Below are 114916 nucleotides of genomic sequence, written 5' to 3' on the forward strand. Positions count from 1 at the left end.
CTCCTGGGCCAGCACGCGCGCGATGGCGTCGGTGCCGCCGCCCGGCGCAAACGGCACGATGATCTTGATGACACGCTCGGGATAGGCGGCGAGAGCGGCGTGGCCGAGCAGAAACAGCAATAGTGCAGCGAGCGCGAACAGGAAGACGAAGCGGCATCGATCGACCGCAGTCAGTAGCATCGCACGGCTTCCCGCCGACACCCGCTCGCGCGCAAACATCCGTCGCCTCCCCTGGTTTTCTTCAGATCACTTTATTGTATCCGACAGGATCGATCCAGATCGTGACTATCGTTCCGATCGGGATAGACTTGGGCAATCGTTCAAATTGAAAGTGTCCAGAGAGGAGCACGAGCATGAAGCCCCGGATGAACTACTACCAGGCCGCGCCCGATACCATCAAAGCGCTCGTCGCGGTGGAAACCCAGATCGTCGCCTCAGGGCTCGAAAAGTCGCTGATCGAATTGGTGAAGACGCGCGCCTCGCAGATCAACGGCTGCGCCTATTGCATCAACATGCACACCCAGGATGCCCGCAAGCTCGGCGAGACCGAACAGCGGCTCTATTTGCTGAGCGCCTGGCATGAGTCGCCGCTCTATACCGACCGCGAACGCGCCGCGCTGGCGTGGACCGACGCGGTGACGCTGATCGCCGAGACACACGCCCCTGACGATCTCTACGAAGAGCTCCGCGCCCATTTCTCGGAAGCGGAGATGGTCAATCTCACCATGCTGATCGGGGCCATCAACGCCTGGAACAGGATCGCGATCTCCTTCCGCGCGGTTCACCCGGTGAAGGCGAAGGCAGCGGTGGCGTGAAACAAGGGAGAATCGCATGAAACGATCGATTTGCGGCATGGCGGCAATCGCCCTGCTCGCGCTGGTCACGGGCCCCATGCCGGCCGCGCATGCCGAGGGCGACAAGGTGACGCCCGTGCGTTCGGAAAAGCTGCCGAACGTCCCCGGCAAAAGCCTGACCACCGTATTGGTGAACTACGCGCCCGGCGGCAAGTCGGCCAGTCATCATCACGCCGGCAGCGTGATGGCCTATGTGCTGACGGGCAGCATCCGCTCGGAGAATTCGGCAACCGGACCGGCCAGGGTGTACAAGGCCGGCGAGGCCTTCTTCGAGCCTCCCGGCAGCGAGCATCTGGTGAGCGAGAATGCCAGCACGACAGAGCCGGCAAGCCTGCTCGCGATTTTCGTCGCCGATGACGGCGCGCAACTGACGACGTTCGGGAAGAAGTGAGGTCGCACGCTCCACATCCCCCGCTGTCATGCCCCGCGAATGCGGGGGCATCCAGTACGCCGCGGCCTCTCGGCTCAAGCACGCCGCCTTTGGAATACTGCGTCACCCGCCCCTGTGCGCAATTGCGCACAAGGCGGGCGACGACGTAGGCGGAGCTAAACCGCCGTCGCCTTGGCGAACTCGACATAGATCTCGCGGAGCCGATTGGTCATCGGGCCGGGCTTGCCGTCGGCGACCTTCTTGCCGTCGATCGACACCACCGCCTGCACGAACAGGCTGGCGCTGGTAATGAAAGCTTCCTTGGCGGCCAGCGCCTCCTCGACCGAAAATGCACGCTCCTCGACGCGAAGCTGGCGCTCTTCGGCAAGCGCTACCACGGCCTTGCGGGTGCAGCCGGGCAGGATTTCGCTGCCGTTCTGCCGCGTCACGATCACGTCGTCCTGCGTGAGGATGAAGCACGAGGATGAGCCGCCCTCGGTCACCTTGCCGTCCTCGATCATCCAGGCCTCGCCGGCGCCGGCCGCAGCCGCCGCCTGCTTGGCCAGCACCTGTGCCAGCAGCGCCACGCTCTTGATGTCGCGGCGGGTCCAACGCAGGTCGGGTACCGTGATCACGCTGATGCCGGTCTTGGCCGAGGGAGCGTTGACGATGTCCTTCGTTGAGGTGAACATGATCAGCGTCGGCTTGACGCCTTTGGGAAACGCAAAATCGCGCCCGGTGTCGGCGCCGCGCGTCACTTCGAGATAGACCATGCCGTTGACGAGATTGTTGCGCTTGACCAACTCCTGCTGGATCTCCTGGATGCGCGCCGTGGTCTCGGGGAGCGCCAGCTCGATCTCGCCGACCGAGCGCTCCAGCCGCGCCAGGTGCGAGGCGTTGTCGATCAGCTTGCCGTCGAGCACGGCCGCGACTTCATAAATGCCATCGGCAAACAGGAATCCGCGGTCGAGGATCGAGACCTTCGCCTCTGACAGGGGGACGAAGGAGCCGTTGACGTAAGCGATCTGTTCCAAAGTAGAGTCTCCTGGCGATAGCGATGCCGGTGACGGCATTCCTATATGCAAATTGTTGACGGCCAAGTCTTCACGCCGTCATTCCGGGGCGCCTCGAAGAGGCGAACCCGGAATCTCGAGATTCCGGGTTCGATGCTGCGCATCGCCCCGGAATGACGATTACGCCCTAATGCGACAGAATCTTCGACAAGAACTTCTGCGCACGTTCGCTGCGCGGACTGCCGAAGAAATCGGTCTTCTGCGCATCCTCGACGATCTCGCCCTTGTCCATGAAGATCACGCGATGCGCGACCTTGCTGGCAAAGCCCATTTCGTGGGTGACGACCATCATGGTCATGCCCTCATGGGCGAGATCGACCATGACGTCGAGCACTTCGCTGATCATTTCCGGATCAAGCGCCGAGGTTGGCTCGTCGAACAGCATCGCGATCGGATCCATGGCGAGTGCCCGGGCAATCGCCACGCGCTGCTGCTGGCCGCCGGACAGTTCAGCCGGATATTTGTTCGCATGCACGGTCAACCCGACGCGCTCCAGCAGCTTGTCGCCCTTGGCAACGGCCTCATCATGCGAGCGGCCCAGCACCTTTTCCTGCGCCAGGCACAGGTTTTCGATGATGCGCAGATGCGGAAACAATTCAAAGTGCTGGAACACCATGCCGACGCGGGCGCGCAGTTTCGGCAGATCGGTCTTGGGATCGTTGACCTTGATTCCGTCGAGGATGATCTGGCCTTCCTGAAACGGCTCCAGCGCGTTGACGCATTTGATCAGCGTCGACTTGCCCGAGCCCGACGGGCCGCAGACCACCACCACCTCGCCCTTGGCGACGCTGGTGGTGCAATCCTTCAGCACCTGGAAGTTCGGCCCGTACCATTTATTGACGTGGCTGATTTCGATCATGAACCTATCCTTTTGAGCATGATCTCCGGGCAAACGCTTCGCGTTTGTCCCGAGGAAAACCGGCTTCCACTTTTCCGGATCATGCTCGTCACCGAACAATAGCAATGCGTGCCTGCAGGCGCCGGACGCCCCAGGACGCGACACAGGAAATCGCGAAATAGACCGCGGCAGCAAACAGGTACATCTCGACCAGCCGGCCGTCGCGTTGCGCCACCTTGCTGGCGGCGCCGAGGAAGTCCGGGATCGACAGCACATAGACCAGCGAAGTGTCCTGGAACAGCACGATGGTCTGCGTGAGCAGCACCGGCAGCATGTTCCGGAACGCCTGCGGCAGCACGATGTAGCGCATGGACTGGCTGTAAGTGAGGCCGAGCGCGCTTGCCGCCGCCGGCTGTCCTTTGGAGATGGACTGGATGCCGGCGCGCATGATCTCGGAGAAATACGCCGCCTCGAACATGATGAAGGTGACCAGCGACGAGGTGAACGCGCCGACGCGGATCGGCCGCGACGCGCCCGTCAGCCACTGACCGATATAGGGCACCAGAAAGTAGAACCAGAAGATCACCAGCACCAGCGGCAGCGAGCGCATGAAGTCGACATAGAGCCCGGCGATACGGCCGAGCAGTCTGTAGCTGGATAGCCGCATCAGCGCGATCAGCGTGCCGAACACCAGCCCGCCCAGCGCCGACAGCCCGGTCAGCATCAGCGTAAAGCTCATGCCGTCGAGAAACAGGTAGGGCAGCGAGCGGCGGATGACGTCGAAATCGAGATTGCCGAACATCGTCATTTCCCCGTGATGTAGCCGGGGATCGCCAGGCTGCGTTCGAGGAAGCGCATACCGGTGACGACGATGATGTTGATCGCGAGATACATCACGGTCGCGGCGGTGAAGGCCTCGAATACCTGGAACGAGAATTCCTGCATCGCCCGCGCCTGGCCGGTCAGTTCGATCAGGCCGATGGTGATCGCGACCGAGGTATTCTTGATGGTGTTGAGGAATTCGGACGTGAGCGGCGGCAGGATGATGCGGAACGCGATCGGCAGGAGCACGTAGCGATAGCCTTGCCCAGTCGTCAGCCCTAGCGCCGTTGCCGCCTGCTTCTGCCCGCGCGGCAGCGAGGCGATCCCTGCGGCGAGTTGCACGGCGACGCGCGCCGACATGAACAGGCCGACCCCGATCGCTGCCGTCCAGAACGGCGCGTTGGGGAGCTGCTTCATCCACAGCCCTGCGGCGCGCGGCAGCAGTTCCGGCAGCACGAAGAACCAGAGGAACAGCTGCACCAATAGCGGCATGTTGCGGAAGAATTCGACGTAGCCAAAGCCGATCCAGGATGCCGTCTTCGACGGCAGCGAGCGCAAGATGCCGACAATCGTGCCGAAGATCAGCGCAATGACCCAGGCCAGCAGCGCCGTCTTGATGGTCAGCAGCAGTCCCGCGACCAGCATATCGAGATAGGTGCCGGCCCCGGTCGGGTTCTGCTCGAAAAAGATATGCCAGTTCCAGTTATAGTTCACGGGTCCCCACCGTCCGCCATTCGTCCCACAGGAGTACGCTCATGCAATGGCCGGGCCATTGCATGAGCGCGGGAACGTTTACTTATACGAATCCGGATCCGGCGAGTCCGACGGCTTGGCAAACTCGTTCTTCAGTTCGGAGCTGATCGGAACGTTGAGGTTCAGCCCCTTCGGCGGAATCTTCTGCGTGAACCACTTGTCGTAGATCTTCTGCGCCTCACCGCCCGTGTAGAGCGCGGCGGTCGCGGCATCGACCACCTTTTTGAAGGCCGGATCGTCCTTGCGCAGCATGATGCCGTAAGGCTCCGGCTTGGAGAACGCGTCCTTGGAGATCACGTAATCATCCGGCGCTTTCGAGCCGGCAACCAGGCTTGCCAGCAGGATGTCGTCCATCACGAAGGCCACCGCGCGGTCGGTCTCGACCATCAGGAATGCCTCGGCGTGATCCTTGGCCGGGATGATGTTGACGTTGAGGCTGCGCGCGGCGTTGGCCTCGGTGAGCTGCTTGATGTTGGTGGTGCCGGCGGTGGAAACCACCGACTTGCCCTTGAGGTCGTCGATCGAATTGATCTTGCTCGCCTTCTTGGTGACGTAGCGGCTGGCAGTCAGGAAGTGGGTGTTGGTGTAGGAAATCTGCTTCTGGCGCTCGGCATTGTTGGTGGTCGAGCCGCATTCGAGATCGATCGTGCCGTTGGCGAGCAGCGGAATGCGGGTCGACGACGTCACCGGATTGAGCTTGACCTCGAGCTTGTCGAGCTTGAGCTCCTTCTTCACGGCATCGACGATCTTGTAGCAGATGTCCATGGCGTAGCCGATCGGCTTCTGGTTGTCGTCGAGATAGGAGAACGGAATCGACGAGTCGCGGAAGCCGAGTGTGATGGCGCCGGTATCCTTGATGTTCTTCAGCGTCCCGGTGAGTTCCTGGGCCATTGCCGGGGTGGTGCACAACGCACCCGCGAGCAGACAGCCGATAATCTGACGGTGTTTCACGTAACTTCTCCCTCTAAAGGTTTCAGATGATTGCTCATCCACCCTAACTCAACTTGCCGGGCCGTTTGGCCGGCGGTCTCGAACCTGTCCTGGCAATACCGCCCCCGGCGTGCCCGGCACTATACCTGCACAATTCGGACCAAAACAGATTTAGCGGCCGCTGGCTATTCGTCCGATCGCGAAATGCGACTAAGGATAAAGGCAAGGCCCATTTGTCGCCGCCGATCGGGGTCAGCCGCTTCCGGCCCGAAGCCGCCACCGTGCCCTCCGTTAACCAAGCCACGCCTCGTCCGCTGAGCGCCATCCCGCACAGAACGTCCGACATATCGCTTTCGATGACCCGGACGCCGGTAATGGGGGCATTCTCCAGGATGAGATCGACCAGCCGGGCGAAATAGACGCCGGGCGAATACATCAGAAGCGGCACCGGATGTGACGCTCGCCCAGGCAGCGACGCGCCGCCCTTCGCCACCAGCGCTTCGCTGGCATAGGGGCGCAGGAACTCTGTGCCGAGGAGCACACGTTCGTAGCGATCCGGGTCGAGATGGATCGGCTGCTGCGCGTGATGGTAGCAGATCATCAGGTCCACATTGTCTGATACCAGCGAGGTGACGAGATCATGGATGTTGCCCACGACCACCGAACAGCTCAGCCGCCGCTCCTGTGACCAGGCCTGCCACCATTGCGGCAGCCGCGCTGTGGCCATCGCAAACGGCAGCGCGATGCGGATATGCTCGTTGCGGTGAAGCGGCTTGCCGCCAAGCTCGATACGGCTGTCGAGCATCTGTCGCAGCAACTCGCCGGCATGTTCGCGAAAGCGCTCGCCTTGCGGCGTGAGCTGCGTCGGGTAGACGCTGCGGTCGATCAGGTCGAAGCCGAGCCAGGCTTCGAGCGACTTGATGCGGCGGCTGAAGGCGGCCTGCGACGTGTTCCGCTTCTCGGCGGCGCGAGTGAAATTGCCGGTCTCGGCCACCATCAGAAAATCCTGCAGCCAGCGAAGCTCCATCACCCTCCCCGCTTTGCAGGCGATCGCCGCGCCACCGCCATGATGGCCGCCTTGGGGCAACGCATCGAAGCGGCCACCAACCGGCGCTGGTTCAGAATAGGAAATGTGATGCCCCATGCCGGCAAACGTAGCGGATCGGGATGCGGCATGACCAATGCAAGCTTTGCATCGCCCCGCCTCGCCACCGTCTCGGCGGCAATTTCCCTGATTCCTTGCCCGCTCATCTCAGCCGTTCCGCATCCGCCTCCAATGTCCTCGCCTTTTATCCTGCCACGCCACCGACAGGTTATGCAAATTTTGCATCATGCAGACTTGGCATCGATGGTGGCGTTCGGACGGCTTAAACCTGGCGGGTGACAACCCTTCGCCCGATCGGTTCTCGCGTTCTGATCGGACGATCACCTTGGATGAGACCTAGAGATGAAAATCTGTGTACTGGGCGCCGGCGTCATCGGACTGACGACCGCATGGTGCCTTGCCGAGGCCGGGCATGACGTCATCATCGTCGACCGGCATGCTTCCACCGCGAAAGATGCCAGCGCCGCCAATGGCGCCCAGCTCTCTTACGCGTTCGTGGCGCCGCTGGCGTCGCCGGCAACCCTGAAGAAGCTCCCATCGCTGCTGCTGTCGTCGGATTCGCCGATGCGCATCCGCGCCGGGCTCGATCCCGCGTTGATTTCCTGGGGCCTGCGCTTCTTGCTCGCCTGCCGGCCCGCAGCCGTGCGCGAGACCATTGCAGCGCAGCTCGCGCTCGCCGCCTTGAGCCGGAGCGAGCTGGCGCGGTTGACGCAAAGCCTGATGCTCTCGTTCGGATTGCGGACCGCCGGCAAGCTCGTCTTGTTCCGACGCCAGGGTGAATTCGAGGCAGCGCGGCGCGCGATCACCGCGAATGCCGGCGAGGATGGCCAACAGGCATTGACGCCGGCGGAATGCCTTTCGCTCGAGCCTGCGCTCAGACTTGATGCCGGCGAACTCGCGGGCGGAATCTTCACGGCCTCCGAACAGGTCGGGGATTGCGCGGCGTTTTGTGCAGGCCTCACGCTCCAACTGAAACGGCAACGCAACGTCGAATGGGTACTCGGTACGGAAGTTCGCGGGCCGGTTCGATCCTGCGGCCGGCTGGTGGCCATCGACACGAACCAGGGCCATGTGCAGGCGGATTATTTCGTTTTGTGCATGGGCGCGGCATCGGCGGCATTTGCGAAAGCGTGCGGATTCTATCTGCCGATCTATCCGCTCAAAGGCTACAGCATCACCCTTTCACCGGCGCCGGAGGCGCTTGCGCTCCGACACAGCGTCACGGATATGGAGCGCAAGCTGGTATTCGCCCCGCTCGCGCGCGATCGCCGCCCCGCCATCAGGGTTGCCGGCATCGCCGATCTTGAACGCGGCACCACGATCGATGCAGGGCGCGTCGGCGTGCTGCGCCGCGCATCCACCGAGCTGCTTGGTATCGACACGGCCGGTGACGTCGAGCCCTGGTGCGGGCTTCGTCCGATGACGCCGGACAGCCGCCCGATCATCGGCTGGTCGCCGCTCGACGGCCTCTTCATCAATTCAGGCCATGGCATGCTCGGCTGGACGCTGGCATGCGGCAGCGCGCGGCTGACAGCTGACATGATTGAGTGCAAGCGCTCGGTCACCGCGGCCGGGGCGTTCGCCCTGCGCCGCGCCGCCTGACGGACGCAGGTTGCGAACCAGCGGAACCGACCGGTCGGTCCGCGCCAGAGCTTGCCCCAACATCCCACGGTGCAGTGGCGATCTAATTCCGTAATCCGGGATGCGGCGGCAGACCATTTGTCGCATACATCATTTCCAGCCTGCTGCGGCGCGGACGGCCTCAGCCGCCGCGGTCAACAAGCTTTTCTTCCAGGGCAATTTCAGGGAAGATCGCGCCCGGGAAAGAAACAAGCGGCTCCGGTATCAAGGGAAGCCGCAGGGGAGTGTTGCATATGTTTCGATATGGCCGTCTGACGATCGCCGTTGTTGCCGTCGGCATGCTGATTTCAGCAGCCGCCGGCGCGCAGGAGTATCCCACCAAGCCGATCACCCTGATCGTCCCATGGCCGGCAGGCGGCTCGACCGACCTCTCGATGCGGGCCATCGCCGAAAGCGCTTCCAAGGTGCTCGGACAGCCGATCGCCATCGACAACAAGGCCGGCGGCAGCGGCACCGTCGGCCCCGCCACCATGGCGGCAGGCGCCAAGCCCGACGGCTACACCATCGCGCAGATTCCGATCACCGTATTCCGCCTGCCCTTGATGCAGGAAGTGTCCTGGAATCCGGACAAGGACTTCACCTATATCGTCCACCTCACCGGCTACACGTTCGGCGTCACCACCAGCGCCGAGTCGCCGTTCAAGACCTGGAAGGACGTCGTCGATTACGCCAAGCAGAATCCCGGCAAGGTGACCTATGCGACGCCGGGCGCCGGCACATCGCTGCATATCGGCATGGAGCAGATCGCGACCATGGCCGGCGTCAAGCTCACCCAGGTGCCATTCAAGGGCGGCGCGGAAACCAATGCCGCGGTGCTCGGACAGCACACCATGCTGCAGGCGGATTCGACGGGATGGCGACCGCTGGTCGACGCCGGCAAGCTGCGGCTTCTGATGGTGTGGACCTCGGCGCGCTCACCGAATTATCCCGACGTGCCGACGCTGAAGGAACTCGGCTATCCCATGGTCTATGATTCTCCGTTCGGCATCGCCGGACCGAAGGGCATGGACCCGAAGATCGTCGCCAAGCTGCACGACGCCTTCAAGAAGGCGCTGGATGATCCGGCCGTAATCGCCACGCTGGCGAAATTCGACATGGTGCCGAACTACAAGAACACCGAGGACTACAAGAAGTTCGTCGTCGAGGTTACGGAGTCAGAGCGCAAGGTGGTCGACAAGCTCGGTCTGGCTAAGAAGACGAACTGAACCGCCGTGTCCCGGGGCGCGATGCAGCGCGCAAGCGCTGCTTCGCACAGCCGGGACCCACGGCGCCCGCAAACACTACGCCTGCAAACACATTGGGCCCCGGCTCTGCAGCGCACCACCATAGCGCGTCAAGACGCGCGTAAAACGCGCTGATGGTGCTGCGCAGTGTCCGGGGGACGGCTGAGAGAAGCGCATGAGTAACGGCAACGACGTCAAATTCCGCCTCAACAATTCCGAACTGTGGGGCGGGCTGATCGGGCTTGCGCTCGGCGGCTTCGTGATCTGGTCCGGGCTGAAGCTCAAGCTCGGCACTATCAACGACCCCGGCTCCGGGTTCGTGCTGTTCTATACCGGCATCCTGATGTGCCTGTTCGCCACCTCGATCATCATCGCCGCATTGACCGAGGGTGGACCGACCTTTGGCTCGCGCTGGGTGAACACGCGCTGGACCAAGCCGCTGCTGGTGATCGTCTGCCTCATCGCTTTTTCCTTCGCCCTCAACCCGCTCGGCTTTCTTTTGACCTCCATTCCGCTGATGTTGCTGCTGTTGCGCGTGGTCGATCCGGTCCGCTGGCCGCTGGCCGTTCCAATTGCAGTGCTGGTTCCGCTCGGCATGTGGTGGATCCTCAAGCGCCTGCTCCTGATCCAACTGCCTTCGGGCATCTTCGAAATCGGCTGATCGCACCATGGACACACTCATCAATGTCGCCCATGGCTTCGGCGTCGCCCTGCAACCCGTCAACCTGATCTACTGCTTCATCGGTGTGTTCATCGGCACACTGGTCGGCGTGCTGCCCGGCATCGGCCCGATCTCGGCGATGTCGCTGCTGCTGCCGATCACGCTCTCGGGCACGCCGGAATCCGGCATCATCATGATGGCCGGCATCTACTACGGCTCGATGTATGGCGGCTCGACTACCTCGATCCTGGTCAACATTCCCGGCGAAGCCGCTTCCGTCGTCACCTGTATCGATGGCCACCAGATGGCCAAGCAGGGCCGCGCCGGGCCGGCGCTCGGCATCTCCGCATTCGGCTCGTTCGTCGCCGGCACCTTCGCGCTGATCGCGTTGATGCTGGTGGCGCCCAAGCTCGCCAGCGTCGCGATCGCTTTCGGACCGGCGGAATATTTCAGCCTGATGGTGCTCGGCCTCGTGGTTCTCACCTTCCTGACCCAGGGCTCGATGGCGAAAGCGCTACTGATGGCGTGCATCGGCGTCGTGCTTGGCGTGGTCGGGCTCGACAGCATTACCGCCCAGCCGCGTCTGACTTTCGGCCGGGTGGAACTGATCGACGGCATCGGCCTCGTTCCCGTGGTGATGGGCCTGTTCGGAATCGCGGAAGTGCTGCTCAACACCGAGCAGGTCATCAAGCGCGACATCATCAACACGAAGATCACGCACCTGCTGCCAAGCAGGGCAGACTGGAAAGCCAGTGCCGGCCCGATGTCGCGCGGAACGATCCTTGGATTTTTCCTCGGCATCCTGCCTGGCGGCGGCGCGGTGATCTCGTCGTTCGCGTCCTATGCGCTTGAGAAGCGGCTGTCCAAGACACCGGAGCGCTTCGGCAACGGCGCGATCGAGGGCGTGGCGGGACCCGAAGCAGCCAATAACGCCGCAGCCGGCGGCGCCTTCATTCCGCTGATGACATTAGGCATTCCGCCGAACGTGGTGATGGCGCTGTTGCTGGGCGCCTTCGTCGTTCATGGGCTGCAGCCCGGCCCGCTGATGATCACGCAAAACCCTGGCCTGTTCTGGGGCATTGTCGCCAGCATGTATATCGGCAACCTGATGCTGCTGGTGCTCAATCTGCCGATGATCGGCATGTGGGTGCAGCTTCTCAAGCTGCCCTACAACGTCCTGTTTCCCCTGATCATCCTGTTCACCATCATCGGCGTCTATTGCTCCAGCAACAACGTGTTCGACGTCTATGTGATGATTGCATTCGGCGTGATCGGCTATTTCATGCGCAAGCTCGGCTACGAGCCGGCGCCGTTGGTGCTGGCCTTTGTGCTGGGGCCGATGCTGGAAAACAATTTGCGCAAATCGCTGATCCTATCGCAAGGCGATCTCATGACCTTCGTGCAGCGGCCGATCTCGGCCGCCTGCCTGTTGTTCGCCTTGGTGCTGCTTATCGCGCCGCTGCTGCCCGCGCTGCGCAAGAAGCGCGAGATGGTCGCGCTGGATGAAGGGGTGTGAGCCGCAGCTAGAATGCCCGCTTCTTCTCGCCGAGATCCCAGAACAGTCCCGCCATGATGGCGAGCGCTTCCTCGGTCACCGGCAGAAGAATGTGTTCGTCCGGCGCATGTTGCGAGCAGCCGGGGTAGGAGTGCGGCACCCAGATCGTCGGCAGCCCTAGTCCCTCGGCAAACACGTCGTTGGGCAGCGAGCCGCCGAAATTCGGCAGGATCGCCGGTGCCTTGCCGGTGGTCTTGAGAATTGATTCCGCCGTCCAGTTTACCCAGGGACTGTCGACATCGGTGCGCGAGGCGGCGAAGCGCTGCGTACCGCTGACCTCCACCATCGAAAAGCCGTTGGCATGCAGATGCGTGCGCACGGCGTCGACGACCTCTTCATATCTGGTGCCGACGACGAAGCGAAGCTGCAGCACGGCATTGGCGCGCCCGGGAATGGCGTTGGCCGGCTTCTCGATACTGCCTGACGACATCGCCAGCACTTCCAGCGTATTCCAGGCGAACAGCCGCTCGGCCGGCGTTAGTCCCTCCTCGCCCCAGTCGGGCGCCAGCGCCGGCTCGTCCGCGGTCGGCTCGATCTTCACGTCCGCGAGCGCCGCGCGGACGGCGTTCGAGATCCGCGGCGGCTTCAGCGCGTCGAGCTTCATCCGTCCCTTGCCGTCGACGAGGCTTGCGATGGCGTTGCAAAGGATCGTCGCGGGATTGGCGAGCACCCCACCCCAATTGCCGGAATGGTTTCCGCCTTCGCGCAGATTGACATCAAGATGGATGCGGTTGCCGCCGCGGCAGCCTAGGAAGATGGTCGGCCGCTCCGCTGACAGGCGCGGCCCATCGGACGCCAGGAACAGATCGGCCTTCAGTTCCTCGCGATGGGCTTCGCAGACCTGCCGCAGATCGGGCGAGCCGATCTCCTCGCCGGTTTCGATGATGAATTTGGCGTTGAAGCCGAGCTTGCCGCCGCGGATCTCGCGCACGGCGCGCAAGGCCGCGAGATTGATGCTGTGTTGGCCCTTGTTGTCGGCGGTGCCGCGGCCATAGACGCGTTCGCCTTTGGTCGTGGTCTTCCAGGGATCGAGATTGTCGCGCCACTCGCCCTCCATGCCGTCGACGACATCGCCATGGCCATAGGTGAGCACGGTCGGCAAGGAGGCATCCTCGCGATAATCCGCCAGCAGATATGGTCCCCTGCCAGTCGGCGATTCGATCAGGCGGGTGGAGAAATCGAGCGCGGCAAAGGCAGGCTGAAGGTCCTCGACGAGATAGGCGCGCAACGCGTCCTCGCGGCCGGGGTTCTGGCTTTCGGTCCGATAGCCGACCCTGCGCCCGAGTTCGGCGAGAAACGCGCCGGAATGGAGATACTCGCGTGCCCGCGCAACCGCGTCGGCTCTATCAGCCATATTTTCTTCCTTTGTTCGTTGCCGTGTTGGGCCGCAACCTATCGGGATAACCCGCCCGCTGGAAGTGGTGGGGCGTGCCGAATGGGCCTTGCCAAACACAGCGGGGATGCAACAATTTCAGGCAACAGCCCGGCGATTAACCGGGCGGATGCGCGCGGGAACTCTGCGCGCTTCGAGGTTCGCGTCATGACAAAGCAAATCCGGCTCAACGCCTTCGCCATGAACTGCGTGGCGCATCAATCGCCGGGGCTCTGGACCCATCCGCGCGACCGCACCCTCGGCTACAACCGTCTGCCCTACTGGCTCGATCTGGCAAAGGTGCTGGAGCGCGGGCGGTTCGACGGGCTGTTTCTCGCCGACGTGCTCGGCGTTTACGACGTATTCGGCAATAGCCCGGACGCTGCGCTGCGCAATGCCGCGCAGACCCCGGCCAACGAACCCTTGATGCTGATCCCGGCAATGGCGGCGGTGACGCAAAATCTCGGCTTCGGGGTCACCAGCAATCTCTCCTTCGAGCCGCCCTACCCGTTCGCGCGGCGCATGTCGACGCTCGATCACCTCACCGAAGGTCGCGTCGGCTGGAACGTGGTGACCGGTTATCTCGACAGCGCCGCCCGCGGCGCAGGCAAGGACAAGCAGACCGCGCATGACGACCGCTACGAGATCGCGGATGAATATATGGAGGTGGTCTACAAGCTGTGGGAAGGAAGTTGGGAGGACGACGCCGTGCTACGCGACCGCGCGCGCGGTATCTTTGCCGATCCGTCGAAAGTGCATCGCATCCAGCATGAGGGAACGAACTACCGTCTCAACGCTATTCACCTGAGCGAGCCGTCGCCGCAGCGAACGCCGGTGCTGTATCAGGCCGGCACCTCGCCGCGCGGCCGGCAATTCGCGGCCCAGCACGCCGAATGCGTGTTCATGTCGGGACCGTCGGCCAAGATCATCGGCCCGCGGGTAGCGGCGATCCGGGCGCTCGCCAAGGAGATCGGGCGCAACCCGGCTGAAATCCTGATGTTCTCGATGATGACGATCATTCTCGGCCGCACCGAGGCCGAGGCAAAGGCGAAATACGCCGACTACCGCAAGCACATCGCTCCTGAGGGCGCGCTCGCGCTCATGTCGGGCTGGATGGGCGTCGATTTCTCGAATTACGACCTTGAGCAGCAGGTGCGCCATGTGCAGAACGATGCCGGCCGCACCGCGCTTGATAACGTAACGCGCGCCGATCCTGACAGGGTCTGGACCGTGCGCGAAGTCGTCGAGCATGTCGGCATCGGCGGTGCCGGCCCCGTCGTGGTCGGCACGCCCGAGAAGGTCGCCGACGATATCGAAGCCTGGTTCGAGCAGACCGATGTCGATGGCCTCAACGTCGCGTTCGCCACTTCACCCGGCGATTTCGAGGATATCGCCGACATGCTGGTGCCGGAGCTGACCCGGCGCGGGCGGTACAAGACGGCGTACGCGGAGGGGACGTTGCGGGAGAAGTTGTTCGGCAACGGCCGGGCGCGGCTGACGGAGCAGCACCCGGCGGCAAGGTATCGGCCGCATGGGCGGGCGAAAGCGGCTGAGTAGCGCAACACTAGTCCCGCCGTCATTGCGAGCGAAGCGAAGCAATCCATCGCGCCGCAAGAAGAGAAATGGATTGCTTCGTCGCGTTGCTCCTCGCAATGACGGGGGTAATCAATTCACCGAATTACTCACCACCACCTCGATCAGCTTCGCGCCGGGGCGGCTGAAGGCGGACGACAACACCGACTTCAACTCACCGGGATCGGTCACCTTCGTCGCTTCCAACCCCAGCGATTTCGCCACACCCGTAAAATCCACCGGTGGATCGACAAAATCCATGCCGACGTAATGATCGTCGCCATGGAAGGCGAGCAGCCGCTGCTTGATGATGCGGTAGCCGCCATTGTTGACGATCACGAACGTCAGCGGCAGCTTGTGGTTCGCCGCCGTCCACAGCGACTGGATCGAATACATCGAGCTGCCGTCGCCGGAGTAACACACGACAGGCCGCTGCGGATTGGCGAGGCTGACGCCGACGGACGCCGGCAAGCCCCAGCCGATGCCGCCGGAGGCCAGCGCGTGATAGCCATAGCGATCACGATGCGGGCGCAGCGCGATTATTTGACGCGACGATGTCAGGCCTTCATCGACAAGGATCGCGCTATCAGGCATCGCCTCGACAACCTGCAGCGCCAGCCAGTCCGGATCGATCGGCGAGGTGTTGGCATGTTTCGAGATCTGTTCGACCAGCGGCTTGCGCCGCGCCGTCCAGTTCTTTGATGCGAGCGCGTCGAGTCCTCGCTTCGCGCGCGCCTGCAGCCCGCCGCCGCCGGCGGCCTGCAGCGCCGGCACAAGCGCGCGCAGGGTTTCCTTCACATCAGCCTTCACCGCAATGTCTGCGCCGTAATTCCTGGCAAGGTCGTTGTCGACCAACCCAACCTGCACGATGGACAGCCCGTCCGGCAGCGGATCGGTCTCGCTGTAGACAGACATCCGCAGGGGATCGCCGCCGAGCGCAATGAGGAGATCGTAGGGCGCCAGCGTCTCGCGGGCGATCTTCTGGATGCGCGCGATCGCGCCCATGAAGCACGGACTTTCGGACAGGAAATGCGCGCCATAGGGCGTCGACGACTGATACGCCGGACAGCCCAGCGTTTCCGCCAGCTCGGCGGCCTCCCGCAATGCATCGCTCTTGACGATCTCGTCGCCGACGATGATCACGGGCCGCTCTGCCTTGAGAATACGCGCGGCCAGCGCCTGCAACGCCTCCTCCGACGGCTTGACACTTGTGTCGACGCGGGTTGAGCGGCCGAGCTCGATGCCGGCCTCGGAATTGAGGATGTCGCCCGGCAGCGAGATGAACACCGGTCCCGTCGGCGGCGTGGTCGCGATCTTGGCCGCGCGGCGCACGATCCTTGGCAGATCCTCCAGCCGGGTCACTTCCACCGCCCATTTCACCAGGGGCTGTGCCATCTGCACCAGCGGGCCATAGAGCACCGGCTCGGTCAGGCCGTGGCCCTGCTCCTGCTGGCCGGCGGTGAGGATCAGGGGCGTGCCGGTAAAGCTGGCGTTGTAGAGCGAGCCCATGGCGTTGCCGAGGCCGGGCGCGACATGGACGTTGCAGGCGACGAGCTTGCCCGAGGCGCGGCTGAAACCGTCGGCCATGGCGACGACCAGGCTTTCCTGCATCGCCATCACATAGGTTAGGTCGGGGTGATCCTTCAGCGCGTGCATGATCGGCAATTCGGTGGTGCCGGGATTGCCGAACAGATGCGTGACGCCTTCGTCCTTCAACAGTGCAAGGAATGCCGAACGCCCGGTGATCTTGTTCTTCATTTTTCCTCCCGCCCGCCGCTTCCTTGACGTGCGGGACGGAGGCAGATGACCAAACTTCATCGGCGCGCGCAATGGAACGAGGTTCATGGCTGCTCTGCGCGTGCACTCTCGCGTCCCGGACGCGGCGCAAATACTCTTCGGCGGTACACCGCAGGGCCCAGCCACAAAATCGCGAAAACAACCCCATGCAAAGTAGAATGGGCCCCAGGCTCGCCGCACTCAGGCCGCTTGCGTCCGAGGCAGGAGATGGTCCGTCGTCATGACCCAACCTAATCCCATCCTGCCCTAGACCATCCCCTCACGCTCCGCGCGCTTCTTCTTTTTCGAGCGCTGCCAGACGACGCCGGGATATCCCTTCAGCGGCACCAGCGGCTCGCCCGTATAGGCCCATTCCTGCAATTCTTCGATGGCGATGTGATGGAGCGGCTGGCGACCGGTGCGACCCGAGAACAGCGCGCGGGGAATGTTGACCATGTGGGGCGAGCGCGGGCGTTCATAGGCAATCGGCGTGCCGCAATTGGAGCAGAAACTGCGTACGGTCTTGGTGGCCTCGTCTTCGTAGCGCGCGAGGCTGGTCTTGCCCCTGGTGATCCGAAAACGCTTGCGCCAGCTCCCGACATAGGTCGCGTACGCCGCGCCGTGCGCGCGACGGCTCGACGGCGAATGATCGTGCCAGGCCCAGCGCGCCGGCACGTCGATCTCGAAGGCGACCTTGCCGCACAGGCATTGGCCGGCGGCCGGTTTGCCGAGTGCGACAGCCTTGGTTTTCTTTTGCTCTAATTCCTCTTCCGGAAACATGTTGTGTTGCCTCTTCCCGTCATTGCAAGGAGCGAAGCGACGAGAGGCGCCGTCATTCCGGGATGGTGCGTTAGCACCAGACCCGGAATCTCGAGATTCCGGGTTCGATGCTTTGCATCGCCCCGGAATGACAAGCTCCTACTCGTTCCGCTCGCGCGAGCGGCAGGAGCCTCACGCCTGCTCCAGCTCATCGTGCTCCGGATAGTCCGTATAACCCGCCACGTCGCCGCCGTAGAAGGTGGCGCGGTTATAAGGCGTCAGCGGGAAGCCGCGCTGCAGGCGGCGCGGCAGGTCCGGATTGGAGATGAAGATGCGGCCGAAGGCGACCGCATCGGCATGGCCATCCCTGATTGCTGCATCGGCAGTCTCGCCGGTAAAGCCGCCGGCGGTGACCAGCACGCCCTTCCAGATCGGGCGGAACAGCACCATCGCCGACGGCACGTTCTGGTGGTTGACCTCGGCGCGGCCGGCGCCGGAGGAGCGCGGCTCGATGAAATGCAGATACGCCAGCCCAAGCGGATTGAGCTGCTCGACCGCATAGGTGTAGAGCGGCATCGGGTCCGGCTCGCCGCTGCCATTGGCAACACCATAGGGCGACAGCCGCACGCCGACGCGGTCGGCGCCCCAGACCTCAACCACGGCCTGCGTCACCTCCATCAGGAAGCGCACGCGGTTCGGAATCGAACCGCCATATTGATCGGTGCGCAGGTTGGTGTGCGATTGCAGAAACTGCTCGATCAGATAGCCGTTGGCGCCATGTACCTCGACACCGTCGAAGCCGGCGGCAAGCGCGTTCTTTGCGGCCTGGCGATAGGCGTCGATCACGCCGGGAATTTCCGACGTCTCGAGCGCGCGCGGCGTCTCGTAGGGGACAGCCTTGCCATCAGCCGTGCCTGTTTTCAGGTCCGCGATCGGTACCGCCGAAGGCGCGACCGGCAGCACGCCACCAGGCTGGAACGAGGAATGCGAGACCCGCCCGACATGCCAGAGCTGCAAGAAAATTACGCCGCCCTTGGCGTGAACCGCATCGACCACCTCGCGCCAGCCGGCGATCTGAGCTTCCGTATAGATGCCGGGCACGCCGGGGCTGCCGAAGCCCGTCGCCATCACGGGCGAAGCTTCGGCGATCAGCAATCCGCCCGGCGTCGCGCGCTGCGCGTAATACTCCGCATTCAATGGCCGCGGCGCCAGCGAGGGCTTGGCTGCCCGCATCCGCGTCAACGGTGCCAGCGCGAGACGATGCTGGAGCTGATAGGGACCGACCTTGAGCGGCGAAAACAGCGATGGATACTTCATGTCTATTCCAGAACCCCCGTGTTGATACGGATATGTAACCGCTTCAGCTTGTTCGTAAAAGGCTCCGGTGGCAATCTCGCCACGCGATGCAAGAGAGCAAGTCGCCCATGCCGAAAACGAACGCCAGATCGCTGCCTTCGCTGAGCGTCCGGATCGACCTGGCTGACGAGGCACGCATCGGACCCGGCAAGATTCAGTTGTTGGAGAGCATCGCGGCCTGCGGCTCGATCTCGGCCGCTGGCCGCGCGATGGATATGTCCTACAAGCGCGCCTGGGACCTGGTCGACGAAATCAACCGGATCTGCCGGCAGGCTGCGGTCGAACGGCAAACCGGCGGCAAGAACGGAGGCGGCGCGGTACTGACGCCGTTCGGCACGTCGTTGATTGCGCGCTACCGCAAGATCGAACGCAATGCCGCCAGCGCCGCGCGCAAGGAGCTCGAGGCGCTACACAAGGAGATCGGGCGGCCGAGGAAAACCGCCAGCCGGTGAAAGAGAAATGATGGCTCGAAGCCGCCACGGACTCTCTTCACCTGTCCCGCTCGCGGGGGAGATCGGATCGCATCAAATGATGCGATCCGGGTGGGGGCTCTCTCCACATTATGGCTTGCGGAGAGAGCCCCCACCCCAGCCCTCCCCCGCAAGCGGGAGAGGGAGCGCAATCCTGACGCGGCGCTAGGCCGTCTTGATCCAGACTGCCTTGACGTTGAGATATTCCTCGACGTGCTGCTTGCCGGACTCGCGGCCATAACCGCTCATCTTGTAGCCGCCGAACGGCACTGCCGGATCCATCGCCTGATAGCAGTTGACCCAGACCGAGCCGGCGCGCAGCGCCTTCGCAACCTGGTGCGCCTTGCTGACATTGGTGGTCCAGACGCCGCTGCCCAATCCGAAGGTGGTGGCATTGGCGCGCTTGACCAGTTCGTCGGTATCCTCGAAGGAAATCGCCGAGATCACCGGACCGAAAATTTCCTCCTGCGCAATCCGCATATTGTCCTGTACATTGGCGAAGACTGTCGGCTGCACGAAATAGCCCTTCGAAAGCGGGCCTTCGGTCAACCGGCCGCCGCCGGCCACTGCCCTGGCGCCTTCCTTCTGGCCGATGTTGAGATATTCGCTGACGCGATCCATCTGCTGTTGCGAGACCAGCGGTCCGATCTGCGTGTTCGGATCGATGCCGTTGCCAACCTGCAGCTTCTTGCCGAACTCGGCGACGCGGCCGACGAACTCGTCATAAACCTTCTGTTCGACGAACAGCCGCGTGCCGGCGCTGCAGATCTGCCCTGAATTGGCGAACACCGCCATTGCCGCACCGGGCACCGCGGCGTCGAGATCGGCATCGGCGAACACGATGTCGGGCGACTTGCCGCCGAGTTCGAGCGACACGCGCTTGAGGTTGCCGGCGGAGGCGCGGATGATCGACTGTCCGGTGACGTGCGAGCCGGTGAACGCGACCTTGTCGACATCGGGATGTGACGCCAGCGTAGCGCCCGCGGTCTCGCCATAACCGGGCACAACATTGACGACGCCGGGCGGGACGCCGGCTTCCATGCAGAGTTCGGCCAGCCGCAGCGAGGTCAGCGGCGCTTCCTCGGCGGGCTTCAGCACCACCGTGCATCCGGTTGCGATCGCGGGACCGATCTTCCAGACGGTCGCGGCGAGCGGCCCGTTCCAGGGAATGATTGCGCCAACGACGCCAATCGGCTCCTTCAACGTGTAGGAGAAGATTTCGCCGGGCAGCGAGTTCTCGATGGTTTCGCCGTGCAGCGCCGTCGCCTGCCCCGCGTAATAGCGCAGCATGCCGAGCACGCGCAGCCGGTTGCCGCGGGTGCGGCTGATCGGCGCGCCCATGTCCAGCGTGTCGAGCTGCGACAACTCCTCGAAATTCTTCTCGACGAGATCGGCAAGCTTCAACAACAGGCCCTGCCGCTCATATGGCTTGACCTTGCTCCACGGCCCCTCGAAGGCGCGGCGGGCCGCCGCCACGGCGCGGTTGATGTCCTCCGCGTCGCCCTCGGCGACGGTCGCGAGCAATTCGCCGGTCGCCGGGTTGTGGGTCTCGAACCGCTTGCCGGAGGCGGCATCGACCCATTGGCCGTCGATCAACATCTTCTTGTAGGAGCCGTCCGCATAGGGATGGCGCGTGATCGGAATTGCCTGGGTGACAGCCATGTCTACACTCCCTTGAAGTCAGTCAGGATTCTTGTGGTCGCTATATCTGAATATCTATAACGGTGGCATGAAACCGTAACGCAGCCGAACGCTTGCCGAAAGCGGCCGACGCGAAGACCTCCCATGCCCTTTCGTCCATGGTAGTCTAAGGTATCCGCCGAGCGAAACCATACCTCAGATATGTCCGGAGAATGACGATGCCCCATCCAGCGATGTCGCCAAATCATGTTGCCGTGATCACCGGGGGCGCCTCCGGCATCGGGCTCGCTGCCGCGATGCGTTTCGCCGGCCTCGGCATGAGGGTGTGCATCGCCGATATCGGCGCCGAGCGCCTCGCCGAGACCGCGGCCAAACTGGCGTCTGTCGCCAAGGGCGGCGCGGCCGACATCATGACGGCATCGGTCGACGTGAGCCGCTTCGATGACGTCGCCGGGCTTGAAACCGCGGTGCAAAAGCGGTTCGGCGGTACCGACATCCTGATGAACAATGCCGGCATCGGCCCCGACAGCAACAGCTTTGGTCCGCTGGAGAACTGGCAGCGCATTCTCGCGGTAAACCTGTGGGGTGTCATTCACGGCACCCAGGCCTTCGTGCCCCACATGGTCGAACGCGGGCGCCCCGGCCTCGTCATCAATACCGGCTCCAAGCAGGGCATCACGACGCCGCCCGGCAATCCCGCCTACAACGTCTCGAAGGCCGGCGTGAAAGCGCAGACGGAGGCACTGCAGCACGAATTGCGCAACCTGCCGGGCTGCCAGATCAGCGCGCATCTGATGATCCCCGGTCACGTCTTCACTGCCCTGACCGCCCGCGGCCGCACCGAGAAGCCGCCGGGCGCCTGGACGCCGGAGCAGACCGTCGACTTCATGATTGAGCGCATCGACGCCGGCGATTTCTACATCCTGTGCCCCGACAACGATGTGCCGCGGCAGCTCGATGAACGGCGCATGCTGTGGGCCGCCGGCGACATCGTCGAAAATCGCCCCGCATTGTCGCGCTGGCATCCGGATTACGCGGAAGCGTTCGCGAAGTTTGTGAAGGGGGAATAGTTCGTAGGGTGGGCAGAGCGAAGCGTGCCCACCATCGCGAGCGCGGCATTGAGTGGTGGGCACGTCGCTACGCGCCTTTGCCCACCCTACGAACCGCGAACCTCTAAAGCGTCACCTGCTTGTCGCCGCATTGCTTGCAGGTGTATTTGACGCGGGTTTCGCCCTTTTCCGCCTGGACGCGGTTGGGCGCGCCGCATTTGCCGCAGACCGCCTCGATCCGGGTGTTACCCTGTTTGACGACGATGGCCTTCTTTGCCATCGTCTCGCGGATCAGGCGCTCGGCCTCCTCGCGCATCGCTTGCTTCGACATCGGCCTGCCCCGTCATGAACGCTACGGCCGCGGTCTTATCACAGTCTCGATGCATTTCGTAAGTCGCGCGTGAAAAATCTCGTGACGGAATACGGAATGTCACGTCGTCTCCGGCGTCAGCGCCAGCAGACGCCGCACCAGCGCCAGCGCGGTTTCGGTGGCCGGATCGGCCGAAATCACGGGAACCGCGAGCGCGATGACGTCGATCGGATCGTGCGAGAGGACGATGAGATGTGTCGCGCTGTTGGCCGCCAGCAGTGACACCACGCGCTCGACGGCAGGATCGGACGATGTCAGGCCCCACGGCGCGTCGGGACGGCGCAGCACCCGCCGGCTCGACAGGAAATCGCGCAGCAACGGCGGATCGTAAGTCAGGAGTTCGCTCTCCCGATAACGCCGGGCACTCTCGAAGATCGGATGGCGCGCGAGTTCCGCTATCAGCGCATCGCGCGTCTGGGCCGGCGAGACCGCGACGGAATTGAGAACGCCGGGCACCTGCGCTTCGAAGTGGGCGCGCAACGCGTCCACCATCAGCCCGATGGTGAGAACGCCTGCGATGGCGATGGCGCAAAATCGCATGACCTGCGCCGCATCGGCATCCGGCGCGACAAACGCCGCGGCAATCCCGAGAAGCGCCGAACTCGACAGCCGCAGGACTGTCAGCACCAGCGCCTGACGCTGCGTTTCCGCACCACGTTCCGCGATCAGGATCGCTGTCACTACGAGCAGCGCCCCCAATGCTCCAAGCCTGACCGGGATGTCCGGAAACAGCACCCTGAAATCGGTGACGATGAAGGGAATGACCAGAACGGCGCCCACGGCGAGGCGAGCGATGCTGCGATTTTCCGACGCCATCAGCGTGGTCCGGTCGCGCGTCGCCAGCAGCCAGGCGCAGATGGCGAAACCGCCAAGCTGGAACAACGCAAGCAGCATGGCGGCGGGCATTGCGAGGGTTTCCAGTCCGGCAGCGCCGGCGAGACCAAGCGCGATGCCGCCGGTCAGAATTGCGATCTTGGCCCATCGCGGGGCATGACGCCGCAAAATGCCTTCCGTGACGATCAATCCGCCGAGCGGGATCAGCGCGGCCGGAATCGCCGACAAATTATTTAGCGCCGCGCTGCCGCTCCACCACGCCGTGCCACGCACCAGGAACAGCGACGCGATAATGCCAAGCGCCATCAAAAGACGCCGCGTCAGCGGGCCCCTGGGATCGCGCCGGTGGAGCGTGACCATGGCGACGCCAAGCCCGATCGCGCCGCAGAAATTGACGATGGAATCGGCGATCATGTCTGGCGTCATCGGCCGTTCCCCAGCCATGGGCGCAGGCTGCCGAACGGACGCGTATCGTCGAACCAGTAGACCACCGGCAGTATCAGCCGCTGCAGCGCCAGCACGGCGGAGGCAGCTAACAGCGCCGGCATTGAGCCGGCCGGCACATCCTGCTGGATGTAGCGGCGCGCGCCGGCGAGATCGATGCGGCCAATCTGAAGGACGTCGTCGCCCCTTCCGTAATCGAGTTCGCGCGCGCACCAGGCGTTATATTGCTCGTCGCGATGCTTCGGCGCGACTTCGAAGGTCTTCTTCAGCGCATCCGATCCGCCGGTATAGGCATTGGTGATGACAAACCGTGCCTCGTCAAAACCGGCTTCCTCACCCACGCCGAACACGGCGCGATGACGGGACATGATGCCACGCGCCAGTTGCAGATGCGCAAAGCTCTGGCGTGCGTCCGGATGCGGCGACGGAAAGACATCGGAAAAGGTCTGGCTGACCATGCCGACCACCGACGGCACCTGCGTGACGTTCGAGATCCATTTCGGACGCAGGCCGTCACGGACAAACAGAACCAGTGCCGTCAGGCCATACAGCACCCAGGAGAGCCCCTGCCCGCGCTCATCGGGATCGACCATGACAAGGCCGAGATGCGTGACCTCCACCGGCTCGCCGTCAAGCTCGACTTCCATGACCGACAGCGCGTTGAAGGCGATCGGCCGCCCGGTCGCTTCCTCGGAGATCAGCGTAACGATGGCACGCGAAAGCCGTTCGCGCTCGCCGGAGAATATGCCGTAGGTAAGGTCCTCCTCCGGCAGCGACTTGGCGGCCACGACGCGCAGTTGCGACACCAGTTCGTCGAGTTCGGCTTTGGAGAGCGACAGGCCGGGGGCCTCGACAATACGCGTGACCAGCCCGGAATGGGTCCGCAGGGCAAGATCGATGGTAGGCTGGCGCAGCGCCTTCAGCCAGAAAGCGGCGTAACCGCGCAAGCGCCCGGCGGTGGACCCGACCTGCGCCAGACCGCGACGTATCGCCGAATTATCGCTCCAGAATGACGCCATGCGACCCGCCTGCACCGGGGCCGGACTTGTGCGCCCCGCCCGTTAAGGACCCATGATTGCGGCGAGTTGCGGCTGCAGCAAGGTAAACGATGTATTGAACGCGTCGAACGCCCCACAAGATACGCAAACGGCGGATGCGCAAACATCCGCCGCCTGCCTTCGCCAGGACCGCGCCACAGGAAACGCGGCCTGGATTTACGAAGCCTGGATTTATGACGCCTTGATCTACGAAGCCTTGGAAACTTCCATCAAGAGCCGCTCGGCCTTGGCATCCTCGATGCGGTTGACCATCCGGCTGCTCTCGTGAACGTCGCGCACTGTCTTGGTCAGGGGGACGCAGGACTGAATGAGCATCACGATGCCCATCGCGAGATAGCCCTTGATCCAGAGATCGACGGGGAGAAAGTAGACGCCGATAGCGACCAGGAAGGCTGAAGCGCCGAACGAAGCGTAGGTGAAGGTGACCCAGGCGTTGCTGTGATGCGGGGAATTCTGATTCATGGCGCCATCCTGCTGATGTTATGTGTCGATCGAAAATCGCAGACCGGTTGCGTAGGCTTCGCGCATCCAATTACGCGAGTTAACCCGTGCGACCTTCTGCGCCCGCGCCAGTTAACAAGCTATGAGCCGAGCATCTTCAGGTTGTGCGAAGGTAAACGATATCTTGAGCGGCCGCATCAAAAATGATTGATGCAGGAACGGCCGACGCCTGCCGGATCAGGCCGGTTGGCTGCGACGATTGTGCGAGAGCAAGGAGCAGGCACCAGCGGAGAGTGCCCCGATGATTACGATCGGAATCAGCGAGCACAGCGGCGGTGGCACCACCTTGTTCCCCAGTTGAACCCACAAACAGAGGCTTAGTCCGACGGCAACGGCCCCCCCCGACGATTGTGGTCAAAGGCACCCGCAAAGAAATGGGCACGATATAGGCCAGGACTCCGTCAATAGGTCCGGTAGTCGCACATATGATCAGGCTGAAGAAAAACACTATGTGAATGGGATAAATGTCGACGGGAGCTCCCCCGGCCGCGACGGCCGCCACCAGCAATGCAGCGAAGACTCCGAATACCGGACCCAGCAAAACGAACACGAGGGCTCTTCGCAGCCCACGCGAAATCGGATGCCCGCGGCTACCATCATTCTGAGCAGGATTCTCAAAAGGCATGGGCATTCCTTTGGTGGGGAACGAAAGGACGGGCCCATCCCGGACAAGCAAAACGGGGTGCTGAGATCCCCGCCGTCCGCCCTCGCTAGCCGCCTGACAGGTTACGCGGTCTGCAGCATCCCTTCTTCACGCGCTGACCGGTTCAAGGGAATGCCGGTGACGGCCACCATAGTCGTGCGACAACAACGAACATGCGCCCATGAGGACAGCGCCGCCAATGGCGAGCGTCAGCACTATTGATGGCGGCAACAAACTACTGAACAGCACTAGGGCTTCGCCCGTGGCAATCGCCGCTCCAACCATCGCGGTCAGGTACGCCCGCAAAGAGATCGGCAAAACGCTAAGATATCCATCCGCAAGGCCTGCGATTACCGACGCAGGCAAGGTGACGACGGCCAGTACCACCGCGCATAAGGTTGCGAGGTCCGCCGATTTTCCGCCAAAGATGGCGACACACGACAACAAGACCATGACGAACACCGACACCGGTGCCACCACAAGAAATACGAACGCTCTTTTCATCGAAGCGGACCTTCTAACAAAAGGTTGAGTGGCTTGATCATCGAAGCCGGCGAACAGACGGCGGATGCTGAGGCACCCGCCGCCCGCCCTCGCCAGCACCGCGTCACAGGTTACGCGGCCTTGCAAATCAGGCAGCCTTTGAAATCAAGCGGCCTTGGAGACTTCCATCAGCAACCGCTCGGCCTTGGCGTCCTCGATGCGGTTCACCAGCTTGCCGCTCTCGTGCATGTCGCGAACGGTCTTGGTCAGGGTGACGCAGGACTGCACCAGCATGACGATGCCCATCGCCAGATAGCCCTTGATCCAGAGATCGAGCGGCAGGAAGAACACGCCGATGGCGACCATGAAGGCGGAGGCAGAGAACGAGACATAGGTGAAGGTAACCCAGGCACCGCTGTGGGGTTGGACATTCTGGTTCATGATAATCTCCTGTTGATATGGGTTTTAATCGTTCGGGTTCAGTGTCAGGCAGCTTGCGTGCGTTTGGCGTTCAGCCGCGCGAGCACGTCGTCCGCGGTTGATTTGAGCCGAGGGCCAAAACCCTGTTCGGCGAGCTTTTCGGCGGTCGCCAGCGGACCGCTGGCCGCGTCGAGTTCGATCAGGGCGTCGGCGGCGGCCTGGGCCTCGATCTGCCGCTCGCGCAGGCGCTTCAGCGTGTTCTCCGCTTCCGGCAGCGTGGATTCGTAAGGACGTGCCGCTTCGATGCCGCCCCTACGAAGATTGCGAACTGCTTCGGCCGCACGGGCGATGCGACGGCCGCGCTCGAGCTCGGTGATCCGCGCCTCGGCAGTGCTGACCTGACGCTTCATTCGCGTGATTTCAGTCGCGAACAGCGTCCGCGCGGTCATCGCGGCATCGCGGTCGGCTTCGAGATTGGCGATCGCCTGCGCCGCCTCGCGGGCGAGATCTTCCCTTCCGCCATCGAGCGCAGCAGTGGCGCGAACTTCGAGGTCGGCGATCCGCGCGTTGGTGGCGTCGAGACGGCGGCCTTCCTGCTGGTCACCTGCGATCGCCAGCGCCAGCGAGCGCTTGGAACGTTCGACGGCAGCCGCGGCATCGCGCATCTGCTGATCGAGAATGAGCAGCGCCGCGCGGTCTTCCAGTTCTTCCCCCGCGACAGTCACGCTGCCCCGGAAAAGCGTCAAAACAGTTTTGAACATCGGTAGCTCCCTGTGTTATGAGCACTGCTCATGAATTAGTTGTAGCACATCGTGAGCATTGCTCAAGAATTATTTTGAGCGGCGCTCAAGACAGGTGGAAGATGTCCAAGGCATTGGAAAGACGAGCCATTCACCGAGAATCCTTGATTCTGGCGGGGGAGCGACGGATTGCCGCAGATGGATTGGCGGGTCTAAAAACCCGCGATCTGGCCCGGGACATCGGCGTCGCCAACGGCGCGGTCTACAATCTCGTCGAGGACGTCGACGAACTGATCCTGCGGGTCGGATCGCGCACGCTGGCGCGGCTCGACGCCGCGCTCACATCAGCCGAAGCCGACGGCCCCGCCTCCCCTCGCGAAACGCTGGTGCGTATCGCGGTCGCCTATTGCGATTTCGCCGCTGAAAATCTCGAACTATGGCGCGCGCTGTTCGAACACCGGATGGCGCCGGGCAAGCCGGTGCCGGAATGGGCGATCAGCGAACAGATGAATCTGTTCCGCCACATCTATCACCCGCTCGCCAAACTCTTTCCGATGCGAACGCCGGCCGAACTGGGCGTGACGGCGCGCAGCCTGTTCTCCGCGGTGCACGGCATGGTGCTGCTCGGGCTCGAACAGAAGCTGATCGCGGTGCCGGTCGAGGCGCTACGGGAAGAGATCGCAGCCATCGTGCGCGCGATGGTCGATGGGCTGACGGGGAAGTCTGATTAGACCTCGAAGATAACGTCACAGTCAGTCTCGATCGTCGCGGTCGTGCTCCTGCAGGCGTTTCCATGGATCCTCGGCTCTTGGAGGCTCGCCCGGGCCGTAATTCTCCACGATCAAATCTTCAAGCCAGACCTGGCCGTGCGGGCCGGCGACGCGCTTCGAGCGCAATGGGCTGGTCCAGTTGCACACCTCAGGTTGATAGAACACATAGCGGCTGCTCTTCGCCACGATCGCGAAGAAGAGGTAGGCGCGGGCCGGCTCGAAGTAAAATTCGCAATCCATGTCCTTGTAGACGTCCAGCAGCCTGACGCGGGCGGCCAGTTTGTCGGCCCCCTTCCAGACGCGATCGACGTCTACGGTCCAGGTGTGACCATTCACGTCCAGCACGTTGCCGATGAAGACGTACTGAGTGCGTGCAAAACCCTCGGCAGGCGAGATCGAATCGCACGTGCAGGCATGCGCGACGTCGGCCGCCGTCGCCGACAGACACAGCAAACCGACGAGCCACGCGAGAACCTTCAAGGGCGGCCGCCACAACATGCGATGAGTCATATCCATCTCCCGCTAAGGAGTTCAGTCAAGGTGCAGGCCGTTATGTCGCGCCGCGATCGACACAAGCCGTAGGGTGGGCAAAACGAAGCGTGCCCACCATTGCGAGCAGAGTGCTGGATGGTGGGCACGGCGCAAGTGCGCCTTTGCCCACCCTACGGACTACATCTCGACAATCACGTAGCTGTCCTCGACATGCACCGGAAACGTCTCGGCCACGTAAGGACCCTTCTGCAGTTCCTCGCCGCTTTCGACTGCTACCGGATACGAACGCACCTTCACCCGCTTCGGATCGAAATACGATTGCCCATTGCGCATGTCGAATTCCCAGCCGTGCCACGGGCAACGCAACAATTCGCCGACGCGCGAGCGCTGATAGACACCCGGCTCCGGCGAGGTCAGCCGCGCCACGCAGGCAGCCTTTTCCAGCGGCGCGCCCTCATGCGGGCAGCGATTGAGCAGCGCGAAGAACTCGCCATTGACGTGGAACACGACGATGTCACGGCCCTCGACGCCAAAGACCTTGTTGCCGCCGGGCGGGATGTCTGTCGTGCGGGCGACGATGTGACGGGCCATGTGATCCTGTTAGAGCTTGTAGAGCGCGCGCGCGTTGCCGTTGAAGATTTTCCGGCGCTCGTTTTCCGTCAGCGGCGTCTTGAAGGCATAGCGCGGATCGTCGAAATCCCAATGTGGATAGTCCGACGAGAACAGCAGACGATCGGCACCGACCCATTCGATCAGCGAGCGCAGATGCTTTGCCTCATCGGGCTCGTCGATCGGCTGCGTCGTGAACCAGAAATGCTCCTTCACATACTCTGAAGGCCGCCGCTTGAGATGCGGCACCTCGCTGCGGAACGCCTCGAAATGCCGGTCCATGCGCCAGGTGGCCGATGGGATCCAGCCAAAGCCGCCTTCGATGAAGACGATCTTCAGACTCGGGAACCGCTCGGGCACGCCTTCGAGCACGAGGCTGGTGAGCTGCGCCGCCATGGTGTGCGCGTTCGACTGGTGCTCCTCGACATAATAAGACGGCCAGCCGCCGCCGGTCGGCGCATGCCCGCCATAGCCGCCGACATGAATGCCGAGCGGCAAGCCCAATTCCTGCGCGCGGGCATAGATCGGCCAGTAGCGGCGGCGGCCGAGCGGCTCGTTGGCGCGCGGGCAGACATTGATCTGCACATAGCGGCCGATCCTGGCGCAGCGCTCGATCTCGGCGATCGCGAACTCTGTATCGTCCTGCCCGGCGAGGATCGAGGCTTTCAAGCGCGGATCGCGGTCGGACCAGAACGCAAGCTGCCAGTCATTGATGGCGCGCTGGACCGCGGCGCCAAATTCCAGGTTCTGCTGCGAGAAGATGAAGAGATCGAGCACCTGCAAGATGCCGTACTCGACATCGAGCGGATCGAGGTGCTGCTTGCGCATGAAATCGAGATCGGAGCCCGGCGGCCCGCCGGTCGGCGGCCAGGCGTCGCGGCGCGCGATCAGCGGCGAGGAGCGCGGATAGGGTGTGGTGCCGATATAGGGCGTGCGCAGATGGCTGCCATAGGTGCGCAAATGCTCCTGCCAGCGCCTCGGCATGAACTGCTCGATATCGGCATGCGCATGAATGCTCGGATGCACATCGCAATCGATGATGCGCAGCCGGCTCTGGGCGGCGATTTCCTCGCCGAGAATGGGGCGGTCGATGACGTCACTCATGCGATCCTCCTTGGAATTTATGGTTCACGCGGCAAGCTTCAGCCGCGGAAACGTCTCAAGCGGGTTATCGGCGCACATGCGCGAAGCAATGCTGGCTGGCAGATGCGGCGGCATCGGATCATCGCCGTCGAATTGCCAGTGCGGATAGTCCGACGCGAACAGGAACATCTTGTCGGAGCCGATCTGCTCGATGACATCGGCGACGCCAGCGGCATCCGGCGAACCATCAAACGGCTGCATGGTGACGCGGACATGGTCGCGAATGATCGCGGCCGGCTCGCGCTCGACCCAGGGCACCTCGACGCGCACGCCGCGCCAGGTCTTGTTGGCGCGCCACATGAAGGCCGGCAGCCAGCTCACGCCGGATTCCATCAGCACGACCTTGAGATCAGGGAATTTTCCGAACACACCCTCATAGATCAGGCTCAGGAGCTGGGCCTGAAACGCCTGCGCTTCGGCGAGATAATATTCGTAGCGATAGGACGGCCAGCCGATCGAGCTCGGCGCGGTGCGATAGGCGCTGCCGGCATGGATCGCGACCGGCAGCTTGTGTTTCGCTGCGGCCTGCCACACCGGCCAATAGTGCCGGCGTCCGAGCAGCGTCTCGCCCTGCGCCAGCACCAGCACGGAGACGAAGCGGTTGTCGCCGGCCCTGCGCTCGATTTCGTCCACTGCCAGATCCGGCGCCTGCAAGGGCAACACGATCGACGCGCTCAGCCGCGAATCCTTTGAAAGCCATTCGGCCGCGATCCAGTCATTGATCGCCTTGCAAAAGCCGGCCGCCATATAGGAATCGAACACCGCCTGCGCGCCATAGACGACATTGCAGATGGCGTGGCTCGCACCGAGCTGGTCGAACGCGCCGCGCTGCACCATCTTGAGCTCACTGCCCGGCTTGCCATTGGCGGGACGCCAATCGGCGCGGCCGGAGAACGGCATGTTGGGCGGATAGGAGTTGAGATCAAGGCCGTCGATAGCGCGGCTGACCACCTGCTCTTTCCAGTGGTCGTCGAGATAGGGCAGCAGCGTGGTGCGGGTGCCGCCCACCGCGGGATGGATATCGCAGTCGATCCGCGTGGCCGCCATGGAGGTTCCTCGGGATTTCGTCGTGCCAGCGATCTTGGTGTCGCGGCCGCAACTGTGACGCCGATGCGGGGACGGCGCAAGCGCATAACTGGAGGGCCGCTCTGCCTTGGATGCACGCCGCATTTCCCTTCTCCCCTTGTGGGAAAGGGAGGACCGTGGTGCGATTGACAGGCGAAGCCATCCCAATCCAGATATTCGCGCAAGGGGCGCGTCGAATTGAGGAACGAAATGCAACTGAAATTTGGCAGGCCGGCTATTCTCGCCGTCGCGCTCCTCACATGCAGCGTGTCCACCGCATCGGCCGCCTCCGCAACGGCGAGCGGACAGGCCGCACTGGCGCTCGCGGGCGTCGTGGCGCTCTATTCGCCGCTACTCACCTCGGATGAACGGGAAGCCGTCTCGGCGCTCTTCGTCGGACAGTCGGGCGTGCGCTACGCCAGGAAGATTTCGGTCACGGCGGACAAGATCGTCTGCCGCGTCAGCAATGTCGACATCACCGCGCGCACCTGCGAGCTGACATTCAAGGGCGCCAAGCAGACCATCACCGGACGGCGGGCCAGCGAAGTCTTTGCAACCGAAGCCATGGCCGGCGTTCCCCCTGACGGCACCGCCGGATCGGTGTCCGAAAGCCTCTCGAAGCTGAACTGCACGCTCGACCCCGCCGAGATCAGGAAAAAGGCCGGCGGCGGCGCCGACTGCTCGTTCGAGACGGGGAATTGAACGCTCTTTCTTCTTCCCTTCTCCCCTTGTGGGAGAAGGTGGCATAGGCAGCCTTTGGCCGCCGTCTTCTTAGAACGCCGATGCTTCGCATCGGCTACGGCGCCGGATGAGGGGTTCTCTCCGCGGAGACAGACCCCTTGTATCTGCACGGCCAAGATTTGTGCGATGGAAGCGACTTAGCGTCTTGGCCGGTGGCCACCGGCCAAGACGCGTGGCGATGTCGCCCGTTCCCCCTCCGGCTACAACCGTGGGTGAGCTTTGGGATCTTCGCCATGTCACGCACGACCGAACAGTCGCTTGAGCTCCGATCGCATGGACAAGGCAGGTTACCGTGAAGAACACAATTTGTGGAGTGGACGTTTCGAAAGCCAAGCTCGATGTTTGCATCGAGCCCGGGCATCGGCTTGCGAGCTTCAATAACGATACGGCAGGCATTGCGGAACTGGCCGCGTTCTGCCGTGAACATGCCGTCACGCTGGTGGTGATGGAGGCCAGTGGCGGGTACGAGCGACGGGCATTCGTCGAGCTGTGGGAAAAAGGCATCAGCTGCGCGCTGACCAATCCACGCAACGTCCGCCGCTACGCCGAGGCGATGGGCATTCTGGAAAAGACCGACCGGATCGATTCCTCCGTCATTGCCCGCTTCGCCCATGCCAAGAACCTGGCTCCGACCCCCTTGCCAAGCCAAGCCCAGCAGCGCCTGAAGGCGCTTGTGGCAAGGCTCCGGCAGGTCACCGACGATCTCACCGTGCAGAAGCAGCGTCGCGCAAGCCTGCTCGATAACCCCGAGATGCTGGCCAGCCTCGACGAAGTGATCGCCCTGCTCAAGCGCCAATCCCGCTCGCTCGAGGGGGAAATCGCCTCCATGATCGATGACGATCCGCTGTGGGCAAAGCTCGCCGAGACCTGGCGCGAGATGAAGGGCGTCGCCGGGCGGACCGTTGCGCGCCTTCATGCCGAACTACCGGAAATTGGCACGCTCTCCAACAAAGCCATTGCCAAGCTTGCCGGCCTTGCCCCGATCGCCAATGACAGCGGTAAGCGAAAGGGCAAGCGACCCACCCGCGGTGGTCGCGCCGGCGTCCGCTCGATCCTCTTCCTCGTCGCGGCCATCGCCGCCCGCTACGACAAAAGCCTTGCCGAGTTCCGCGACAGGCTGCTCAAGGCCGGCAAGGAGAAAATGGTCGTTCGCATTGCCCTTGCCCGCAAGCTCCTCGTCAGGCTCAACGCAAAAGCTCGCGACGCGCGAACCGCGTATGCCAATGCAACTTGACAAACCAGATAGTCGCTCATCCGTCTCAATCGCGCTTTTGCGCGATTGATCCACCTTCTCCCACAAGGGGAGAAGGAAGAAGTGCCCGCGCGATTGACAGACAAATCCGATCACCTCCAAATGTCCACCCAAGATCGGAAAAAGGCAGATCGCGTGGCGGGCAACGAGCAGGAAACTTACGAATGCGACGCGCTGGTGATCGGCTCGGGATGCGGCGGCCTATCGGCGGCGGTCACCGCCGGACACCACGGCCTCAACGTTCTCATCGTCGAGAAGGAGCCGCGCTTTGGCGGCACCACCGCGCGTTCCGGCGGCTGGCTGTGGATTCCCGGCACCTCGTTGGCGAAGGCCTGGGGTATCGAGGAAGGTCCGGAGCAGGCGAAGACCTATCTGCGCCATGAGGCCGGCAACAGCTTTGATGCCGCGCGCGTCGATGCGTTTCTCTCCGCCGGTCCCGAAGCCGTGGATTTTTTTACCAGCAAGACGGCGGTGCGCTTCGACATGCCGCTGACATTTCCGGATTACCACGCCGAAGCGCCCGGTGGCGCGCAGGGTGGCCGATCGATGGTGGCGCGGCCGTTCGACGGCCGCGAACTGGGCGAGCATATCAAGCATCTCGGCAGTCCCCTGCCCGAACTCACGGTGTTCGGCATGATGCTGGGCTCCGGCAAGGACATCGTCCATTTCATGCGCGCGACCAAATCGCTGACCTCGGCGATCTACGTGGCGAAGCGGCTGTCGAAGCATGCGATGGACGTGATGCGCCACGGTCGCGGCATGACGCTGACCAACGGCAATGCACTCGCCGGGCGGCTGGCGAAATCCGCGTTTGAGTTGAAGATACCGCTGTGGCTGTCATCGCCGGTGCATGAACTGATCGTCGAGGATGGCGCAGTGCGTGGCGCGGTCGTCGAACGCCACGGCAAGCTGGTGCGCGTCAACGCCAGGCGCGGCGTGGTGCTGGCCTGCGGCGGCTTCCCGCACGACGTCGCACGGCGCAAGGCGATGTTTCCGCACGCGGGCGATGGCACCGAGCATTTCTCGCCCGGTCCCGTCGGCAATACCGGCGACGGCTTGCGGCTGGCCGAGACGGCGGGCGGCCGCATCGAGGACACGCTACCGAATGCCGCGGCCTGGGTACCGGTGTCGATCACCGAGCGCAAGGACGGCTCCAAGGGCGTGATGCCGCACTTCATCGACCGCGCCAAACCCGGCGTCATCGCCGTGATGCGCAACGGCAAGCGCTTCGCCAATGAAGGCAACTCCTACCACGACTTCGTGCAGGCGATGGTCAAGGCGGCGAAGCCCGGCGAAGAGATCACGGCTTTTCTCCTGTGCGATCACCGCGCCTTGCGAAAATATGGTTTGGGATGCGTGCCGCCGTTTCCGATGCCGCTACGCCATCATCTCGCCACCGGCTATCTCAAGCGCGGCACCACGCTTGCTGAACTTGCCGACCGCACCGGCATCGACAGACAAGGCCTCGAGGCAACCATCGCCGAGTTCAACGCGTCGGCCGCGGAAGGGCGCGATCCTTCATTCGGCAAGGGATCGCGCGCCTATAACCGTTACCAGGGCGATGCGCTGCACGGCCCGAACCCTTGCGTCGCACCGATCAAGGACGGGCCGTTCTATGCCATCAAGCTGGTGATCGGCGATCTCGGCACCTATGCCGGCATCAAAACCGACCAACATGCGCGGGCGCTAGACGAACACGGGCAGCCGATCGCCGGTCTGTACGCCGCTGGCAACGACATGGCGAGCATCATGGGCGGCAACTATCCCGGCGCCGGCATTACGCTGGGGCCCGCGCTGACGTTTGGCTACATCGCAGGGAAACATCTCGCGAACGCGGCTGCACCCTAGAAATGTCCGTAAGCTGGAACGAACGCCGGTGGATTCGATTGTCTCGATCGAACTGGAGATCGTTCCATGCGTGCGCCTCACTTTTGCGCTGCCCTCGTCGCTTCGAGCTTCGTTCCAACGCTCGCCATCGCGGCGAATACGGAGTGGCGGCAATATGTGATCGCGGGTACCGGAACCAGCGTCGACATGCCGGTCTCGATCTTCAGCAGCGACGCCGGACCGCCCGAGGGCGGAACCGGGCGGCGGTTTTTCACCGAAGACCGCCGCGCCGACCTGACGGTGCAGTCCGTTCCCAATCCCGAGAACGATTCCCCTGCCACGTTCCTGGCGAAGCAAAACCCGCCGGCCGGCATCATCTACAAGCGGATCACGCCGGACTTCTTTGTCGTCTCCAGCATTCGCAAGGACCGGATCTGGTACAACCGCTGCAACCGCGGCAACGGTACCATGAACTGCGTGCTGATCAATTATCCCGCCGCAGAAAAACGCCAGTGGGACGGCGTGGTAACACGGATCAGCCACTCGCTGCGAAGCTAGCGCCTCCGACTGAATCTTAGGCACATCGGGAAAAAGCGGCATTTCGGTTCCGAAACAGGGAACGGTCCCGTGTGCACTGCGTTGCCGAAGTCGTCGTTCAGTAATCGCGAGGTTGTTTCGTGAATCGCAGGGATTTCCTCGCTGCTTCTGCGTTGCCGTTGGTAACCGGCGTAGCGTCCGGGCTTCTGTCCACCGCACAAGCGCAGCCGGCGCCGTTCGACCGATCGATCGTCCGGCAAATCGCGCGCGACCTCGCAGGCAAGCCGTACAAGGCGCCCAGCGAGAAGCTGCCCGACAATCTCGCCAATATCGACTACGACCGTTATCGGGCGATCCGGTTCTTGCCGGAGCGCGCGCTGTGGCGCGGCGAAAAGCTGCCCTTCGAAGCGCAGTTTTTTCATCGTGGATTCTTCTACAAGAACCGGGTCGACATCTTCGAAGTGAAGGACGGCCAGGCGGCACCAATCGCCTACCGGCCGGACCTGTTTTCGTTCGGCGATCTGGCACCGCCCGGCCCGGCAGTCGATCTCGGCTTTGCCGGCTTCCGGCTGCATGCGCCGATCAACAAACCCGACTATTATGATGAAGTCTGCGTCTTTCTCGGCGCCAGCTATTTCCGCGCCGTGGCCAAGGGACAATTGTACGGTCTTTCGGCACGGGGACTCGCGATCAACACAGGCGAAGCGAAGGGCGAGGAATTCCCCTTCTTCAAGACCTTCTGGATCGAAAAGCCGGCGCCGGGCGCCAACTCGATCGTCGTGCACGCGTTGCTCGACAGCGAGAGCGCCGCGGCGGCCTACCGTTTCACCATCCGTCCCGGCGACACCACCGTGTTCGACGTTGAAATGGCGATCTATCCCCGCGTCGATCTGCAACAAGCCGGCCTCGCGCCGATGACCAGCATGTTCTTCTTCGGGCCGAACGACCGCAAGGACGTCGAAGATTTCCGTCCGTCGGTCCATGATTCAGACGGCCTTGCGGTTTTCAATGGCCGCGGCGAGGAGCTGTGGCGGCCATTGCACAATCCCCGCGATCTGCAGGTCTCTTCGTTTGCGGATCTCAATCCGCGCGGCTTCGGCCTGATGCAGCGCCAGAGGGATTTTGCCGCCTATCAGGACCTGGAATCGAATTTCGAGCGACGGCCGAGCCTGTGGGCCGAGCCGATCGGCGATTGGGGCGAAGGTGAAGTGAAGCTGCTCGAAATTCCGACCAAGGAAGAGATTCACGACAACATCGCATTGTTCTGGCGCCCCAAAGCGGCGTTGCCGGCCAAGGGCGAGCATACCTACACCTATCGTTTGCACTGGGGCCCGGGTGCCCCCAAGCCGACATCGCTGGCGCGATTTTCCCGGACCGGCATCGGCGTACGAGGCGACAACGCGGCGCTCTTCGTGCTCGACGTGACTGGCGAGAGGCTGAAATCCGTCAATCCGCAAAGCTTGCGCGGCGTGGTGACGGCCGAGAAGGCCAAAATCCAGAACATCGTCACCCAGCCAAATCCGGCGACTGGCGGCTGGCGGTTGAGCTTCGAGCTTGTGAAGGAAAAGGCCCCGGTCGAACTCCGCGCATCGCTGATGCAGGACAATGAAGCGGTATCGGAGGTCTGGGTCTATCGATGGACACCTTAGCGAATACCCGCGGCTCGCGTACGGCCCGCGCTATTCCCTTGAACGAATTTCTCCAGCCGGAATCGCCGATGGACATGGCGGCCCAGCCGTTGCGGCGGTTCGAGCCGCCACCTGCCCCGCGCTTTGCGTCGATGTGGGCTCGGCGCGCATTCATCCTGGCCGGCACCACGGTCCTGACGTCGGCGGGCTGCTACGAAATGTACCGGGTTCTTCAGGTCGGCGGCATCACGGTTCTGGAGTCGATCATCCTTGTGCTGTTCGTGCTGCTGTTCGCCTGGATCGCGTTTTCCTTCATGTCGGCGCTTGCCGGCTTCGCGGTGCTCTTGACACGAAGGAAGAACGAGCTCGGCATCGACCCGGCCGCGCCGCTGCCAGCGATCCACAGCCGGACGGCGATGCTGCTGCCGACCTACAACGAGGACCCCTACCGAGTGCTGGCGCGCCTGCGCGCGATTTATGAATCGGTCGAGGAGACCGGGCACGGTGCCGCGTTCGACTGGTTTGTTCTCAGCGACACCACCGATCCCGCAATCTGGATCGCCGAGGAGAAATGCTTTCTGCAGCTTCGACGGGACGTCGGCAGCGCGGCGGCGATTTTCTATCGCCACCGGCCCGAAAACATCGCGCGCAAGTCCGGCAATATCGAGGAATGGGTCAGGCGGTTCGGCGCCGCCTACGAATGTATGTTGATCCTGGATGCCGACAGTTTGATGACCGGCGACACCGTCGTTCGCTTGGTCGCCGCCATGGAGGAACATCCAAAGGTGGCGCTGGTTCAGACGCTGCCGATTATCGTCAATGCGCGATCCCTGTTCGCCCGATGGCAGCAATTCGCAGGCCGCCTGTACGGCCCGATGCTGGCCGCCGGGATTGCTTGGTGGCACGGCTCGGAAGGCAATTACTGGGGACACAATGCCATCATTCGCGTCCGCGCCTTTGCGCAGTGTGCAGGTCTTCCCGAACTCAGCGGCCGCAAGCCGTTCGGCGGTCATATTCTCAGCCACGACTTCATCGAGGCGGCGATGATGCGGCGGGGCGGATGGGCCGTCCACATGGCGCCGACGCTTCGAGGCAGCTACGAGGAGTGTCCACCGTCGCTGTCGGATTTTGCCGCCCGCGACCGGCGATGGTGTCAAGGCAACCTGCAGCACCTCGCGTTGCTTCCCGCGCGCGGCTTTCACTGGGTTTCGCGGCTTCATTTGCTGACCGGCATTGGATCGTATCTCACCGCGCCGCTCTGGCTGATCTTTTTGACGTTGGGAATCCTGGTGTCGTTGCAGGCGCAATTCGTCCGGCCCGAGTATTTTCCAAAGGGATATTCGCTGTTTCCGACCTGGCCGGCGCAGGATCCGATCCTGGCGGCATGGGTGTTCGTCGGCACGATGGGCATGCTGATCGCGCCAAAGCTGCTCGCCTTCATCGTGCTTCTCACCGATCGCGACACGCGAAGGAAGTTCGGCGGCGGCTTTCGGGTGCTGGCCGGCATCGTCACCGAGACGATCCTTTCGGGCCTGACCGCGCCGGTCATGATGATCTTCCAATCCTCTGCCGTTGCGGAAATCCTGTTTGGACGCGATGCGGGGTGGCAGGTTCAGCGCCGCGACGATGGCGTGGTCTCGCGCCGGGACACCGTCAACACCTATGCGGTACCGACTTTATTTGGGCTCGTCATGGCCATCAGCGCCTACGCGGTGTCGCTACCACTGTTGCTCTGGATGATGCCGGTGATTCTCGGCCTGTTGCTTGCTATTCCAATGGCCATCCTGTCGTCGTCGGTCGATCCGAACCAGGTCCCCAGATTGTTCAGGACGCCCGAGCAGACCGCGCCACCGATTGTACTGGCGAGGGCCAACGAACTGGCCAACGCGCCGCATTCGCTGCTTTCCTGTCCGCTGCACGAGCTGCACCGCCACGCGGACTTGCGCGAGGCGCACCTGAATAACCTGCCTGGCCAGCGGCCGCGAAAACGCGGTGATGTCGACCCGCATCTCGCGATCGCGCGCGCAAAGATTGAAGATGCCGAGAGCTTCGACGAGGCAGCCGGATATCTGAGCCGTCGCGAGAAATTCGCGGTGCTCAATGCGCCTTCGATTCTTGCAGGCTTGTTGGCGTTGCCCGACCATCGAGCATGAGACAACTACCTTCGAATTACCTCATCATTGCAATCTAAAGTGGGGATCCACTGGGATGAGGCTGGCGTCCGTCTCGTCTTGGCCGGCGCGGCAAATCTGCTAGACTGCCCGTCAGCGAGGCGAAAATGGACGCGCCCGGACCCGAGCGAAGGCTCGCTGCGGTCCTTGCCGCCGACATGGTCGGCTACAGCCGGCTGATGGAGGTCGACGAGGCGGGGACACTCGCACGCCTCAAAACCCATCGGCTCGAGCTCATCGATCCCTCGATTGCCAAAAACCGGGGCCGCATCATCAAGACGACCGGCGATGGCATGCTGGTGGAGTTCCACAGCGTCGTGGACGCGGTGTCGTGCGCCGCCGAGGTGCAGCGCCGGATGGCGCGGCGCAATGCGGATGTGTCGCCCGCGCGATGGATCCAGTTCCGCATCGGCATCAATCTGGGCGACGTGATCATCGAGGAGAACGATATCTTCGGCGATGGCGTCAACGTCGCGGCGCGTCTCGAAGTGCTTGCCGATCCGGGCGGAATCTGCGTCTCGGGTGCGGTGCGCGATCAGGTTGGCGACCGGCTTGGCGACATCGTCTTTGTGGATATCGGCAACCAGACCGTCAAGAACATCAGCCGTCCGATCCACGTCTTTCGGGTGCGGCTGGAACCGGATGCCGCCGAGGCGCCCGCGAGCGGCAAGGACGGCGCGACAGCGACGACCACGACGCGAAAACCGTCCATCGCCGTGCTGCCGCTGGTCAACATGAGCGGCGATCCCGAGCAGGAATTCTTCGCCGACGGCCTCACCGAGGATATCATCACCGAACTGTCGCGATTCCGCGACCTGCTCGTCATCTCGCGCAATTCGACCTTCGTGCACAAGGGCAAGGCGGTGAATGTGCAGGAAGTCGCACGCGCGCTCGACGTCGAATACGTGCTGGAAGGCAGCGTGCGCAAGGTCGGCGATCGTGTCCGCGTCACGGTGCAGCTCATCGATGCGCAAACCGACCGGCACGTATGGGCGGAACGCTATGACCGCAAGCTCGAGGATATCTTTGCGATCCAGGACGAGGTGACCGGCGCAATTGTTGCCACCCTTCCCGGCCGCGTCGAGGCCGCCACGCACGAGCGCGCGAAGCGCCAGCGGACCGACAACATGGCGGCCTATGAGTGCGTGCTGGCCGCCAAGGTGCTGCACCACCGCTCACAGCGGGAGGCCAACGCCGAAGCGCAGGCCCTGCTCGAACGCGCGCTTGCGCTTGATCCGGACTATGCGCACGCCCACGCATGGAAGGCATGCGTACTGGGCCAGACGTGGGTTTATGGCTGGTGCGAAGATCGCGACGCCACCTTCCAGCAGGTGGCCGACGAGTTGCAGATCGCGCTGGCGCTCGACGACAACGACAGCGACGTTCACCGCATCCTGGCCGCGGTGAACCTGACGCGCAACGATCATGAAAGAGCGGCTTACCATCAGGAGCGGGCACTCGCGCTCAATCCGAACTATGATCTCGTCGTGGTGCAGCAGGGCGAGTTTCTGACCTGGCTGGGGCGGCCGGAAGAAGGCATCGACTGGATCAAGAAGGCGATGCGCCTCAACCCGTTTCATCCCGAACGCTTCTGGAACCACCTCGGTCGCGCATATTATTGCGCGGAGAAATATGCCGACGCGGCCGAGGCGTTCGCGCGGATCACGCGGCCCGACTTCACCCATCACGCCTTCCTTGCCGCCATCTTCGCGCAGATGGGCGACGGCGTTGCGGCTGCCGCACATGCCGCCGAGGTCGTCAAGCTCGAGCCGGGTTTCTCGCTGGCCAACTATCTCGCCACCCAGCACTACAAACAGGCGGCCGACCGCGCCCGCCATGAGGCGGGGTTGCTCAAGGCCGGATTACCGGCGTGAGGTTGGCGCGGGTCAAATGATAAGGGCTGAGGTCTTGATGCTTCGGAAAAGGCCGGCAGAGCCCGCCTTCGCCAAGTGGCTTCGGCGCGGCAGCCTTCGCTTGCTTCGCTACGATAGGACTGAGTGTGGCTTGCCTAGCCGTAGCTTGCGAAGCAAGCGAAGGCTGGTGGGCACGACAGGGATCGAACCTGTGACCCCTACCATGTCAAGGTAGTGCTCTCCCGCTGAGCTACGTGCCCTAAAGTCCGTATTGGGTGGGGTCCGTATATCGGCTCCAAAGCGCCCCTGCAAGGATACTTGGATGTATTTCTGGAGCGATTTTGACGGAAATGGAGGCCGAATCAGGCCGCCAGCATCTTGTTCACTTCGCTGACCAATTCGCGGAGGTGAACGGGCTTGGCCAGCACCTTGGCGTTCTTGGGCGCTTCCGAATCGGAATTGAGCGCCACGGCGGCAAAGCCGGTGATGAACATGATCTTGATGTCGGGGTCGAGTTCCGAGGCGCGACGCGCCAGCTCGATGCCGTCCATTTCGGGCATCACGATATCGGTGAGCAGCATCTCGAACGGCTCCTCGCGGAGCCGCTGATAGGCCGACATGCCGTTATCGTGGGGCGAGACCTGAAACCCGGCGTTTTCGAGCGCCTTGACCAGAAAGCGGCGCATGTCGTTGTCGTCTTCGGCAAGGAGGATCTTGTGCATGGCGGTCAGTCGTCGAACCCGGCTTGGAGGATCATTCCGCTCACTAAGCCCGACAGAGGGTAAATTTCGGGTGAAGGTAGCGGCTTCTTGGCGGCGGCAGGCGGCGCAAGTTTCTTTAGCGGCGCATATCAGGATCGATCAAGGCGGCGCTTTTCGGGCGATTGCGACACCTTCTGGGAGCACGGCGGCCTTTTTTCGCTTGGCAGAATGATTACGATTACGGACAATGCATCCTTACAAGCCCTGCCCTTCACCGGCAAAATCGATCGCTTGATCGCTGCGGAAGGGAATGCGGAAATTCAAGGGACGGCGCCCCACGATGACCCAGTTTGATGGCGAGCTGTCGCCCCCGTTCGAGATCGTGGAGCCGGCGAGCTGGCGCGCGCCGATCATCTTCAACTCGCCCCATTCCGGCTCGGTCTATCCCCCGGCATTTCTCAACGCCTCCCGGATCGACCTCGCGGCACTGCGCCGCTCCGAGGATTCGTTCATGGACGAATTGATCGGCGGCCTCTGCGAGCAGGGTTTTCCGACGGTGCGGGTCAATTTCCCCCGCTCCTATGTCGACGTGAACCGCGAGCCCTATGAGCTTGATCCGCGGATGTTCACCGGGCGCCTGCCGAGCTTCGCCAACACCCGCTCCATGCGGGTCGCCGGCGGCCTCGGCACCATCCCGCGCGTGGTCGGCGACGGGCAGGAAATCTATCGCGAGCGGCTTTCCGTCGACGACGCGCTGGGGCGGATCGAGGCGCTCTACAAGCCCTATCATCGGGCGCTGCGCCGGCTGATCAACAAGGCCCATCAGGCGTTCGGGACCGTGATCCTGGTGGATTGCCACTCGATGCCGTCGGTCGGCGTGTCCAGGGACGAGCCGCGGCGGCCCGACATCGTGATCGGCGACCGCTACGGCACCAGTTGCGCCAGCCTGCTGCCCGACGTCGTCGAAGAGATCATGAGCGGGCTCGGCTATTCGATCGGCCGCAACAAGCCCTATGCCGGCGGCTTCATCACCGAACATTACGGCAACCCGGCGAGCGGATTGCACACCGTGCAGCTCGAACTCAACCGCGCGATCTATATGGACGAGCGGCGCCGCGAACGCAGCCCGCGCTTTGCGCAAGTGGCCGCCGATTTTGCCGCGCTGGCTGACGCGCTGGCACAGGTGCCGCTCGGCGATCTCGGGCCGTTCCAGGCGGCGGCGGAGTAGAATTTTCAGCACTGTCATTCCGGAGCGCACGCGAAGCGGGCGAGTCCGGAATCTCGAGATTCCCCGATGTGCTTGCACATCTGAGGTCTGCGCTTCGCGCATCCCGGAATGACTCCTGAAAAGAAAAAAGGGCCGCTTGAATGAACAAGCGGCCCAAGTCTAGGGAGGAAACGCCCAAGGAGGGCAGCGATAGCGCGAGGCGCTACCGCACCGCAACAATATGCGGCCGCGCTGCACAAAACGCAAGGGTTTTCGGATCGCTTCCGGTGCAAACCGGGTCAGTCTGGCGAATCGGCAACACAGCCGGCGACGGAAATTTATTGTAGTAATATCATACACTTACGTTCAGATCTCGGCGAGTTCCGTGTTCACTGCAGTGCTGGTATGCCAAAAATCGCGACTTCGTGATGCCGACGCTAACCAAAAATCCACGCCTAAACGAAGCCCGTTCGAAAGCCGATTCGAAAGCTAGCCCCCCAAAGACGGGTGGGAATAACGCCGCGTTGATCGTGCGCCGCCGCCCGGATTGGGATAGGCAATAGGCCGACATTTCTATTGCGGTAAGGGACAGCCGTGACGGTCATCGATTTCACAGCGTTTATCGGGCGCCTTGCCACGGCTTCGGGCGAGACCATCCTGCCGTTCTTCCGGACCTCGCTCTCGATCGACAACAAGAGCGCGAGCGATTTCGACCCGGTCACGGAAGCAGACCGCGCCGCCGAAGCGGTGATGCGCCGCCTGATCAAGGCGAATTTTCCCCAGCACGGCATCGTCGGCGAGGAGTTCGGCAACGAGCGCCAGGATGCCGACTATGTCTGGGTGCTCGATCCGATCGACGGCACCAAATCCTTCATCGCCGGATTTCCGATCTGGGGCACTCTGATTGCGCTGCTGCACAAGGGCACGCCGGTGTTCGGCATGATGCACCAGCCCTATATCGGCGAGCGTTTTTCCGGCGACAGCGGCTCGGCGCATTATTCCGGGCCGTCAGGCGAGCGGCGACTGACCACGCGCCGCTGCGCCTCGCTGAAGGAAGCGACCTCTTTCACCACCAGTCCGCTGCTGATGAACGCCGCCGACCGCGAGATCTTCGGCCGGGTCGAGAACGCCGTGAGACTGTCACGCTATGGCGGCGACTGCTATTCCTACTGCATGCTGGCGGCCGGCCATCTCGACCTCGTGGTCGAGACTGAGCTCAAGCCCTACGACATCGCGGCCTTGATCCCCATCGTCACCGGCGCCGGCGGCATCGTCACCAACTGGGAAGGCAAGCCCGCCCAGAGCGGCGGCCGCATCGTCGCCGCCGGCGATGCGCGCGTGCATGAGGCCACGCTGAAACTGCTCAACAGCTAGGGACACAGCCGAACAGAGCCTGATGGATGCATTGATCGTCGTCGATATGCAGGTCGGGCTCCTTAACGGCGTGCCGAAGCACGATCTGCACGGTGTCATCGAGCGCATCAACCGGCTCGCCGCAAAAGTCCGCGAACGGTCCGGCACGGTCATCTTCGTCCAGCACTGCGGCGGCAAGGGAGATGATTTCGAGCCGGAAACGCGGGGCTGGGCGCTTCTGCCGGAGCTTCATCGGATCCCGGCCGATATTGTCATTCGCAAGACCCTGAACGATGCCTTCGCCGGCACCGACCTCATGGCGCGCCTGGAAGAGATCGCCCCAGACCGGATCTTGATCACGGGATGGGCGACGGATTTCTGTGTCGACGCAACCGTCCGGTCGGCCGTGTCAAACCATCATGATGTTGTCGTGGTGACCGACGGCCACACCTTGAGCGACCGGCCCCACCTCGACGCCGCCAGTGTCATTCGTCACCACAACTGGGTCTGGAGCAATCTGATCACCCGACGATCGGTCAGGCTCGCGCGTACGGACGAACTCCTGCTCTGACGAGGCTGCGCGCCCGCCGCCACCGACAGGACCTTGCATCGGGCAGTCCATCGCGTACGATGCAAGCCAACGCGCACGACAGATGCGCCATCGGGGAGCATTTATGAGACTGCTGAGCAGGCTGCTTGCTGGACTGACGCTGCTATTATCGCCCGTATTGTTACCAGTCTTGGCTTCTGCGCAGGATTTCCCCGCAAAACCGATCAAGCTGATCGTGCCATTCCCGGCCGGCGGCCCCAACGACATCATCGCGCGCGTGATCGGCCAGCGCATGTCCGAGATTGCCAAGCAGCCGGTGCTGATCGACAACCGCAGCGGCCAGGGCGGCGTGCTCGGCACCGACGCGGTCGCAAAAGCCCCGCCCGACGGCTACACCATCGCGATCTCGAGCGCGGGCGCGCTCGCCATCAGCCCGAGCATGGAAAAGGTCGCCTACGACACGCTGAAGGATTTCGCGCCGGTGACGCTGGTCGCCACCGTGCCCGAAATGCTGGTGGTCGCGACCAACGTCCCTGCCAAGGATATGAAAGAACTGATCGCGCTCGCCAAGGCGGAGCCGGGCAAACTGAATTTCGCCTCTTCCGGTCCCGGCAGCCTGCCGCATCTGGCGGGCGAATTGTTCAAGCTGACGGCCAACATCGACATCGTGCACGTGCCCTACCGCGGCGCCGCGCCGGCGGTGAACGACCTGCTGGGACAGCAGGTGCAGATGACATTCCTTGATCTGCCGGTGCTGTTGCCGCAGATCAAGGCGGGCGCACTGCGGCCGATCGCGGTCGGCGCGCCTGAGCGGGCGCCGACGGCGCCGGAGGTACCGACCACCGCCGAAGCCGGAATGCCCGGCATGATCATCGAGAACTGGTATGGCATGGTGGCGCCCGCCGCCACGCCACCGGCGATCATAGCTAGCCTGCACAAGATCACGACCGAAGCGATGCGAGACCCGACCGTGAAGGAGAAGCTCGCGGCCCAGGGCGCAACGCTGGTCGGCGACTCGCCGGAACATTTCCGCCGCTTCATCGACAGCGAAACCAAGAAGTGGGCGAAGGTGATCAAGGACGCGGGAGTCGTGACAACGAAGTGAACATTTCGACACGGACAACGCATCCCTGACGATGGCTGCACTGAAGACTGAATAGCCGGGACTGGCACGCTTCGTGTCGACCGGCCACGACAAGTGACCGGAGGCTTTCATGAAGGCTCTTCGCGTGCTCCTTACCGGATTGTCCGTGCTGCTGCCGGCGATGGCGGCCGCGCAGGATTTTCCCAGCAAACCGATCAAGATGATCGTGCCGTTCCCACCCGGCGGCCCCAACGACATCATCGCGCGCGTGGTCGGCCAGCGCATGTCGGAAATCGCCAAGCAGCCGGTGGTGATCGACAATCGCGGCGGCCAAGCCGGCGTGCTCGGCACCGATACGATCGCCAAGGCAGCCCCCGACGGCTACACGATCGGAATCGTGAGCGCGAGCGCACTGGTCATCAACCCGACGATGGAAAAGGTGCCTTACGACGTGGTGAAGGATTTTGCGCCCGTCACGCTGGTGACGACAGTGCCTGAGATGCTGGTCGTCGCCAGCAACGTGCCCGCCAGCAATATGAAGGAACTGATCGCGCTCGCGAAGACACAGCCCGGGAAACTCAATTTCGCATCCGCCGGTGTCGGCGGCATGCCGCATCTTGCCGGCGAACTCCTCAAGCAGACGGCGGCAATCGACATCGTGCACGTGCCCTACCGCGGTGCTGCGCCCGCCATCAATGATCTGCTCGGCCAGCAGGTGCAGATGGCGTTTCTCGATCTGCCGGTGCTGTTGCCGCATATCAAGGCGGGCACCCTGCGCCCGATTGCGCTGGGCGCGCCGAAACGCGCGCCTACCTCACCCGACGTGCCGACAACGGCGGAGGTCGGCATGCCCGATCTCCTGATCGAAAACTGGTACGGCATGCTCGCGCCGGCCGGAACGCCCGAGAGCGTCGTCAACATCCTGAACCGCGTCGCCAACGAGGCGATGAACGATCCGCAGGTGAGACAGAAGCTCGCCGATCAGGGTTTGACGGTCGCCGGCGACACGCCGGGGCATTTCCGCGACTACATCGGAAGCGAGATCCAAAAGTGGGCGCGCGTCATCAAGGCCGCCGGCCTTGCCTCTGCCAAGTGAAGCCGCAGGGCTTCCCGGACCTCCGCATTCGCTCTCCTGTTCAACGTGGCGCAGCTTTGCGCAAGTGCTCGGCCAGTTGCTGCGCGGGCTTGGGCAGCGACCGAAAACTCCGCGCACAGATCACGAGCTTCCGGTTGGCCCAGGAATCCCTGATCCTGATGACATTGATCTTCATCGATCGCACGCATCGTTTCGCCGCGACCTCGGGCATCACGCCGATCCCGATGCCCGCGGCGACCATTTGGCCGATCGCATCGAAACTGTTCAGCCGCGCGCGAAAGCGCAGACGTGCACCGAGACGCGCCGCATGTCCACTGATATGAGTGTGCAGCGCGATCGAGCTGATCAGACCGACGAAATCGCGCTCCACCACTTCGCTGAAATCGACCTGCCGCCGGTTCGCCAGTTCGTCGTGCCGCCCGGCAACCAGCACCAGGCGATCCTCGCTGAACGGCATCCGCTCGATATTGTCGGCAAGCGCGTGCTCGGCGGCGAGCCCCAGATCGACGGAACCGATTACGATAGCGCGAGCGATTTCCGCGCTTTCGCGCTCCTCCACGTCGATCGAAATGTGAGGATGCGCGGCGAGGAAGGCAGCCAGCGCCTTCGGCAGATACTCCGAAAGCCCCGACGTGTTGGCGACGAAGCGGACAGTGGCCTTTGCGCCGCGGGCAAACGCTGAGAGATCGCCGCGCATTGCCTCTACATTGTGGAGCACCACTCTCGCGTGATCGAGCAGGCTTTCACCGGCCGGCGTCAGTTCGACGCCACGACGACCACGCGTCAGCAGCGAAACGCCAAGCGCCTCTTCGAGCCCCTTGATCCGCTCACTGGCCGAGGCCAGCGCGAGATGAACCTTCGCCGCGCCGTTGGTAATGCTGCGCGTCTCCGCCACCGCAACGAAGAGCTGAAGATCGACCAGATCAAAGCGCATCGGGATTCCTTGCGGCCTACTTGACCGTCATTGCGAGCGAAGCGAAGCAATCCATGGCGCAGCAGAACGGATAGATGGATTGCTTCGTCGCTTACGCTCCCTTGCGCAAACGCTTCGCGTTTGTCGCAGGCAATGACGGAGGGAGAGATAGCCTTCGGCCAATCCGAAGGCTGCCTCCGTAACCTCCAGATTGTGCCCAATACGCCGATAGGTCAATCTCTCCCGCATGTTCGATACCCTGCTTCTCCTCGTCACTGCCACCTTCCTGCTCGCGGGCTTCGTGAAGGGCGCACTCGGGCTCGGCCTGCCGACGGTGTCGATGGGACTGCTCGCAGTGTCGATGCCGCCGGCCCAGGCAATCGCCATCGTCATCGTACCGGCGATCGTCACCAACATCTGGCAAACCTTCGGCGGCCCTTATCTGCGCGATATTTTCCGACGGCTATGGCCGTTGCTGGCCGGAACAGCTGCCGGCGTCTGGCTGAACGCGGGATCGCTGACCGGTCCCTACGCGCGCTTTGCCACCATCGCGCTCGGCCTGCTGCTGGCGATCAATGCCATCATCGGCCTGTGCAAATTCAGTTTCACCGTTGCCCGCCAAAACGAAAAATGGGTCGGTGGCATCGTCGGAGTGATCACCGGCCTGATTTCTGCGGCAACCGGCGTCCAGGTCATTCCATCAGTGCCGTTCCTGCAGGCGATCGGCATGGAGAAGGAAGAGCTGATCCAGGCATTGGGCGTGTTCTTCACGGTCGCGACCCTGGCGCTTGGTCTCAACCTCACCGGCGCCGGCCTGCTGACGGTTGCAACCGCACTGCCCGGCGCAGTCGCCCTAGCGGCGTCCTTTGCCGGCATGTTTATCGGACAGGCGGTACGGACACGGCTGCAGCCGGAAATCTTTCGGCGCTGGTTCCAGATCGGCATGATTGTACTCGGCCTCTACCTCGCCACGAACGCGTTTGCGAAGTTGATGTCGTAGCTTGCGCGGAAGCCATGCCGGACACCCGCTCATTTCTCGCCAGGGAATTCGCCAGATAGGTGACCGGATTTTAACGCGCCTCCAGCATCGCCACGCGGATGCCGAGATAGACGAAAAGCCCGCCGAGCGCGCGGTTGACCCAGGCCACAGCGCCAGCCGATTGCCGGATACGGCCGGCGGCCCTGGCCGCGAAGGCGGCGATGCAGAAGCACCACAACATGCCGCTGGTGATGAAGATCAGGCCGAGCACCAGAAAGGCCACCGTCTTGTGGGGAGACTCTGCGGCCACGAATTGCGGCAGGAACGCCAGGAAGAACAGCGCCACCTTGGGATTGAGCACATTGGTCAGGGCGCCCTGCCAGAACACGCGGGCAAGCGACGTGTCGCCGCCTGCTGCGGCCACTTCCGCCAGCGGGCGCGAGCGCGACAGCAGCATCTGGACGCCCGTAAACAGCAAATAGGCGGCGCCGGCCCATTTCAGGACAGTAAAGGCGGCCGATGACGCCATTAACAGCGCCGACAGGCCAATGGCCGCACCGAACACGTGAACGAGGCAGCCGGTGCAGATCCCGATTACCGCCGCAGCCCCGCCCCGCCATCCGAACTGAATGCTGCGGCCGATAATATAGGCCGTGTCCGGCCCCGGGGTGATGTTGAGCAGCAACCCGGAGAGGATAAACAGCCAGAGTTCGTGAATGCCGAGCGCTTCTGCCATCGTTAACGGGTTCCCTTGCACCTGAGACCAATGCCAATCCCGAAGGATTGCAGTACTATCATGAGCAAATCGGCCTTCCACCAGATTGCGCATATTTTATAAACATTGGAATCGGTCGGCCGACCGCGTAGTGGTTATGCAGCCCATTCCGGCGCCGTTGGGGATATAAGGGGATATGGAAAGACGCTTGGCAGCCATCGTCTGCGCCGACGTCGCCGGCTATTCCCGAATGATGGGAGCCGACGAGGCGGGGACGCACGCCACGTTCAAGGCCCATCGAAGCGCGATCTACCCGATCATCCTCAATCATGGCGGCCGCCTGGTGAAGAACACCGGCGACGGCTTTCTTCTGGAGTTTCCCTCGATCGTTGGCGCAATCGAAGCTGCGGTCGCGATGCAGATGGTGATGGCGGAGCGAAACGAACATTTGCCCGCCGATCGCTCCATGCAGTTCCGCATGGGCATTCACATGGGCGACGTGATGGCCGACGAGGACGAGGTGTTCGGCGACGACGTCAACATCGCCGTCCGCCTCGAATCGGTCGCCGCCCCGGGCGGCGTGGCAGTTTCGGGCAAGGCCTGCCACGAGGCCGGCAAACGCCTCAGCGTCACCTTCGTCGATGCCGGTCCCTACCGGTTCAAGAACATCGAGGAGCCGATCCATGTCTGGACCTGGCAGCCCGGTGGCACTGATGCGGCCGGCCCCGCGCGCAAGGCGGCGTCCGAAACATCTGTCACAAATCTGCCTGCCCAATATCGCACCGCGATCGTGGGCGTGCTCCCATTCGCGAATTTGAGCGAAAGCGCGGACGAGTATTTTTCCGACGGGCTGACCGAGGACCTGATCCACGCGCTTTCGCTGCAATCGTTCTATCGGGTGCTGGCCCGGAACTCGACGTTCCCGTTCAAGGGCAAGAACGTGAGCACGCGCCTGATCGCGCGCGAGATCGATGCCACCTACCTGATCCAGGGCTCGGTGCGCCGCGCCGCGAGCAAGATCCGCGTCACCGCCGAATTGATCGCGCCCGAAACCGGCGAACAATTGTGGACCGGCCGGTTCGACCGCGACATCGGCGACCTGTTCGCCATGCAGGACGAACTCACCACCAGCCTGTCGGCGGCGATCGCGGCGGAGATCTACCGGGCGGAAGCGTCCGCCCCGCCGCGCTCCTCGTCGAACGACATCACCGCATGGGATCGCTTCCTCAAGGGGCTGTCCTACTATTACCTGCAGACCAAGGCGGATTTCGAAACCGCGATCAGCCTGTTCAAGGAAGCCATCGCGCTCGATCCGACGCTGTCGATCGCGCGTGCCTATCTCGCCACCATCCTGACCCAGGCTATCCATTTCGGTTGGATCCAGGGAACGCGCGAAGTCTGGGACGGCGCAATGAGCCTCGCGGAGAGCAGCGTCCGGCTCGATCCCCGGTCGTCCTTTGCATTTCAGATTCTCGCCTATCTGCACGCGCTGGAAGGACATTACGAGGCGGCGATGGATGCCGGCAAGCGGGCGGTCGCGCTCAACCCCTACGACATGGGCGCCCGCGGCGTGCTTGGCGCGTGTCATCTCTATAACGGCGAGCACCGTCCCGCCGTCGAATTGTTTACGATGGCTGCGCAGCGCGGCAACAGCGATCCCCGATACCAATTTGCAGCGTTCAACGCCTTCAGCCATTACCTGCTCGGCCAATATGACGCCTCGCTGTCATGGGCGCGCGAGGCTCTGTACGCCAATCCCAATCATCTGCAGGCGCTCGCGATACGGGCGGCGGCGCTAGCCCAATTGGGACGAGCCGACGAGGCGGCAAATGCAGCCGGGGTTGTACTGAGCAACTACCCAACCCTGACCGTCGAACGGTACTTGCGGAATTTTCATTGGAAGCTCCCGGCCGACATTGCCCATTTTCGCGACGGCCTTGTGAAGGCCGGCCTCCCCTACAGCCGATTGACGCTCGTCGAAGCCTCGCCAAAGCTCGCCGCAGATTCCTGAGCGTGTGTGAACCGCTCGGTTGACACGGCGTCGAATTCCGCCAAAGCTTGCCACACGCTGAAGTAGCGCACCACCGCATTCCTTTTTCAGTACCGTCATTCGCTTCGCCTTCAGCGGACCGATTTTCATACTTGGCGCTTTGAGGATTTGAAGCCATGTCGAACACCTCCATCGATACTCCTCCGGGTGCAACACCGGCCGGACAGATTGCCGTTTCACCCAATAACCCATGCCCGTTTTTGCGCGCGCTGGTCGCCAACGGCTATGTCGGCGGCGACGTCGTGTCGCTTTCGCAGCTCTCCGAAATCGTCGGGGACGCGAGCGGGCAAACCGGCTTTGGTAAAAAGAAGGTGCGGATGGCAACCTGGATGGTCGCCGTCATCGCCAACGGCCTCGGGCCGGGACGCGTATTCAAGAGCGCGACCTCGGGCGCCGTGCTCGATCGACTGCGCAACGGTCCGCTCGACAAGCATGGTGGCGGCTCGCGCATTCTCGATGCCGAGGCGAGGGTCAATGACGAGCAAATCGACCGCCTCGCCAGCTTCGGCAAGGATTGCAAGGATCCGGCAGGCGGCATCGAGATCGGGCTGACGGCGAAAGAGATCGAAACCTTCATGGCAGCCAATATCAAGCGCGACGGAGATGCGGCACGCTGGTACTTCCCGATCCTGATGAAGGGCGAATGGCCGGTGCTGCTGAAAATCCTCGGCAAGGGCGAAGGCGAAGCGCGCTATCTCAGCGTCGCCGAAGTCAGGACGCTGTTCGTCGAGCGACGGCTGCCCGAGCGGATCACGGCACGGCTGCCGAAGCCGGCCTCGCGCTGAGCACTACTTGAACAGCGGCGTGCCCGGCACGAAGGCGTCAAACGCCGCCCAGAACTGCGAGCGGTAGCGGTCCTGCTCCTGCAGGATCTCGTGCTTGGAGCCTGCGATCACCAGATGCGAGCCGGCGCGCAGGTGATAGGCGAATTCCTCGATCGCAGCCGTTGAAACGATGGTGTCATTGCTGGCAGCCAGCATCAGGATCGGCTGGCGGATTTCGGACGGGTAATTCATGCCGCGAAAAGTATGCATTGCCCTGAACGCGGTATCGGCCCAGGCCACCGTCGGCGAACCAAGGCCCAGCGTCGGGTCTTCTTCCAGGATCGCGGCGTTGCGGGCGTAGCGCACGGGATCGCTGGTGAAGGGGTTGTTGATGAAGGATTCCGTTCCGGTCAGCGCGTCGCTGCCGCCGGGCACGTAGCGGCCGCCCTGCCCCATCAGCCGCATGGTCCGAAGCAGTGCCCGCGTCGGGAACGAGGTCCTGCGCCCCGGCAGGTCGATCATCGGCGCCGACAGCACCATGCGATCGAACCAGCGCTTTCCAGCATGCGCGATCCGGAGCATGACCGCACCGCCCATCGAATGCGCCAGCGCGAAAAACGGCGGCGGGCAATCCGGCAGCACCACCTGCTGCACGAAGGTTTCGACATCGACCTCGAAATCGGAGAAGTCGCGGACATAGCCCTTGCGCGGATCGCGCAGGCGGCGTGAGGAATGCCCCTGGCCGCGCCAGTCGATCATCGCCACGGCAAAACCGCGGTCGCGCAAGTCGCGCACCGTCTCGAAGTATTTTTCGATCTGCTCGCTGCGGCCGGTGAAGACGCAGACTGTGCCCTTGCGGCCCGCCGGCGGCGCCCAGCGCGCGAACCGCAATTCCGCGCCGTCGGGCGTCTTGATCGTGCCCGAGACGACATCCTCCGGAACCGGATTGGCGGGGATCGAGACGAGCGTCATGCGAGGGAACCGGCTAGGTGTAAAGGGCTGGAAATCAAGGCGGGGGCGCAAAAAAGGGGCCCGTTTCGCCCCTCTTGAACGTCATTTCACCCCTCCCATATCACTTCTGTGCAGGCCGCTACCAGTGTTTCGGAACCGAAACTCACGGCTCCAAAACTCTAAGGCTGCACAGGACTACGGCCCGGCCCGATGGCGGGCGGGTTAATTGAAACAGTCGCTCAATGGAGGACTACCCTATGCGTACCTACGACCTCACTCCGTTTTATCGTTCCACCGTCGGCTTCGACCGCTTCTTCAACCTGCTGGATCAGGTGACCTCGGACGGCAGCCCCGGTTATCCGCCCTACAACATCGAGCGCACCGGCGAGAACGCCTACCGCATCAGCGTTGCGGTCTCCGGCTTCGCGCAAGGCGAGCTTTCGATCGTCGCGAAGGAAAACACGCTGACGATCAAGGGCGAGAAGTCAGCCAACGAGAACGGCACCGACAAATCCGAAGTGCTCTACCGCGGCATCGCCGCGCGCGCCTTCGAGCGCATCTTCCAGCTTGCCGATTTCGTGCAGGTGAAGAACGCCTCGCTCGAGAACGGCCTCCTCCATGTCGATCTCGTCCGCGAGATCCCCGAGGCCAAGAAGCCGCGCAGCATTCCGATCAACTCGGGCGCGCAGACCCCGCAGGTGGTCGACGCCTCGGTCGCCGCGTAAGCAGCCAGAATTTCGGCCGGTATTGGCCGAACGCGAAAACGCCCCGGGAAACCGGGGCGTTTTTTTGCGCTCATGACAAGGACGGCGTGGTCCGCGCTCCGCTGATTAACAGCGAATTTAAATGATGTCCGCCTCTGCAACGACTACTTCATCGCGCGAACCGGCACCGGTGACTAGAGACGCGTAACATTTGCAGTTCGGCGACGTACTCACTTTCGCACCCGGCACTTCAACAGACATATCAACCAGGAGAGATCGATGACGAAGTTACAGATCGTTGCGGCGCTCGCCGCCAGTGTTTTTGCAGGCTCGTTCGGCGCACTCGCCACGCCGGCGCAGGCCGCCGCACCGGTCAAAGTGAAAAACGTCGTGCTGGTGCACGGTGCCTGGGCCGACGGATCGAGCTGGTCGGAAGTCATTCCGCGGCTGCAGGCAGCGGGACTTCACGTCACGGCGGTCCAGAATCCGCTGACCTCCCTGGCGGATTCGGTCGCCGCCACGCGCCGTGCACTGGCGCAGCAGGACGGCCCGACCGTGCTGGTAGCGCATTCCTGGGGCGGCACCGTCATCAGCGAAGTCGGCACCGATCCCAAGGTCACGGGGCTGGTCTATATCGCAGCGCGCGCGCCCGATGCGGGCGAGGATTTCGTCGCGCTATCGCAGAAATTTCCGGCCGGCCCGGCGCGTGCCGGCGTTCAGGAGCATGACGGCTTCACCAAACTGTCCGAGGACGCGTTCCTGAAATATTTCGCTAATGGCGTCGACCGCAAGACGGCGGAAGTCCTCTACGCCGTGCAGTGGCCGACCGCGGCTTCGATTTTTGCCGGCCGCACCACCGCAGCCGCCTGGCATAGCAAGCCGAGCTGGTACGCGGTGTCGAAGCAGGACTACACCATCAATCCCGACCTCGAGCGGTTCCTGGCCAAGCGCATGAATGCGACGACAGTCGAGTTGGACGCTGGCCATCTGTCATTGGTCTCGCAGCCGGACAAGGTCGCCGACCTGATCCTGGCCGCCGCCGGTCAGCGCGAATAGCCCGCCACAATGAAAACGCCCCGGTAAGGCCCGGGGCGTTTTTTGTTCATGGTCCGGATGGAAGTTACTCCAGCCCCTGTGCCTTTGGCATATCCTGCGTCGGCGCAATCTGCGGGGCGGGCTTGGCTGGGACCGATTCCGTCGTCGTCGGCGAAGCCGCGGCCTGAACTTCGGTCGGCTTCGGCGCAGGTGCCGTGGCCTGCTGCTGCACCGGAGCCGGCTTGGCCGCGATCGGGCTGGCCTTCGGCACCGGCACCGTGCGGCTCGCAACCTTGGGAGCCGGCCGCATCGGCCGCGGCTCGGCCTGGGCATGAGCTGGCGCGGCCTGGACATGAGCCGGCGGAACAGTCGCATGGGCCCGCGGCGGCCGAGCCCCTGGAGTTCCAGGGAGCGCGCTGTGCTCTTCATAGAAATTGTCGCCCATGCCGTAGCCCGGCACGAAGCGGATGATCCGGCCGTTCCGCGCGTCGATCACCAGCCGTCCGCCCTCGCCGCCGCGGTCGATCGCCGCGATCGTGTAGACGAAGCCGCGGAGCCTCGGGATACCGAGCGGCGAGAATCCGTTGTCGCGCAGCACGGAATAGACTTCTGTGGACGGCAACAGGCCCGGACCGGGGCCATAGCCATAGCGTGGCCCGGGCTCGTAATACGGCCCGGGAGCCGGCTGCGGCGCCACCGCATAGGGGGCCTCGAAATCCGACACCGCCCTGTATGGCGAGCGTCCGATCCCATCAGGCCCGGGCACCTGCGCCTGCGCGCCACCCGCCAGAAGGATCAATCCCGCCGCCAAAGATCCCGTGAACAACTTCATGACCGAAAGCTCCTGTAAGCCCCGCAGCCGCCGCGCCGAAGCGAAGCATTTCTTGCTCTCGCCTGCCGGTCCGGGCTGGAATTTCAGTGCGAAATCCGGCAGTCCTTGGGCCGGATCGGGGCGCCGTTGCCGCAAATCCCCGCTGGCAGTTTTTCCCCAAGCCGGCCAAGCGCCGATCTGCATGCGGGCGAGGACTTTCACGCGCTTGTGTGATAAAGAAAAATTTGCAATGGTCGAAGGTAGGACAGTATCACTGTCTCAATTGCGGGGCTTTCCCGGCACAGGGATTGCACCGAAACCGTGGCGCCACGAGCGTCAGGGCAGTGCAGGCAAGGCCGTTCCTCAGGGACGTTGAACGCCCAGGCCTGAATTTAAGAAATTGCGGCTCGCGGCGGACGAGCGGTGGCCCGGTGGGTGCCGCAAGCGTCCAAGGTGCGCCGACGATACGGTGAGGCCCTTAGCCTTTTTGAGAGGAATGAGATGAGCGGGTCGGAATTCGAGCGCGAAAATATCGTGGCAGAAACCCTGTCGGCGACCGCGGCTTCGAAACCGGCCGACACTACGCGCGAGCATGACTGGCGTCCGCCGGCCGAGGGCCTGTACGACCTCGGCATGGAGAAGGATTCCTGCGGCGTCGGCTTCATCGCCAACATCAAGGGCCGCAAGTCGCACCAGATCGTCTCCGACGCGCTCAACATTCTCTGCAATCTCGAGCATCGCGGCGCCGTCGGCGCCGACCCGCGCGCCGGCGACGGCGCCGGCATTCTGGTGCAGATCCCGCACGCGTTCTTTTCGCGCAAGGCCGCCGAGATCGGCTTCAAGCTGCCGGAGCCCGGCCATTACGCGATTGGCGCGCTGTTCATGCCGAAGGAGACGGCCTGGCGGAAGGTGATCCAGAGCATCATCGCCGAACAGATCAAGGAAGAGGGGCTTGTGCTGCTCGGCTGGCGCGACGTGCCGTCCGACAACGCTTCGCTCGGCGTGACCGTCAAGCCGACCGAGCCCTACCACATGCAGGTGTTCATCGGCCGCAACGGCACGGCGAAGACCGAGGAAGAGTTCGAGCGCAGGCTCTACATCCTGCGCAAATCGATTTCGCAGGCGATCTATCAGCGCCGCGACCGCGGCATGGCCGGTTACTACCCGGTCTCGCTGTCGTGCCGCACCGTGATCTACAAGGGCATGTTCCTCGCCGACCAGCTCGGCAAGTACTATCCCGACCTGCACGAGGCGGATTTCGACAGCGCGCTGGCGCTGGTGCACCAGCGCTTCTCGACCAACACCTTCCCGACCTGGTCGCTGGCGCATCCCTACCGGATGATCGCCCATAACGGCGAAATCAACACGCTGCGCGGCAACGTCAACTGGATGGCGGCGCGGCAGGCTTCCGTGCATTCGGAGTTCTACGGCAAGGACATCAGCCGTCTGTGGCCGATCTCCTATGAGGGCCAGAGCGACACCGCCTGCTTCGACAACGCGCTCGAATTTTTGGTGCAGGGCGGCTACTCGCTGCCGCACGCGGTCATGATGATGATTCCGGAAGCGTGGGCCGGCAATCCCCTGATGGATGAGCAGCGCCGCGCCTTCTACGAATATCATGCCGCGCTGATGGAGCCATGGGACGGCCCCGCCGCGATCGCCTTCACCGACGGCCGCCAGATCGGCGCGACGCTCGATCGCAACGGCCTGCGTCCGGCGCGTTATCTCGTCACCAAGGACGACCGCATCGTGATGGCGTCCGAGATGGGCGTGCTGAAGATTCCCGAGGACCAGATCGTCACCAAGTGGCGGCTGCAGCCGGGCAAGATGCTATTGGTCGATCTCGAACAGGGACGTCTCATTCCCGACGACGAGATCAAGGCGACACTGGCCAAGAGCCATCCCTACAGCGACTGGCTGCATCGCACCCAGCTCGTGCTGGAGGAATTGCCTGACGCGCCCGTCAAGGGCATGCGCTCCAATCTGCCGCTGCTCGATCGGCAGCAGACGTTCGGCTATTCACAGGAAGACATCAGCATCCTGATGACGCCGATGGCGGCGACCGGCGAGGAAGCCGCCGGCTCGATGGGCAACGACACGCCGATCTCGGCGTTGTCGGACCGGCCGAAGCCGCTGTTCACCTATTTCAAGCAGAACTTTGCGCAGGTCACCAACCCGCCGATCGATCCGATCCGCGAAGAGCTGGTGATGAGCCTCGTCTCGATCATCGGACCGCGGCCGAACCTGTTCGACCTGCAGGGTATGGCCTCGACCAAGCGGCTCGAAGTGCGCCAGCCGATCCTGACCGATGCGGATCTGGAAAAGATCCGCTCGATCTCCGACGTCGCCGACACGCATTTCAGGTCGCGCACGCTCGACACCACCTTCCACGCCGGCTTCGGCGCGGCGGGAATGGAGCAGGTGCTCGACGAGCTCTGCGCGCGCGCTGAAGGCGCGGTGCGCGAAGGCGTCAACATCATCATCCTGTCCGACCGCATGGCAGGCACCGACCGAATTCCGATTCCCTCGCTGCTTGCCTGCGCCGCAGTACATCATCATCTGATCCGCACGGGCTTGCGCACCTCGGTCGGCATCGTCGTCGAGTCCGGCGAGCCGCGCGAAGTGCACCATTTCGCCTGCCTGGCCGGCTACGGCGCCGAGGCGATCAATCCTTACCTCGCGTTCGAAACCATCATCGCGATGAAGGACCGCCTGCCGGGCTCGCTCGACGACCATGAGATCGTCAAGCGCTACATCAAGTCGATCGGCAAGGGCCTGCTCAAGGTGATGTCCAAGATGGGCATCTCGACCTACCAGTCCTATTGTGGCGCGCAGATCTTTGACGCCGTCGGGCTGAAGGCCGATTTCGTCGCAAAATATTTTGCCGGCACCCACACCCGCATCGAAGGCGTCGGGCTCGCTGAGATCGCCGAGGAAACCGCGCGCCGCCATACGGATGCGTTCGGCGACGCGCAGGTCTACAAGACCGCGCTCGACGTCGGCGGTGAGTACGCCTACCGCACCCGCGGCGAGGACCATGCATGGACCGCCGAATCCGTCTCGACGTTGCAGCATGCGGTGCGCGGCAATTCGCAGGAACGTTACCGCGCGTTCGCAAAAATCCTCAACGAGCAGTCCGAGCGGCTGTTGACGCTGCGCGGCCTGTTCCGGCTCAAGACCGCCGAGGACGAGAAGCGCAAGCCCGTGAAGCTCGACCAGGTCGAGCCGGCAAGCGAAATCGTCAAGCGCTTCGCCACGGGAGCCATGTCGTTCGGCTCGATCTCGCGCGAGGCGCACACCACGCTCGCGATCGCGATGAACCGGATCGGCGGCAAGTCCAACACCGGCGAAGGCGGCGAAGAGGCCGATCGCTTCAAGCCGATGCCGAACGGCGATTCGATGCGCTCGGCGATCAAGCAGGTCGCCTCGGGCCGCTTCGGCGTGACGACGGAATATCTCGTCAACTCCGACATGATGCAGATCAAGATGGCACAGGGCGCCAAGCCCGGCGAAGGCGGACAGTTGCCCGGCCACAAGGTCGACGCGACGATCGCGCGTGTGCGGCACTCGACGCCCGGCGTCGGCCTGATCTCGCCGCCGCCGCATCACGACATCTATTCGATCGAGGATCTGGCGCAGCTCATCTACGACCTCAAGAACGTCAATCCGGACGGTCAGGTCTCGGTCAAGCTGGTCTCCGAAATCGGCGTCGGCACGGTGGCCGCGGGCGTTGCCAAGGCGCGCGCTGACCATGTCACCATCGCAGGCTTCGAGGGCGGCACCGGCGCCTCTCCCCTCACCTCGATCAAGCATGCAGGCTCGCCGTGGGAGATCGGCCTTGCCGAAACCCATCAGACGCTGGTGCGCGAGCGGCTGCGCAGCCGCATCGTGGTCCAGGTCGACGGCGGCTTCCGCACCGGACGTGACGTCGTGATCGGCGCGCTGCTCGGCGCGGACGAGTTCGGCTTCGCCACCGCGCCCCTGATCGCGGCAGGCTGCATCATGATGCGCAAGTGCCACCTCAACACCTGCCCGGTCGGTGTCGCGACCCAGGACCCCGTGCTGCGCAAGCGCTTCACCGGCCAGCCCGAGCACGTCATCAACTACTTCTTCTTCGTCGCCGAGGAAGTCCGCGAGATCATGGCGCAGCTTGGCTACAGGAAGTTCGATGAGATGGTCGGCCAGACCCAGATGCTCGACCAGTCCACGTTGGTGGCGCACTGGAAGGCCAAGGGGCTCGATTTCTCAAAGCTCTTCGTCCGCCAGAAGGAGGAGACGGGCCAGAAGATCTATCACGCCGAGGCCCAGAACCATCATCTGGAGAAGGTGCTGGACCGCCGCCTGATCGAGAGGGCGCAGGCCGCGCTCGACCGCGGCGCGCCAGTGAAGATCGAGGACGAAATCAACAACACCGACCGCTCAGCGGGTGCGATGCTGTCGGGCCAGGTCGCAAAGATCTACGGCCATGCCGGACTGCCGCATGACACCATTCACGTCAGCCTGAAGGGCACCGCGGGCCAGGCGTTCGGCGCGTGGCTGGCGCGCGGCGTCACTTTCGATCTCGAAGGCGAAGGCAACGACTATGTCGGCAAGGGCCTTTCCGGCGGCCGCATCATCGTCAAGCCGCCGAGGAATTCCGGCATCGTGCCGGAAGAGTCCATCATCGTCGGCAACACGGTGATGTACGGCGCGATCGAAGGCGAATGCTATTTCCGCGGCATCGCCGGCGAGCGTTTTGCGGTGCGTAACTCCGGCGCGATCGCGGTCGTCGAAGGCGCCGGCGATCATTGCTGCGAGTACATGACCGGCGGCATCGTCGTGGTGCTGGGCAAGACCGGGCGCAACTTCGCGGCCGGCATGTCGGGAGGCGTCGCCTATGTGCTGGACGAGGCCGGCGATTTCGAAAAGCTCTGCAACCTCTCGATGGTCGAGCTCGAGCCGGTACTGTCGGAAGAGCTTATCAACGCCGGCACCTACAATCACTCCGGCGATCTCGAGGCGCATGGCCGGGTCGATGTGTTCGCCAATCTGCTGGAGTCCGATATCGAGCGGCTGCACATCCTGATCACGCGCCACGCCAAGCTGACCGGCTCGAAGAAAGCGGCCGAGATTCTCGCCGACTGGAAGACGTGGCTCCTGAAATTCCGCAAGGTGATGCCGGTGGAATACCGCCGCGCGCTGAAGGAATTGAAGGCAAACGCCGACGCCGAGCCAAAAATCGCGATCGGGGCGTAGTTAAACGAGCCCGTCATTGCGAGCGCAGCAAAGCAATCCATAGCGCCACAAGCCGAACCATGGATTGCTTCGCGGCTCACGCTCCTCGCAATGACGGAGGGTGACGGAAACAGACAGATACGAACGAGAGATGCAGGGGCATCAGGTTTAATGGGCAAGATCACAGGTTTTCTCGAGATCGACCGGCATGACCGCAAGTATGCGCCGGTCGCCGAGCGTTTGAAGCATTATCGCGAATTCGTCATTCCCTTAAGCGAGAAGGACACCCGCGAGCAGGCCGCGCGCTGCATGAACTGCGGCATCCCCTATTGTCACGGCACCGGCTCGGTGGCGCCGGGCACGCCGGGCTGCCCGGTCAACAACCAGATCCCCGATTTCAACGACCTCGTCTATCAGGACAATTGGGAAGAAGCCTCGCGCAACCTGCACTCGACCAACAATTTCCCGGAGTTCACCGGCCGCATCTGCCCCGCGCCGTGCGAAGCGTCCTGCACGCTCAACATCGACGACAATCCGGTCACCATCAAGACGATCGAATGCGCCATCGTCGACCGCGCCTGGGACAATGGCTGGCTGAAGCCTGAGATTGCGCCCGCCAAGACCGGCAAGAAGGTCGCAATCGTCGGCTCCGGCCCCGCCGGCCTTGCAGCTGCGCAGCAGCTCGCGCGCGCCGGTCATGACGTCCATGTCTACGAGAAATTCGCCAAGGCCGGCGGATTGCTCCGTTACGGCATCCCCGACTTCAAGATGGAGAAGCACATCATTGACCGCCGCGTGGCGCAGATGGAGGCCGAAGGCGTGACGTTCCATTACGGCGTCCATGTCGGCGGCACCTCGGACGGCGCGATCGATCCGCGCGAGTTGCTCAACCAGTATGACGCCGTGGCATTGACCGGCGGCGCCGAAGCCGGCCGCGACCTGCCGATCCCCGGCCGCGACCTCGACGGCATCCATTTTGCGATGGATTTCCTGCCGCAACAAAATCGCCGCGTCTCCTCCGAGCCGCTCGGCGACGCCAAGGACATTCTCGCCGAAGGCAAGCATGTCGTTGTGATCGGCGGCGGCGACACCGGTTCGGACTGCATCGGCACCTCGTTCCGGCAGGGCGCAAAATCCGTCACGCAACTCGAAATCATGCCGGCGCCGCCCGAGCACGAGAACAAAGGCGTGACCTGGCCGAACTGGCCGTTGAAGATGCGGACCTCGTCGAGCCAGGCCGAAGGCGCCAAGCGCGAATTCGCAGTGCTGACGCAAAAATTCTCGGGCGTCGATGGCAAGGTGCAGAAGCTGCACTGCGTCAAGGTCGACGATAAGTTCAAGCCGCTGCCCGGCACCGAGTTCGAACTCGATGCGCAGCTCGTGCTGCTGGCCATGGGCTTCGTGCACCCGGTGCACGAAGGCATGCTGAAGACGCTCGGCGTCGACCTCGACCAGCGCGGCAACGTCCGCGCCAATCTGACCGACTACAAGACCTCGCTGCCCAACGTCTTCTCCGCCGGCGACATGCGCCGCGGCCAGTCGCTGGTTGTCTGGGCGATCCGTGAGGGACGTCTCTGCGCGCGGGCGATCGATCAGTATCTGATGGGCTCGACGACGCTGCCAAGGTAAGCAGAACGGACAGGCCGCTCGCTGCTGTGGTGCCCAGACTTGATCCGGGCATCCATCAATCTTCATCAGACTCTAGCGAAGGGACTGGATTGCCGGGTCAAGCCCGGCAATGACGAGTTCGGCACGGCCGCCGCTCTCAATTCTGGACCCTCACCCCCAGCATCACCACCGTCGACGCCGTGCTGTTGCCCGGCAGGTTCGAATCCAGCCAGTCGCGCCGCAGCGTGCCGCGGAGCCAGACGTTGCGGTTCATCTTGTAGATGGCTTCGCCCGACAGGGTGTAGATCTTGTCGCGCCTTGGATTGCCCTGATAATCGAGCGTGCCCCAGGTGAACTTTCCGATTGTGGTCAGCCAGCGGCGGAAGTCGTGGTCGACCTCGACGGTGTAGATGTGCGTCAGCACGCCCGACGTGCCCGGCAGCGTGGTCTCGGTGATCGTGGTGTCGGAATAGAATTTCGCCGTCGTCAGCGGCGTCGCGGTCCACACCAGCGAGGACGAGACGAGCAGGCCCTCCAGGCGATTGAGTCTTGGATCGACATAGTCGCGCGCGGCGTAGCCGACGGCGATTTCGCCGGTCAGCAGGCGCGAGAATTCGAAGCTGGTGCCGCCCTTGAGGTAGCCGCCCGAGGAATCGCGCGCAAAGCCGGCACGGTCGAGCTTGACGTCATGCACGCGGCTGTCACCCTGCACCTCCACGAACGGCTTTATGCCCGGCTTCAAATCATAGCTGACGCGGCCGATACCGCCATACTGATTGAAATTGCGGTCGTCGTTGGTGGTCGAGGTGCCGTCGGTGAGCTTTGAGTTGGTATAGTCGGTGCGGTCGACGGTGGCGCCGGCGGAAACCTGGAGGCGGTTGAAGGTCTGGTCGACGCCGATGGTGGTGCCTACCGTGGTGTAGATCGGATACTTGGCCAAGCCGGCCTGCACGTTCGGGCTGCCGGGATTGTCGGTCGAGAGGAACAAGCGACCCTGCGCAGTCAGCCGCGTGTCGCGGCTGACATCGAGCCGCCCGTCGACGTGGCCGATGAAATTGGGCCGATCGATATCGAGCGGTGCCGACAGCGGCGTGCCGTCGGCGTTCGGCGTGAGATTGCTGCCGTAGCCGGTGAAGGAGCCGCGGAGATCGGCGACCAGCGCATGGCGTTCCCAGTCAGAGACGGCGAGGAATTCCGGCGCGACCACGTAGAACGGCTTGCCTTGCGCAGCGGCGAGCCGGCCGGGATTGGTATCGTAGCCGCCCAAGAATTCGACCGCGGATTTGATCAGGAAACTGCCGGCGTAATCGCCGACGGCGCCGAACGGATCGTCGTCGATCCTGAGGCGCTTGCGCGGCGGCTGCCCCACCACCGTGCCCGCCATGGCCGGCGCAAGGCGCGTCTTGTTGGCAGATTCCGAGGGCGGGATCGAGAGCCGCAGCGGCGTGTTCGACGCAATCGGCGGCGGTGGACTGCCGGGACCGACCGGCGGCTTCGGCCTCGCTTGCCCCGGGTAGTATTTCGGTTTCTTGCGCTTGCGGTTGAGCGAGTCGTAGCCGGAATCGGCGGCGCCACTCGCAGCCGGCAAACCGTATTTCGGGATCTGTCCGATCCGCGACGGCGCGCGCTTCTCATCGTCCTGCAGCTTCGGACTGGTGAGCGGATCGTTCACCTCAGCCGCGGTCCGGCGCAGCGGCGAATCCGGCGATGTCACCTGGCTGGCGCGCCTTGAGCTGAACAGGTCCGGCGTGACGGTTTGCGCCAGGCCTTCGGTTCCCGACAGCGCCGTCAGCGCAAGGCACAGCAAGGCAGCGCGGAGAGTGCGCGCGCGGCTGCTCCGGCCCGTTACTGGCCCCGGCATCACGATGGAATATACTCCAACAAAAACAGCTACTTACTCGACGCCTTCCGCGGGCTCGCGGAACATGTCGTTAATGGAGTTAAAACAATTATGGTTAATGGGTCGTTGAGAGCTCTGCGGCGCGCGTCGCATCGCCAGACGGGCCATGCTATGGAGGGCTTTGGGGCGCGGCCCCTCCTCCCTGGAACTGACATGGCCCATTCGAATCCGCTGATGGCAAAATCATCCGGCACCGACTTCGCTGACTCCGCCGTTCAGTCGGCCTTGCGCACGCTCGATGCCGAGGGCAGCGGGATCGCCGCGCTCACAGCGGCGCTGCAATCCGATCTGCGCGCCCCCTTCACCGCCGCCGCCGACCTGATCCGCAACGCCAAGGGACGGCTGATCGTCACCGGGCTTGGCAAATCAGGCCATATCGGCCGCAAGATCGCCGCGACCTTTGCCTCCACCGGCACGCCGGCGTTCTTCGTTCATGCCGCCGAGGCCAGCCACGGCGATCTCGGCATGATCACCGCCGACGACGTCATCCTGGCGCTGTCCTGGTCCGGCGAGCAGCCGGAGATGAAGAATCTGATCAGTTATGCCGCCCGGTTTCGGATTTCCGTGATCGCGATGACGGCGGAGAGGGAATCCTCTCTAGCCAAGGCGGCCGACATCGCGCTGACGCTGCCGAAGGCGCGCGAGGCCTGTCCGCATAATCTGGCGCCGACCACCTCCTCGCTGATGATGCTCGCGCTCGGCGATACGCTGGCGATCGCGCTCCTGGAAGGCCGCGGCTTCACCTCGACCGATTTCAGCGTGCTGCATCCCGGCGGCAAGCTGGGTGCGATGCTCAAATATACCGGCGACCTCATGCATTCCGGCGACGCGGTGCCGCTGAAGCCGCTCGGCACCAGCATGTCCGAGGCACTGGTCGAGATGACTTCGAAGGGTTTTGGCTGCGTCGGCATCATCGACGCGCGCGGACATATTGTCGGCATCGTCACCGACGGCGATTTGCGCCGCCACATGGGGCCCGATCTGATGACGGCCACCGTCGACGAGGTGATGACTCGCAATCCGAAGACGATCGACCGCGACGTGCTGGCCGGCGAGGCGCTGGAGATCCTCAACTCCTCGAAGATCACGACGCTGATCGTCACCGATGCCAACAAGCCGGTCGGCATCGTGCATCTGCACGATTTTCTGCGCGCGGGCGTGGCGTAGGCTCGATCTCTCCACGTCATTGCGAGCGAAGCGAAGCAATCCATAGCTCTGCAAGCGGAGAGATGGATTGCTTCGTCGCTTTCGCTCCTCGCAATGACGACTAACGCGGAAATCTTGCCGCGCTCTCCTCCAGCGGCAGCGCCAGTCCGTTGGCGAGATACGACACCGTGCGATAGAATCCGCACAGCAGGATGATCTCGAATATTTTTGCCTCGTCGTAATGCGCCGACAGCGCCGCGAATTCCGCGTCATCGAGCGTAGCCCGCTGGTGCAGCGCATCGACGGCGGCGATCAGCGCCTGTTCTGCCGCCGACCAACAGCCAGCATCGGCATCGCCAAGCACGGTGGCGCGGACCTGTTCCTCCGTCAGCCGTGCGGCTTCCGCGAAGGCCGTGACATGCACGCCCCATTCATATTCGCATCCCGTCCGCGCGCAGGTGCGGTCGATGACGATCTCGCGCTCCCGCAGGGAGAGCGGGCCGCGGTCCAGCAGGCTGCCGGCGCGGAATTTCTCCCAGGCGCGGGCATTGCCGGCGATGACGCGAAACAGCATCAGCGGCGGCGAGCCGCGCATGATGCGATCGAACTGCTGCTGGATCTCCGGTGCGTAAGGCGGCTCGAGCGGCGCGATGCGCGGCGCAGTCTGGGACACGGCCAACTCCTGTGCTACAAATAACGTAGCAATACGCTACATTATTTGTAGCGGCGCGCAAGAGGGTCCGCATGCCGAAACCACCCGCCAGCACGAAACAACGCGCCGTTCGCGGCTCCAGAACCGGCCGCCCCATCATGGCCCTGCTCGATCTGCTCGGCCGCCGCTGGACCTTGCGGATCGTCTGGGAACTGCGCGACGGCCCGTTGACCTCGCGCGCGCTCCGCACCGCCTGCGACGACGCCTCGCCGACGGTGATGCAGGCCCGGCTGTCGGAGTTGCGCGAGGCCGGCCTCGTCGAACTTCTGCCCGGCGATGGTTATCGCCTCACTCCGCTCGGCAGGGAGCTGATGGAAAGCTTCCTGCCGCTCCATCGCTTCGCCGAACGCTGGAGCAAGCAAACCGCAACTTAGGCCGCCGCCACCGTCAGGCTGGCCCCATCTGCCCGCACCACCTTGACCCTGCTGCCGGCCGGCGCGTCGGGGCCGGCGACGCGCCAGATCGTGTCGTCGATCCGCACCGTGCCGGTCCCGTCGACGATCGGCTTCTCCAGCGTGAATTCGCGGCCGATCAGCGCCTCGGTCCGCCTGTTGAGAAACGGGCTGCTCAGGTTGCTGCTTCCGGCGCTGCGCGCAAAATATCGCCATGCCGGCACGGCGGCGATCGCGAATATCGCGAACATCAGCAATTGCGTCTGCCAGGTCGGATTGAACGCAAACGACACCAGCCCGACCAACAGCGCCGCGAGCCCGAGCCAGAACATGAAAACACCCGGCGCGAGCAATTCCAGCGCCATCAGGAGGAAGCCGAAGATCAGCCAGTTCCAGGTGCCCAGGGTAGAAAACATCTCGGCCATGACACGAACCTCTAATCAACAGAATGAACTTCCGGATCGATGCTCACCGCTGCGGCGTGACCGGCGGCGGCGTCGGACCGGTGTTCGGCACCGAGGACGTCCGTCGCGCGGCGGCTGCCGCGGAGGCCGCGCTTTCGCCGAAGGTCGCCTTGGCGATCTCGCCGATGCCGGCAAGCGATCCCAAAATGCTCATCGCTTCGATCGGCAGCATGATGATCTTCTGGTTCGGCGAATCCGCAAGCTGCCCGAACGCCTTGATATACTTGTCGGCGATAAAATAGTTCAGCGCGGCGACGTCGCCCTTGGCGATGGCCTCGGAGACCATCTGTGTCGCCTTGGCCTCGGCCTCCGCGGAACGTTCGCGCGCCTCGGCGTCGCGGAACGCGGCCTCCTTGCGACCTTCGGCCTGCAAAATCTGCCCCTGCTTGGCGCCTTCCGCGCGCAGGATTTCCGACTGGCGCTGCCCTTCCGCCTGCAGGATGTCGGCGCGCTTGACGCGCTCGGCCTTCATCTGCCGGCCCATCGCTTCCACCAGATCGGCCGGCGGCACGATGTCTTTGATCTCGATGCGGTTGACCTTCAGCCCCCACGGTGACACCGCGGCGTCGACAACGCGCAGCAGCCGCTCGTTGATCTCGTCGCGATGCGACAGCACCTGGTCGAGATCCATCGAGCCCATCACGGAGCGGATGTTGGTCATGGTCAGCACGATGATCGCCTGTTCGAGATTGGCGACCTCATAGCTTGCCTTTGCCGCGTCGAACACCTGGAAGAAGGCGACGCCGTCGACCGTCACGGTCGCGTTGTCCTTGGTGATCACTTCCTGCTCGGGAATGTTGATCACCTGCTCCATCATGTTCATCTTGCGGCCGACGCGATCGAAATAAGGCACGATCAGGTTCAGTCCCGGCGACAGCGTGCGGGTGTATTTGCCGAACCGCTCGATGGTCCAGTCATAGCCCTGCGGCACCGTCTTGACCCCGCGAACAGCGTGACAATGACGAGCAGAACAAGGGCAATCGCGAAAATATCGAAACCAGTCATAAAGTCCTCCAAGGGCCGGCAAGGTGAGCGTTGCCGGGCGCGGTCTCTCATTTTTGTCAGCAAAGCCGCGGCGCCGGTTCAGACCGGCTGTTCTCGAGTCATGGCTATATAGCTGGGGAACAATTTGCCGACCACCAGATGTTATCGAGGGCCGAACGGCGGCAAGCTATGGGAAATTTTTCGGCAGGTTAAATCCACCCCTGAAGCTCGCGCAAAACGAGCTGGCGGATGACGTCCATGCCAGGCTCGCTGTCGTTGAGGCAGGGAATCGCGGAAAATTGCTCGCCGCCGTTGTGCTTGAAAATCTCGGCGTTTTCCTGCGCGATCTCCTCCAGCGTCTCCAGGCAATCGGCCGAGAAGCCGGGGGTCACGACGGCAATGCGCTTCACACCATCTTTCGCGAGTTTTTCGATGGTCTTGTCCGTATAGGGCTGCAGCCACTCGTCGTTGCCGAAACGCGATTGAAACGTAAGGATCAGTTTGGAGGCATCAAGCCCCATGCGCTTGCGCAGGGCCTCGGTCGTTGCGACGCACTGCGCCTGGTAGGGATCGCCCTTGTCGACATATTTCTGCGGCATGCCGTGGAACGATGCCACGATCAGTTCGGGCTGAAACGGCAGGCTAGCGAGATGTTCTGACATCGAGACGGCGAGCGCTTCGATGTAATCGGGATCGTCGTAGTAAGGCGGGCTCACCCGTAGCGTTGGCTGCGCGCGCATGCCGGCGAGCGCGCGAAACACCTCGTCGCACACGGTCGCCGAAGTCGCCGCGGAATATTGCGGATAGAGCGGCACCACCAGCAGGCGGTCGCAACCTTGCGCCGCCAGCACCTCGATGCGCGAGCGGATCGACGGATTGCCGTAACGCATCGCCCAATCGACCACGACGTGCTCGCGGTCCGAGATCGCCTCGCCAAGCTTTTCGGCCTGCGACCGGGTGATGGTCTTGAGCGGGGATTCGTCTCGCTCGGCGTTCCAGATCTTCCGGTAGTCGCGCGCCTTGCGGGCAGGACGCACGCGCAGGATGATGCCGTTGAGGATCAGCTTCCAGACGAGGCCCTGATCTTCGATCACGCGCGGATCGGACAAAAATTCCTTCAGATAAACCCGCACCCCCTTAGCATCGGCGGTATCGGGCGTGCCGAGATTGACCAGCAGCACGCCGATGCGTTGCGGCGGAGTTGCCGACGCCGGCTTCGCGTTGCCAAAGGGGACGACCACAGTCATGATTTCGATGGCTTCGCGCGTTGCACCATCCTTGTCAAGACAACCGCCGGTTCGGTACGCTTCCCGGATTGCCGCGGGGCGCGCGCGCGCCAGTGTGCGCGGGGAGAGGAACCATGACGATCGCCGAATGGTGCATTTTCGGAACGCTGCTGCTCTACCTGCTGACGATCGCCTCGGTCAAATGGGCCGCCCACGCACGTTTCGACAATGCCAAGCCGCGCGATCCTGCCTTCTACCAGGACCCGATCCGCGCCCGCGCGCTCGGCGCCCATCAGAACGGCATCGAGGCCTTTCCGTTCTTTGCCGTCGCCGTGCTGCTGGCGGAGTTTCGGCTGGGGCCGCAACGCCTGATCGACGAGCTCGCCATCCTCTTCGTGATCGTGCGGATCGCCTACGTCTTCACCTATCTCGGCAACCGCCCGACGCTGCGCTCGATCCTCTGGAGCCTGGGGTTTGCGATCAACATCGCGATTTTCTTTCTGCCGGCGATCAAGGGGTATCTGCCGGCGTAGGGGGGCTGGTGGTCATGCTGTGCTCGCAATGACGGGGAGACAGCGACGCAATACTCGACTGTCATCCCCGCGTATGCGGGGATCCAGTACGCTGCGGCTTCTCGACTCAATCACTGATGTCTCTGGAATACTGGATCACCCGCTTTCGCGGGTGATGACAACTGACTATGAGGATGCATTCTCGCGACGCTGATCGCCCGAGGTTTGTATTTTCTTCGTCGCCCTCTCCAATCAGAGCAACTGTGCTGGAAGTAGCCCGGTGATCGGCCGGCCTCAAGGCTGGCGCTGGCGCGCCCCCGCCTACGGCGGCTGCGGCCTTGACCCCGCCCGTTCACCGGTCTGTCGGCTTTGCAAGCGCTCGGTCGCGGAACCGATCGCGGTGGGCGCGCTCGTCAGCTCAACGCGTAACGGCTGGGATCCCATTTCTGCCGTCGTGCGATCATGGTGTTGAGGATGATGATCAGCTTGCGCATGCCGGCGATGATGGCAATCTTCGGCTCTTTTCCTTTGGCAATCAGGCGCTGATAGTAGGCCTTCAGCACGGGATTGTTCAGCGTGGCTGCGCCAACACAGGGCATGTAGATGGCGTTACGGACCCAGCGGCGGCCTCCCTTGATGTGGCGCTCGCCGCGGCGCTTTCCGCTGTCGTCGTCATAGGGGGCGACCCCGATCAAGGCCGCGGCGATCTTGTTGCTCACCTGACCAAGCTCCGGCATTCCTGCAAGGAGGTTTGCCGAACTCGTCTCGGCGAACCCCGGCACACTCTCGATGATCTCGGCGCGTTCCGCAAAATCCGGCATGGACTTGATTTTGGCGCAGATGGCGGCCTCGAGCTTGGCAATCTCGCAGGCCAGGTTCTTCAAGATGCGGGCATGCGCCTTCTGCACCAATCCCGGCGCGGCATGCTCGCTTTGGCTGACCAAGCGCATCCTAAAATCAATCAGGCTTAAGCGCGCCTTTACGAGTGCCTGCAGCTCCTCTTGTGCCGCATCGTGTTTCTGGCCCGGCGCATCGCTGAATGTCTCGGCGAACCAGGCAATCATCTCGGCATCGATCGTATCGTTCTTGGCCAGCCGTCCGGCTGATAGCGCGAAGCTGCGGACCCGTTTGGGGTCGACGATCCGAACTTCGATGCCGGCGTCGCGCAGCACCTTGGCCCAGGCACGCTCATAGCCGCCACTCGCCTCCATCACCGCCTTGTTCGCCTGGTGCTTGCGAAGCCAGGCGACCAGCTTACGGTGCCCCTGGGTCGTGCTCGGGAGGGTTTGCCGTAATCCCAACGCACGAATGCACGCATCCACCTTGTCCTTGGCGACATCGATACCCACGACAACATGAGCATTTTGTGCCATCATCCACTCCCTTCCTTGCTCGGTTCGGGCTCGAAGCCCTTGCAACTGTTCGGGTTGAGGAAGACACCGGAGCTGTCCCTCGCTCTGACACAGGCTCGGTCGCCTTTGGGCGCAACGGGCTCAGTTCCAGCAACGGGCGGTTGGTGCGCAACCGCCCGTTCGCACATTCTGACAGATTTCCTGGACACAAGGGCGCAGGGAAGACCGGGTGCGCGCTGCACCCGCGGTCTCGTGTGCAATGTGTGCATAGGAATGCGCACACGAGCATACAGGTACAGCGGGGGCATCCCGGCTTTCCCTGCGCAATGGCTTTACGGCTTACTTCGTGCTCTCCCCGGAGAACGGCTCTTTTGCCTCCGTCGTCCCTGAGAAGCTTCGCTTCTTAAGAACTTAACGCCAGCACCGCGACGCCAGGACCACACGACTTCGCCGTACGCGTCAGGCGCGCACGTCTATCGCGCCATCTGCGTCCATCGCATCTCACCGCGCGTTCGTGACGATGGCCAACGCCCCTCATCTTGCCGTGAGACGAGCGGAGTTATGCGACTGATTTGGGTGACGTGTTAAGCGGAATATTTTTGATTCCCGGGCTTGACCCGATTTCTGAAAATCAGAATTGATTTGCCCGCCGGGCAGTACACACAAGCGCACACATGTCAGTCCGCAGGGTGGTTGACGGTGATGCCGGTCTCTCAACCGTCATTGCGAGGAGCGCAGCAATGAAGCAATCCATGTCTCAGCATGCGGCGCTATGGATTGCTTCGCTGCGCTCGCAATGACGTGGATAAAGTCCGTAGGGTGGGCAACGCCAACGGATCGGGCGAATGCGCGCCCGATGAGAGGCTCCGCGTGCCCACCATCAAGAGGCTCGATCGGTGATGGAATGGTAGGCACGGCGCTATCGCGTTTGCCCACCTTACGGCCGGCACCATTCACATCGAGATAATTCGGCAGATGTTGAGCGCGTGCATTGGGGGTCGGATCGCCTCACTGCGGCAAGTCTTTGAAGAGTTCGATTACGATCATGACCATCGAGCCGACTGCAACCACCACCGGGCAGATAAACGGCAGCTCTTGCAGCAGCCCGACAAGGACCGCCCGGACGCGGAGAGTTCTCTTCACATGCGCGAAGCGCAAGCCTGCCACACCCATCGGATATCTCCGTTTGGCCCCCAGCAGCGGTCTGATCTTTAAACGCGAAGCGAGCCCCGGCTATAGCCAGTTCGGGTGTTCCCTCGATCAAGGTGAAGGAACCCTTGCAAGGGGGCCATCGGGCACGTTGCCAAGGCAGGCTCCGGATCCTTTGGAAGTGCCCCCGCGAGCCGGGACTGCGCGACCGCTCGGGATGAAGATCATCACATCGCGCCGAATTATGCACCACATCGTACACAAGGACATTCGACCCGGCATGTCGAATTGGAACGCCGTAGCCGGCACGAGGTTAGATAGCTTACGTACCTTCGCGGCTGCGCTGACCGGCGCGTTGCATTGGAGGCGGCGCATGAAAACCATCGTTGACGAAGCCGGCGAGGTCATCGCCAAAGCAACGGATGATCATACTCTAATCGGCGGCCACCATCGCCTCGCGGTAGCGGCCAGCCTCGGTCAAAGACTGTTCTGGCGAGATACTGGCGAACCCGTGAAGCTGGATCTGTTCTTCAGGCATAAGTTCTATTCGACAGACAGCCTGAGCCGCTCGCCGAGATTATAGTTGTTCGGGTACATCGCGGTTCGCTGCTGCGCTGACGCCGCGCGCGACGGTCGACAGCACTACTCGTCAAGCAGGTCGGCGGGCTTTGCTTGCTGCTTGATCGCCCAGAGCCAATAGGCTTCATCGAGTGTGGGTCCGGGTGCTGATCAGCTTCGTGCCTTCCTCGCTTCGCTGCACTCGCAATGACGTGGATATAGTCGCGCTCATACGACGCAAATCTCACGCCACCAAATGCCGCTCCCGCGTCGCGATCAAATCCCTGATCTCCTTCGATATCGGGACCGGGCGATGCGTCTTCTGGTCGGTGTTGACCCAGACGATCTCGCCGGTCACCAGCGCCTCATTGCCGCCTTTGAGGAAGATCGCGAGTTCGAAGCTCAGGCTCGAATTGCCGATCCGCGCCACGCGCGCGCCGACGTCGAGCTCCCAGTCGAACCGAACGGGCGCCTTGTATTCGATGACGGATTTCACGACGTGGAAATCGACGCCGCTCTTCTTGGCATCGGCGTATTGGTCGTAGCCGAGTGCGCGGAAATACTCGGTGATGGTGGTGTCGAAATAGGTCAGGTAATGCGCGTTGAAGACGACGCCCTGGCCGTCGATTTCGGAATAGCGTACCCGGAATGGATGGAAGAACCAGAATTGCTCGCGTGACATGGGATTCCCGGTGTGGCGTGTTCAGCTGATTGCATAGTTTAGCGACGACAATTCATAAAGCCGGCGCTCCGTACTCTTCCGTCATTCCGGGGCGTGCAAAGCACGAACCCGGAATCTCGAGATTCCGGGTCTGGTCCTTCGGACCATCCCGGAATGACGGCGTAGAACTACAAACACGTGGCGCGTTCGGCGGCGAGGTAGCCGAACAATAGGCCGAGGCCGAACAGCAGCACCAGGCCGGCGGCGCCGAACTCGATGCCGCGCATGATCAGCGCGCCGCCGCCCTCGCGGCCGGCGCTGAGCCGGCGGGCGAGACCCTTGGCGGATACGGCGATGATCGCAATGGTGGCGACCGTGATCGCGGTGCCGAGCCCCATCACGAAGGTGGCGGCGATGCCGGCCAGGAACAATCCCTGCGCCAGCGAGAACACCAGCACCAGAATGGCGCCCGAGCACGGCCGCATGCCCACCGCAAAGATCGTCCCAAGGCCGCGCCGCCAGCCGCCGGGGCCGGCGAGTTGATCCGGCGTCGGTCCGTGCGAATGGCCGCAATGCTCGTCATGAACATGGCCATGGCCGTGATCATGGTCGTGATGATGATGGGCATGGTCATGATGATGCGCGTGCCCGTGATCGTGGTGATCGTGATGATGGGCTGTGGCCACCGCCATCGCCGGGGCCGGCTTCGCCTGCAGCGCGCGCATGAAGCCGCCGCCCTTGGTCCAGACCAGCCGGGCGCCGAAAGCTGCGATCAGGCCATAGCTGACGATCTCGATCGCCTTCTCCGCGGAGCACATCGTCTTGGCGGTGGAGGAAAGCAGCCAGGCGAACACGGCGACGATCGCCACCGCGACCAGCGCCTGCAGGAACGCCGAGGCGAACGACAGCACGATGCCGCGCCGCGCGGTCTCCTCGTTGGCAACGAGATAGGACGAGATCACCGCCTTGCCGTGGCCGGGGCCGGCGGCGTGGAAGATCCCATACGCAAATGAGATCCCGAGCAGCGTCCAGACCGCGCTGCCGTCCGATTTCGCCGCGCGTATCGTGGCGGACATCTCGCGATAGAATTCGGACTGCTTGGCCAAAATCCATCCGATCACGCCGCCGACCTGCGGCTCGGCGGCGGGCCGTGGCCCGCCGAACGGGTTCTGCGCCAACAGCGCGTGCCAGGCGGTGTCGAACACCACAACGGCCGCGAGCGCCGCGGCCGTGATCGCCAGGACTCTGGTCGTCTCGCCCCGTGCGAGCCTTGCAAGCAACGACTTCACGGGCAGTTCACCGTGATCTTGTTGGCGAACATCGCCCCGTAATTGGAATTGTCGCCGTTCATGAAGTTCTGCTCGTTCAGCCGCTGAGTGTTCGCGGTCTCGTCGTTCGGCCGCTGGAATTTCATCTGACAGGCGGCCGGCGCGCCAACCAGTTTGATGGGGTCCTTGTCGTCGAACTTGAAGTCGATGAAATAAGAGGGATCGAACACCTCCAGCGCCAGCTGCTTTGGCGTCACCGGCGCCTTCAGCGGCAGCAGGAAATGCAGCGTCAACGCGCTGTCCTTGTATTCGAGGTAGTAGTCGACAGGCTCGTTGAACTTCTCCTTCTTGCCGTCGCCCTTGGCGAAGGTGAAGTAGGCGAAATCCTTCAGCGACTCGACATTGGTCTGCGCCAGCGGCGCCAGTTCCTCGCGGGTGTAAACGCCCTTGGTCTTGGTCTCGATGCCCTGCAGCGCGTAGGTCGAGAACATGTCGTCAAAAGTCCAGGCGTGGCGCACGCCCGTCATCGCGCCGTCGGGCGCGTAGACCACCTCGCTTTTGGCCGTGATCCAGACATGGGGATGGGCCTCGGCCGCGACCGTGCCGAGCGACAAGGCGACGATCGCGCCCAACAAGCTGAAAACTACACGCAACACGTCGCCCCTGCCTCGTGCGCGATTTGCGCACAAGGCGCGGGGACCCATACGCCGTGTCTTCTCTGTTTGACGGTGTGGCAAGGGCTTTTCCTTCACAACGAACACCAGGGGTTATCGGTCCCTGCGCCAAGTGCGCAATTGCGCACAAGGCAGGGACGACTCGTGGAGGCGACGCCGGCCAATCAGGCCGCCGGCGTTGTTTCGAGCAGTCCGCGCCGGCGCAACAGCGCATCCGCCTCCGGCTCGCGGCCGCGGAACGCGACATAGGCGTCCTCGGGGTTGCGCGCGCCGCCCGACGAATAGATGTCGTCGTGCAGGCGCTTGGCGGTGGCGGGATCGAAGATGTCGCCGGCTTCCTCGAAGGCGCCGAACGCGTCGGCGTCCATCACCTCCGACCACATGTAGCTGTAATAGCCGGCGGCATAGTGGTCGCCGGAGAAGATATGGCCGAATTGCGTGGGCCGGTGCCTCAGCGCGATTTCCGTGGGCATGCCGATCTTCTCCAACTCGGCCTTCTCGAAGGCCGCGACGTCGCGGCTGGCCGCGGCCGGCTGGGTGTGGAATTCGAGGTCGATCAGCGCCGAGGAGACGAACTCCACGGTGGCAAAGCCCTGGTTGAATTTTCGCGCGGCGAGGAAACGCTGCAGCAGGTCGTCCGGCAGTGGCTCGCCGGACTGATAGTGTTTGGCGAACTGCCGCAGCACCTGCGGCTGCTCCTGCCAGTGCTCATAGAGCTGCGAGGGCAGCTCGACGAAGTCGGTAAACACTGACGTGCCCGACAGCGAGGGATAGGTCACGTTGGACAGCATGCCGTGCAGGCCGTGGCCGAACTCGTGGAACAGGGTGCGCGCGTCGTCGGGCGACAGCAGCGACGGCTGGCCGTCCGAGCCCTTGGAGAAGTTGCAGACGTTGATGATCAAGGGGGCGATCTCGCCGTCGAGCTTCTGCTGGTCGCGCAGCGAGGTCATCCAGGCGCCGGAGCGCTTTGAGGGCCGGGCGAAGTAGTCGCCATAGAACAGCGCCTTGTGCTTGCCGTCGGCGTCCTTGACTTCCCAGACCCGGACGTCCGGATGCCAGACCGGGATGTCCTTGCGCTCGGCAAAGGTGATCCCGAACAGGCGGGTGGCGCAGTCGAAGGCGGCCTCGATCATGTGGTCGAGCACCAGGTAGGGCTTGATGGCGGCGTCGTCGAAATCGGCTTTCCGCTGCCGCAGGATTTCGGCGTAGTAGCGCCAGTCCCACGGCGCGAGGGCGAAGTTGCCGCCCTCCTCCGCGATCAGCGCCTGCAGCGCGTCGCGGTCGGCGAGCGCGCGCGCCCGGGCCGGTTGCCAGACCCGCTCCAGCAGGCCGCGGACGGCGTCCGGCGTCTTGGCCATGGAATCCTCCAGCCGGTAGGCGGCGTAGGTCGGAAAGCCCATGAGCTTGGCGGCCTCCTCGCGGAGCTCCAGGATCTCCACGATGGTGGCGTTGTTGTCGTTGGCGTTACCGTTGTCGCCACGGGCGGTGAAGGCCTTGTAGACCTTCTCGCGCAGGTCGCGGCGGGAGGAGCTCTTCAGGAACGGCTCGACCGACGAACGTGACAGCGTGACGATCGCCTTGCCCGCCATGCCCCGCTCTTCGGCCGCCGCCTTGGCCGCGGCGACGAAGGCTTCGGGAAGGCCGCCGCGGTCGTCCTCGCCGAGCTCCATGAACCAGTCCTGCTCGTCGCCGAGCAAATGGTGGCTGAAAGAGGTGCCGAGCTGGGCCAGCCGCTCGTTGATCTCGGCCCGGCGCTTCTTGGCGGCCTCGTCGAGACCGGCGCCGGCGCGGTAGAAATTGGTGTAGGTGCGCTCCAGGAGCCGGTTCTGCTCGCCGGTCAGGCCGAGCGTGGCGCGGTTCTCATGCAAGAGCGCGATGCGGCCGAACAGCACCGCGTTCATCATGATCGGGTTCCAGTGCCGCGCCATCCGCAAGGAGACTTCCTTGTCGATCTCCAGGATCGCCGGATTGGAGTGCGCCGAGACCAGGTCGTAGAACACGGCTGCGACCTTGGAGAGCAGCTTGCCCGAGCGTTCCAGCGCCGTGATGGTGTTGGCGAAGTCCGGCGCCGACGGATCGTGGGTGATCGCCGCGATCTCGGCGGCATGGTCGGCGAAGGCCTGCTCGAAGGCGGGCAGGAAGTGCTCCGGCTCGATTTCGGCAAAGGGCGGCGTCTCGAACGGCGTCTGCCACGGCCGGAGCAGCGGGTTTTCGCCAGCTTCCGAGGGGGCCGCCGTATGCAGGGTTTCTGACATCACAATTCCCGTTTTTGCCTCGTTTTCTTGACGCAAACCGGTACCGATTTCGCTCGAAAACGCTCCAGAAGATGCGGCAATCTATATCACGCGATGAGGCATTTTTGGGCCTTTTACGCTTGATAGATGGGGCCTTTTCGGAGAGATTGCGCCCCCTGAACAGGACCTTTTTCCATGAGCCCACAGCCCGCTTCCACATCCTCCCGCCAGATCGTCTGGCCGAGCGTCATCACCGTCATCTCGGCGGCGATCCTGATCGGCGCGGAAGTGTTCGGCGCGGCGTTTGCCGGCGGCTGGGCGCTCGCGATCCTGTTCGGCCTCAACGACACCTCAGCGCACATCCTGCAGGCTGTGCTGTTCGGTATCGGCGTGCTGATCATGGTGGCGTTCATCCGCGCCGCGCAACGCATCGAGCCGTTCTTCAGGCGCGGCTGACGCGCATTCAAGAAACCGCTGCGGCACAGGCGTTACAGCGCTCAACGCCTCGCGAGAAATCTTAACGTCCATTCATGTTTGTCGTCAGCGGCGCACACCGCGAACGCTTTCGTAATCACACGCGCGCGAAATTTGTCCCCACCCTAAAAAAATTGTTGCGAAGCCGATTCAAAAGACTTATTTCCAGCCTTGCCCAATTTCGCACGTGCCTGTGGTCGTGTGTCAGTCGGTAGGTATCCGGACAAGAGGCCGGACAGCCGCCAAGGGATGGAAGAACCGAGGGTCGCTTAACAGGCGGCCAGCATCTCTCTCCAGGGATGCCGTTGAAGGTCTCACCACTCCTTGCAACCGTGACTGGCAGCCGGAGGCGAACCGGCGTACTCCGCTCTCAACGGGGGACGCGACTTAAAGCAACGACGGATCGGGCTTTTTTGGTCTCTACCGGCATTCCACCGCCGGCGCGGGCTACTGAAAAGGCTTGTCCTTCATTGCCAGGTGAGCGGGCGGGAAATCTCCCAACCAATCCACGGCAGCACAATTCGGTCCTCGAGTTCGAGGCTTTGTCGCGTCTCCATCGTGCGGCAAGGCCAAGCGCTCAGGTCCGAGAACTGTTTGAACGCGCCCGTCGCTGGGCCGTTTGGGAGAGTGCCATGACCGAACGTATTCAGGAATTCCTGCGCAACCGCCGCAGCGAGGGCCAGGACACCGAGCCGTGCCTCGTTGTCGACCTCGAAGTCGTGCGCGACAACTACCAGACCTTTGCGAAGGCGCTGCCGGACAGCCGCGTGTTCTACGCGGTGAAGGCGAATCCTGCGCCCGAGGTGCTGTCGCTGCTCGCCTCCCTGGGCTCCTGCTTCGACACCGCAACCGTCGCCGAGATCGAAATGGCGCTGGCCGCGGGTGCGACGCCGGACCGCATCTCCTATGGCAATACGATCAAGAAGGAGCGTGACATCGCGCGCGCCTTCGCGCTCGGCATTCGCCTGTTCGCGGTCGACTGCGCCGCCGAGGTCGAGAAGATCGCCCGCGCCGCCCCCGGCGCCAAGGTGTTCTGCCGCATCCTCTATGACTGCGCCGGCGCCGAGTGGCCGCTGTCGCGCAAGTTCGGCTGCGACCCGGAGATGGCGATCGAGGTGCTCGACCTCGCCAAGCGTCTGGGCCTGGAGCCGTGCGGCATCTCGTTCCATGTCGGCTCGCAGCAGCGCAAGGTGAAGGCGTGGGACCGCGCGCTGGCGATGGCCTCGACGGTGTTCCGGGACTGCGCAGAGCGCGGGATCAGCCTGTCCATGGTCAACATGGGCGGCGGCTTCCCGACCAGGTACCTCAAGGATGTTCCTCCGGTCCTGCAATACGGCCGGTCGATCTTCCGTGCGCTGCGCAAGCATTTCGGCAACCAGATCCCAGAGACGATCATCGAGCCGGGCCGCGGCATGGTCGGAAATGCCGGGATCATCGAGACCGAAGTCGTTCTGATCTCCAAGAAGAGCGACGAGGACGAGGTGCGCTGGGTGTATCTCGACATCGGCAAGTTCGGCGGTCTCGCCGAGACGATGGACGAGTCGATCCGTTACGCCATCCGCACGCCGCATGACGGCGCGGACATGACGCCGTGCGTGCTCGCAGGTCCGACCTGCGATAGCGCCGACGTGCTGTACGAGAAGATGCCGTATCCGCTTCCGGTGACGCTCGAGATCGGCGACAAGCTGCTGATCGAAGGCACCGGGGCCTATACGTCGACCTACTCGTCGGTGGCGTTCAACGGCATCCCGCCGCTGCGGACCTACCACATCTGATCGGTCTCGTTTGAGGCTTGAATAACGGGAGCCGGTGCGCCGGCTCCCTCCCCGTCATTTGCGAATATTTGACAACGCTTTGCGCGGCAGCCTTGCCGTTGCGAGCGGGGACTGACGTGCCATGACTGCTTTGCGGAAGACCAAGATCGCCCTTAACCCCAAGGCTGCTCCGTTTGCGATCCGTGCGGAGCGAACCTCGGACGTCGCCGCGCGTGAAGCGCTGCTGGATGCCTGCTTTGGCGACACCCGCCATACGCGCTCCTGCCAGCGCCTGCGCGACGGACGCGCGCCCGCCGAAGGCCTCAGCCTGTCGGCCGTGGCGGAGGGCCGGCTGGTCGGGACCGTTCGGTTGTGGCACGTCAGCGCCGGGGGCATCCCGGCGCTCATGCTCGGCCCGCTGGCGGTGGAGGGTTCCTCCCGCCAGCTCGGCGTCGGGGCTGCGCTGATGGACCACGCGCTCGCGGCGGCGAAGGCGCGTGGCCATCGCGCGGTAATCCTGCTGGGCGACGCGCCCTATTACGCCCGCTTCGGCTTCTCGGCCGCGAAGACCGGCGAGCTGTCGCTGCCAGGCGCGTTCGAGCGCGACCGGCTGCTCGGCCTGGAGTTTTGCGACGGCGCGCTCGACGGCGCCTGGGGCATGATTACCGCCACCGGCGCGCCGCTGCCGAAAACGAAGGCAGTCCGCGGCCGGAAGGCGAAGGCCCTGCTCGTGCCGCGCGCGGCCTGAAGGCCATGGCTGCGAGCCTTGCCCGAGATGCGCGCCCACGCTGGCGCGGCGCTATCACGATGGCCCTGCTGGTCATGATCACGATCATGATCGTCAGGGACATCCTGGTGCGCCGCTGGGGCGGGCCTACGCCGCCGGCCTCCGACATCACCCAGCCGTCCCGCTAGCCCCGCGAGGGGTTGCGCAGGCTGGGGAAAAGCCCTTAAACCGCGCCCATCCCGCCCCGGACCGTTCCCAAGATCGAGGTTCCGATGCCCCGTCGTCTGATTTCCACCGGCTCGCCTTTCGAGAAGACCGCCGGCTACAGCCGCGCCGTCATCGACGGCGATTTCGCCTTCGTCGCCGGCACCACCGGCTATGACTACACGACCATGGTCATCCCGGTCGATGTCACAAACCAGGCGCGCAACTGCTTTAGGAACATCGAAGCTGCGCTGAAGGAAGGCGGCTTCGCGATGGCCGATATCGTCCGCGCGACCTACTACATCACTGACCTCGCGGATGCGGACCCTTTCTTCGCAGTCTGCGGCGAAGTGTTTGGCGAGATACGTCCGGCCACCACGCTTCTGGTCGTCGCGGGGCTCTACAAGCCCGAGATGAAGATCGAGATCGAAGTCACCGCGAAGCGCCGCACCGCCTGATCCACCCCTCACCATTTGTCTACCAGCACGTTCCGGAGAAACCATCCCATGAGCCCCGCCTCGCAGATCTACGCGAAGATTACCGGCCCCATTGTCATGGTCGGCTTCGGCTCCATCGGCAAAGGCACGCTGCCGTTGATCGAGCGGCATCTCGATTACGACAAGTCGCGCTTCACCGTGCTCGATCCCAAGGACGAGGGCCGCAAGGCACTTTGCGAAAAGCACAATGTACGCTTCATCCAGAAGGGCCTGACCAGGGACAATTATCGCGAGGTGCTGACCCCGCTGCTCACCGAAGGCGGCGGCCAGGGTTTTTGCGTCAATCTCTCGGTCGATACCGGCTCTACCGACATCATGGAGCTCTGCAACGAACTCGGCGCTCTCTATATCGACACCGTCAACGAGCCCTGGCTCGGCTTCTATTTCGATTCGTCGAAGGGCCCGGAAGCACGCTCCAACTACGCCCTTCGCGAAGTGACGCTGGCCGCCAAGAAGGCGCGTCCCGCGGGCTCGACGACGGCCGTCTCCTGCTGTGGCGCCAATCCCGGCATGGTCTCCTTTTTCGTCAAGCAGGCGCTGCTCAATGTCGCCGCTGATCTGAAGCTCAATGCCCCCAAGCCGAAGACCAAGGCCGAATGGGCGGACTTGATGCGGCAGGCTGGTGTCAAGGGGATCCACATCGCCGAACGCGACACCCAGCGCTCGAAGTCGCCGAAAGAGCCTGATGTCTTCGTCAACACCTGGTCGGTGGAAGGTTTCCTGTCGGAAGGCGTGCAGCCGTCCGAACTAGGTTGGGGCACCCATGAAAAATGGATGCCCGAAAATGCGCGTACCCACGAAGCCGGCTGCGGCGCCGCCATCTATCTGATGCAGCCCGGCGCCAACACGCGCGTGCGCACCTGGTGCCCGACCCGCGGCGCGCAGTATGGCTTCCTCGTCACCCACAATGAGTCGATCTCGATCTCCGATTACTTCACGGTGCGTGACGCATCGGGCACGGCGATCTATCGGCCGACCTGCCACTATGCCTATCATCCGGCTGACGATGCCGTGCTGTCGCTGCATGAAATGTTCGGCCGCGCCGCGAAGATGCAGGAAAAGCATCACATCCTCGATGAGAATGAAATCGTCGATGGCATCGACGAACTCGGCGTGCTGCTGTTCGGCCATGACAACAATGCCTACTGGTACGGCTCGCAGCTCTCCATCGAAGAGACCCGCAAGCTCGCGCCCTACCAGAACGCCACCGGCCTGCAGGTGACCTCTGCCGTGCTCGGCGGCATGGTGTGGGCGCTGGAAAACCCGAACCAAGGCATCGTCGAAGCCGACGAGATGGATTTCGATCGTCTGCTGGAAATCCAGATGCCGTATCTCGGCCCGGTGAAGGGTTTCTACACCGACTGGACGCCGCTCACCGACCGTCCGGGCCTGTTCCCGGAAGACATCGACACGTCGGACCCCTGGCAGTTCAAGAACGTGCTGGTGCGCTGAGCGCGCCAGCACGGTATGCGTCGTGCCGCGGCCATTGCCGAAGTCGAGACGAGGCTGTTAGGGTGCACAACCACAACGTGATATCCTGACAGCCGCGCCGGTGACAATGAGCCGAAACTCAAAATCGACCCGTTCCATGATGCCTAGGAATGCCGGCGCAGCCTTCGCACTGGCGATGCTCTCGCTCTGTTCAGCTCCTGCTCTCGCGGCGGACGGAAACTGCATGGCGAGTTACTACCGCAGCAAGTCGCCCCCCTGCATCGATGAAACGTTGGCGCAGTTCCGGCAGATGGTGCCGCGATCCGCTCCGGACACGCTTGTCGGCTTCCTTGCCGAAGTGTTCAAGGCGTCTCCCGAAGAGCGGGAACGTCTGCTCAAGAACGAACCTTCCAACAACGTGAAGCAGGTATATCTCTACAGCCTGTACCGGGCTGGCCTGTCGGATGAAACGCAAAAATATGCCGCCGCCAACCAGCTCACTGCGCTGCTCGATAAACTGCAGGCAGGACGCGTCCCGACGCTGGAGGCGGTGAGGCCTTCGGCAATCCCCGGCGACAACGACGCCCTGATCGGCGCCTACATGGCGTCGGGCAAGACCGTCTTCATCCAGCGCATCCTCGAAAACTATACAAGCGCCGAGGACCCGATGGTCAGCGATGCCCTGCGCATGGCCTACATGATGAGCAAGTTCGGTAATACGCTCACACCCAAGGGGCGCGACGACGTGATGACGAAAGCGGCCTGCGAAAAATATCAGTGCAAGGCCGACTCGCAAAAATTCCGCCGGCTGCTGACGCTGGCATCGGCTTTCTGGTCGACGCAGTCCCTGTCCGCAAAGGACGAAGGCATCAAGACGACATTGTCCGACTTCTTTGCCCGCGATGCGCGGCTGAAGGATCTGCTCGCCGCCGAGCAAGCCGCGTTCGGAAACTACATGACGGCGATCATGCTCATTGCCACCTTCAAGGACAAACGTGAGGGCGCGGACCAGGATCGGACCTACGAGCTGATGAACAAATCCGCGTCGATCTACGAGCATTTCGGGACCGGCAAGGAGGCGTTCGAGCCGTTCATTAGCCTGAAGAAGTGACAGCGCGTCGCCGTGCGGCCGGCGGGCGATCCCGCTGGTTCCCGCTGCAGCGCACATCGCCTCGCCCGGCGTAGAACTACCCACGGGAACTGCAGTTCCCCGTAACCCTCGATTAACTCGATCGCGCCATCCTGAAGGGTGAATTCCTGCGAGGGCCCATGGCCGTCGCCGCTTTATCCGCGCGACGGCTCCGGTTGGAGCAACCAACATGCGCGTCATCATTGCCATCATCCTGTCGGCCGCGGCCTTGGCTGCGTGCGCGCCTGAGGGCAACAGCTATGCCGAGGTGACGGGCTCGATAGACAATTGCGCGCGCAAGCTCTACAGCCAGTACAATCCCAAGGACAAGAAGCAGTGCGTCGCGGTGTGCATCGCCTGCGAGCGCGGCGTTGTGACGACCTGCTCAACCGCCTGCACGCTGAGGGGCGCGCAGTGATCGCCAGGTAAGCCGCTCGCCCCTTACCTTGCCATGTAGTCGAACGCCACCGTTCCCAGGCCAAGCGTCAGGTCGGCCTTGAAATGCAGCGCGGAGACCACTTCGTGCACCGGGAGCCGGGCGACGTCGGCGAGCGCATGTGGGAACAGGCCGAGCGCCGCCGGGCCAGTCCATGCCTCTTTCAGCGTGATGTCTTCGAGATAATAGCGCACCAGCTCGCAAATCCGTGGGCTACCGTCGACATGCGGGATGATCTTGAGCATGAAGTTCGGCGCCTTCATCCCTTTCAGCACCGCGTCGTGATCGACCGCGCGATGCTTGTAGCCCATGGTGGCGGAGACGCACAGCACCGAGCCGTAATGCAGCGTGCCGACCAGCACATCGCTCTCGACGGCGATTTTCGGCTTCGCCAGTTTCTTTGGAAATCCCCAGAGTTCGCGGCCGCCGGCGATCGGTCCCTCGTCGTCCAGGTACATCGAATGAACGTAGATGCCCTCTTCGCCCTTGAAGCGGACCGGAATGACCTGGCCGGTCTCGGTGTAATCACCGAAGCCGGTTGAATCAGGCATGCGGATGAATTCGTATTTGACGACGGCCTCCGCGACTTCGAGCGGCTCGGGCACGACAGCGGCGAGCGCCTCGGGGTCGGTGCGATAGGTGATGACGAAAAATTCTCGGTTGAAGAAGCGGTACGGCCCCCGCGGAAACGACGGGTTGGTCAGCGGCATCGAATAGGCGGTTCGCCTGACGTCATCGATCTTCATGGCCTGCCCCATTTGTCATCTGAACTGACGCAATGAGATTATGGGGCAGATGATGGCAGCTAGCGAGGCTGAAGAAGCGGCAGAACGTCACGATGCCGTCATAACAGTCAGACGACGCCGCCGAGATAGAGCCGCTTGACGATGTCGTTGGCCTTCAGCTCGTCAACCGACTGCGCGGCGACCGCGATCTCGCCGTGGACGATGATGTAGCCGCGATCGGCGATCCGGATCGCCTGGTTGAAATTCTGTTCCGCCATCAGCACGGTCAGGCCGACACGCTGCTTCAGCTCGCCGATCTTGGAAATGGTCTGGGACACCAATAGCGGCGACAGCCCGACCGAAGGCTCGTCGATCAGAAGCAGCCGCGGTGATGACATCAGCGCCCGCGCGATCGCCAGCATCTGCTGCTGGCCGCCGGACATGGTACCGGCGAGCTGGCTGCGCCGCTCCTTCAGCACCGGAAAGGTGTCGAACACGAGCGCGAGATTGCCGTCGATCGTCGAGCGCGCGGCCTTGCGGAACGCGCCGAGCATCAGGTTTTCCGTCACCGTCAGCTTGGGAAACAGCCGCCGTCCTTCCGGCACCAGCGCCACGCCGAGATCGACGATCGCCTCGGGCGACAGTCTTGTCAGATCATGCGCCACGCCGTCGATCGTAAGCGCCAACCGGCCGCTGTCCGGACGGACCAGGCCCATGACGCATTTCATCAACGTGCTCTTGCCGTTGCCGTTGGTGCCGAGCAGGGCCACGGTCTCGCCGGCCTCGACATGCAGCGTGACGCCGCGCAGCGCCTTGACGGCGCCGTAGCCGGCATCGAGACCTTCGATGGCAAGGCTAAGTGCCAAGATAGGCCTCCTGCACCCGCTTGTTGGCCATCACCTCGGCGGGCGCACCGAGCGCGATGATCTTTCCGGCGTCGAGGCACATCACCCGCTCCGAAAACCGCATCACCGCCTGCATGATGTGCTCGATCATGATGATGGTGATGTCTTCCTCGCCGAGGCTGATCAGGAGATCGAGCACTTCGTCGACTTCGGAAGATGAGAGCCCCGCCATCGCCTCGTCGGAAATCAGAAGCTTCGGCCGCACCGCCATGGCGCGGGCAAGCTCCATCTTGCGCAGTTCGACCTGGCTCAGCGTGTCGCTGGAGGCGCCGGCCTTCGAGGCGAGCCCCATCCGCGTCAGGATCGACATCGCGATCTCTTCCTCCGCCGCGACTGAACCGGCGGCGGCGAAGTCGAGCCCGACCATGAGGTTTTCGAGCACCGTCATGCTCTTGAAGGGACGCGGGATCTGGAAGCTGCGGGCGATGCCGCGGCGTGCACGTAGATGCGGCGGCAATTGCGTGATGTCCTCGCCGCAGAACACCACGCTGCCGACCTGCGGTTTCAGCGCGCCGGAGATGCAGTTGATCAGCGTGGTCTTGCCTGAGCCGTTCGGGCCGATCAGGCCGAACCGTTCGCCCTTCCGGATGTCGACGCTGATATTGTCGAGCGCGGTGAAGCCGCCAAAGGTCTTGGTCAGCGTTCCCACCTGCAGCAACGGCGCGTCGGGTGCGGCAGCCGTAGTCATTGCTTGCCTCCCGCGCGCAGACGATAGCGCGGCCGCAGCAGCCCAATGATACCCTTGGGCGCGCCGACCACGAACAGCACCAGCATGATGCCGAGCACCAACACATTGATTTCTGACGATATGGTCACCGCAAGGAACTGCTGCGTTGAGCCGAGCAGGATGGCGCCGAGCACCGGGCCGATCCAGTGCGCGGTGCCGCCGATCAGCGACATGGCAAGCGCCGAGACGGAATAAGTGAGATTGAATGCGGAGGATGGGTCGGCGTACTGCAGGTACATTGCTGCCGGCGCTCCAACGGCCGACATCAGCGCGCCCGAGATCATGCAGGCCACCAGCTTGAGCTTCAATGTCGGCACACCCGTGCATTCGGCGGCGAGTTCATCATCCCGAAGCGCCTGCAGCCCGCGGCCCATCCGGGAATTCTGGATGTAGCGCGCGATCCCGACGGCAATCACCACCAGAATCGCCTGCACGAAGAACAGCATCTTCACGTAAGAGTCGAACGGCGCCATCACCGGCGGCCGCTGGATCTGGATGCCGGCCGCGCCGCCGACAAACCGCCAATTCATCACAAAGGTCTCGATGATGATGGCAAGCGCGATCGTCGCGATCGAGAAGAAGATGCCGCGCATCCGCAAAGTGAGGAGGCCGACGCCAAAGCCGAGCAGCATGCCGACGATGGCGGCAACGGCGATCTGCACCACGAGCGGCGCCCCGGTCGCCTTGAACAGCGCGACCGCCGTATAGACGCCGACGCCGAAAAAAGCGTTGGTTCCGAAATTGACGTAGCCGGCATAGCCGCCGAGGATACTCCAGGCCACCGCCAGCGCGATGAACTGCAGGATGACGTAGCCGGCGAAAAACGGATATTCGTTGCGGACGATCTGGGTCATCGACAGCACGGCGACGAGGAAGACGGCCACGCCGGCCCAGAATATGATGCTGTGGCTGCGCTTGTTCATCGGCCGAGCAGACCTTGCGGGCGGACGGCGAGCACGCCGAGCAGCATGGCGAACGAGATTGCCGGCGCCCAGGAGGCGCCGAACATCGTCAGCACGATCGACTCGGCGACACCGAGGATGATGGCGGCGATCAGCGTGCCGCTGATGCTGCCGAGCCCGGCCATGACGACGACGCAGAAGGTGCGCCCGATATAGGCGCGGTCGAGCGTCGGTTCGACCGGCGCCACGATGATCAGGAGCGCGCCGGCGATCCCGAGCACCGCGGTGGCGATGCCGAAGGCAAACTGCTTGATGCGGACCGGGTTGGCGCCCATCAGCCGCAATGCCTCCTCGTCCTGCGCGACCGCTCGGATCGCACGGCCCATGAAGGTTTTCGACAGATAGACCGCAAGCAGTACCGTCAGCGCCAGCGCCACCGCGAACGCGACCAACTGCCGGATCGGTATCCGAAATTCGCCGAACCGCCAGGACTTGCCGATATAGGTCGCCGAGACCGAGCGCTGGTCGACGCCGAACTGCAGGATGATCAGGACCTCGATGATGAAGGCGATGCCGAAAAAGAACGCGATGCCGCGGACGCCGGCGTCGCTGCCGCGCCGCTCGAAGGTCTCGTAATAGACGCGGTAGGCGAGCAGGCCGAACAGGAAGAACAGCGGCGTGATGGCGAGGCCCGCCAGCAACGGGTCGATGTCATAGCTGTCGTTGAGCTGGTACACGCCATAGGACGCGAGCACCAGAAAGGCCGGATGCGCGACATGGGGAACGTCGAGCAGTCCGAACGAGACCGACAGCCCGACGCTGACGGCTGCATAGAAGCAGCCGAGCAGCACCCCGAGCACCACTGCGCCAAGCAGCAGGTCCATCGAAAACAATTCAGATCCCCCCTTGGCTCCGAGCCGGAAAAGCCACGAGGCCTACTTACGTGCCGCCTCGAAGGGACTGATGAGATCACCCGTCTTCAGCTTGTCGGGGAACAGGATTACCTGCTTGCCGGAGGACCGGAACTGTTCGATGTCCTTGTCCTTCACGCCCCGGAATTGCGCCTGCAGCGTCGCGGTTTCCTTGCGCTCGCCATCCGCCGCGAAAGCAATCGGGCCGACGATGGTCTTGTGCTCGTTCTCGCGCAAATATTTGGCGATGCCCTTCTGGTCGAGCGACTTGGTGGAATTGACCGCCGCCGCGATCATCTCGCCCATCGCGTAGCCGAACGGCGCCAGATAATAGCCTAGTGGATCGACCTTGGCCTCGATGGCACGCTTTGTGTATTTGTCGAAAAATTCCTTGGTGCCGTCGAAATACATGCTCTTTTCCGGCAGCCACGTATTGTAGTTCACGACGCCGTTGAGCAGCGAGCCGAGGTTCGACATCACGGCGGCAAACTGCAGGCCGACCATGCCGCCGCCGAAAATCTTGACGTCGTCGCCGATCCCGATTTCGTTCACGGCGCGCAGGATGCCCGCGGAGTCAGGCGGATAGGACGCGACATAGACGATGTCGGGCTTGGCGGCCTTGAGCGCGCGGATGATGGAGGCGAATTCCACGGTGTTCGGCGGATAGACCTGGTCGAAGACCACGGGGAGATTTCGCTTCTTGGCGACATCCCGCGCGGTGAGTGCGAGGTTCTGCGCGAATTCCTGGTCCGCCGTCAGCAGCGCCATGTTCTTGCCGCCGGCCTTCTGCGCCAGATCGAGGAACGAGGCCGCCCAGCTATCCGCCGGCCCCCAGGGCGCATTGTTGAACCACATGTCGTGGCCGACCTTGCTGTTCACCTGGAACGAGAAATTGCCCATCAGCAACAGGCCGCGCTGCTTGACGAACGGCATGATCGGGGCGGTCGGCACCGTCGCATAGGGGGCGAACAACAGATCGACCTTATCGACGTCGACCAGCTTGGCGTAGATCGCCGGTGTCTCCGAGGCGCTCGACTTGTCGTCATAGACAACGAGTTCGACCTTGCGGCCGAGCAGACCGCCTTTCGCATTGATGTCGTCGCGCCAGATCTCGATACCGAGCAGCGACGCCTTGCCGCCACCGGCGAGACCGCCGGTCTGCGGCATCGACATGCCGATCTTGATCGGCGGTTGCTGCGCCAACGCGTCCGAACCGTGTCCAACCACGGCGACAGCCATGGCGCCGCCCAGGAATGTTCTGCGTTTCATTAATTCCCCCTTATGTGCCGTTGTCGTTCTGCTTCCGCCGGATCTTCGCCCGGCTGCGGTGAAGTGGATCGTGCCAGGTCGAACTAGCCGGCGCCCGCCGGGGCGGGTTCGTTTCTGGCCTTTTTCATGATTGCCGACGGATCGGCGCCGACGCGCCCGCTGGTCTTGTCGGCCTCGCTCTCGCGCGACAAGCGCATGTCGAAGCGGATGCTCGGCATGCCCTTGATCGGGCAATCCGGATCGTTGGCGACCACATCGACGGCGAGATCGCCCGACGAGCCGAACACGACGTCATCAGCCAGATGGGGATCGTCGCGCAGATAGAGCGCAGTGACGAGTTCGCGATAGCCCGCGGCGCCGACCAGGAAATGAATATGCGCCGGCCGCATGCCATGCCGCGCCTGCGCCTTGACCATGGTGCCGACGGGTCCATCCATCGGGATCGAATAGCCGAGCGGCTTGACGGTGCGCAGCACGTAGATTCCGTCCGCGTCGGTGCTAAACACACCGCGGTAATCGACCGAGGTCGCGCTGGCCTGGATATCGTAGAGACCGTCGGCGCCGGTCTGCCAGATCGAGACGGTGGCGTTGCCGACCGGTTTGCCCGTAGCATCGGTGACGCGGCCATACAGCACGCATTCACTGCCGGGCTTCGGATTCTTGGCGATCGAGCTGCCTGCCGCGAGCGTCGGCGTGGCCTCGCGGTAAAATGGGCCAAGCAGGCTGGTATGGGTGGCTTCTTCCAGGGCGGTCGCGTCGTGCAGACCATTGACGAGCGCCGATAGGCCGAGCGTGTCGGATAGCAGGATGAATTCCTGCCGTTCCGGCGAACACATCTTGCCGGCGGCGGTCATGAATTCGATGCCTTTGATCCACTCCGCCGGGGTCAGGTTGACCTCGCGCGCGAAGGCATGGAGGTGCTTGACTGCCGACGCCATGATCGTCTTGAGGCGTGGGTCCGGCGTTGTCGCCATCTGGTCGAGCACGGCGTCCGTGATCGTATCAGGCGTTAACTCACGCATGCGTCACTCCCTGGCGTGCCGGCTGTTATCAGGCCTGCCGGCTGTTATTGCAGCAAGCCTAACCGCTTGTTGGGGATCAACACAAGGCGTTCGGAGGCTGTGCCTGCGCCCCCTGCTACCAATTGATGCGCGGATGGGTCACATGACTGCACAGGAATGCGTCAGCAAGCGCAGCCGAAGCTCGGCGGCCCACGATTTCGCGATTGCACAATCAGTGCAACGGAAGTGGGATCATTTCTCGCGGATCGGCGGCGCAACCTTCTCCGCCGGCGCGGGCGGCAGCGCGGGCTGAGCGCCCGACTTCTGCGCATCCGGATCGGGGCGCGCCGGCTGCGGCGGAACGTCCGAGGGACGTTGGCCGGTCGTGGGTGGCTCGGGTGGCGGCCCGGTCGGCTTGGTTTCCGCGCCCGGCGTCGATTGCGTCGGCGGCGTCGCCTGCGCAATCTGCTGAGGATCACGGGCGTTGAGCGCGGTCAGCGCAAGCGCCGAGACGGCCAGCCCGGCCGCGATCAGCGTGGACGCGAGCAGCATTTCCCGTCGGTATTCGCGTTGGCGGTCATCGGCAGGCATGTCATTCAACCCCACGAAACTGTTCGCGACGTCAACGATCATGGCGAAGCCTGGTTCCGCGGAACGCCTGCGGTGGAACAGCGCTCTCCGCGCGGAACTAATCCGTCGTACTCACTTCCCAAGTGGCGTGCCTCACGCCGGGTTGGTGCTGCAGATCGACAACGATAGGGTTTAGTTCGTTGGGATTGACCGCGGTACTGACCAGCGTTGCCACGATCTCCAGGAGATCGTCGCCGAGTTCGACCACATTGACATCGGCCACCGGATAGTTGGCGGCTTCCAGCCTCTCCACGAGGCGGTCGCGCATATCCGGCAGCGCTTCAGGGGTGACCGCAAGCTTGAAATAATAGGTTGCTTCCGACGACTGCTCGTTCAGCGGAATACGGTTAATCGCGTTAACGAGGGGACGCAGCAACGTATTGCCGGCGATCACGAAGACGGTGAGCACCACCGCCTGCACGACCAGGTCGGCGCCGGCGCAGGATCCGACCGCGGCCGACGCCCACAGCGTCGCCGCAGTGTTGAGGCCGCGCACGTCCATGCCCTGCTTCATGATGACGCCGGCGCCGAGGAAACCGATCCCCGACACCACATAGGCAACCACGCGCACCGCACCGTCAGCACCGGTCAGGTGCATCGCGAGGTCGACGAAGGCCGCCGCGCCAACGGCGACAAGCACGTTGGTTCGCAAGCCCGCAGTGCGCTGCCTATATTGCCGCTCCGCACCGATCAAGGTGCCGAGCGCAAACGCCGTGGTCAGGCTGACCAGCGTGTCGATGAAATCGTGAATCTGGAAGGTCGTTAGAAACCGCATGCCCCCACATAGCGGCTGAGTACGACGGATCGATTAAAATTCCAGCATCCCGGCGTCGCCGTCCTCGGTGCCGAACGCCAGCAGCGTGCCCTTGGCGTTCCAGGCAAGCGCCGAGACCGCTTCGCTGCCATTCCGACGCACCAGAATCTCCGCGCCGTCCTCCAGCCGAATGATCAGCACGGTGCCGTCGCTATAACCCGCCGCCATGATGTCCTGCTTCGGATGACAGGCGACCATGGAGACACGCGCCTGCAGCGGTGCCAGCATCGCAGGCTCCTTGCCCATCGGACCGTCCTTGCTGGTGAACGGCCAGATGATCACGGTATCGGCGCCGGACGTGGCGAGCCCCTTGCCGCCCGCGCTCCACGACATCGAGCGGACGCGGCCGGGATAGCCGCTCATCCGCATGTGCCTGCTGTCCGCGAGCCGCCAGCCATGGAGCGCCGGTTCATGCATGGCGGTGACGAGAAACTTATTGTCGGGGCTGAAGGTGACGGCCAGATGCGAACCGGCCCATTCCAGAAATTCCGGCTTTGCCGCCATGTTGGGAAACCACAGCGTCACGCCGTTGTAATGAGCGATTGCAACGCGCAGGCCCTTCGGCGCGAAGGCAAGCCCACCGACGGTCGAGGGCGCATCGAAGGCTTTCTCCTCGCCCTTGCCGCTGCGGACGAATGCCGTCTTGCCGGCCGACCATGCCACCGCGCCATCGGGATGCAGCGCGACATTGTCGATCCAGCGACGCCTGGCGTCGGTCGCCAGCACCGACGTCTCGCCCTTTGCGTTCAAGGCAACGACCTTGCCGTCGTCGCCACCGGTGACGATTCGCTTGCCGTCGGACGCGGCGCAGAGGATGGCGCCGCCATGGATAGCGACTTTCGAAACTTCGCCCGCCTCATTGACCATCGCCGCGTTTTCCTCGGCGCCGACGAACACCGCGGTGTCGCCGAGGAAATGCACCGCGGTTGCGGTCACGCCGATAGCGACCCGCCGCACCTGGTCGGTGATGGAAGCGATGGAAGGCCTTTCGCCCGGATCAAACTGTGTCATCACGTGACGATACAGCTTTCAAAACCGTCGCGGATCGCCTTTTCAGGCAATTCGCGGCCGATGAAGACGACGCGGCTTTCGCGCGGCTCGCCTTCCTTCCACTTCCGCTGATGATCGCCTTCCAGCATCATGTGCACGCCCTGAAAGACGTAGCGGTCGTCATCGTCGGTGAAGGCGAGGATGCCTTTCGAGCGCAAAATCTTCTGCCCCTCGGTGGCGACAAGGTTCTGCAGCCAAGGCATGAATAACGTCGGGTCGAGCGGCTTGTCCGACCGCAGCGACAGCGATTGCATGTCCTCGTCGTGGTAATGCTTCAACCCGCCATGGCTGTGGCTGTGATCGTGGTGATGGTGGTCATGACCGCGGTGATGATCGTGGTCATGGTCGTGACCGTCGCCGGCATCGAGGAATTCCGGCTCGATTTCCAGGATGCGATCGAGATCGAACGCGCCGCGCTCGAGCACATCCGCCAGCGCCACCTTGCAGCGCTCGGTGCGGTGCAGCTTTGCATACGGATTGATACCGCGAATCCGGGCTTCGACTTCGGCCAGCTCCGGCTTGGAGACGAGGTCGGTCTTGTTCAGCACGATGACGTCAGCGAACGCGATCTGGTTCTTGGCTTCCGGCGCATCCTTCAGGCGGTCGCTAAGCCACTTCGCATCGGCGACAGTGACGACCGCGTCGAGCCTTGCGTTCTTCTGCACATCCTCGTCGACGAAGAAGGTCTGCGCTACCGGCGCGGGATCGGCGAGGCCCGTGGTCTCGACGATGATGGCATCGAACTTGCCCTTGCGCTTCATCAAGCCGTCCATGATGCGGACGAGGTCGCCGCGCACGGTACAGCAGACGCAGCCATTGTTCATCTCGAACACTTCCTCATCGGCGCCGATGATGAGGTCGTTGTCGATGCCGATCTCGCCGAATTCGTTGACGATGACGGCGTATTTCTTGCCGTGGTTTTCCGACAGGATGCGATTGAGCAGCGTGGTCTTGCCGGCGCCGAGATAGCCCGTCAGCACGGTCACTGGAATTTTTTGGGACGACAATTCAGACATAATAGCTCCGGAACGGAATTGTAGCGCGCGAGCAGCAGGGAGGCCCCTGCCCTATGGGCTCAGCGCGCCGGTCAGGGCCTTTATATTGTGCCTGACCATCGCAATGTAAGTGGGAGAATCGCCCTTTTCGCCCGTCAGACTGTCGGAATAGAGCGTTCCGCCGACCCTGGCGCCGGTCTCGGCGGAGATCCGGCCCATCAGGCGGGGGTCGGTGATATTTTCCATAAAAACTGCCGGTATTTTGGCGGCCCGGATCTGGGTGATGATCCGCGCGACGTCGCGGGCGCTGGCCTCGGATTCGGTCGAGACGCCGAGCGGCGCGATGAACTCGATGCCATAGGCGCTCGCGAAATAGCCGAAGGCATTGTGGGTCGAGATCACCTTGCGGCGGCCTTCCGGAATTTTCGCCACCGCCTCGCGCACCTCGCGATCAAGCGCGTCGAGTTGCGCCAGATAGTCACTGGCGTTGGACTTGAAGGTTTCGGCGCCGGCGGAATCGGCGGCCACCAGCGCGTCGCGGATATTGGCGACATAGATCTTCGCATTGGCAACGGATTGCCAGGCGTGCGGATCGGCGTTGGAGCCGAGCTTGAGCGGCGTGACGCCCGTCGTCGCGGTCACAATGGCCGCCTTGCCGCCGGCGGACTTCACCAGCCGCGACAACCAGCCCTCGAACCCAAGGCCGTTGACGAAGACGAGCTTGGCATCGGCCATCTTCTTGGCGTCCGCCGGCGTCGGCGTATAGACATGCGCGTCGCCATCGGGCCCGACCAGCGTCGTGACGGCGACACGATCGCCGCCGACATTGCGGACGAGATCGCCGAGGATCGAGAAGCTGGCGACGACGTTGAGGCGATCCGCGGCGCGGGCCGGGCCGATAGCCGAAATCAAGGCGAGAGCGATGAGCCAGAGCCGGATCATGACTATGCCTCGAGATGCCGGCCGGGGAACATCTGCCGGACCAGGCCGCTGACAGGGCCGAACAACAGCGACACGATATACAGCACCGCGGCGACCAAAATAATCGCGGGGCCTGAGGGAATCTTGGTCTGGAACGACAGCACCAGCCCGGCATAGCCGGAGACGATGGCGCTGGCGACCGCGATGCAGATCATGCCGGTGATGTCGCGCGACCAGAAGCGCGCGATCCCCGCAGGCAGGATCATCAGGCCGACGCCGAGCAGCGTGCCGAGCGCGTGAAAGCCGTTGACGAGATTGATGACGACCAGCGCCAGGAAGGCGAGATGCGCGGGCGCGCCGGCGCGAGAGACAGTACGCAAAAACACCGGATCAACGCATTCGATCACCAGGGGACGATAGATCACCGCCATCACCAAAAGCGTAATGGTGGCGTTGAAGCCGATGACGAGCAGTGTCTGGTCGTCCATTGCGAGGATGTTGCCGAACAGCACGTGCAACAGGTCGATATTGGTGCCCTTGATGGAGACGATGGTGACGCCGAGCGCCAACGACACCAGGTAGAAGGTCGCAAGCGAAGCGTCTTCCTTCAGCTCGGTGTTGCGCGCGACAAGGCCGGCGAGCAGCGCCACCGTAAAGCCCGCGATCAATCCGCCGGTCGTCATCGCGAACAGATTGAGCCCGGAAACCAAGAAGCCGATCGCAGCACCCGGCAGGATCGCATGCGCCATCGCGTCGCCGACAAGGCTCATCCGCCGCAGCATCAGGAACACGCCGATCGGGGCCGCGCCAAGCGCCAGCGCGGTCACGGCGGCGAGCGCGCGGCGCATGAACTCGAATTCGATAAAGGGCGCGAACAGCGCGTCGTACACCATCAGGCCGCTCGCGACGGCATATCGGCGGCGCAAGCCGCGGCGCTGTCATCGAAGGCTTCGCACATCTTCATCGCCACGAGCAGGTTTTCCGGTGTCAGCGCGTCGGCGGTCGGCCCCCACGCGACCGGCCCGCGCGCCAGCAGCAGCGTTTCGGGGAAGTGGCTTCGTACCATCTCCAGATCGTGCAGCGCCGCCAGCACGGTGCGCCCCTCGCCGTGCCAGCGCCCGACCAGCGCGATCAGGTCCGCCGATGTCTTGGCGTCGATGGCGTTGAACGGCTCGTCCAGAACGATCAGTCGGGCATCCTGCAGTAGCACCCGCGCAAACAGCATGCGTTGCATCTGCCCGCCCGACAGCGTGCCGATCGAGCGATTTTCAAAACCGTTGAGCCCGACGGCGGCGAGCGCCGCCAGGATCTTCTCGCGCGCAGCCTTGCCGATGCCGCCGAATGGACCGGTCGAACGCCACAGGCCGCTGCCGACGAAATCGAACACCGAGATCGGGAAGCTGCGATCGATGTCGACGCTCTGCGGCAGATAGGCGATGTCCCTGATATCGAGACCGCCGAGATCGATCGATCCCGACAGCGGTTTCAGAATTCCGGCGAGCCCGCGCAACAGCGTCGACTTGCCGGCGCCGTTCGGCCCGATCACGGCCAGCAGCGCGCCCGGCGCGACCTCGCCATTGAGGTGGTGCACCGCCGGGTGGCGGTCATAGCCGAGCGTGACGTTCCGGAATTTGATCTGCACGGCCATGCTTCACCTCATCGCCAGCAGCACTACGGCCCACAGGGCGGCCGAGACCGCGAGCGCCGCGGCGAGCCGGGCCACGACGGTCATGCGCAGGATCGACCAGGGCGCAGCCTGCGCCGGATGCGGCATTGCCGGGCCATGGCTATGGGCGTGACCGTGGTGGTGATGGGCGTGGTCGTGGGGATGGGCGTGCGACATGGGAAAACGTTATATTATAACATTACGGGAGTCTATGCGCCGGACCTTGGTCTATATACGCTCCTGCTGCCCGGACTCGCTCAAGCGTATTGGCTTTGGGAATTGTGGCCCTCGAAAGGAATCCCGTCTCACCCGCTGGCGGTGATGTGCGCAGCGTGGCTCGCCTTGCTCGGGATCTGGATCGTTGCGAAAACGACGTTGTTCGGCCGACGTTCGCTGCAGCTCAACTGAAGATATCACCGCGGCTGGGCCAGTGCCTTCGCGACCACCTTAAATCCGAATGCCAATTGATGAGGCCGCGGGCCGGATCAGCTGCACGACAACGTTGGTGTAACGGCTGCCGTTGAAGTTGACGTCAACGACCCACAACACGAAGACGGCAACAAATGCGGCGCCCACGGCTTTCATGAATTCTTAACGATGAGGGCATCGTAGGGGTTCCGCCACAACGATCCGTCGTCACGATACGACTGCACCTAAGGGTGGTTGTCGCAGAGCTTACCCGCCTTCACGGTTTCCCGATCACCATCGCGATCGCTGCCGCGAGAAACGGAAACGGCACCGACACCGCCGCGCGAAACCAGACGAACCTGGCCGGCATGAACGGGATTTCCCAGAGGATCATGCGCTGGAAGGCGAACAGCGCCCAGGCGACGACATAGGCGATAACCTGCGGCGTGCCACCGCCGACCTTCAGCGCCACTGCGCCGATCGAGAAGCCGACCACCGGGCCGCCCGGCGTCGCCGCCCCCGCGATGACAGCGGTCAAGACGCCAAACCAGCCGCTGTCGGGGCCGAGCCAGCCCGTGATGACTTCCGGCGGGATGACGGCGGCGATGTAGCCCGAGCCGATCACGCCGAGTGCGATGCGCGGCACGATGTTGATGAAATCCGTCGAGCCTTCGCGCACCGACGACACCAGCACGACGCGGCCGCGCCGCCAGGCCATGAAGCCGAGAACGGCGACCGAGCCCCACAGGGTGACGTCGATGATCAGCGCGGAGAGCGTCATGACGGTGGCTCCGACGTCTTTTTCGGATACATCCGCACATAGACGAAGCGGCCGAGCGCGCCGGCCAACACGGGGATCGGCAGCGAGATCACCGCGCGCCAGAGCGTGAATTCCGTGCCGAGGATAGGCAACTCCCAAGCGACCGCGCGGCCGTAGCCGATCAGCGTCCAGCTCACCACCATCGCGATGGTGGCGCCGAAATCGGCGCCGACGGTCAGCAACGCCGCCGCCACCGGATAGGCGGTGAAGGGGCCGCCGGGCAGGATCGCGCCGAACGCTGTTCCGATTAGCAGGCCCTTCAAGCCCGATTCCGGCCCGAGTGAGCGCGAGACTTTTTCGTGCGGCAGAATTTCCGCGATGAATGCACCTAGCAGGCAGCCGGCCAGCACGCGCGGCATGATTTCGCCGAACAGCCAGAGATCGTGGGTGAGTATCTTGAGCACGCCGTCGATGCCGTCGCGCCGCCAGACGAGGCCTGCGCAAACCGCGACGAGCGCCCCGATCACGATCATCGACCAGCCGACCGGCTTGCGGGCACGCCGCGGTTTTGGCTCGGCTTCATCGGCAGGCGCCGGATCTTTTATCTGATGTTCTGACAAGGCAATCGTGTGGGCGGGTGATGCTCGTCCACCCTGCTTAGTCCCGCTGAAGTGACGACGCAAACGGAAGCTCGCACGATACCCATGCGCTCTCAGGCATGCCCATGCGGGCACGTCACGCGGCCCGTGTTCGTACGGGCTATTGGTTCAGCTGAACTGGCGCACCAGCGCGAGGCCCGCGAACAGCCCGGCGATCGAGAGCACGACGGAGCCGATCACGTAAAGCGCCGCCAGCGTGAGTTCGCCGCGCTCATAGAGCAGCGCCGCATCGAGCGAGTAGGCCGAGAACGTGGTGTAGCCGCCGAGGATGCCGGTCATCAAAAACAGCCGCCAGGGCTGCGAGGCCTCACCCTTGAAGGCGAGATAGCCCGCAATCAGCCCCATCACGGTCGAGCCTGATATGTTGATGATAAAGGTGCCCCAGGGAAATCCGGGACCGAGGCAGCGGGCGCAGGTGACGTTGATGAGATGGCGCAGCGTGGCGCCAAGGCCGCCACCGACAAAGACCAGCAGATAGCTCATCGCAGCTTTATCCCATGTCAGCGAAGTCACCCGGCATTGCCGCTTGTGCCGCAAGCCGGTGGTCGCCGCAAGGATCGGACGGCATATGTGCCAACAAAAAGGGGCGGCAGCCGCAGCTACCGCCCCTGAGGAATCGCAGCCCCGTCATTGCCTGCGACAAACGCGAAGCGTTTGTGCAAGGGAGTGAAGCGACGAAGCAATCCATATCTCGGCATAACGGATAGATGGATTGCTTCGTGGAGCCTGTCATCGGACGCGCATTCACGCGACCCGTTGGCTCGCAATGACGGTGTCAGCGGCTTTGATCGGCTTACGCTCCGGCCTTGCCGTACAGCTCGTCGACATAGTCCCAGTTGATCAAATGATCGCAAAACGCCTTCAGATAGTCGGGACGGCGGTTGCGATAATCGATGTAGTAGGAGTGCTCCCAGACGTCGCAGCCGAGGATCGGCGTGGCGCCATGGACCAGCGGACTTTCGCCGTTCGCGGTCTTGGAGATTTCGAGCTTGCCGTTCTTGACCGACAGCCAGCACCAGCCGGAGCCGAACTGACCGACGCCGGCGGCGGCGAAATCGGCCTTGAACTTTTCGAGACCGCCGAGATCCTCGGTGATCTTCTTTTCCAGACGGCCGGGCAGCTTGCTGCCGCCGCCATTCGGCTTCATCCAGTTCCAGAAGTGCAGGTGGTTGTAGTGCTGGCCGGCATTGTTGAACACGGCCGGATTCTTGCCGAACGAACCCTTGACGATCTCCTCCAGGGACTTGCCTTCGAATTCTGTCCCCTTGATCGCGTTGTTTCCGTTGGTCACGTAAGCTTGGTGATGCTTGTCGTGGTGGTATTCCAGCGTTTCCTTGGACATGTGGGGTGCAAGGGCGTCGTGGGAATAGGGGAGATTGGGCAGCGTGAAGGTCATGGGGTGATGTCCGAACTGATGGGAGAACGTGGTCTAACGGGAACCCTTATAGAAGGTTCCATTGCGCATAAACACCGCAATTTGGCAAGAACCGGAAGGCCTTCCTGGTAACACCGCTCCGCGTCCCGCGTATGACGGGTATGGCAGCCGCAAGCATTGGCGCGACATGGGTGATGAAATGAGCATCGAAATCGACGTCCTGAACGGGGATTCCTCGTGGAAGCGGGCTGAGCCGCTGATGCAGGCGGTATGGCCGCGCGAAGTCATCGAAAAATTGTCCTGGGGGCACGTCAAATGGGCCCATGCCGACCTGCGCGTGCTGATCGACGCGCCGGAAGACGCCCAGCCGGGGCTCGCCTGCCATGTCGGCGTTTACTTCCGTACCGCGACCTGGGACGGGCGCAAGGTTCAGATCGGGGGCATCGGCGGCGTTTCGACCCGGCCGGATTGCCGCGGGCGCGGCTATGCCTCGCTGGCGCTGAACGCCGCGATCAGGACGCTGCGCGATCACGAAGCGGTGCGGTTCGCGCTGCTGTTCTGCGAGCCGCACAATGAAGCGTTCTATGAAGCGCGTGGCTGGCATGCGTTCAAGGGCGGGGTCTATGCCGAGCAGCCGGAGGGAAGAATTCGCTTCGAAGCGATGGCGCCATACGTGTTCGATTTCACGCGCAAGCCGCGCGATGGAATAATCGACCTATGCGGCCTGCCATGGTGACCCCTGCAGCGGCGCAGGGTGGCTTGCGCCACATCAGCCGGATAGTATGTCATCCGTAATCTATTGGATTTGGATGAGCGGTGACGCATGACCATTGACGCCTCCCTCGACATGCGACCCGTCGCCGCCGTTCCGCCCGCGCCGGCCAATGCGCTTCTCACCTCGCCGATCCTGCCGACGCTGTTGAAGCTCGCGCTTCCCACTGCGATCGCGATGGCCGGCACGACACTGGTGGCGGTCGCCGAAACTTCCTATATCGGCCGGCTCGGCACTGAGCCGCTGGCCGGCATCGCGCTGGTGTTTCCCTTCGCGATGCTGACGCAGATGATGTCGGCGGGCGCGATGGGCGGCGGCGTTACCTCCGCCATCAGCCGCGCGCTCGGCGCGGGCGATCGCGACCGCGCGGCGACGCTGGCGCTCCATGCGGCGATGATCGGCGCCTGCGCCGGGCTGTTCTTCACGGTGACGATGCTGGCGTTCGGCCGCGACTTTTATTCGCTGCTCGGCGGACACGGCGGCGTGCTCGAACAGGCCATGCAGTATTCGCACGTGCTGTTTTCCGGCGCGATCGCGATCTGGCTGGTCAACACGCTGGCCTCCGTGGTACGCGGCACCGGCGACATGCGCGTTCCGTCGGTCACGCTGATCGGCATCGCCTTCGTCCAGGTCGCGGTCGGCGGCGCGCTGGGCCTTGGGCTGTTCGGCCTGCCGCAATTCGGCATGCGCGGCGTCGCCGCCGGCCAGCTCGCGGCCTTCACGCTCGGCGCCGTCTTTCTGGCGTGGTATCTCCTCAGCGGCCGCAGCCGGCTGACCCTGCGTGTCAGGTCCTTCACCTTCCAGCGCGACATGTTCGTCGACATTCTCAAGGTCGGCGCGATCGCGTGCCTGTCGCCGCTGCAGAGCGTGCTGACCATCCTGATCTTCACCAAGATTCTCGCCGGCTTCGGCACCGAGACGCTGGCCGGCTATGGCATGGGGTCGCGGCTGGAGTTTTTGCTGATCCCGATCACCTTTGCGTTCGGCGTCGCCTCGGTCCCGATGATCGGCATGGCGATGGGCGCAGGGCTTGTGGCGCGCGCACGAAGGGTGGCATGGACGGCAGCCGCCGCAGCCGGCCTCACCGTTGGATTCGTCGGCCTGATCGTCGCGGTCAAGCCGATGCTGTGGGTTTCGCTGTTCACCAGCGATCCCGGCGTGACCGCGGCAGCCAGTTCCTATTTCGGCTGGGCCGGCCCGGGATTCGGCTTTTTCGGCCTCGGCGTGTGCCTCTACTTCTCCTCACAAGGCGCCGCCAGGGTCGGCGGGCCGGTGCTGGCCGGGACGCTGCGTCTGGTGCTGGTCGCGGTCGGCGGCTGGTGGCTGGCCTCGTCGGGTGCGCCCGCCTGGACGCTGTTTGCGCTGGTCGGCGGCGCTATGGTGGTGTTCGGCCTCACGACCGCACTTTCGGTTCGTCTCACGCGCTGGGGGAAGTGAGCACTCCACGAAAAGTTGTGCTCAATCCGACGTTGCACAAATCTGATTTGTTGCTATGCAGGCCTGCTTTTCAAAGGAATCATTCATGGCTTGCAGAACGGCTTACATCATCGCGATCTCAGCAGCGTTGCTGACCGCACCATCGGCCTTCGCGCAAGGCGCCGGCGATCCTACCGGCGTCTGGCAGACCCAGGCCGGCGACGCGCGGGTGAAGGTCAGCAAATGTGGTGGCGGCATCTGCGGCACGATCGTCGGGTTGAAGGAGCCGGTCGATCCCGCCACCGGCAAGCAGCAGGTCGATGACAAGAATCCGAATCCGGCGCTGAAAAAGCGGCCGATGATTGGGCTGCCGCTGTTCAGCGGCATGCAGCCCACCGCGGCCAACAAATGGTCGGGCCAGATCTACAACGCCGACGACGGCGGCACCTATGCGAGCAGCGTCGCGGTGGCGGGTCCGGACACGCTGCGCGTCGAAGGCTGCGTCGGCGCAATCTGCGGCGGCGAGAACTGGACGCGGGTGGGACGCTGAGGCGGCTTTAAGTTACTCGCTGATACTGCCGATGCGGCGCGAGCCCCCACCCTAACCCTCCCCCGCAAGAGCGGGAGAGGGAATGCACTTTCTCTGCGGCGGCAGACACTCTTTCCAAGCAACGGCTACTAGACTCCCTCTCCCGCTTGCGGGGGAGGGCTGGGGTGGGGGTGCCGCCGCATATTCGAGCGGCAGAGAGAGTACCCATAACGAGCCGCGAATTCCACCTACGCCGCCATCGCCTTCAGCGCGGTCGCGGCCGAGGCATAGCCGCCGCGGGCGCCGTCGATGAAGTGGACGTGATCGCTGCGCATTACCGAAGGCGTAAAGCAGGTCATCATCGCGGCATCCTGCCGGTGCAGGCCATAGCGCACGATCCGCTCCGACGCTGCGCTGGCCAGAAGCGCCGCAAGCTCGCGCTCCAATTCCACGGTGCAGTCGAGGATCATCCGCAAGCCGTCGTCATATTTGCGGAAGTCGGAATTCTCCACCACCTGCTGCACGTAGTTCTTCGGCACGAAATTACCGACCTTGATGCCGAAGCGCATCACGACATAGGCCCACAGCGTCACCGCCAGCACCACGGTGCGCCGCTTCAACAGCGGCCCGCCCCGTGCGGCGCGCGCTTCATATTCCACGCCGGCCGGCGGCCAGCGCAGCGGCGGCCCGCCCGGCGGCACCGGCCGCCCGGCATCCGGCGACCGTTCGACCAGGCGGATGATGTCCTCGATCACCTTGCGGAAGCGATGCGGATCGGCGCCCTTGGTGGGCACCACCAGCACGGAAAGAATGAGCCCACGCGAGGAGGGAATTTCCTCGAACCGGCACGACAATCCACTTAGATCGGGCTGCGTGCCCGGCTCCGCCGCCGGCACGGCAAATTCGCCACGCTTCATCGCGGCATCGGCCCAGCCCAAGCCGCCGCCGGAAAACATCGCATAGGACAGATTGGCCGATGGGCCGAAGCGGGCGACCTTGATATCAAGGCCCTGCGCGCGGATGTCCTTCACCGGCACCAGTGCCACCCGCATCACCAGATCGAGATCCTGGCTGACCCATGCCGCGGTCGCCGCCAGCGCCTCGCGGGCGCGCGCGAAGTCGGCGGGCGCCACCGCAAAGCTGGCGCCATCGCCGCCGAACACGAACGGAAATTCGCGGCCGTCGAGCGCATTGGTGACGGCCGCAATGACCGCGGCGCCGGCCATGTTGACCGCCTTGTAGCGCTGGTTGGCGATCGCCTTGGTCGATTCCACGATGTCGGCGACGCCGACCGTCCAGTCGTCCGGCAATGGCGCATACATCGCCGGGTCCATCAGGCTGCCGAAGCCGCGAAAGACCGGGATCGAGCCATAGAAAATGTCGGTGCCGTCAGACGTCGTCATGGCGATCCGGGTTGGAGGTCCAACTTCCTAGCAGATACGGCCGATCCTGAAATCGGTTGGCGCGGCAGATCGTCCTACCCCTTGGCGATCCCCCGCAGCACCAGTTGATTGAGCCGGTTGGCAAAGGCGGCCGGGTCCTCCGGCAACTCGCCGTCGAGGATCTGCGCCTGTTCCAGCAACAGGAACGACAGGTCCTTCGCGGCATCCTTGTCGCCGGCAATCGCCGCGACCAGTGGATGGCGCAGGTTGATCTCGAGGATCGGCTTGGTCGTGGGCGCCTTGTTCTGCATCGCCAGCAACCGTTCGAGCATGCGGTCGTGCGCGCCGCCGCCGGCGACCAGGCATGACGCGCTCGAGGTCAGCCGCTGCGAGGCGCGCACGTCGGAGACGCGCTCGCCGAGCGCATCCTTGATCAGCGCGATCGTCGTGGCCTCATCCGCGCCGGCTTCGTCCTTCTTGTCCTCGGCCTTGTCATCCAAGAGCGGGATCAGGGCGAAATCGATATCGCCCTGGCTCAGGGATTTCAGTGGCTTGCCGCCGAAATCGAGCGATGCGGAGGTCCAGAACGCATCGACCGGATCGGTCAGCAGCAGCACCTCGATGCCGCGGGCGGTGGCGGACTCCAGTTTCGGATTGGCCTTCAGCCGCTCGACGCTGTCGCCGGTCAGATAGAAGATATCGGTCTGGTTCGGCTTGAGGTCCTCGACATATTGCTTCAGCGAACGGTTCTCGCCCTTCGTGGTCGTGAAGCGCGACAGGCCCAGCAACTTCTCGCGGCGCTCAAAATCCTCCCAGATGCCTTCCTTGATCACGGGGCCGAACGCGTCCCAGATTTTTGCGAACGCTTCCGGCTCCTTGTCGCCGAGGCTCTCCAGCTCCGATATCACGCGGCTGGTGACGGCTTTACGAATCTGCGCGAGCTGCGGATTATTCTGCAGCATCTCTCTGGAGATGTTGAGCGGCAGGTCCTCGCTGTCGATCACGCCGCGAACGAAGCGCAAATAGGCCGGCAGGATATCGGCGTCGTCGGCGATGAAGACGCGGCGGACATACAGCTTGATCTTGCCCTTGCGCGCCTGGTCGAACAGATCGAACGGCTTTGTCGACGGCGCGAACAGCATCACCGCATAGGACTGCCGCCCTTCGGCGCGATAATGCAGCGTCATCGCGGGCTCGTCGAACGCACCTGCGACCTGCTGATAGGCCTGCTTGTAGTCCTCCGGCGAAAGCTCCGACTTCGGCCGCTGCCACAACGCGCTGGCCGAATTGATCTGGCGCGGCTCGCCCTCCTCCGGCACCAGCAGAATCGGAAACTGGATGTTGTCGGACCAGGCGCGGACGATGCGCTCGATCTCGAAACTCTCGAGATATTTTGATGCGTCTTGCTTCAAATGCAGGACGATCTCGGTGCCACGCGAGACGCGCCCGGCATCCTCGTCGCTGCCTTGCGCGATTTCAAATCCGCTGCCGCCACTGGACGACCAGATGAAGACCTGGTCGGAACCGGCGCGGCGGCTGGTGACGACGATGCGCTCGGCGACCATGAAGGCGGCATAGAAGCCGACGCCGAACTGGCCGATCAGATTGGTGCCGTCCTTGGCCTCGGTCAGGCGGGAGAGAAAGGATTTTGTGCCGGAGCGCGCAATGGTGCCGAGATTATCGATCAGTTCCTGCCGGTCCATGCCGATACCGTTGTCGACGACGGAAAGCGTATGGGCCTTCTTGTCCGGCCTGATGCGGATTTCGGGCGGCGCGCCGTCGGCGATCAGCTCGGGCGCCGATATCGCCTCATAGCGCAGCTTGTCACAGGCATCCGACGCGTTCGAAATCAGCTCGCGCAGAAAGATGTCGGTCTCCGAATAGACCGAGTGCACCATCAGGTTCAGAAGTTCGGCAACCTCGGCCTGGAACGGCTGGGATTCGGGGGCAGTGGTGGTCGTCATACGGGGCTCGCTGGGAACAAGGTCAAAGGAAAGCCCTGATATAGCGATACCATCTGCGGTGGCAAGATTTGAGCCGACGCGCCTAAAGCCTATCCTGCCCCCTCACCGCTCGACAAACGCGCGCTGGAACTGATCCACGATCGGCTTGAACAGGTAGCTCAGCATGGTCCGGCTGCCGGTCTGCATGAACACTTCCGCGGGCATGCCCGAGACGAGCTGCAGCCCGGCGAGCAGCCGCCGCTCCTCTTCCGGCAGCATGATCCGGACCGTGAAATAGGATGCACCGCTCTGCTGGTCGCGGGTGGTGTCAGGCGAGACATAGGACACCTGCCCCATCAACTGCGGCGTAACCCGCTGGTTGAAGGCGGAGAAGCGGACAAAGGCCTGCTGACCTTTGCGCACCTGATCGATGTCGTTCGGCTGCAGCCGCGCCTCGATCTGCAGATCGTCGGAATCCGGCACCACTTCCATGATGGTGTCACCGGCGCGAATGACGCCGCCGATCGTATGTGCGTTGAGCTGGTGGATCACCCCCGACGTCGGTGCGCGCATCTCGATGCGGTTGAGCACGTCGCGCGCAGCGATGCTCCGCTCGCTAAGTTCGGCCTCCTTGCCCTGCGCCTCGCCGAGCTCCTTGACGACTTCCGTCCGCACGTCCTGGTCGAGCCTGACCATCTGCAGCTTCGCCTCGTCGACCTTGGTTTTGGTCTCGGCGATGGTTGAGATCAACTGGCCGCGCTCGCCTTCGATTCTGGCGTTCTCACGCTGCAAGGCCGTGAGCCGCGCAATCGGCACGAGACGCTTGTCGAAGAGCTCCTGCACTCCCGTGAGTTCGCCGGTGATTAGTTCCAGTTGCTTGGCCTTGGACGCGACCTGCGCTTCGAGGCCAATGATCTCCTCGCCAAGCTGCGACACCTTGCTCTGCAACAGCTCCTTCTGGCTCTCGCGCGCGGTTACCCGCGCCCTGAACAGCGAGGCTTCGGAGGCGAGCAGCGTCTTGACATTGCCGTCGTCCAGCCGGGCCGACATTTCGGCCGGTATCGCCGGCCGGGGCAAACCGTCGCGCTCCGCGACCAGCCGCGAGATCTTCGCCCGCATTTCGTCGAGCTGTTTGCTCACCACCTGAAGGCTGGCCTGCGCCTGCGTCGAGTCCAGCCGCAGCAGCAGATCACCGGAGTTGACCCGCATGCCGTTATTGACCGCGATCTGCGCGACCACACCGCCGGTCGGATGCTGGATGGCCTTGACGTTGGATTGCACCACCAGATTGCCCGGCACCACCACGGCGCCCGACAGCGGCACCAGCGCCATCCAGCCGCCGGCCAGTCCACCGACGACGAGCAGCGTCCGCAAGCCGGTGCGCAGCTCGCGCTCGAAGGCGCGTCCCGCCCGCTGCACGATGCTCTCGCCCGACGCGCCCGGCGTATCCACCGCTGCATCGCGATTGGCAAGGAATGCAACGCCTGCGGTCAGGCCGTTGCGGACGACGTTCGTCACGGACCGCTCGCGCGGCACCGGGCCTGCCGGGCTCGGCGGCGCCAATTGGGGCGCCTCGATGCGCGGCGGCTCGCGCCTGTCGTCGATCTGCAGAAGCTCCGGTCTCGACCTCGGCATGTTCATCAACGACGGGTCGTCGGGTGCAATGATCGGACTGCGCGCATGCCGTTCATTCGGCCACGACTTGCCCGCCGGGCCGCGGGCGCCGCTCGCCGGTGGCGGCGTGAACTGCGGCTCACGCGTGGCACGGCTGCGGCGTGGCGGCGGAGGCTCGATGTCTACGTCATCGGACTGGGATCCGAACGGGCCGAGCCACTCGAGCACCCGGCCCATCTTGCCTTTCTTCTTCCGCTTCGGCCGGGCCGGGCGCGGACGCCGCCCGGCCGGATGGTCGTCCTGCGGCGAACGGCGAAGCGGCGGCCGCTGTTCCTGCGCATTGTCCTGCTCGAAAGCCTGCCGCAGTCGCTGCAGTTCGAGGATCAGCGCCTGCCCCTGCGGCGCCGCGACGTCTTCATCAGTTCCACCGAAGCGGCGTCGCGCGACTCTTTCATCGCTATGCACGTGATCAAAACCCTTCATGATGGAACACTTTCGGCAAGTGATGCGCGCGGTTCGGCCTTTGCCTGTGGCGGAGCCGGCGGCGATCCCGGCGCTCCCTTGGCATTGGCGTTGCGGACACGCGCGAACACCTCTTCGCGCGGGCCGAACGCGATCGCCTTGCCCTCATAAAGCACCATCGTCATATCCAGCGCGGAGAGCGCGCTCGGGCGATGCGAGATGACGACGACGATGGATTTGTTCTGGCGCATGATGGCGATGGCGCGGGTCAGGGCGTTCTCGCCGTCGGCATCGAGATTGGCGTTGGGCTCGTCGAGAACGATCAGGAAGGGATCGCCGAACACCGCCCGCGCCAGGCCGACCCGCTGCTTCTGGCCTGCCGACAGCGAGATGCCGCCGGCCCCGATTCGCGTCGCATAACCTTCCGGCAGGCGCAGGATGATGTCGTGGACGCCGGCGATCTGCGCGGCCTTGAGGATGGAATCCGAGCTGGCGTTCTCGTCGAACCGGCAGATGTTCTCCGCCACGGTGCCGTCGAACAGGCCGACATCCTGCGGCAGATAACCGATGTGCCGGCCGAGATCCTCGTTGCGCCATTGATCGAGGGAGGCGCCGTCGAGCCGCACGGCGCCGCGATGCGCCGGCCAGATGCCGACCAGCGCCTTGGAAAGCGAGGTCTTGCCCGACGCACTCGCCCCGAGCAGCGCCAGCCCCGCACCGGCCTTGAGCGAAAACGTGACACCGGACACGATCGGCATGTCGAAGCCGGGCGCTGCCACTGCGAGATTCTGCACGGACAGTTCGCGGCAGGGACGCGGCAGCATGACCGGCGGCGCCGGCGGCGGCGCGGTCGCCTTGCAGATGTCGCGCAGGCGCGTGAGCCCCTGGCGGGCGGCGGCCAGTTGCTTCCAGGTGCCGAGCGCGAGTTCGACGGGCGCGAGTGCGCGCCCCATCAGGATCGAGGATGCGATCATGACGCCGCCCGATGCCTTGTCGGCGATGACGAGATAGGCGCCGATGCCCAGCATTCCCGATTGCAGAACGTAGCGCAGCACCTTCGCGGCCGCGCCAAGATTGGCATAGACGTCGGTGGAGCGAATGTTTTCCTGCAAATAGCGCTCATTGGCTTGCGACCAGCGTGCCGTCAAACGATCTGTCATACCGAGCGCGCGGATGATTTCTGCGTTGCGCTGGGTCGCATCCGCCAGCACCTGCCGCTGCGCGTTCATGTCCATCGCCGCCTTGGTCGCCCCGCGCGAAATCCGCTCGGTCACCAATGTCATGGCAATGATGGCTGCGGTGCCAAGCAGCGCCGTGAAGCCGATCAGCGGGTGAAACAGAAACAGCCCGATCAGGAATACCGGGATCCACGGCATGTCCAGGAACGCGGTCGGTCCCATGCCCGACATGAAGGTGCGCACCTGATCGAGATCCCGCAGCGGCTGCTGCATCAGAACCGGCTTCACCCCGCGCAGCGGCAGAGTGGCGAGCGCCGAGTGGATCGAGCCCTGCAGGCCGGCATCGAACAGCGTTGCGATCCGGCTCAGCATCCGCGACCGCATCGCGTCGAAATATCCCTGCACCAGATAGGCGAATAGCACCATCAACGACAGGCCGAACAGGGTCGCGAGGTTACGGCTCGGAATCACCCGATCGTAGACCTGCAGCATATAGAGTGAGCCCGACAGCATCAGAATGTTGATGACGCCGCTGAACACGGCGACGCCGATCATGCGGCGCGCGCTGGCGCGCAGCGCGCTGTTGACGGGATCGTCTCCGGCCAGCTTCGACAACAGACCGGAAACGGCGCGGGGCGTCGGCGCTGCCCGCACTCGGTCCTGTGCCTGACCCTGAGCGATACTCATTGAACTGCCCTTCGACCCGCGCAACCGCTAGGTCTCCCTGCCCGTCTCCTTGACGCGTGATGCGGACCATTTTTCGGCGAGAATGCGACGAACACCGATAGTTCGAGTTCGTGCTTGGGTAGAACGATGGCAAAGGCTTCTTCGCGCTCTTCAGGCGCGCACGCGGGCTCGCACGATTCCGGCGCGGAAGGGCCGAGGCCTCGAACTGTCGCAAAGGGCGCGGAAAGCGTTGCTTTATCCCCGTCTCGCGCGCGCCTGCTTCGCCGTTTTTCGGCGCGGCGCGCGTCATGGATTCGTCCGTCTATAACCTTGCTTCGGCGCTCATTGGTCGCCGTCTCGGCCGAATGACGCCACGAAGCTCAACGATCCTTCACCGTGCGCACATCCCGCTCCTGGCGGGTGCCTGCGCCCATACGTCATGAATTCGACTGGACGACTGGGGACGAACAATGGCTCGCTTCGAAGGACATCAACCCGACGTTGATCTCGATCTCCCGATCGATGACGTCACCAGTCCGCCAGTCGCTCCGACTTCTCCGTCCCCGACGCTGCCCGAAGAAACGGCGCCGGCCAACCCAACCATGGCTCGACCTGTCGGTTCGAGTTTCTCGGACCTCAGCGCCACCTTCAATGGCATGGCTCGGCAGCCGATGGATGCCCCGCGGCAAAGCGCCATCGACGACGGCGGACAGGGAGTTAGCAACGTTGCACTCCACACCAACAATCTCACAACGGTGCAGAACAATCTGCTGGCCGAGCTCAATACAGGGCAGTTTTCCGGCGCCGCGCTCGGCCATGTCCAGGCGGTCCTGTCCGACATCACCAGCGCCATTTCGGCGGCCAACGCCGCGGTGGGCGCCGCAGGCTCGCCCGGTAACGCCGCCGCAGCAGCACAGACGCTTCGCGCCAGCCAGCTCAGCATCATCAACGCCGTCAATACCGATCCTGTGCTGGCAAATCCGGCGCCGACCGAGCCTCCGGCGGCCGCCGCGCCCCACAATCTCGCGGAGATCGGCGAGATGTTCGACAACGTGGCCAGTCAGATCCTCGGCGGGGTCAATGATGCCAACCGAACCGAGATCACCGATGACATCAACGCGGTGATAGCCGACATGCAGGCGCTGATGGCCGCCAGCCCGGAATTGTTCGAGGGGCTGACCGGCGTCCATGCCGACGCGATCGTACAGCAGCTGCAGCTCGAACTCGCTTATATCAATGACCCCACGATAAGCCCCGCTGCGGCACAGGCCAGCGCCGACAACATCCTCGACATCATCGATATCGTTCAGGGCGACGCCAACCTGGCCGATATGGCGACGCAGGGCGGCGTCAGCGGCTTCTCGCCGCTTGCGGATGCCACCCCGCCCGCTCCGAAATTTCTCGACAACGACGTGCAGACCGTGTTCGTCGCCGATTTCATTGCGCAGTCCAATTCGCTTGGAAAGCAGGCGATCGAGCTCGTGGGCAGCCAGGACGCCGAAGCCATCGCCGCGCTGATCGGCGATCTCAAGGCGTTCGAGAAGAGCGTCACCGAATTCGACGCTGCCGCGGGCGGCACGCTCGGCGGCGAGATTGCCGCGATGATCAAGGGATTGCAGACCGGAAACGCCGCGCTGGTCACGGCGGCGGCGGATCAGATGCATGGCAACGCTGCCGATCTCGGCGGCCACAATGTCCCCGTGACCGGAGGCACCTTCAACACGGACGGTGTCACGGTCGCCGAGGTGCTGGGGACATCGGTCGCGGAGACGCCGGCCATCACAGAGACGACGACGGCGCCGGCCGTACAAAAGGCTGCGGCTCCCGCTATCAGCGTCGAGCCGGTGACGTTGGCTACCGCCGACGTCGCCGCGCCGGTCGTCGACCACGACCATTCGCCAGCGCCCGACTTGGCGCATTTATATCACATGTGGGGATAGCGGCGCGGCGCGGCCTCCAGCGCTCCCGATCGTTCCGGGGACGCTGGAGGCCGATACATCAGGAGAACGCGTTCGCCTATCCGGCTCACGCGGCGGGCGCATAAGGGCATTGTTCGTCGGCCTGCATGTCAAAGGACGATCCAAACGAGGGTCTCGCCAACAAGAGACCACCATCAATAGGGCAGCGACATCAGCGGTTGAATCGACGCGGGTTGCTGCTTCGGAAGTGAAGTAGCGGGGCGTATGCGTGAGGCAGCGTAAGACGGACTATGGGACCATTATTCTACACTGGACGTTCGTGGCAGCCTTCGCCGTTGCGCTCGTTACCGGTCTGCGTATTGCTACCGAAACGCCCGACCGGACCTGGCTCAACTGGTTCGACGCCGTACTGCCGCGCGACAGCGTATGGATCGCCCACATGCAGGCAGCCGTCGTCCTGGTCGCCGTGGCGATCGGCTACATCGTCTACATGGTCCGCTCCGGCCTCGGACGCCGTGTCCAGCTCGACAAGGTCCGGCTTCGCGGCTTGTTCGGCCGCGGACAGGCCAGGTTGAGCGCCGTGATCGCCCTGATGTACTGGATTTTCTTCGTCACGATGTCCGGACTGCTGATCAGCGGCGGCGCGCTCTATTTCGGTTTCTACTCCGGCTATGACGTGGCGATGCTGCACTGGGTGGGGACCTGGGTGATCCTCGCCTTTGTCGTCCTGCATGTCTTGACCCAACTCAAGAGCGGCGGCGCTGCGCAACTGCTCCGCATTTTTCGTCCCGCTCCCCTGCCCGCGCCGCCGCCGCGGCTCGATGCCGTCGAGCTCTTGGGGATGCTGGCCGAACAGTCGGCGCGCCTGCCGGATTCCGAAAAGGCTGATTCGCCCGAGGTCTCATCTCATCCGCTGCAGCCGCGCGCCGAGGCGCGCCGCGATCAAAGCGAGCCGGCGCCGCAAGCAGCACGACCGCGAAACCCAACGCTGCAGGCCAATGCCTTCGTCGTCGCGGTCGCCGCTGCGATCACCGGCGCTTCGCTGCTCGTGGCGACCGATCGGCTGGCGGTGGATAGCGTGCACATCCGCCGCATCAATCCCGCCGACGCGCCGAGCCTCGACGGCGACACCTCCGATCGCGCCTGGCGCGGCGTCAAGCCGTTCTCGCTACTTACCGGAGAAGGCGGAAATTTCGACGGCAAGGGCGAGGCCAGGATCGAGATCCGCGCCGTGCACGACGGCACCTATGCGTATTTCCTTTTCACCTGGCAGGATTCGACGCGTTCGCTAAAACACCTGCCGCTCGTCAAGGAAGCCGACGGATGGCACCTGCTTCATTCCGGCTTTCAACTCGGCGACGAGCATCAATACAACGAGGACAAGTTTTCGGTGCTGCTGACCACCTCGGATGTCACGCTGGCCGGCGGCCGGACCTTTCATCCAGGGCCGCAGCCGGTCGCCGGCGCGCCGGCCACCATGAGCGGCCGCGGACTGCATTACACGGATGTCGGCTATGCCGATGTCTGGCAGTGGAAAGCGACGAGCGGCGCGGGCGGATGGATGGACGATGCCCATTTCGGGCCTCCGCTGAATCCGACGCCGATGCAGGCGGCGAATGTCGTTCCGTACAAAGGCGGCTTCGCGCCGGATCCGGGAGCGGCAAACTACCGCGACAATTTCACCGTCGAGGCCGACACGTCAGGCGGTCCGCGTCGCAGCCGCCTGATCGCCCCGCTGCGCCTGCCCAAAGCCGTTGCCGACACGACCGCCGCGATGGGAGACATCGACCTCGATCCCAATCATGGCGAAAGCGACGGCGCACGCTGGTTCATGACCGAGCAGGATTCGGTGCCCTATTCGACCGCCATCGACGCCCGCATCCCGATCGGGACGGTGATCCCGGGCGTCATTCTGAACGGCGAATTTTCAGGCGACCGCGCCGACATCAGAGCCACAGCCCGCTGGGCTTCGGGCCATTGGGCTCTTGAGGTCAAGCGCCGGCTCGACACCACAAGCCAATTCGACGTGCCGATCAAAACCGGCGTCTTCATGCGGGTCGCCGCATTCGACCATAGCCAGATCAGACATACGCGGCACGTCCGTCCAATTCGTATCGAGGTGGAATAAATGTCAAAGATTTGCAAGGTCACGATCAACAACGAGCCGTTTCTGGCAAATCGCGGCGAGCTTCTGCTTGATTGGGCGTTGATGAACGGCGTCGATCTTCCGCACGATTGCCGCTCCGGAATCTGCGGCGCCTGCCGCGTGCGGAAGGTCGACGGCCAGGTGTTCGGCG

At 63.5% G+C, this 114916-nt stretch carries 110 protein-coding genes, 1 tRNA gene and 1 pseudogene (2 of these 112 cut by a window edge); 48 read left to right on the forward strand and 64 right to left on the reverse strand.

The genetic code is table 11. The features are described 5' to 3' along the window. Positions 1-180 carry the beginning of a tripartite tricarboxylate transporter substrate binding protein gene (locus ACH79_RS03840; protein WP_246738414.1) on the reverse strand. It extends 810 nt beyond the left edge of the window, so 180 of the gene's 990 nt are visible here — the first part of the coding sequence; the start codon lies at positions 178-180; its stop codon lies beyond the left edge, outside the window. A gap of 173 nt (positions 181-353) precedes the next feature. Here ACH79_RS03840 and ACH79_RS03845 point away from each other — a divergent pair, with 173 nt between their 5' ends. Further along, positions 354-815, forward strand: coding sequence for a carboxymuconolactone decarboxylase family protein (locus ACH79_RS03845; protein ID WP_161849836.1), 462 nt, complete (start codon positions 354-356; stop codon positions 813-815). Positions 816-831: 16 nt separating this feature from the next. After that, positions 832-1245 carry a cupin domain-containing protein gene (locus tag ACH79_RS03850; protein ID WP_161849837.1) on the forward strand — a complete coding sequence of 138 codons (414 nt, stop codon included), beginning with the start codon at positions 832-834 and terminating at the stop codon, positions 1243-1245. Between the two features lie 155 nt (positions 1246-1400). On the opposite strand, the gene ACH79_RS03855 is transcribed toward ACH79_RS03850, so the two are convergent. The 6 genes from ACH79_RS03855 to ACH79_RS03880 all read right to left on the reverse strand — a co-directional run bounded on the left by ACH79_RS03855 (position 1401) and on the right by ACH79_RS03880 (position 6667). Continuing rightward, complete coding sequence (locus ACH79_RS03855) at positions 1401-2258, reverse strand: D-amino-acid transaminase (protein WP_161849838.1); 858 nt, start codon at positions 2256-2258, stop codon at positions 1401-1403. A gap of 166 nt (positions 2259-2424) precedes the next feature. Further along, entirely contained in the window at positions 2425-3156 is a 732-nt protein-coding gene (locus ACH79_RS03860) for an amino acid ABC transporter ATP-binding protein (protein ID WP_161849839.1), read from the reverse strand. 88 nt (positions 3157-3244) lie between these two features. Continuing rightward, positions 3245-3937, reverse strand: coding sequence for an amino acid ABC transporter permease (locus tag ACH79_RS03865; RefSeq protein WP_161849840.1), 693 nt, complete (start codon positions 3935-3937; stop codon positions 3245-3247). Positions 3938-3939: 2 nt separating this feature from the next. After that, positions 3940-4671 carry an amino acid ABC transporter permease gene (locus ACH79_RS03870; protein WP_161849841.1) on the reverse strand — a complete coding sequence of 244 codons (732 nt, stop codon included), beginning with the start codon at positions 4669-4671 and terminating at the stop codon, positions 3940-3942. Between the two features lie 78 nt (positions 4672-4749). Beyond that, positions 4750-5601 (reverse strand): amino acid ABC transporter substrate-binding protein, encoded by an 852-nt coding sequence (locus ACH79_RS03875; protein WP_246738634.1) that lies wholly within the window; start codon positions 5599-5601, stop codon positions 4750-4752. A 103-nt stretch (positions 5602-5704) separates the two neighbouring features. After that, positions 5705-6667: a LysR family transcriptional regulator gene (locus ACH79_RS03880; protein WP_161849843.1), complete on the reverse strand. Its 963-nt coding sequence runs from the start codon at positions 6665-6667 to the stop codon at positions 5705-5707. A gap of 420 nt (positions 6668-7087) precedes the next feature. Here ACH79_RS03880 and ACH79_RS03885 point away from each other — a divergent pair, with 420 nt between their 5' ends. From ACH79_RS03885 to ACH79_RS03900, 4 genes are all read left to right on the forward strand, one after another. Beyond that, positions 7088-8347 (forward strand): FAD-dependent oxidoreductase, encoded by a 1260-nt coding sequence (locus tag ACH79_RS03885; RefSeq protein ID WP_161849844.1) that lies wholly within the window; start codon positions 7088-7090, stop codon positions 8345-8347. 272 nt (positions 8348-8619) lie between these two features. After that, positions 8620-9591, forward strand: a complete 972-nt coding sequence (locus ACH79_RS03890; RefSeq protein ID WP_161849845.1) for a tripartite tricarboxylate transporter substrate binding protein — start codon at positions 8620-8622, stop codon at positions 9589-9591. A gap of 193 nt (positions 9592-9784) precedes the next feature. Continuing rightward, a complete protein-coding gene (locus ACH79_RS03895) occupies positions 9785-10270 on the forward strand; it encodes a tripartite tricarboxylate transporter TctB family protein (RefSeq protein ID WP_161849846.1) in 486 nt (161 codons plus the stop codon). Positions 10271-10277: 7 nt separating this feature from the next. Next, on the forward strand, positions 10278-11786 hold the full coding sequence (locus ACH79_RS03900; protein ID WP_161849847.1) for a tripartite tricarboxylate transporter permease: 1509 nt from the start codon (positions 10278-10280) through the stop codon (positions 11784-11786). Positions 11787-11793: 7 nt separating this feature from the next. Here ACH79_RS03900 and ACH79_RS03905 read toward each other — a convergent pair whose 3' ends face one another. After that, entirely contained in the window at positions 11794-13179 is a 1386-nt protein-coding gene (locus tag ACH79_RS03905; RefSeq protein WP_161849848.1) for a M20 family metallopeptidase, read from the reverse strand. A 186-nt stretch (positions 13180-13365) separates the two neighbouring features. Here ACH79_RS03905 and ACH79_RS03910 point away from each other — a divergent pair, with 186 nt between their 5' ends. Further along, entirely contained in the window at positions 13366-14754 is a 1389-nt protein-coding gene (locus ACH79_RS03910; protein ID WP_161849849.1) for an LLM class flavin-dependent oxidoreductase, read from the forward strand. Between the two features lie 108 nt (positions 14755-14862). Here the strand turns inward: ACH79_RS03910 and ACH79_RS03915 are convergent, their stop codons facing one another. The 3 genes from ACH79_RS03915 to ACH79_RS03925 form a co-directional block, all read right to left on the reverse strand. Next, on the reverse strand, positions 14863-16527 hold the full coding sequence (locus ACH79_RS03915; protein ID WP_161849850.1) for a thiamine pyrophosphate-binding protein: 1665 nt from the start codon (positions 16525-16527) through the stop codon (positions 14863-14865). Between the two features lie 285 nt (positions 16528-16812). Beyond that, a complete protein-coding gene (locus ACH79_RS03920) occupies positions 16813-17325 on the reverse strand; it encodes a GFA family protein (RefSeq protein ID WP_246738415.1) in 513 nt (170 codons plus the stop codon). Positions 17326-17496: 171 nt separating this feature from the next. Continuing rightward, positions 17497-18621 carry an alkene reductase gene (locus ACH79_RS03925; protein ID WP_161849851.1) on the reverse strand — a complete coding sequence of 375 codons (1125 nt, stop codon included), beginning with the start codon at positions 18619-18621 and terminating at the stop codon, positions 17497-17499. A gap of 107 nt (positions 18622-18728) precedes the next feature. Here ACH79_RS03925 and ACH79_RS03930 point away from each other — a divergent pair, with 107 nt between their 5' ends. Further along, complete coding sequence (locus ACH79_RS03930) at positions 18729-19112, forward strand: winged helix-turn-helix domain-containing protein (protein WP_161849852.1); 384 nt, start codon at positions 18729-18731, stop codon at positions 19110-19112. A 183-nt stretch (positions 19113-19295) separates the two neighbouring features. Here the strand turns inward: ACH79_RS03930 and ACH79_RS03935 are convergent, their stop codons facing one another. After that, positions 19296-20792 carry an aldehyde dehydrogenase family protein gene (locus tag ACH79_RS03935; RefSeq protein WP_161849853.1) on the reverse strand — a complete coding sequence of 499 codons (1497 nt, stop codon included), beginning with the start codon at positions 20790-20792 and terminating at the stop codon, positions 19296-19298. A gap of 197 nt (positions 20793-20989) precedes the next feature. On the opposite strand from ACH79_RS03935, the gene ACH79_RS03940 reads away from it, so the two are divergent. Continuing rightward, complete coding sequence (locus tag ACH79_RS03940; protein ID WP_161849854.1) at positions 20990-21841, forward strand: SDR family oxidoreductase; 852 nt, start codon at positions 20990-20992, stop codon at positions 21839-21841. 103 nt (positions 21842-21944) lie between these two features. Here the strand turns inward: ACH79_RS03940 and ACH79_RS03945 are convergent, their stop codons facing one another. The 7 genes from ACH79_RS03945 to ACH79_RS03975 all read right to left on the reverse strand — a co-directional run bounded on the left by ACH79_RS03945 (position 21945) and on the right by ACH79_RS03975 (position 27334). Further along, positions 21945-22151, reverse strand: coding sequence for a hypothetical protein (locus tag ACH79_RS03945; protein WP_057838027.1), 207 nt, complete (start codon positions 22149-22151; stop codon positions 21945-21947). A 99-nt stretch (positions 22152-22250) separates the two neighbouring features. Further along, entirely contained in the window at positions 22251-23450 is a 1200-nt protein-coding gene (locus ACH79_RS03950) for a hypothetical protein (RefSeq protein ID WP_161849855.1), read from the reverse strand. Next, the gene (locus ACH79_RS03955; RefSeq protein ID WP_161849856.1) at positions 23447-24487 is read right to left on the reverse strand and encodes a hypothetical protein; all 1041 of its coding nucleotides are present in this window, start codon (positions 24485-24487) and stop codon (positions 23447-23449) included. The genes ACH79_RS03950 and ACH79_RS03955 overlap by 4 nt, the downstream gene beginning before the upstream one ends. Positions 24488-24712: 225 nt before the next feature. Beyond that, positions 24713-24988 carry a YiaA/YiaB family inner membrane protein gene (locus ACH79_RS03960; RefSeq protein WP_161849857.1) on the reverse strand — a complete coding sequence of 92 codons (276 nt, stop codon included), beginning with the start codon at positions 24986-24988 and terminating at the stop codon, positions 24713-24715. A 790-nt stretch (positions 24989-25778) separates the two neighbouring features. Further along, positions 25779-26174 carry a hypothetical protein gene (locus tag ACH79_RS03965; RefSeq protein ID WP_161849858.1) on the reverse strand — a complete coding sequence of 132 codons (396 nt, stop codon included), beginning with the start codon at positions 26172-26174 and terminating at the stop codon, positions 25779-25781. Positions 26175-26318: 144 nt separating this feature from the next. Beyond that, entirely contained in the window at positions 26319-26594 is a 276-nt protein-coding gene (locus ACH79_RS03970) for a YiaA/YiaB family inner membrane protein (RefSeq protein WP_057851999.1), read from the reverse strand. 44 nt (positions 26595-26638) lie between these two features. After that, positions 26639-27334 (reverse strand): PspA/IM30 family protein, encoded by a 696-nt coding sequence (locus ACH79_RS03975; protein ID WP_161849859.1) that lies wholly within the window; start codon positions 27332-27334, stop codon positions 26639-26641. Between the two features lie 101 nt (positions 27335-27435). Here ACH79_RS03975 and ACH79_RS03980 point away from each other — a divergent pair, with 101 nt between their 5' ends. Continuing rightward, complete coding sequence (locus tag ACH79_RS03980) at positions 27436-28044, forward strand: TetR/AcrR family transcriptional regulator (protein ID WP_161849860.1); 609 nt, start codon at positions 27436-27438, stop codon at positions 28042-28044. 21 nt (positions 28045-28065) lie between these two features. Here ACH79_RS03980 and ACH79_RS03985 read toward each other — a convergent pair whose 3' ends face one another. The 4 genes from ACH79_RS03985 to ACH79_RS04000 form a co-directional block, all read right to left on the reverse strand. Further along, on the reverse strand, positions 28066-28563 hold the full coding sequence (locus tag ACH79_RS03985) for a hypothetical protein (RefSeq protein ID WP_161849861.1): 498 nt from the start codon (positions 28561-28563) through the stop codon (positions 28066-28068). Positions 28564-28752: 189 nt separating this feature from the next. Further along, entirely contained in the window at positions 28753-29166 is a 414-nt protein-coding gene (locus tag ACH79_RS03990) for a Rieske (2Fe-2S) protein (RefSeq protein WP_161849862.1), read from the reverse strand. A 9-nt stretch (positions 29167-29175) separates the two neighbouring features. Then, positions 29176-30288 carry an amidohydrolase family protein gene (locus tag ACH79_RS03995; protein ID WP_161849863.1) on the reverse strand — a complete coding sequence of 371 codons (1113 nt, stop codon included), beginning with the start codon at positions 30286-30288 and terminating at the stop codon, positions 29176-29178. 24 nt (positions 30289-30312) lie between these two features. Beyond that, on the reverse strand, positions 30313-31374 hold the full coding sequence (locus ACH79_RS04000) for an amidohydrolase family protein (RefSeq protein ID WP_161856199.1): 1062 nt from the start codon (positions 31372-31374) through the stop codon (positions 30313-30315). A gap of 228 nt (positions 31375-31602) precedes the next feature. Here ACH79_RS04000 and ACH79_RS04005 point away from each other — a divergent pair, with 228 nt between their 5' ends. The 7 genes from ACH79_RS04005 (at position 31603) to ACH79_RS04035 (ending at position 41422) form a co-directional block, all read left to right on the forward strand. Then, positions 31603-32094, forward strand: coding sequence for a hypothetical protein (locus ACH79_RS04005; protein WP_371419360.1), 492 nt, complete (start codon positions 31603-31605; stop codon positions 32092-32094). A gap of 331 nt (positions 32095-32425) precedes the next feature. Next, positions 32426-33367 carry an IS110 family transposase gene (locus tag ACH79_RS04010; protein ID WP_161849671.1) on the forward strand — a complete coding sequence of 314 codons (942 nt, stop codon included), beginning with the start codon at positions 32426-32428 and terminating at the stop codon, positions 33365-33367. 120 nt (positions 33368-33487) lie between these two features. Continuing rightward, a complete protein-coding gene (locus ACH79_RS04015) occupies positions 33488-35233 on the forward strand; it encodes an FAD-dependent oxidoreductase (protein ID WP_161849864.1) in 1746 nt (581 codons plus the stop codon). A gap of 66 nt (positions 35234-35299) precedes the next feature. Then, complete coding sequence (locus ACH79_RS04020; RefSeq protein WP_161849865.1) at positions 35300-35770, forward strand: hypothetical protein; 471 nt, start codon at positions 35300-35302, stop codon at positions 35768-35770. Between the two features lie 119 nt (positions 35771-35889). Next, the gene (locus ACH79_RS04025) at positions 35890-37398 is read left to right on the forward strand and encodes a glucan biosynthesis protein G (protein ID WP_161849866.1); all 1509 of its coding nucleotides are present in this window, start codon (positions 35890-35892) and stop codon (positions 37396-37398) included. Beyond that, positions 37386-39530 (forward strand): glucans biosynthesis glucosyltransferase MdoH, encoded by a 2145-nt coding sequence (mdoH, locus tag ACH79_RS04030; protein WP_161849867.1) that lies wholly within the window; start codon positions 37386-37388, stop codon positions 39528-39530. Before ACH79_RS04025 ends, mdoH begins: the two co-directional genes overlap by 13 nt. A 125-nt stretch (positions 39531-39655) precedes the next feature. Beyond that, positions 39656-41422, forward strand: a complete 1767-nt coding sequence (locus ACH79_RS04035; protein WP_161849868.1) for an adenylate/guanylate cyclase domain-containing protein — start codon at positions 39656-39658, stop codon at positions 41420-41422. A gap of 164 nt (positions 41423-41586) precedes the next feature. Here ACH79_RS04035 and ACH79_RS04040 read toward each other — a convergent pair. Both ACH79_RS04040 and cpdR read right to left on the reverse strand, forming a co-directional pair. After that, a tRNA-Val gene (locus ACH79_RS04040) sits at positions 41587-41661 on the reverse strand. 102 nt (positions 41662-41763) lie between these two features. Continuing rightward, positions 41764-42123, reverse strand: a complete 360-nt coding sequence (gene cpdR, locus ACH79_RS04045) for a cell cycle two-component system response regulator CpdR (protein WP_027539837.1) — start codon at positions 42121-42123, stop codon at positions 41764-41766. Positions 42124-42210: 87 nt separating this feature from the next. On the opposite strand from cpdR, the gene ACH79_RS04050 reads away from it, so the two are divergent. From ACH79_RS04050 to ACH79_RS04075, 6 genes are all read left to right on the forward strand, one after another. Then, positions 42211-42456, forward strand: coding sequence for a hypothetical protein (locus ACH79_RS04050; protein WP_161849869.1), 246 nt, complete (start codon positions 42211-42213; stop codon positions 42454-42456). Next, entirely contained in the window at positions 42443-43330 is an 888-nt protein-coding gene (locus tag ACH79_RS04055; protein WP_161849870.1) for an N-formylglutamate amidohydrolase, read from the forward strand. The genes ACH79_RS04050 and ACH79_RS04055 overlap by 14 nt, the downstream gene beginning before the upstream one ends. Before the next feature lie 573 nt (positions 43331-43903). Then, complete coding sequence (gene hisN, locus ACH79_RS04060) at positions 43904-44683, forward strand: histidinol-phosphatase (RefSeq protein ID WP_161849871.1); 780 nt, start codon at positions 43904-43906, stop codon at positions 44681-44683. Between the two features lie 22 nt (positions 44684-44705). Further along, positions 44706-45233 carry an isochorismatase family protein gene (locus ACH79_RS04065; protein ID WP_161849872.1) on the forward strand — a complete coding sequence of 176 codons (528 nt, stop codon included), beginning with the start codon at positions 44706-44708 and terminating at the stop codon, positions 45231-45233. 103 nt (positions 45234-45336) lie between these two features. Further along, complete coding sequence (locus ACH79_RS04070; RefSeq protein WP_161849873.1) at positions 45337-46317, forward strand: tripartite tricarboxylate transporter substrate binding protein; 981 nt, start codon at positions 45337-45339, stop codon at positions 46315-46317. A gap of 109 nt (positions 46318-46426) precedes the next feature. Then, positions 46427-47392, forward strand: coding sequence for a tripartite tricarboxylate transporter substrate binding protein (locus ACH79_RS04075; RefSeq protein ID WP_161849874.1), 966 nt, complete (start codon positions 46427-46429; stop codon positions 47390-47392). 40 nt (positions 47393-47432) lie between these two features. On the opposite strand, the gene ACH79_RS04080 is transcribed toward ACH79_RS04075, so the two are convergent. Further along, positions 47433-48326 carry a LysR substrate-binding domain-containing protein gene (locus ACH79_RS04080; RefSeq protein ID WP_161849875.1) on the reverse strand — a complete coding sequence of 298 codons (894 nt, stop codon included), beginning with the start codon at positions 48324-48326 and terminating at the stop codon, positions 47433-47435. A gap of 226 nt (positions 48327-48552) precedes the next feature. Between ACH79_RS04080 and ACH79_RS04085 the strand changes: the two genes are divergently transcribed. Beyond that, a complete protein-coding gene (locus tag ACH79_RS04085) occupies positions 48553-49305 on the forward strand; it encodes a sulfite exporter TauE/SafE family protein (RefSeq protein WP_161849876.1) in 753 nt (250 codons plus the stop codon). Between the two features lie 70 nt (positions 49306-49375). Here the strand turns inward: ACH79_RS04085 and ACH79_RS04090 are convergent, their stop codons facing one another. Further along, positions 49376-50020, reverse strand: coding sequence for a LysE family translocator (locus ACH79_RS04090; RefSeq protein ID WP_161849877.1), 645 nt, complete (start codon positions 50018-50020; stop codon positions 49376-49378). 175 nt (positions 50021-50195) lie between these two features. Between ACH79_RS04090 and ACH79_RS04095 the strand changes: the two genes are divergently transcribed. Together ACH79_RS04095 and ACH79_RS04100 are read left to right on the forward strand one after the other, a co-directional pair. Continuing rightward, positions 50196-52010, forward strand: a complete 1815-nt coding sequence (locus tag ACH79_RS04095; RefSeq protein ID WP_161849878.1) for an adenylate/guanylate cyclase domain-containing protein — start codon at positions 50196-50198, stop codon at positions 52008-52010. A gap of 155 nt (positions 52011-52165) precedes the next feature. Beyond that, positions 52166-52834, forward strand: coding sequence for a hypothetical protein (locus ACH79_RS04100; RefSeq protein WP_161849879.1), 669 nt, complete (start codon positions 52166-52168; stop codon positions 52832-52834). Positions 52835-52837: 3 nt separating this feature from the next. Here the strand turns inward: ACH79_RS04100 and ACH79_RS04105 are convergent, their stop codons facing one another. Then, positions 52838-53785: an alpha/beta fold hydrolase gene (locus ACH79_RS04105; RefSeq protein ID WP_161849880.1), complete on the reverse strand. Its 948-nt coding sequence runs from the start codon at positions 53783-53785 to the stop codon at positions 52838-52840. 236 nt (positions 53786-54021) lie between these two features. Between ACH79_RS04105 and ACH79_RS04110 the strand changes: the two genes are divergently transcribed. Together ACH79_RS04110 and ACH79_RS04115 are read left to right on the forward strand one after the other, a co-directional pair. After that, a complete protein-coding gene (locus ACH79_RS04110) occupies positions 54022-54489 on the forward strand; it encodes an Hsp20 family protein (protein ID WP_161849881.1) in 468 nt (155 codons plus the stop codon). A gap of 258 nt (positions 54490-54747) precedes the next feature. Then, complete coding sequence (locus ACH79_RS04115; RefSeq protein ID WP_161849882.1) at positions 54748-55524, forward strand: alpha/beta fold hydrolase; 777 nt, start codon at positions 54748-54750, stop codon at positions 55522-55524. Positions 55525-55588: 64 nt separating this feature from the next. On the opposite strand, the gene ACH79_RS04120 is transcribed toward ACH79_RS04115, so the two are convergent. Then, positions 55589-56335, reverse strand: a complete 747-nt coding sequence (locus tag ACH79_RS04120; RefSeq protein WP_161849883.1) for a hypothetical protein — start codon at positions 56333-56335, stop codon at positions 55589-55591. A gap of 480 nt (positions 56336-56815) precedes the next feature. On the opposite strand from ACH79_RS04120, the gene gltB reads away from it, so the two are divergent. Both gltB and ACH79_RS04130 read left to right on the forward strand, forming a co-directional pair. Continuing rightward, the gene (gene gltB / locus ACH79_RS04125; protein ID WP_161849884.1) at positions 56816-61549 is read left to right on the forward strand and encodes a glutamate synthase large subunit; all 4734 of its coding nucleotides are present in this window, start codon (positions 56816-56818) and stop codon (positions 61547-61549) included. Between the two features lie 150 nt (positions 61550-61699). Then, a complete protein-coding gene (locus ACH79_RS04130) occupies positions 61700-63157 on the forward strand; it encodes a glutamate synthase subunit beta (protein WP_161849885.1) in 1458 nt (485 codons plus the stop codon). Between the two features lie 136 nt (positions 63158-63293). Here ACH79_RS04130 and ACH79_RS04135 read toward each other — a convergent pair whose 3' ends face one another. Further along, positions 63294-64997 carry an outer membrane beta-barrel protein gene (locus ACH79_RS04135; protein WP_161849886.1) on the reverse strand — a complete coding sequence of 568 codons (1704 nt, stop codon included), beginning with the start codon at positions 64995-64997 and terminating at the stop codon, positions 63294-63296. 192 nt (positions 64998-65189) lie between these two features. Between ACH79_RS04135 and ACH79_RS04140 the strand changes: the two genes are divergently transcribed. Continuing rightward, positions 65190-66203, forward strand: a complete 1014-nt coding sequence (locus ACH79_RS04140) for an SIS domain-containing protein (protein WP_161849887.1) — start codon at positions 65190-65192, stop codon at positions 66201-66203. A 100-nt stretch (positions 66204-66303) separates the two neighbouring features. Here ACH79_RS04140 and ACH79_RS04145 read toward each other — a convergent pair whose 3' ends face one another. Then, positions 66304-66855 carry a carboxymuconolactone decarboxylase family protein gene (locus ACH79_RS04145; protein ID WP_202639170.1) on the reverse strand — a complete coding sequence of 184 codons (552 nt, stop codon included), beginning with the start codon at positions 66853-66855 and terminating at the stop codon, positions 66304-66306. A 71-nt stretch (positions 66856-66926) separates the two neighbouring features. Here ACH79_RS04145 and ACH79_RS04150 point away from each other — a divergent pair, with 71 nt between their 5' ends. Next, positions 66927-67268, forward strand: coding sequence for a helix-turn-helix domain-containing protein (locus ACH79_RS04150; protein ID WP_161849888.1), 342 nt, complete (start codon positions 66927-66929; stop codon positions 67266-67268). On the opposite strand, the gene ACH79_RS04155 is transcribed toward ACH79_RS04150, so the two are convergent. From ACH79_RS04155 to hemH, 3 genes and pseudogenes are all read right to left on the reverse strand, one after another. Then, complete coding sequence (locus ACH79_RS04155; RefSeq protein ID WP_161849889.1) at positions 67265-67711, reverse strand: NfeD family protein; 447 nt, start codon at positions 67709-67711, stop codon at positions 67265-67267. The two genes, ACH79_RS04150 and ACH79_RS04155, sit on opposite strands and share 4 nt — an antisense overlap. A 43-nt stretch (positions 67712-67754) precedes the next feature. Continuing rightward, a pseudogene (locus ACH79_RS04160) lies at positions 67755-68755 on the reverse strand (SPFH domain-containing protein). 188 nt (positions 68756-68943) lie between these two features. Then, a complete protein-coding gene (hemH, locus tag ACH79_RS04165; protein WP_161849890.1) occupies positions 68944-69981 on the reverse strand; it encodes a ferrochelatase in 1038 nt (345 codons plus the stop codon). Positions 69982-70094: 113 nt separating this feature from the next. Here hemH and ACH79_RS04170 point away from each other — a divergent pair, with 113 nt between their 5' ends. Beyond that, the gene (locus ACH79_RS04170; protein ID WP_161849891.1) at positions 70095-70493 is read left to right on the forward strand and encodes an MAPEG family protein; all 399 of its coding nucleotides are present in this window, start codon (positions 70095-70097) and stop codon (positions 70491-70493) included. A gap of 392 nt (positions 70494-70885) precedes the next feature. On the opposite strand, the gene ACH79_RS04175 is transcribed toward ACH79_RS04170, so the two are convergent. Continuing rightward, the gene (locus ACH79_RS04175; protein WP_161849892.1) at positions 70886-71845 is read right to left on the reverse strand and encodes an IS110 family transposase; all 960 of its coding nucleotides are present in this window, start codon (positions 71843-71845) and stop codon (positions 70886-70888) included. Positions 71846-72832: 987 nt separating this feature from the next. Then, a complete protein-coding gene (locus ACH79_RS42855) occupies positions 72833-72997 on the reverse strand; it encodes a hypothetical protein (protein WP_202639171.1) in 165 nt (54 codons plus the stop codon). A 349-nt stretch (positions 72998-73346) separates the two neighbouring features. On the opposite strand from ACH79_RS42855, the gene ACH79_RS04180 reads away from it, so the two are divergent. Next, positions 73347-73556 carry a hypothetical protein gene (locus ACH79_RS04180; RefSeq protein ID WP_161849893.1) on the forward strand — a complete coding sequence of 70 codons (210 nt, stop codon included), beginning with the start codon at positions 73347-73349 and terminating at the stop codon, positions 73554-73556. 219 nt (positions 73557-73775) lie between these two features. On the opposite strand, the gene ACH79_RS04185 is transcribed toward ACH79_RS04180, so the two are convergent. The 4 genes from ACH79_RS04185 to ACH79_RS04200 form a co-directional block, all read right to left on the reverse strand. Beyond that, complete coding sequence (locus ACH79_RS04185; RefSeq protein WP_161849894.1) at positions 73776-74213, reverse strand: thioesterase family protein; 438 nt, start codon at positions 74211-74213, stop codon at positions 73776-73778. Positions 74214-74380: 167 nt separating this feature from the next. Beyond that, a complete protein-coding gene (locus ACH79_RS04190; protein ID WP_371419361.1) occupies positions 74381-75481 on the reverse strand; it encodes a nickel/cobalt transporter in 1101 nt (366 codons plus the stop codon). Then, positions 75478-76113 (reverse strand): DUF1007 family protein, encoded by a 636-nt coding sequence (locus tag ACH79_RS04195; protein ID WP_246738637.1) that lies wholly within the window; start codon positions 76111-76113, stop codon positions 75478-75480. The genes ACH79_RS04190 and ACH79_RS04195 overlap by 4 nt, the downstream gene beginning before the upstream one ends. A gap of 185 nt (positions 76114-76298) precedes the next feature. Further along, positions 76299-78389, reverse strand: a complete 2091-nt coding sequence (locus tag ACH79_RS04200; protein ID WP_161849896.1) for a M3 family metallopeptidase — start codon at positions 78387-78389, stop codon at positions 76299-76301. A gap of 174 nt (positions 78390-78563) precedes the next feature. Here ACH79_RS04200 and ACH79_RS04205 point away from each other — a divergent pair, with 174 nt between their 5' ends. From ACH79_RS04205 to ACH79_RS04235, 7 genes are all read left to right on the forward strand, one after another. Next, positions 78564-78824, forward strand: a complete 261-nt coding sequence (locus ACH79_RS04205; RefSeq protein ID WP_161849897.1) for a hypothetical protein — start codon at positions 78564-78566, stop codon at positions 78822-78824. Between the two features lie 650 nt (positions 78825-79474). After that, positions 79475-80617 carry a type III PLP-dependent enzyme gene (locus tag ACH79_RS04210; protein ID WP_161849898.1) on the forward strand — a complete coding sequence of 381 codons (1143 nt, stop codon included), beginning with the start codon at positions 79475-79477 and terminating at the stop codon, positions 80615-80617. Positions 80618-80738: 121 nt separating this feature from the next. Next, a complete protein-coding gene (locus ACH79_RS04215) occupies positions 80739-81344 on the forward strand; it encodes a GNAT family N-acetyltransferase (protein ID WP_161849899.1) in 606 nt (201 codons plus the stop codon). Positions 81345-81595: 251 nt separating this feature from the next. Further along, entirely contained in the window at positions 81596-81985 is a 390-nt protein-coding gene (locus tag ACH79_RS04220; protein ID WP_161849900.1) for a RidA family protein, read from the forward strand. Positions 81986-82033: 48 nt separating this feature from the next. Then, the gene (locus ACH79_RS04225; protein ID WP_161849901.1) at positions 82034-83476 is read left to right on the forward strand and encodes a homospermidine synthase; all 1443 of its coding nucleotides are present in this window, start codon (positions 82034-82036) and stop codon (positions 83474-83476) included. A gap of 223 nt (positions 83477-83699) precedes the next feature. Further along, entirely contained in the window at positions 83700-84566 is an 867-nt protein-coding gene (locus ACH79_RS04230) for a hypothetical protein (RefSeq protein ID WP_161849902.1), read from the forward strand. 208 nt (positions 84567-84774) lie between these two features. Continuing rightward, entirely contained in the window at positions 84775-85002 is a 228-nt protein-coding gene (locus tag ACH79_RS04235) for a hypothetical protein (protein ID WP_161849903.1), read from the forward strand. A 23-nt stretch (positions 85003-85025) separates the two neighbouring features. Here ACH79_RS04235 and ACH79_RS04240 read toward each other — a convergent pair whose 3' ends face one another. The 15 genes from ACH79_RS04240 to ACH79_RS04310 form a co-directional block, all read right to left on the reverse strand. Next, complete coding sequence (locus tag ACH79_RS04240; protein WP_161849904.1) at positions 85026-85766, reverse strand: acetoacetate decarboxylase; 741 nt, start codon at positions 85764-85766, stop codon at positions 85026-85028. A gap of 107 nt (positions 85767-85873) precedes the next feature. Further along, a complete protein-coding gene (locus tag ACH79_RS04245; RefSeq protein WP_161849905.1) occupies positions 85874-86611 on the reverse strand; it encodes an ABC transporter ATP-binding protein in 738 nt (245 codons plus the stop codon). Next, positions 86601-87338 carry an ABC transporter ATP-binding protein gene (locus tag ACH79_RS04250; RefSeq protein WP_161849906.1) on the reverse strand — a complete coding sequence of 246 codons (738 nt, stop codon included), beginning with the start codon at positions 87336-87338 and terminating at the stop codon, positions 86601-86603. The genes ACH79_RS04245 and ACH79_RS04250 overlap by 11 nt, the downstream gene beginning before the upstream one ends. After that, the gene (locus tag ACH79_RS04255) at positions 87335-88300 is read right to left on the reverse strand and encodes a branched-chain amino acid ABC transporter permease (protein ID WP_161849907.1); all 966 of its coding nucleotides are present in this window, start codon (positions 88298-88300) and stop codon (positions 87335-87337) included. Before ACH79_RS04255 ends, ACH79_RS04250 begins: the two co-directional genes overlap by 4 nt. Beyond that, positions 88297-89163, reverse strand: a complete 867-nt coding sequence (locus ACH79_RS04260; RefSeq protein ID WP_246738416.1) for a branched-chain amino acid ABC transporter permease — start codon at positions 89161-89163, stop codon at positions 88297-88299. The genes ACH79_RS04255 and ACH79_RS04260 overlap by 4 nt, the downstream gene beginning before the upstream one ends. Positions 89164-89214: 51 nt before the next feature. Next, complete coding sequence (locus tag ACH79_RS04265; RefSeq protein ID WP_161849909.1) at positions 89215-90459, reverse strand: amino acid ABC transporter substrate-binding protein; 1245 nt, start codon at positions 90457-90459, stop codon at positions 89215-89217. Positions 90460-90542: 83 nt separating this feature from the next. Then, positions 90543-91481: a dioxygenase gene (locus tag ACH79_RS04270; protein ID WP_161849910.1), complete on the reverse strand. Its 939-nt coding sequence runs from the start codon at positions 91479-91481 to the stop codon at positions 90543-90545. A 231-nt stretch (positions 91482-91712) separates the two neighbouring features. After that, positions 91713-92093, reverse strand: a complete 381-nt coding sequence (locus ACH79_RS04275; protein WP_161849911.1) for a hypothetical protein — start codon at positions 92091-92093, stop codon at positions 91713-91715. Positions 92094-92148: 55 nt separating this feature from the next. Beyond that, positions 92149-92865, reverse strand: coding sequence for an MgtC/SapB family protein (locus tag ACH79_RS04280; RefSeq protein ID WP_161849912.1), 717 nt, complete (start codon positions 92863-92865; stop codon positions 92149-92151). A 33-nt stretch (positions 92866-92898) separates the two neighbouring features. After that, positions 92899-93915, reverse strand: coding sequence for a WD40 repeat domain-containing protein (locus ACH79_RS04285; RefSeq protein WP_161849913.1), 1017 nt, complete (start codon positions 93913-93915; stop codon positions 92899-92901). Beyond that, positions 93915-94970 (reverse strand): GTP-binding protein, encoded by a 1056-nt coding sequence (locus ACH79_RS04290; RefSeq protein ID WP_161849914.1) that lies wholly within the window; start codon positions 94968-94970, stop codon positions 93915-93917. Before ACH79_RS04290 ends, ACH79_RS04285 begins: the two co-directional genes overlap by 1 nt. A 51-nt stretch (positions 94971-95021) precedes the next feature. After that, positions 95022-95891 (reverse strand): metal ABC transporter substrate-binding protein, encoded by an 870-nt coding sequence (locus ACH79_RS04295; protein WP_161849915.1) that lies wholly within the window; start codon positions 95889-95891, stop codon positions 95022-95024. Between the two features lie 2 nt (positions 95892-95893). Beyond that, positions 95894-96763 (reverse strand): metal ABC transporter permease, encoded by an 870-nt coding sequence (locus ACH79_RS04300; protein WP_161849916.1) that lies wholly within the window; start codon positions 96761-96763, stop codon positions 95894-95896. Then, positions 96763-97518, reverse strand: a complete 756-nt coding sequence (locus tag ACH79_RS04305) for a metal ABC transporter ATP-binding protein (protein WP_161849917.1) — start codon at positions 97516-97518, stop codon at positions 96763-96765. The genes ACH79_RS04300 and ACH79_RS04305 overlap by 1 nt, the downstream gene beginning before the upstream one ends. A 3-nt stretch (positions 97519-97521) precedes the next feature. Continuing rightward, positions 97522-97713, reverse strand: a complete 192-nt coding sequence (locus ACH79_RS04310; RefSeq protein ID WP_161849918.1) for a hypothetical protein — start codon at positions 97711-97713, stop codon at positions 97522-97524. Between ACH79_RS04310 and ACH79_RS42860 the strand changes: the two genes are divergently transcribed. After that, a complete protein-coding gene (locus ACH79_RS42860) occupies positions 97660-97944 on the forward strand; it encodes a hypothetical protein (protein ID WP_202639387.1) in 285 nt (94 codons plus the stop codon). The genes ACH79_RS04310 and ACH79_RS42860 overlap by 54 nt on opposite strands. A 39-nt stretch (positions 97945-97983) precedes the next feature. Here ACH79_RS42860 and ACH79_RS04315 read toward each other — a convergent pair whose 3' ends face one another. The 5 genes from ACH79_RS04315 to ACH79_RS04335 all read right to left on the reverse strand — a co-directional run bounded on the left by ACH79_RS04315 (position 97984) and on the right by ACH79_RS04335 (position 100759). After that, complete coding sequence (locus ACH79_RS04315) at positions 97984-98121, reverse strand: hypothetical protein (RefSeq protein ID WP_161849919.1); 138 nt, start codon at positions 98119-98121, stop codon at positions 97984-97986. Positions 98122-98221: 100 nt separating this feature from the next. After that, entirely contained in the window at positions 98222-98725 is a 504-nt protein-coding gene (locus tag ACH79_RS04320) for a hypothetical protein (RefSeq protein ID WP_161849920.1), read from the reverse strand. After that, a complete protein-coding gene (locus ACH79_RS04325) occupies positions 98722-99324 on the reverse strand; it encodes a permease (RefSeq protein ID WP_161849921.1) in 603 nt (200 codons plus the stop codon). The genes ACH79_RS04320 and ACH79_RS04325 overlap by 4 nt, the downstream gene beginning before the upstream one ends. Before the next feature lie 147 nt (positions 99325-99471). Further along, positions 99472-99846: a fluoride efflux transporter CrcB gene (gene crcB / locus ACH79_RS04330; RefSeq protein WP_161849922.1), complete on the reverse strand. Its 375-nt coding sequence runs from the start codon at positions 99844-99846 to the stop codon at positions 99472-99474. 310 nt (positions 99847-100156) lie between these two features. Further along, a complete protein-coding gene (locus tag ACH79_RS04335; protein WP_057838947.1) occupies positions 100157-100759 on the reverse strand; it encodes a superoxide dismutase in 603 nt (200 codons plus the stop codon). A 178-nt stretch (positions 100760-100937) separates the two neighbouring features. Here ACH79_RS04335 and ACH79_RS04340 point away from each other — a divergent pair, with 178 nt between their 5' ends. From ACH79_RS04340 to ACH79_RS04350, 3 genes are all read left to right on the forward strand, one after another. After that, the gene (locus ACH79_RS04340; RefSeq protein WP_161849923.1) at positions 100938-101474 is read left to right on the forward strand and encodes a GNAT family N-acetyltransferase; all 537 of its coding nucleotides are present in this window, start codon (positions 100938-100940) and stop codon (positions 101472-101474) included. Between the two features lie 87 nt (positions 101475-101561). Continuing rightward, positions 101562-102947, forward strand: coding sequence for an MATE family efflux transporter (locus ACH79_RS04345; protein WP_161849924.1), 1386 nt, complete (start codon positions 101562-101564; stop codon positions 102945-102947). A gap of 85 nt (positions 102948-103032) precedes the next feature. Further along, positions 103033-103476 (forward strand): DUF2147 domain-containing protein, encoded by a 444-nt coding sequence (locus ACH79_RS04350; RefSeq protein ID WP_161849925.1) that lies wholly within the window; start codon positions 103033-103035, stop codon positions 103474-103476. A gap of 227 nt (positions 103477-103703) precedes the next feature. Here the strand turns inward: ACH79_RS04350 and ACH79_RS04355 are convergent, their stop codons facing one another. The 4 genes from ACH79_RS04355 to ACH79_RS04370 all read right to left on the reverse strand — a co-directional run bounded on the left by ACH79_RS04355 (position 103704) and on the right by ACH79_RS04370 (position 110589). Next, complete coding sequence (locus tag ACH79_RS04355; RefSeq protein WP_161849926.1) at positions 103704-104858, reverse strand: DUF3095 domain-containing protein; 1155 nt, start codon at positions 104856-104858, stop codon at positions 103704-103706. Positions 104859-104932: 74 nt separating this feature from the next. Then, a complete protein-coding gene (gene htpG, locus ACH79_RS04360) occupies positions 104933-106801 on the reverse strand; it encodes a molecular chaperone HtpG (protein ID WP_161849927.1) in 1869 nt (622 codons plus the stop codon). Positions 106802-106903: 102 nt separating this feature from the next. Next, the gene (locus ACH79_RS04365; protein ID WP_161849928.1) at positions 106904-108877 is read right to left on the reverse strand and encodes an HlyD family type I secretion periplasmic adaptor subunit; all 1974 of its coding nucleotides are present in this window, start codon (positions 108875-108877) and stop codon (positions 106904-106906) included. Beyond that, the gene (locus tag ACH79_RS04370) at positions 108874-110589 is read right to left on the reverse strand and encodes a type I secretion system permease/ATPase (protein WP_161856203.1); all 1716 of its coding nucleotides are present in this window, start codon (positions 110587-110589) and stop codon (positions 108874-108876) included. Before ACH79_RS04370 ends, ACH79_RS04365 begins: the two co-directional genes overlap by 4 nt. 581 nt (positions 110590-111170) lie before the next feature. Here ACH79_RS04370 and ACH79_RS04375 point away from each other — a divergent pair. The 3 genes from ACH79_RS04375 to ACH79_RS04385 all read left to right on the forward strand — a co-directional run. After that, positions 111171-112640 carry a hypothetical protein gene (locus ACH79_RS04375; RefSeq protein ID WP_161849929.1) on the forward strand — a complete coding sequence of 490 codons (1470 nt, stop codon included), beginning with the start codon at positions 111171-111173 and terminating at the stop codon, positions 112638-112640. A 247-nt stretch (positions 112641-112887) separates the two neighbouring features. Then, entirely contained in the window at positions 112888-114747 is a 1860-nt protein-coding gene (locus ACH79_RS04380; RefSeq protein ID WP_161849930.1) for an ethylbenzene dehydrogenase-related protein, read from the forward strand. Next, on the forward strand, positions 114748-114916 hold the start of the coding sequence (locus ACH79_RS04385; RefSeq protein ID WP_161849931.1) for a 2Fe-2S iron-sulfur cluster-binding protein. 920 nt of this gene lie beyond the right edge of the window; 169 of the gene's 1089 nt are visible here — the first part of the coding sequence; it begins with the start codon at positions 114748-114750; the stop codon falls past the right edge of the window.

The sequence above is a fragment of the Bradyrhizobium sp. CCBAU 051011 genome (assembly GCF_009930815.1).
Classification (GTDB): domain Bacteria; phylum Pseudomonadota; class Alphaproteobacteria; order Rhizobiales; family Xanthobacteraceae; genus Bradyrhizobium.

Coding starts and splice junctions, on each gene's coding strand:
- ACH79_RS03995 (WP_161849863.1), bottom strand. CDS start 30,288: ATGAGTGACGTCATCGACCGCCCCATTCTCGGCGAGGAAATCGCCGCC.
- ACH79_RS04345 (WP_161849924.1), top strand. CDS start 101,562: ATGACCATTGACGCCTCCCTCGACATGCGACCCGTCGCCGCCGTTCCG.
- ACH79_RS04105 (WP_161849880.1), bottom strand. CDS start 53,785: ATGACGCTCGTCTCGATCCCCGCCAATCCGGTTCCGGAGGATGTCGTC.
- ACH79_RS04180 (WP_161849893.1), top strand. CDS start 73,347: ATGAAAACCATCGTTGACGAAGCCGGCGAGGTCATCGCCAAAGCAACG.
- ACH79_RS04270 (WP_161849910.1), bottom strand. CDS start 91,481: ATGCGTGAGTTAACGCCTGATACGATCACGGACGCCGTGCTCGACCAG.
- ACH79_RS04300 (WP_161849916.1), bottom strand. CDS start 96,763: ATGGTGTACGACGCGCTGTTCGCGCCCTTTATCGAATTCGAGTTCATG.
- ACH79_RS04355 (WP_161849926.1), bottom strand. CDS start 104,858: ATGACGACGTCTGACGGCACCGACATTTTCTATGGCTCGATCCCGGTC.
- ACH79_RS04240 (WP_161849904.1), bottom strand. CDS start 85,766: ATGAAGATCGATGACGTCAGGCGAACCGCCTATTCGATGCCGCTGACC.
- ACH79_RS04115 (WP_161849882.1), top strand. CDS start 54,748: ATGACGAAGTTACAGATCGTTGCGGCGCTCGCCGCCAGTGTTTTTGCA.
- gltB (WP_161849884.1), top strand. CDS start 56,816: ATGAGCGGGTCGGAATTCGAGCGCGAAAATATCGTGGCAGAAACCCTG.
- ACH79_RS42855 (WP_202639171.1), bottom strand. CDS start 72,997: ATGGGTGTGGCAGGCTTGCGCTTCGCGCATGTGAAGAGAACTCTCCGC.
- ACH79_RS04365 (WP_161849928.1), bottom strand. CDS start 108,877: ATGAAGGGTTTTGATCACGTGCATAGCGATGAAAGAGTCGCGCGACGC.
- ACH79_RS04100 (WP_161849879.1), top strand. CDS start 52,166: ATGTCGAACACCTCCATCGATACTCCTCCGGGTGCAACACCGGCCGGA.
- crcB (WP_161849922.1), bottom strand. CDS start 99,846: ATGAGCTATCTGCTGGTCTTTGTCGGTGGCGGCCTTGGCGCCACGCTG.
- ACH79_RS04295 (WP_161849915.1), bottom strand. CDS start 95,891: ATGATCCGGCTCTGGCTCATCGCTCTCGCCTTGATTTCGGCTATCGGC.
- mdoH (WP_161849867.1), top strand. CDS start 37,386: ATGGACACCTTAGCGAATACCCGCGGCTCGCGTACGGCCCGCGCTATT.
- ACH79_RS04075 (WP_161849874.1), top strand. CDS start 46,427: ATGAAGGCTCTTCGCGTGCTCCTTACCGGATTGTCCGTGCTGCTGCCG.
- ACH79_RS03965 (WP_161849858.1), bottom strand. CDS start 26,174: ATGAAAAGAGCGTTCGTATTTCTTGTGGTGGCACCGGTGTCGGTGTTC.
- ACH79_RS04280 (WP_161849912.1), bottom strand. CDS start 92,865: ATGCGGTTTCTAACGACCTTCCAGATTCACGATTTCATCGACACGCTG.
- ACH79_RS04065 (WP_161849872.1), top strand. CDS start 44,706: ATGGATGCATTGATCGTCGTCGATATGCAGGTCGGGCTCCTTAACGGC.
- ACH79_RS04120 (WP_161849883.1), bottom strand. CDS start 56,335: ATGAAGTTGTTCACGGGATCTTTGGCGGCGGGATTGATCCTTCTGGCG.
- ACH79_RS04310 (WP_161849918.1), bottom strand. CDS start 97,713: ATGTCGCACGCCCATCCCCACGACCACGCCCATCACCACCACGGTCAC.
- ACH79_RS04200 (WP_161849896.1), bottom strand. CDS start 78,389: ATGTCAGAAACCCTGCATACGGCGGCCCCCTCGGAAGCTGGCGAAAAC.
- ACH79_RS03950 (WP_161849855.1), bottom strand. CDS start 23,450: ATGACGCCAGACATGATCGCCGATTCCATCGTCAATTTCTGCGGCGCG.
- ACH79_RS04170 (WP_161849891.1), top strand. CDS start 70,095: ATGACGATCGCCGAATGGTGCATTTTCGGAACGCTGCTGCTCTACCTG.
- ACH79_RS03940 (WP_161849854.1), top strand. CDS start 20,990: ATGCCCCATCCAGCGATGTCGCCAAATCATGTTGCCGTGATCACCGGG.
- ACH79_RS04230 (WP_161849902.1), top strand. CDS start 83,700: ATGGCGAGTTACTACCGCAGCAAGTCGCCCCCCTGCATCGATGAAACG.
- ACH79_RS03905 (WP_161849848.1), bottom strand. CDS start 13,179: ATGGCTGATAGAGCCGACGCGGTTGCGCGGGCACGCGAGTATCTCCAT.
- ACH79_RS03885 (WP_161849844.1), top strand. CDS start 7,088: ATGAAAATCTGTGTACTGGGCGCCGGCGTCATCGGACTGACGACCGCA.
- hemH (WP_161849890.1), bottom strand. CDS start 69,981: ATGACTGTGGTCGTCCCCTTTGGCAACGCGAAGCCGGCGTCGGCAACT.
- ACH79_RS03910 (WP_161849849.1), top strand. CDS start 13,366: ATGACAAAGCAAATCCGGCTCAACGCCTTCGCCATGAACTGCGTGGCG.
- ACH79_RS03900 (WP_161849847.1), top strand. CDS start 10,278: ATGGACACACTCATCAATGTCGCCCATGGCTTCGGCGTCGCCCTGCAA.
- ACH79_RS03960 (WP_161849857.1), bottom strand. CDS start 24,988: ATGAATCAGAATTCCCCGCATCACAGCAACGCCTGGGTCACCTTCACC.
- ACH79_RS04070 (WP_161849873.1), top strand. CDS start 45,337: ATGAGACTGCTGAGCAGGCTGCTTGCTGGACTGACGCTGCTATTATCG.
- ACH79_RS03980 (WP_161849860.1), top strand. CDS start 27,436: ATGTCCAAGGCATTGGAAAGACGAGCCATTCACCGAGAATCCTTGATT.
- ACH79_RS03865 (WP_161849840.1), bottom strand. CDS start 3,937: ATGTTCGGCAATCTCGATTTCGACGTCATCCGCCGCTCGCTGCCCTAC.
- ACH79_RS04085 (WP_161849876.1), top strand. CDS start 48,553: ATGTTCGATACCCTGCTTCTCCTCGTCACTGCCACCTTCCTGCTCGCG.
- ACH79_RS03880 (WP_161849843.1), bottom strand. CDS start 6,667: ATGGAGCTTCGCTGGCTGCAGGATTTTCTGATGGTGGCCGAGACCGGC.
- ACH79_RS04370 (WP_161856203.1), bottom strand. CDS start 110,589: ATGATCGGCGTCGCCGTGTTCAGCGGCGTCATCAACATTCTGATGCTG.
- ACH79_RS03850 (WP_161849837.1), top strand. CDS start 832: ATGAAACGATCGATTTGCGGCATGGCGGCAATCGCCCTGCTCGCGCTG.
- ACH79_RS04220 (WP_161849900.1), top strand. CDS start 81,596: ATGCCCCGTCGTCTGATTTCCACCGGCTCGCCTTTCGAGAAGACCGCC.
- ACH79_RS04015 (WP_161849864.1), top strand. CDS start 33,488: ATGTCCACCCAAGATCGGAAAAAGGCAGATCGCGTGGCGGGCAACGAG.
- ACH79_RS03920 (WP_246738415.1), bottom strand. CDS start 17,325: ATGTTTCCGGAAGAGGAATTAGAGCAAAAGAAAACCAAGGCTGTCGCA.
- ACH79_RS04130 (WP_161849885.1), top strand. CDS start 61,700: ATGGGCAAGATCACAGGTTTTCTCGAGATCGACCGGCATGACCGCAAG.
- ACH79_RS04055 (WP_161849870.1), top strand. CDS start 42,443: ATGACCCAGTTTGATGGCGAGCTGTCGCCCCCGTTCGAGATCGTGGAG.
- ACH79_RS04265 (WP_161849909.1), bottom strand. CDS start 90,459: ATGAAACGCAGAACATTCCTGGGCGGCGCCATGGCTGTCGCCGTGGTT.
- ACH79_RS03975 (WP_161849859.1), bottom strand. CDS start 27,334: ATGTTCAAAACTGTTTTGACGCTTTTCCGGGGCAGCGTGACTGTCGCG.
- ACH79_RS04210 (WP_161849898.1), top strand. CDS start 79,475: ATGACCGAACGTATTCAGGAATTCCTGCGCAACCGCCGCAGCGAGGGC.
- ACH79_RS03945 (WP_057838027.1), bottom strand. CDS start 22,151: ATGTCGAAGCAAGCGATGCGCGAGGAGGCCGAGCGCCTGATCCGCGAG.
- ACH79_RS04275 (WP_161849911.1), bottom strand. CDS start 92,093: ATGATCGTTGACGTCGCGAACAGTTTCGTGGGGTTGAATGACATGCCT.
- ACH79_RS04150 (WP_161849888.1), top strand. CDS start 66,927: ATGCCGAAACCACCCGCCAGCACGAAACAACGCGCCGTTCGCGGCTCC.
- ACH79_RS04135 (WP_161849886.1), bottom strand. CDS start 64,997: ATGCCGGGGCCAGTAACGGGCCGGAGCAGCCGCGCGCGCACTCTCCGC.
- ACH79_RS04350 (WP_161849925.1), top strand. CDS start 103,033: ATGGCTTGCAGAACGGCTTACATCATCGCGATCTCAGCAGCGTTGCTG.
- ACH79_RS04020 (WP_161849865.1), top strand. CDS start 35,300: ATGCGTGCGCCTCACTTTTGCGCTGCCCTCGTCGCTTCGAGCTTCGTT.
- ACH79_RS04090 (WP_161849877.1), bottom strand. CDS start 50,020: ATGGCAGAAGCGCTCGGCATTCACGAACTCTGGCTGTTTATCCTCTCC.
- ACH79_RS03915 (WP_161849850.1), bottom strand. CDS start 16,527: ATGAAGAACAAGATCACCGGGCGTTCGGCATTCCTTGCACTGTTGAAG.
- ACH79_RS03970 (WP_057851999.1), bottom strand. CDS start 26,594: ATGAACCAGAATGTCCAACCCCACAGCGGTGCCTGGGTTACCTTCACC.
- ACH79_RS04140 (WP_161849887.1), top strand. CDS start 65,190: ATGGCCCATTCGAATCCGCTGATGGCAAAATCATCCGGCACCGACTTC.
- ACH79_RS03875 (WP_246738634.1), bottom strand. CDS start 5,601: ATGGCCCAGGAACTCACCGGGACGCTGAAGAACATCAAGGATACCGGC.
- ACH79_RS04175 (WP_161849892.1), bottom strand. CDS start 71,845: ATGGCACAAAATGCTCATGTTGTCGTGGGTATCGATGTCGCCAAGGAC.
- ACH79_RS42860 (WP_202639387.1), top strand. CDS start 97,660: ATGGGCGTGACCGTGGTGGTGATGGGCGTGGTCGTGGGGATGGGCGTG.
- cpdR (WP_027539837.1), bottom strand. CDS start 42,123: ATGCACAAGATCCTCCTTGCCGAAGACGACAACGACATGCGCCGCTTT.
- ACH79_RS04185 (WP_161849894.1), bottom strand. CDS start 74,213: ATGTCACGCGAGCAATTCTGGTTCTTCCATCCATTCCGGGTACGCTAT.
- ACH79_RS04000 (WP_161856199.1), bottom strand. CDS start 31,374: ATGGCGGCCACGCGGATCGACTGCGATATCCATCCCGCGGTGGGCGGC.
- ACH79_RS04340 (WP_161849923.1), top strand. CDS start 100,938: ATGAGCATCGAAATCGACGTCCTGAACGGGGATTCCTCGTGGAAGCGG.
- ACH79_RS03935 (WP_161849853.1), bottom strand. CDS start 20,792: ATGGCTGTCACCCAGGCAATTCCGATCACGCGCCATCCCTATGCGGAC.
- ACH79_RS03990 (WP_161849862.1), bottom strand. CDS start 29,166: ATGGCCCGTCACATCGTCGCCCGCACGACAGACATCCCGCCCGGCGGC.
- ACH79_RS04315 (WP_161849919.1), bottom strand. CDS start 98,121: ATGAAAGCCGTGGGCGCCGCATTTGTTGCCGTCTTCGTGTTGTGGGTC.
- ACH79_RS04255 (WP_161849907.1), bottom strand. CDS start 88,300: ATGAACAAGCGCAGCCACAGCATCATATTCTGGGCCGGCGTGGCCGTC.
- ACH79_RS04095 (WP_161849878.1), top strand. CDS start 50,196: ATGGAAAGACGCTTGGCAGCCATCGTCTGCGCCGACGTCGCCGGCTAT.
- ACH79_RS04215 (WP_161849899.1), top strand. CDS start 80,739: ATGACTGCTTTGCGGAAGACCAAGATCGCCCTTAACCCCAAGGCTGCT.
- ACH79_RS04335 (WP_057838947.1), bottom strand. CDS start 100,759: ATGACCTTCACGCTGCCCAATCTCCCCTATTCCCACGACGCCCTTGCA.
- htpG (WP_161849927.1), bottom strand. CDS start 106,801: ATGACGACCACCACTGCCCCCGAATCCCAGCCGTTCCAGGCCGAGGTT.
- ACH79_RS04235 (WP_161849903.1), top strand. CDS start 84,775: ATGCGCGTCATCATTGCCATCATCCTGTCGGCCGCGGCCTTGGCTGCG.
- ACH79_RS03925 (WP_161849851.1), bottom strand. CDS start 18,621: ATGAAGTATCCATCGCTGTTTTCGCCGCTCAAGGTCGGTCCCTATCAG.
- ACH79_RS03955 (WP_161849856.1), bottom strand. CDS start 24,487: ATGGCGTCATTCTGGAGCGATAATTCGGCGATACGTCGCGGTCTGGCG.
- ACH79_RS04205 (WP_161849897.1), top strand. CDS start 78,564: ATGAGCCCACAGCCCGCTTCCACATCCTCCCGCCAGATCGTCTGGCCG.
- ACH79_RS04285 (WP_161849913.1), bottom strand. CDS start 93,915: ATGACACAGTTTGATCCGGGCGAAAGGCCTTCCATCGCTTCCATCACC.
- ACH79_RS04035 (WP_161849868.1), top strand. CDS start 39,656: ATGGACGCGCCCGGACCCGAGCGAAGGCTCGCTGCGGTCCTTGCCGCC.
- ACH79_RS04225 (WP_161849901.1), top strand. CDS start 82,034: ATGAGCCCCGCCTCGCAGATCTACGCGAAGATTACCGGCCCCATTGTC.
- ACH79_RS03895 (WP_161849846.1), top strand. CDS start 9,785: ATGAGTAACGGCAACGACGTCAAATTCCGCCTCAACAATTCCGAACTG.
- ACH79_RS04320 (WP_161849920.1), bottom strand. CDS start 98,725: ATGACGCTCTCCGCGCTGATCATCGACGTCACCCTGTGGGGCTCGGTC.
- ACH79_RS04375 (WP_161849929.1), top strand. CDS start 111,171: ATGGCTCGCTTCGAAGGACATCAACCCGACGTTGATCTCGATCTCCCG.
- ACH79_RS04155 (WP_161849889.1), bottom strand. CDS start 67,711: ATGGCCGAGATGTTTTCTACCCTGGGCACCTGGAACTGGCTGATCTTC.
- ACH79_RS04110 (WP_161849881.1), top strand. CDS start 54,022: ATGCGTACCTACGACCTCACTCCGTTTTATCGTTCCACCGTCGGCTTC.
- ACH79_RS04305 (WP_161849917.1), bottom strand. CDS start 97,518: ATGGCCGTGCAGATCAAATTCCGGAACGTCACGCTCGGCTATGACCGC.
- ACH79_RS04005 (WP_371419360.1), top strand. CDS start 31,603: ATGCAACTGAAATTTGGCAGGCCGGCTATTCTCGCCGTCGCGCTCCTC.
- ACH79_RS03930 (WP_161849852.1), top strand. CDS start 18,729: ATGCCGAAAACGAACGCCAGATCGCTGCCTTCGCTGAGCGTCCGGATC.
- ACH79_RS03845 (WP_161849836.1), top strand. CDS start 354: ATGAAGCCCCGGATGAACTACTACCAGGCCGCGCCCGATACCATCAAA.
- ACH79_RS04290 (WP_161849914.1), bottom strand. CDS start 94,970: ATGTCTGAATTGTCGTCCCAAAAAATTCCAGTGACCGTGCTGACGGGC.
- ACH79_RS04260 (WP_246738416.1), bottom strand. CDS start 89,163: ATGGACCTGCTGCTTGGCGCAGTGGTGCTCGGGGTGCTGCTCGGCTGC.
- ACH79_RS03860 (WP_161849839.1), bottom strand. CDS start 3,156: ATGATCGAAATCAGCCACGTCAATAAATGGTACGGGCCGAACTTCCAG.
- ACH79_RS04080 (WP_161849875.1), bottom strand. CDS start 48,326: ATGCGCTTTGATCTGGTCGATCTTCAGCTCTTCGTTGCGGTGGCGGAG.
- ACH79_RS04250 (WP_161849906.1), bottom strand. CDS start 87,338: ATGACTACGGCTGCCGCACCCGACGCGCCGTTGCTGCAGGTGGGAACG.
- ACH79_RS03890 (WP_161849845.1), top strand. CDS start 8,620: ATGTTTCGATATGGCCGTCTGACGATCGCCGTTGTTGCCGTCGGCATG.